The 114,425-nt window shown below is 70.0% G+C and carries 98 protein-coding genes, 1 tRNA gene and 4 pseudogenes (1 of these 103 running past the window's edge); 44 read left to right on the top strand and 59 right to left on the bottom strand.

All coding sequences use genetic code 11. The features are described 5' to 3' along the window. Positions 1–147: 147 nt before the first annotated feature. Positions 148–741, top strand: a complete 594-nt coding sequence (locus ACFW9Z_RS16460) for a hypothetical protein (RefSeq protein ID WP_384640578.1) — start codon at positions 148–150, stop codon at positions 739–741. Between the two features lie 28 nt (positions 742–769). Here ACFW9Z_RS16460 and ACFW9Z_RS16465 read toward each other — a convergent pair whose 3' ends face one another. Continuing rightward, on the bottom strand, positions 770–1,051 hold the full coding sequence (locus tag ACFW9Z_RS16465; RefSeq protein WP_384641133.1) for a hypothetical protein: 282 nt from the start codon (positions 1,049–1,051) through the stop codon (positions 770–772). Here ACFW9Z_RS16465 and ACFW9Z_RS16470 point away from each other — a divergent pair. Further along, positions 1,017–1,181: pseudogene (locus ACFW9Z_RS16470) on the top strand (VapC toxin family PIN domain ribonuclease); the annotation flags it as partial. The gene ACFW9Z_RS16465 and the pseudogene ACFW9Z_RS16470 sit on opposite strands and share 35 nt — an antisense overlap. 161 nt (positions 1,182–1,342) lie before the next feature. Here the strand turns inward: ACFW9Z_RS16470 and ACFW9Z_RS16475 are convergent. The 4 genes from ACFW9Z_RS16475 to ACFW9Z_RS16490 form a co-directional block, all read right to left on the bottom strand. Next, positions 1,343–2,764 (bottom strand): hypothetical protein, encoded by a 1,422-nt coding sequence (locus ACFW9Z_RS16475; RefSeq protein WP_384640581.1) that lies wholly within the window; start codon positions 2,762–2,764, stop codon positions 1,343–1,345. Then, positions 2,754–3,320 carry a DUF6114 domain-containing protein gene (locus ACFW9Z_RS16480; RefSeq protein WP_384640584.1) on the bottom strand — a complete coding sequence of 189 codons (567 nt, stop codon included), beginning with the start codon at positions 3,318–3,320 and terminating at the stop codon, positions 2,754–2,756. Before ACFW9Z_RS16480 ends, ACFW9Z_RS16475 begins: the two co-directional genes overlap by 11 nt. 102 nt (positions 3,321–3,422) lie before the next feature. Continuing rightward, positions 3,423–4,073: a DUF6230 family protein gene (locus tag ACFW9Z_RS16485; protein ID WP_384640587.1), complete on the bottom strand. Its 651-nt coding sequence runs from the start codon at positions 4,071–4,073 to the stop codon at positions 3,423–3,425. Positions 4,074–4,694: 621 nt separating this feature from the next. Continuing rightward, a complete protein-coding gene (locus ACFW9Z_RS16490) occupies positions 4,695–5,663 on the bottom strand; it encodes a tetratricopeptide repeat protein (protein ID WP_384640590.1) in 969 nt (322 codons plus the stop codon). Between the two features lie 476 nt (positions 5,664–6,139). Between ACFW9Z_RS16490 and ACFW9Z_RS16495 the strand changes: the two genes are divergently transcribed. Next, positions 6,140–6,766 (top strand): TetR/AcrR family transcriptional regulator, encoded by a 627-nt coding sequence (locus tag ACFW9Z_RS16495; protein WP_384640593.1) that lies wholly within the window; start codon positions 6,140–6,142, stop codon positions 6,764–6,766. A 6-nt stretch (positions 6,767–6,772) separates the two neighbouring features. On the opposite strand, the gene ACFW9Z_RS16500 is transcribed toward ACFW9Z_RS16495, so the two are convergent. From ACFW9Z_RS16500 to ACFW9Z_RS16525, 6 genes are all read right to left on the bottom strand, one after another. Then, positions 6,773–6,898, bottom strand: a complete 126-nt coding sequence (locus ACFW9Z_RS16500) for a hypothetical protein (protein ID WP_384640596.1) — start codon at positions 6,896–6,898, stop codon at positions 6,773–6,775. 32 nt (positions 6,899–6,930) lie between these two features. After that, the gene (locus ACFW9Z_RS16505) at positions 6,931–8,286 is read right to left on the bottom strand and encodes a D-glucuronyl C5-epimerase family protein (RefSeq protein ID WP_384640599.1); all 1,356 of its coding nucleotides are present in this window, start codon (positions 8,284–8,286) and stop codon (positions 6,931–6,933) included. A 377-nt stretch (positions 8,287–8,663) separates the two neighbouring features. Continuing rightward, complete coding sequence (locus ACFW9Z_RS16510) at positions 8,664–10,364, bottom strand: methylmalonyl-CoA mutase (RefSeq protein WP_384640602.1); 1,701 nt, start codon at positions 10,362–10,364, stop codon at positions 8,664–8,666. 74 nt (positions 10,365–10,438) lie between these two features. Continuing rightward, positions 10,439–10,765: a DUF3817 domain-containing protein gene (locus ACFW9Z_RS16515; RefSeq protein WP_384640605.1), complete on the bottom strand. Its 327-nt coding sequence runs from the start codon at positions 10,763–10,765 to the stop codon at positions 10,439–10,441. A 91-nt stretch (positions 10,766–10,856) separates the two neighbouring features. Next, entirely contained in the window at positions 10,857–11,366 is a 510-nt protein-coding gene (locus ACFW9Z_RS16520) for a MarR family winged helix-turn-helix transcriptional regulator (protein ID WP_384640608.1), read from the bottom strand. 10 nt (positions 11,367–11,376) lie between these two features. Continuing rightward, positions 11,377–12,651: an MFS transporter gene (locus ACFW9Z_RS16525; protein ID WP_384640611.1), complete on the bottom strand. Its 1,275-nt coding sequence runs from the start codon at positions 12,649–12,651 to the stop codon at positions 11,377–11,379. Positions 12,652–12,734: 83 nt separating this feature from the next. Here ACFW9Z_RS16525 and ACFW9Z_RS16530 point away from each other — a divergent pair, with 83 nt between their 5' ends. The 3 genes from ACFW9Z_RS16530 to ACFW9Z_RS16540 all read left to right on the top strand — a co-directional run bounded on the left by ACFW9Z_RS16530 (position 12,735) and on the right by ACFW9Z_RS16540 (position 15,384). Further along, positions 12,735–13,718: a DUF5937 family protein gene (locus ACFW9Z_RS16530; RefSeq protein WP_384640614.1), complete on the top strand. Its 984-nt coding sequence runs from the start codon at positions 12,735–12,737 to the stop codon at positions 13,716–13,718. 224 nt (positions 13,719–13,942) lie between these two features. Next, positions 13,943–14,983, top strand: coding sequence for a glycoside hydrolase family 6 protein (locus ACFW9Z_RS16535; RefSeq protein ID WP_384640617.1), 1,041 nt, complete (start codon positions 13,943–13,945; stop codon positions 14,981–14,983). Positions 14,984–15,114: 131 nt separating this feature from the next. Beyond that, positions 15,115–15,384 (top strand): hypothetical protein, encoded by a 270-nt coding sequence (locus ACFW9Z_RS16540; protein ID WP_384640620.1) that lies wholly within the window; start codon positions 15,115–15,117, stop codon positions 15,382–15,384. Between the two features lie 31 nt (positions 15,385–15,415). Here ACFW9Z_RS16540 and ACFW9Z_RS16545 read toward each other — a convergent pair whose 3' ends face one another. The 4 genes and pseudogenes from ACFW9Z_RS16545 to ACFW9Z_RS16560 all read right to left on the bottom strand — a co-directional run bounded on the left by ACFW9Z_RS16545 (position 15,416) and on the right by ACFW9Z_RS16560 (position 20,026). Beyond that, positions 15,416–17,371, bottom strand: coding sequence for a galactose oxidase-like domain-containing protein (locus tag ACFW9Z_RS16545; protein WP_384640623.1), 1,956 nt, complete (start codon positions 17,369–17,371; stop codon positions 15,416–15,418). 3 nt (positions 17,372–17,374) lie between these two features. Next, positions 17,375–19,216 carry a glycosyltransferase family 2 protein gene (locus tag ACFW9Z_RS16550; protein WP_384640626.1) on the bottom strand — a complete coding sequence of 614 codons (1,842 nt, stop codon included), beginning with the start codon at positions 19,214–19,216 and terminating at the stop codon, positions 17,375–17,377. Between the two features lie 173 nt (positions 19,217–19,389). Next, a pseudogene (locus ACFW9Z_RS16555) lies at positions 19,390–19,679 on the bottom strand (MTH1187 family thiamine-binding protein). Next, positions 19,676–20,026, bottom strand: a complete 351-nt coding sequence (locus ACFW9Z_RS16560; protein ID WP_019762251.1) for a DUF3817 domain-containing protein — start codon at positions 20,024–20,026, stop codon at positions 19,676–19,678. Before ACFW9Z_RS16560 ends, ACFW9Z_RS16555 begins: the two are co-directional and overlap by 4 nt. Before the next feature lie 269 nt (positions 20,027–20,295). On the opposite strand from ACFW9Z_RS16560, the gene ACFW9Z_RS16565 reads away from it, so the two are divergent. The 4 genes from ACFW9Z_RS16565 to ACFW9Z_RS16580 all read left to right on the top strand — a co-directional run bounded on the left by ACFW9Z_RS16565 (position 20,296) and on the right by ACFW9Z_RS16580 (position 22,953). Next, positions 20,296–20,928 (top strand): AIM24 family protein, encoded by a 633-nt coding sequence (locus tag ACFW9Z_RS16565; protein WP_384641116.1) that lies wholly within the window; start codon positions 20,296–20,298, stop codon positions 20,926–20,928. Continuing rightward, complete coding sequence (locus ACFW9Z_RS16570; protein WP_384640630.1) at positions 20,928–21,578, top strand: AIM24 family protein; 651 nt, start codon at positions 20,928–20,930, stop codon at positions 21,576–21,578. Before ACFW9Z_RS16565 ends, ACFW9Z_RS16570 begins: the two co-directional genes overlap by 1 nt. Beyond that, the gene (locus ACFW9Z_RS16575; protein ID WP_384640632.1) at positions 21,575–22,327 is read left to right on the top strand and encodes an AIM24 family protein; all 753 of its coding nucleotides are present in this window, start codon (positions 21,575–21,577) and stop codon (positions 22,325–22,327) included. Before ACFW9Z_RS16570 ends, ACFW9Z_RS16575 begins: the two co-directional genes overlap by 4 nt. A 149-nt stretch (positions 22,328–22,476) precedes the next feature. Further along, entirely contained in the window at positions 22,477–22,953 is a 477-nt protein-coding gene (locus tag ACFW9Z_RS16580) for a MarR family winged helix-turn-helix transcriptional regulator (protein ID WP_384640635.1), read from the top strand. 63 nt (positions 22,954–23,016) lie between these two features. On the opposite strand, the gene ACFW9Z_RS16585 is transcribed toward ACFW9Z_RS16580, so the two are convergent. After that, positions 23,017–24,480, bottom strand: a complete 1,464-nt coding sequence (locus ACFW9Z_RS16585; RefSeq protein ID WP_384640638.1) for a sensor histidine kinase — start codon at positions 24,478–24,480, stop codon at positions 23,017–23,019. After that, the gene (locus tag ACFW9Z_RS16590; RefSeq protein WP_384640640.1) at positions 24,477–25,139 is read right to left on the bottom strand and encodes a response regulator transcription factor; all 663 of its coding nucleotides are present in this window, start codon (positions 25,137–25,139) and stop codon (positions 24,477–24,479) included. The genes ACFW9Z_RS16585 and ACFW9Z_RS16590 overlap by 4 nt, the downstream gene beginning before the upstream one ends. A 118-nt stretch (positions 25,140–25,257) precedes the next feature. On the opposite strand from ACFW9Z_RS16590, the gene ACFW9Z_RS16595 reads away from it, so the two are divergent. Then, a complete protein-coding gene (locus ACFW9Z_RS16595; protein ID WP_384640642.1) occupies positions 25,258–26,010 on the top strand; it encodes a PepSY domain-containing protein in 753 nt (250 codons plus the stop codon). Between the two features lie 145 nt (positions 26,011–26,155). Here ACFW9Z_RS16595 and meaB read toward each other — a convergent pair whose 3' ends face one another. Together meaB and ACFW9Z_RS16605 are read right to left on the bottom strand one after the other, a co-directional pair. After that, the gene (gene meaB / locus ACFW9Z_RS16600; RefSeq protein WP_384640645.1) at positions 26,156–27,124 is read right to left on the bottom strand and encodes a methylmalonyl Co-A mutase-associated GTPase MeaB; all 969 of its coding nucleotides are present in this window, start codon (positions 27,122–27,124) and stop codon (positions 26,156–26,158) included. Positions 27,125–27,160: 36 nt separating this feature from the next. Next, on the bottom strand, positions 27,161–28,366 hold the full coding sequence (locus tag ACFW9Z_RS16605) for an acetyl-CoA C-acetyltransferase (protein ID WP_384640647.1): 1,206 nt from the start codon (positions 28,364–28,366) through the stop codon (positions 27,161–27,163). Positions 28,367–28,510: 144 nt separating this feature from the next. Here ACFW9Z_RS16605 and mce point away from each other — a divergent pair, with 144 nt between their 5' ends. From mce to ACFW9Z_RS16640, 7 genes are all read left to right on the top strand, one after another. Continuing rightward, the gene (mce, locus tag ACFW9Z_RS16610) at positions 28,511–28,939 is read left to right on the top strand and encodes a methylmalonyl-CoA epimerase (protein WP_384640649.1); all 429 of its coding nucleotides are present in this window, start codon (positions 28,511–28,513) and stop codon (positions 28,937–28,939) included. Between the two features lie 203 nt (positions 28,940–29,142). Continuing rightward, on the top strand, positions 29,143–33,036 hold the full coding sequence (gene scy, locus ACFW9Z_RS16615; RefSeq protein WP_384640652.1) for a polarized growth protein Scy: 3,894 nt from the start codon (positions 29,143–29,145) through the stop codon (positions 33,034–33,036). Between the two features lie 325 nt (positions 33,037–33,361). Further along, complete coding sequence (locus tag ACFW9Z_RS16620; protein ID WP_384640655.1) at positions 33,362–34,300, top strand: cellulose-binding protein; 939 nt, start codon at positions 33,362–33,364, stop codon at positions 34,298–34,300. A 79-nt stretch (positions 34,301–34,379) separates the two neighbouring features. Beyond that, the gene (locus ACFW9Z_RS16625; protein WP_384640658.1) at positions 34,380–35,429 is read left to right on the top strand and encodes an ABC transporter ATP-binding protein; all 1,050 of its coding nucleotides are present in this window, start codon (positions 34,380–34,382) and stop codon (positions 35,427–35,429) included. A 5-nt stretch (positions 35,430–35,434) separates the two neighbouring features. Next, a complete protein-coding gene (locus tag ACFW9Z_RS16630; RefSeq protein ID WP_384640660.1) occupies positions 35,435–36,214 on the top strand; it encodes an ABC transporter permease in 780 nt (259 codons plus the stop codon). Positions 36,215–36,353: 139 nt separating this feature from the next. Beyond that, positions 36,354–37,505: an ATP-binding cassette domain-containing protein gene (locus tag ACFW9Z_RS16635; RefSeq protein ID WP_384640663.1), complete on the top strand. Its 1,152-nt coding sequence runs from the start codon at positions 36,354–36,356 to the stop codon at positions 37,503–37,505. Continuing rightward, positions 37,502–38,347 (top strand): ABC transporter permease subunit, encoded by an 846-nt coding sequence (locus ACFW9Z_RS16640; protein ID WP_384640665.1) that lies wholly within the window; start codon positions 37,502–37,504, stop codon positions 38,345–38,347. The genes ACFW9Z_RS16635 and ACFW9Z_RS16640 overlap by 4 nt, the downstream gene beginning before the upstream one ends. A 43-nt stretch (positions 38,348–38,390) precedes the next feature. On the opposite strand, the gene ACFW9Z_RS16645 is transcribed toward ACFW9Z_RS16640, so the two are convergent. Further along, positions 38,391–38,720, bottom strand: coding sequence for an ATP/GTP-binding protein (locus tag ACFW9Z_RS16645; RefSeq protein ID WP_384640668.1), 330 nt, complete (start codon positions 38,718–38,720; stop codon positions 38,391–38,393). Positions 38,721–38,944: 224 nt separating this feature from the next. Here ACFW9Z_RS16645 and ACFW9Z_RS16650 point away from each other — a divergent pair, with 224 nt between their 5' ends. Continuing rightward, entirely contained in the window at positions 38,945–40,000 is a 1,056-nt protein-coding gene (locus ACFW9Z_RS16650; protein WP_384640671.1) for an LLM class flavin-dependent oxidoreductase, read from the top strand. 111 nt (positions 40,001–40,111) lie between these two features. On the opposite strand, the gene ACFW9Z_RS16655 is transcribed toward ACFW9Z_RS16650, so the two are convergent. Next, positions 40,112–40,504, bottom strand: coding sequence for an SCO5389 family protein (locus tag ACFW9Z_RS16655; protein ID WP_018958973.1), 393 nt, complete (start codon positions 40,502–40,504; stop codon positions 40,112–40,114). A 272-nt stretch (positions 40,505–40,776) separates the two neighbouring features. On the opposite strand from ACFW9Z_RS16655, the gene nucS reads away from it, so the two are divergent. After that, entirely contained in the window at positions 40,777–41,448 is a 672-nt protein-coding gene (gene nucS / locus ACFW9Z_RS16660) for an endonuclease NucS (RefSeq protein WP_384640674.1), read from the top strand. Positions 41,449–41,526: 78 nt separating this feature from the next. Here nucS and ACFW9Z_RS16665 read toward each other — a convergent pair whose 3' ends face one another. From ACFW9Z_RS16665 to ACFW9Z_RS16675, 3 genes are all read right to left on the bottom strand, one after another. Continuing rightward, the gene (locus tag ACFW9Z_RS16665) at positions 41,527–44,031 is read right to left on the bottom strand and encodes an ATP-binding protein (protein WP_384640677.1); all 2,505 of its coding nucleotides are present in this window, start codon (positions 44,029–44,031) and stop codon (positions 41,527–41,529) included. Positions 44,032–44,244: 213 nt separating this feature from the next. After that, on the bottom strand, positions 44,245–44,568 hold the full coding sequence (locus ACFW9Z_RS16670) for an STAS domain-containing protein (RefSeq protein WP_084749372.1): 324 nt from the start codon (positions 44,566–44,568) through the stop codon (positions 44,245–44,247). Positions 44,569–44,802: 234 nt separating this feature from the next. Beyond that, entirely contained in the window at positions 44,803–45,651 is an 849-nt protein-coding gene (locus ACFW9Z_RS16675; protein WP_030569100.1) for a 3-hydroxyacyl-CoA dehydrogenase family protein, read from the bottom strand. Positions 45,652–45,858: 207 nt separating this feature from the next. On the opposite strand from ACFW9Z_RS16675, the gene ACFW9Z_RS16680 reads away from it, so the two are divergent. Further along, a complete protein-coding gene (locus tag ACFW9Z_RS16680) occupies positions 45,859–46,431 on the top strand; it encodes a cob(I)yrinic acid a,c-diamide adenosyltransferase (protein ID WP_384640681.1) in 573 nt (190 codons plus the stop codon). A gap of 58 nt (positions 46,432–46,489) precedes the next feature. Here ACFW9Z_RS16680 and ACFW9Z_RS16685 read toward each other — a convergent pair whose 3' ends face one another. Then, on the bottom strand, positions 46,490–47,068 hold the full coding sequence (locus ACFW9Z_RS16685) for a hypothetical protein (RefSeq protein WP_384640684.1): 579 nt from the start codon (positions 47,066–47,068) through the stop codon (positions 46,490–46,492). Positions 47,069–47,219: 151 nt separating this feature from the next. Here ACFW9Z_RS16685 and ACFW9Z_RS16690 point away from each other — a divergent pair, with 151 nt between their 5' ends. The 3 genes from ACFW9Z_RS16690 (at position 47,220) to ACFW9Z_RS16700 (ending at position 51,118) form a co-directional block, all read left to right on the top strand. Beyond that, positions 47,220–48,419 (top strand): sensor histidine kinase, encoded by a 1,200-nt coding sequence (locus ACFW9Z_RS16690; protein ID WP_384640686.1) that lies wholly within the window; start codon positions 47,220–47,222, stop codon positions 48,417–48,419. After that, positions 48,416–49,066 carry a response regulator gene (locus ACFW9Z_RS16695; RefSeq protein WP_384640689.1) on the top strand — a complete coding sequence of 217 codons (651 nt, stop codon included), beginning with the start codon at positions 48,416–48,418 and terminating at the stop codon, positions 49,064–49,066. The genes ACFW9Z_RS16690 and ACFW9Z_RS16695 overlap by 4 nt, the downstream gene beginning before the upstream one ends. Before the next feature lie 177 nt (positions 49,067–49,243). Beyond that, on the top strand, positions 49,244–51,118 hold the full coding sequence (locus ACFW9Z_RS16700) for a glycosyl hydrolase family 18 protein (RefSeq protein ID WP_384640691.1): 1,875 nt from the start codon (positions 49,244–49,246) through the stop codon (positions 51,116–51,118). A gap of 146 nt (positions 51,119–51,264) precedes the next feature. Here ACFW9Z_RS16700 and ACFW9Z_RS16705 read toward each other — a convergent pair whose 3' ends face one another. The 25 genes from ACFW9Z_RS16705 to ACFW9Z_RS16825 all read right to left on the bottom strand — a co-directional run bounded on the left by ACFW9Z_RS16705 (position 51,265) and on the right by ACFW9Z_RS16825 (position 77,745). Beyond that, positions 51,265–51,711 (bottom strand): DUF2550 domain-containing protein, encoded by a 447-nt coding sequence (locus tag ACFW9Z_RS16705; RefSeq protein ID WP_026241075.1) that lies wholly within the window; start codon positions 51,709–51,711, stop codon positions 51,265–51,267. Between the two features lie 141 nt (positions 51,712–51,852). Next, complete coding sequence (locus ACFW9Z_RS16710) at positions 51,853–52,227, bottom strand: F0F1 ATP synthase subunit epsilon (protein WP_384640694.1); 375 nt, start codon at positions 52,225–52,227, stop codon at positions 51,853–51,855. A gap of 109 nt (positions 52,228–52,336) precedes the next feature. Then, entirely contained in the window at positions 52,337–53,779 is a 1,443-nt protein-coding gene (gene atpD, locus ACFW9Z_RS16715) for a F0F1 ATP synthase subunit beta (RefSeq protein ID WP_109979586.1), read from the bottom strand. Beyond that, a complete protein-coding gene (locus ACFW9Z_RS16720; protein ID WP_384640696.1) occupies positions 53,779–54,696 on the bottom strand; it encodes a F0F1 ATP synthase subunit gamma in 918 nt (305 codons plus the stop codon). The genes atpD and ACFW9Z_RS16720 overlap by 1 nt, the downstream gene beginning before the upstream one ends. A 3-nt stretch (positions 54,697–54,699) precedes the next feature. After that, complete coding sequence (gene atpA / locus ACFW9Z_RS16725; protein WP_384640699.1) at positions 54,700–56,271, bottom strand: F0F1 ATP synthase subunit alpha; 1,572 nt, start codon at positions 56,269–56,271, stop codon at positions 54,700–54,702. Between the two features lie 130 nt (positions 56,272–56,401). After that, entirely contained in the window at positions 56,402–57,217 is an 816-nt protein-coding gene (locus tag ACFW9Z_RS16730) for a F0F1 ATP synthase subunit delta (protein ID WP_384640702.1), read from the bottom strand. Continuing rightward, a complete protein-coding gene (locus ACFW9Z_RS16735) occupies positions 57,214–57,750 on the bottom strand; it encodes a F0F1 ATP synthase subunit B (RefSeq protein ID WP_384640705.1) in 537 nt (178 codons plus the stop codon). Before ACFW9Z_RS16735 ends, ACFW9Z_RS16730 begins: the two co-directional genes overlap by 4 nt. A gap of 41 nt (positions 57,751–57,791) precedes the next feature. Beyond that, positions 57,792–58,022: an ATP synthase F0 subunit C gene (gene atpE / locus ACFW9Z_RS16740; protein WP_384640708.1), complete on the bottom strand. Its 231-nt coding sequence runs from the start codon at positions 58,020–58,022 to the stop codon at positions 57,792–57,794. Positions 58,023–58,109: 87 nt separating this feature from the next. Further along, positions 58,110–58,943, bottom strand: coding sequence for a F0F1 ATP synthase subunit A (gene atpB / locus ACFW9Z_RS16745; RefSeq protein WP_384640711.1), 834 nt, complete (start codon positions 58,941–58,943; stop codon positions 58,110–58,112). 201 nt (positions 58,944–59,144) lie between these two features. Further along, positions 59,145–59,585, bottom strand: a complete 441-nt coding sequence (locus ACFW9Z_RS16750) for a hypothetical protein (protein ID WP_384640713.1) — start codon at positions 59,583–59,585, stop codon at positions 59,145–59,147. A gap of 269 nt (positions 59,586–59,854) precedes the next feature. Beyond that, positions 59,855–61,246, bottom strand: coding sequence for an MraY family glycosyltransferase (locus ACFW9Z_RS16755; protein WP_384641119.1), 1,392 nt, complete (start codon positions 61,244–61,246; stop codon positions 59,855–59,857). 85 nt (positions 61,247–61,331) lie between these two features. Further along, positions 61,332–62,624, bottom strand: coding sequence for a serine hydroxymethyltransferase (glyA, locus tag ACFW9Z_RS16760; RefSeq protein WP_384640716.1), 1,293 nt, complete (start codon positions 62,622–62,624; stop codon positions 61,332–61,334). A 239-nt stretch (positions 62,625–62,863) separates the two neighbouring features. Next, positions 62,864–63,505, bottom strand: a complete 642-nt coding sequence (locus ACFW9Z_RS16765) for a protein-tyrosine-phosphatase (protein WP_084749341.1) — start codon at positions 63,503–63,505, stop codon at positions 62,864–62,866. Further along, positions 63,502–64,149, bottom strand: a complete 648-nt coding sequence (locus ACFW9Z_RS16770) for an L-threonylcarbamoyladenylate synthase (RefSeq protein WP_384640719.1) — start codon at positions 64,147–64,149, stop codon at positions 63,502–63,504. Before ACFW9Z_RS16770 ends, ACFW9Z_RS16765 begins: the two co-directional genes overlap by 4 nt. 52 nt (positions 64,150–64,201) lie before the next feature. Beyond that, positions 64,202–65,047 (bottom strand): peptide chain release factor N(5)-glutamine methyltransferase, encoded by an 846-nt coding sequence (prmC, locus tag ACFW9Z_RS16775; protein WP_384640721.1) that lies wholly within the window; start codon positions 65,045–65,047, stop codon positions 64,202–64,204. Between the two features lie 46 nt (positions 65,048–65,093). Further along, complete coding sequence (gene prfA / locus ACFW9Z_RS16780; protein ID WP_384640724.1) at positions 65,094–66,170, bottom strand: peptide chain release factor 1; 1,077 nt, start codon at positions 66,168–66,170, stop codon at positions 65,094–65,096. Between the two features lie 156 nt (positions 66,171–66,326). Beyond that, positions 66,327–66,551, bottom strand: coding sequence for a 50S ribosomal protein L31 (gene rpmE, locus ACFW9Z_RS16785; RefSeq protein WP_003966263.1), 225 nt, complete (start codon positions 66,549–66,551; stop codon positions 66,327–66,329). A gap of 148 nt (positions 66,552–66,699) precedes the next feature. After that, on the bottom strand, positions 66,700–67,803 hold the full coding sequence (locus tag ACFW9Z_RS16790) for an LCP family protein (RefSeq protein ID WP_384640727.1): 1,104 nt from the start codon (positions 67,801–67,803) through the stop codon (positions 66,700–66,702). Between the two features lie 383 nt (positions 67,804–68,186). Beyond that, positions 68,187–70,229, bottom strand: a complete 2,043-nt coding sequence (gene rho / locus ACFW9Z_RS16795; RefSeq protein ID WP_384640729.1) for a transcription termination factor Rho — start codon at positions 70,227–70,229, stop codon at positions 68,187–68,189. A gap of 389 nt (positions 70,230–70,618) precedes the next feature. Beyond that, entirely contained in the window at positions 70,619–71,536 is a 918-nt protein-coding gene (gene thrB / locus ACFW9Z_RS16800) for a homoserine kinase (RefSeq protein WP_384640732.1), read from the bottom strand. A 553-nt stretch (positions 71,537–72,089) separates the two neighbouring features. Next, entirely contained in the window at positions 72,090–73,160 is a 1,071-nt protein-coding gene (gene thrC, locus ACFW9Z_RS16805) for a threonine synthase (RefSeq protein ID WP_384640735.1), read from the bottom strand. 7 nt (positions 73,161–73,167) lie between these two features. After that, on the bottom strand, positions 73,168–74,469 hold the full coding sequence (locus tag ACFW9Z_RS16810) for a homoserine dehydrogenase (protein ID WP_029182243.1): 1,302 nt from the start codon (positions 74,467–74,469) through the stop codon (positions 73,168–73,170). Between the two features lie 96 nt (positions 74,470–74,565). Next, a complete protein-coding gene (gene lysA / locus ACFW9Z_RS16815; RefSeq protein ID WP_384640738.1) occupies positions 74,566–75,957 on the bottom strand; it encodes a diaminopimelate decarboxylase in 1,392 nt (463 codons plus the stop codon). A gap of 32 nt (positions 75,958–75,989) precedes the next feature. Then, complete coding sequence (gene nrtL, locus ACFW9Z_RS16820) at positions 75,990–77,255, bottom strand: ArgS-related anticodon-binding protein NrtL (protein ID WP_384640741.1); 1,266 nt, start codon at positions 77,253–77,255, stop codon at positions 75,990–75,992. Positions 77,256–77,310: 55 nt separating this feature from the next. Next, positions 77,311–77,745: a PleD family two-component system response regulator gene (locus tag ACFW9Z_RS16825; RefSeq protein ID WP_384640744.1), complete on the bottom strand. Its 435-nt coding sequence runs from the start codon at positions 77,743–77,745 to the stop codon at positions 77,311–77,313. A gap of 154 nt (positions 77,746–77,899) precedes the next feature. On the opposite strand from ACFW9Z_RS16825, the gene ACFW9Z_RS16830 reads away from it, so the two are divergent. The 8 genes from ACFW9Z_RS16830 to ACFW9Z_RS16865 all read left to right on the top strand — a co-directional run bounded on the left by ACFW9Z_RS16830 (position 77,900) and on the right by ACFW9Z_RS16865 (position 92,290). Then, positions 77,900–77,971, top strand: a tRNA-Arg gene (locus ACFW9Z_RS16830). A gap of 1,131 nt (positions 77,972–79,102) precedes the next feature. After that, complete coding sequence (locus tag ACFW9Z_RS16835; protein ID WP_384641122.1) at positions 79,103–79,300, top strand: excisionase family DNA-binding protein; 198 nt, start codon at positions 79,103–79,105, stop codon at positions 79,298–79,300. Continuing rightward, positions 79,291–82,566, top strand: a complete 3,276-nt coding sequence (locus ACFW9Z_RS16840) for a helicase-related protein (RefSeq protein WP_384640748.1) — start codon at positions 79,291–79,293, stop codon at positions 82,564–82,566. Before ACFW9Z_RS16835 ends, ACFW9Z_RS16840 begins: the two co-directional genes overlap by 10 nt. Beyond that, positions 82,559–83,230 carry a DUF4391 domain-containing protein gene (locus ACFW9Z_RS16845; protein WP_384640751.1) on the top strand — a complete coding sequence of 224 codons (672 nt, stop codon included), beginning with the start codon at positions 82,559–82,561 and terminating at the stop codon, positions 83,228–83,230. The genes ACFW9Z_RS16840 and ACFW9Z_RS16845 overlap by 8 nt, the downstream gene beginning before the upstream one ends. Before the next feature lie 18 nt (positions 83,231–83,248). Further along, entirely contained in the window at positions 83,249–85,207 is a 1,959-nt protein-coding gene (locus tag ACFW9Z_RS16850; protein ID WP_384640754.1) for a site-specific DNA-methyltransferase, read from the top strand. A gap of 5 nt (positions 85,208–85,212) precedes the next feature. After that, the gene (locus ACFW9Z_RS16855; protein ID WP_384640756.1) at positions 85,213–88,293 is read left to right on the top strand and encodes a type III restriction-modification system endonuclease; all 3,081 of its coding nucleotides are present in this window, start codon (positions 85,213–85,215) and stop codon (positions 88,291–88,293) included. Positions 88,294–89,543: 1,250 nt separating this feature from the next. After that, positions 89,544–90,377 carry an alpha/beta fold hydrolase gene (locus ACFW9Z_RS16860; protein WP_384640759.1) on the top strand — a complete coding sequence of 278 codons (834 nt, stop codon included), beginning with the start codon at positions 89,544–89,546 and terminating at the stop codon, positions 90,375–90,377. Between the two features lie 155 nt (positions 90,378–90,532). Continuing rightward, positions 90,533–92,290 (top strand): hypothetical protein, encoded by a 1,758-nt coding sequence (locus ACFW9Z_RS16865; protein ID WP_384640762.1) that lies wholly within the window; start codon positions 90,533–90,535, stop codon positions 92,288–92,290. Here the strand turns inward: ACFW9Z_RS16865 and ACFW9Z_RS16870 are convergent. Then, positions 92,259–94,151, bottom strand: a complete 1,893-nt coding sequence (locus ACFW9Z_RS16870; RefSeq protein ID WP_384640764.1) for a protein kinase — start codon at positions 94,149–94,151, stop codon at positions 92,259–92,261. The two genes, ACFW9Z_RS16865 and ACFW9Z_RS16870, sit on opposite strands and share 32 nt — an antisense overlap. A gap of 80 nt (positions 94,152–94,231) precedes the next feature. Then, positions 94,232–95,380, bottom strand: coding sequence for a Ku protein (locus ACFW9Z_RS16875; RefSeq protein WP_384640767.1), 1,149 nt, complete (start codon positions 95,378–95,380; stop codon positions 94,232–94,234). Between the two features lie 68 nt (positions 95,381–95,448). Between ACFW9Z_RS16875 and ligD the strand changes: the two genes are divergently transcribed. From ligD to ACFW9Z_RS16920, 9 genes and pseudogenes are all read left to right on the top strand, one after another. Beyond that, a complete protein-coding gene (ligD, locus tag ACFW9Z_RS16880; RefSeq protein WP_384640770.1) occupies positions 95,449–96,348 on the top strand; it encodes a non-homologous end-joining DNA ligase in 900 nt (299 codons plus the stop codon). 373 nt (positions 96,349–96,721) lie between these two features. Then, positions 96,722–99,058: a HEAT repeat domain-containing protein gene (locus ACFW9Z_RS16885; protein WP_384640773.1), complete on the top strand. Its 2,337-nt coding sequence runs from the start codon at positions 96,722–96,724 to the stop codon at positions 99,056–99,058. Continuing rightward, positions 99,055–99,369, top strand: coding sequence for a zinc-ribbon domain-containing protein (locus ACFW9Z_RS16890; protein ID WP_384640776.1), 315 nt, complete (start codon positions 99,055–99,057; stop codon positions 99,367–99,369). Before ACFW9Z_RS16885 ends, ACFW9Z_RS16890 begins: the two co-directional genes overlap by 4 nt. 115 nt (positions 99,370–99,484) lie before the next feature. Beyond that, positions 99,485–100,234: pseudogene (locus tag ACFW9Z_RS16895) on the top strand (hypothetical protein); the annotation flags it as partial. A gap of 143 nt (positions 100,235–100,377) precedes the next feature. Beyond that, positions 100,378–101,736: an ATP-binding protein gene (locus ACFW9Z_RS16900; protein ID WP_384640779.1), complete on the top strand. Its 1,359-nt coding sequence runs from the start codon at positions 100,378–100,380 to the stop codon at positions 101,734–101,736. Positions 101,737–101,912: 176 nt separating this feature from the next. Further along, entirely contained in the window at positions 101,913–102,410 is a 498-nt protein-coding gene (locus ACFW9Z_RS16905; protein ID WP_384640782.1) for an SH3 domain-containing protein, read from the top strand. Positions 102,411–102,566: 156 nt separating this feature from the next. Beyond that, positions 102,567–103,946, top strand: coding sequence for an FtsW/RodA/SpoVE family cell cycle protein (locus ACFW9Z_RS16910; protein WP_384640785.1), 1,380 nt, complete (start codon positions 102,567–102,569; stop codon positions 103,944–103,946). After that, entirely contained in the window at positions 103,943–105,400 is a 1,458-nt protein-coding gene (locus ACFW9Z_RS16915) for a penicillin-binding transpeptidase domain-containing protein (RefSeq protein ID WP_384640788.1), read from the top strand. The genes ACFW9Z_RS16910 and ACFW9Z_RS16915 overlap by 4 nt, the downstream gene beginning before the upstream one ends. A gap of 270 nt (positions 105,401–105,670) precedes the next feature. Continuing rightward, complete coding sequence (locus tag ACFW9Z_RS16920) at positions 105,671–106,759, top strand: amidase family protein (protein ID WP_384640791.1); 1,089 nt, start codon at positions 105,671–105,673, stop codon at positions 106,757–106,759. Between the two features lie 49 nt (positions 106,760–106,808). On the opposite strand, the gene ACFW9Z_RS16925 is transcribed toward ACFW9Z_RS16920, so the two are convergent. The 6 genes from ACFW9Z_RS16925 to ACFW9Z_RS16950 form a co-directional block, all read right to left on the bottom strand. After that, the gene (locus ACFW9Z_RS16925) at positions 106,809–107,663 is read right to left on the bottom strand and encodes a hypothetical protein (RefSeq protein ID WP_384640794.1); all 855 of its coding nucleotides are present in this window, start codon (positions 107,661–107,663) and stop codon (positions 106,809–106,811) included. 62 nt (positions 107,664–107,725) lie between these two features. After that, positions 107,726–108,121 (bottom strand): hypothetical protein, encoded by a 396-nt coding sequence (locus ACFW9Z_RS16930; protein ID WP_384640796.1) that lies wholly within the window; start codon positions 108,119–108,121, stop codon positions 107,726–107,728. Further along, positions 108,118–108,528 carry a hypothetical protein gene (locus tag ACFW9Z_RS16935; RefSeq protein ID WP_384640798.1) on the bottom strand — a complete coding sequence of 137 codons (411 nt, stop codon included), beginning with the start codon at positions 108,526–108,528 and terminating at the stop codon, positions 108,118–108,120. The genes ACFW9Z_RS16930 and ACFW9Z_RS16935 overlap by 4 nt, the downstream gene beginning before the upstream one ends. Positions 108,529–108,675: 147 nt before the next feature. Beyond that, the gene (locus ACFW9Z_RS16940; protein WP_384640801.1) at positions 108,676–108,939 is read right to left on the bottom strand and encodes a hypothetical protein; all 264 of its coding nucleotides are present in this window, start codon (positions 108,937–108,939) and stop codon (positions 108,676–108,678) included. A 29-nt stretch (positions 108,940–108,968) separates the two neighbouring features. Continuing rightward, positions 108,969–109,439, bottom strand: a complete 471-nt coding sequence (locus tag ACFW9Z_RS16945) for a glycine-rich domain-containing protein (protein WP_384640804.1) — start codon at positions 109,437–109,439, stop codon at positions 108,969–108,971. A gap of 472 nt (positions 109,440–109,911) precedes the next feature. Then, entirely contained in the window at positions 109,912–110,355 is a 444-nt protein-coding gene (locus ACFW9Z_RS16950; RefSeq protein WP_384640807.1) for a hypothetical protein, read from the bottom strand. A gap of 524 nt (positions 110,356–110,879) precedes the next feature. Here ACFW9Z_RS16950 and ACFW9Z_RS16955 point away from each other — a divergent pair. Beyond that, entirely contained in the window at positions 110,880–112,163 is a 1,284-nt protein-coding gene (locus tag ACFW9Z_RS16955) for a hypothetical protein (protein ID WP_384640810.1), read from the top strand. Between the two features lie 209 nt (positions 112,164–112,372). Continuing rightward, a complete protein-coding gene (locus ACFW9Z_RS16960) occupies positions 112,373–113,428 on the top strand; it encodes a transcriptional regulator (RefSeq protein ID WP_384640813.1) in 1,056 nt (351 codons plus the stop codon). Positions 113,429–113,643: 215 nt separating this feature from the next. Here the strand turns inward: ACFW9Z_RS16960 and ACFW9Z_RS16965 are convergent. After that, positions 113,644–113,838: pseudogene (locus ACFW9Z_RS16965) on the bottom strand (IS1380 family transposase); the annotation flags it as partial. Between the two features lie 201 nt (positions 113,839–114,039). Here ACFW9Z_RS16965 and ACFW9Z_RS16970 point away from each other — a divergent pair. Further along, positions 114,040–114,425, top strand: the 5' portion of a protein-coding gene (locus ACFW9Z_RS16970) for a GNAT family N-acetyltransferase (RefSeq protein ID WP_384640816.1). The gene runs 82 nt beyond the window's last position; only the first 386 of its 468 coding nucleotides appear in the window; it begins with the start codon at positions 114,040–114,042; its stop codon lies off the right edge, out of view.

Here is a 114,425-nt window from a genome sequence, read left to right on the forward strand (position 1 = left end):
CCCCTCGGGCGGACGGCACCCGGGCCCGGCCCGGTCGCGTCGCGGGGCGACAGCGGTGGGCGCTCACGTTCGAGGCGAATTGGCTTGATTCGCATGGGTACCATCGTCGCTACACCCAAGCCCACCGCGTCGAAGGCCGAGGAACACATGTCCGGAAACCACTCTTCTTCCAGCGTCACAGCGGACTACGCACAGCGGGTCGCGGACGACTTGGCGGCCAACCTGAGCGACCAGGAGCGGGTGCGCGCGGAGTTGGCGCGGCTTCAGGAGGAGCTCGTCCGCCTGGAGGAGAGCCAGCAGGTCCTGACGAAGATGCAGGACGTACTCGGCGCCACCGGCACGTCGACGGCGAAGAACGGCAAGGGCCGCAAGCGGACCGCCGTCCCCGCGGCCCGCCGCTCCGGCGGCAGGGCGGCGTCCCGGAAGGCGGGCACCGCCCCGGCCGGACGCAAGGCCTCCGGCAAGACCGCCGCCAAGAAGGGCACTTCGCCCAGGAAGCCCGGAGAGCCGACCTGGCGCGAGCTGATCACCGCCTACCTCGCGGGTGAGGGCGAGCCCAGGTCCGCCACGGAGGTCGCCGCCGGGCTGACCGAGGCCCACCCGGAGCGGACCGTCCAGGTGACCGTCGTGCGCAACACGCTGGAACAGGGGGTGGCCCAGGGGCTGTTGGAGCGCTCCAAGCAGGGGCGTTCGGTCTTCTACAGCGCGGTGTCGACGGTCCCGGCGCAGCCGGACGCCTAGGCTCCGCCCCCTTTTACAGTTCGCTCTCTCAGGTCGTCCGCGCGAAGTCGCCGCCAACCTCGTACGAGGTGCCGTCGGCGGTCCGCGCCGTGGCCCGGTACATGTCCGGCCCGGCGTCACGGCCGCCCGGGGCGTGGTCGTACTGCCCGGCGAAGACATGGGTCCCGGCCGGTACCGTCCGTCCGGCCCTCAGCGTCCAGCGGTGGACGAGGACGCCGTCCCGTTCGCGTACGGAGAGGTCGAAGTCCCCGTCCGGCCGGGTCTGCCAGGTCCCGGTGGAGCGGACCCGGCCGTTCTGCGCCACGAACATCGTGATCCTGCGGAAGTGGATCGCCCCGGAGGAGCTGCCCGCCGAGGTGGGAATCACCACCATCACGCTCGCCGAGCTCTCGGCCGGTCCGCACGAGGTCCGCAGGAACGACGAGCAGAGCGACTACGACGGCTTCGGAGGACTGGACGAACTGCTCACCGTCGTGCCGGTGAGCCTGCCTGCGGTGCTCCACGGGCAGATGACCGTGGGCCGTACCCCTGGTGAGGGGTACGGCCCACGGCTGCGTGCGGCTCCCGGACGGGATCGGGTGGCGGGCGGGGGCGGCCGGGGCTAGCGGCTGCCGCCCTCCAGGTAGTTCTGGAGGCCCGGGACCTTGAGCGTGCCGCCGAACTGGCCGGCCTGGACCACCTTCACCTTGGTGAAGAAGGCGAAGGGCACGTTCAGCGGGGGCGGGGTCTGCGGGCTGAAGGTGATCGGGATGAGGCCGAAGAGGTTGCCCTTCAGCTCCTCCGTGTACATCGTCACCGTGCCGTTGCGGATCGTCGACGTGGAGCCGGGCCGCGACTTCACATGGCCCGTGGTGCCGGCCGGGCCGACGGTGAGCTGGTGAAGGTCCTTGATGTCGATGGAGCTCGCGGTGAACTTGAGCACCTTCTTGATGCTGCCGTCCGCCTTCTTCACCTCGACGATCCCTTTGTAGTCCAGCCCGTTGAGCGTGAGCAGCGAGGACTCCAGGACCCATGGGTCGGCCGGGAGCAGCGGGATGCCGGGCTCCAGGGCCGCCGCGGCGAGGGCCTGCGGGTCGGCTTCGGGGCAGGGGAAGCGGGGCTTGGCGCCGTCCGGGATGTCCTCGTCCTTCTTGGGGTCGAGTCCCTTGACGTCCTCGTCGAGCTCCTCGACGTCCCGGCCCGCCTTCTCGGCCGCCTCGCGGATGGCGTCGGCCGCTTTGTCGGAGATGCCCTTCGCCTGGTCGGAGGCGTCCTTCGCCTGGCCGTCGGAGGCGCCTTTCGCCGGGTCCTTCGGCGGGGCGTCCTTCTCCGGGGCCTTCTTCTCCGGGGCCTTCGGCCGGCCCGGGGGCTTCGGGGCGTCGGCCGTGGGGGTCGGGGACGGGCTCGCCGTCTCCTCGGGCTTCTCCCCGGCCTTGTCCTTGCCCCTGTTCGGGTCGAAGAGGTCCTTGAGCGCGTCGCCCAGACCGAGCGGGTCGAGCGGGTTCCTGGACTTGGTGGGCGCCGGGGTGGCGCTCGGCTCCTCGGCGGGCTTCTCCGGGGAGGGCTTGTCCGCGGGGGGCTTCCGCGCCCGGTCCGCCGCCGTGTCGGGCTTCTGCCCGGCCACCGGGTCCTCGGTGGCCGGACCGCTCTCCGTGGGGGCCGGGGTAGCGGTGTCGTCCTGGCCCGGCTCCTTCTCCGTACCGCCTTTGTCCGGCGCCTCCGTGGGCGTCGCCGACGGGGTTGGGGAGGCCTTCGGGGTCTCGGACCCGGTCTCGGAGGGGCTCGGCTCGTCGGAGCGGGTGACGCACGGGCCCGGTGCGAAGGGGATGTCGGGGTTGCCGTCGGCCATGGCGAGCTTGGGCGTGAGGCCCATGCCCACGAAGACCGCCGTCGGCATCGCGGCGAGCGCGAACGCCTTCTTGCCGCTCGGCATGTGCAACTTGGTCAGCAGCGACTTCTTGGGGGCCGCGTGGCGGGGGCCCTTGCGCTCGCGGGGGACGTCACCGGCGTACGCGTCCTTCTGGTGCCCGTCGTCACCCCGCACGATGTGTCCCCCCGTCCAGCCCGTCGGCCGTGTCGTGGTCGCCCGGCTGCTGCCGGGGAACGGCCGCGCCGTGCAGGGCGCCCTCGTACCCGCTGCCCTCCGGCTGCCGCTTGTCCAGGGCCGAGGGGACCGCGTGCGGGTCCTCCGCGTCCGGCTTCGGCTCGCCCGGCGCCCAGGAAATGGACAGGGCTCCGCCGACGAGCGCGAAGAGGAATCCGATCAGGAAGCCGCCGATGTTGGCGACGGGAAGGGAGATCAGCGCGAGGAGGATGGCCGCCACACCGGCGAAGACCCGCACGATGCTGTGGAACCACATGGTCAGGCCGAGCGTGATCAGCAGGACCCCGATGATGAGGGACCCGGCACCGGCGGTGGTGGACATCGCCAGCGTCATATTGCCGAGCTTGAGGTCGGCGTACGGGAAGTAGGCGATGGGCGCACCGCCCAGCATGGTGAACAGACCCGCCCAGAACGGCCGGTTACCCCGCCAGGTACGGAATCCCCGCCGGTAGACGGTGAGGTTGTGCTTGTTCTGCCCTGTGGACTCGGGGCTCATGGAAAACAGCTCCCTGGAACCGGTACTGCGGTGAGAAGAGGAGGGGGGTGGCCGGACGGCCGCCCGGCCTGCGGGCGTGGTCCGGCCACCCGGGGCGAGTGCTTAGAAGCACTCCTTGACGCCCGAGTGCAGCCTCAGCTTCAGGTCGCTGAGCTTGAAGGTGCCGGCCGTGGTCGCCCACGCCGTCTGCTGCACCTTGGTCAGGACGGCCCCGTCCGCGCGCTGCGCGAAGCCCTCCTCCTTCGCCTGCGTACCGGGCTGGATGCCTATGCTGCCCGGCTTGTTCGGCTTCTTCAGCGAACCGGCGGCGACACCGATGTCGATGTTCCGGAACTCGGCGTCCGCGTCGAGCTGCGCGATGTCCAGGTAGAGGTTGGTGGCCTCGACCGGCTTCTTGGGGTTCGTGCCGGCCCTCAGCTCAAGGCTGACGTTGCCGAGGAAGGGGACCTTCGGCGTGACCACCGACTGGCACATGTTGGTGATCGTGGCCTTGCTGAAGCCCGAGACCGCGACCGCGTGCGCCGCGTCCTTGCCGTCGAGGTCCTTGCCGACCGCGACACTGCCGTACTGGACGAAGTCCTCGCCCTCCAGCCGGTCGGTGCTGACCTTGAAGCTCTGACCGGACACGCTGAACGACGCGGCCAGCGCACCCTGCGCGAGACCGACACCCACCGCTGCGGTCGCGACGACGCTCGGCACCATGACCAGAGCGAAACGCTTCCATCTCGTCCCACCGCGAACCTGGGAACTCATAACTTGCTCCTTCTTCTCGGACGTACATCTCCGGCCGGGCAGGAAACCCGTCCTGGGATGGGAGAAGCGCTACGTCCTCGGGAAGGAGAGCGCCTGGAAACGGAGGCATGTCCCGCATCCGATCCACCGGCGTTCACCCCCGAGCGACAAACCACTGGCTGCACGGTGTGCACAGCCGGTCGGACAGGCCCCGCCTGTCGGCGGGAACCCCCCTGTCCACGGCCGGCGCCACTGCCGCCGGCCCACTCGGTGGGGACCCAACAGGCCCTCAGGCACCGGCTGGGGACCGGGCTGGAGGTATGGGACCGAGCGTGGCCGATCGTGGTGCATTCGGCGCCGCCGCACAAGGGGGTTCGTTACTTGCCAGTAACGACCTGATATCCAAGCCGCGACCGGGCGACACGATGCGGCCACACAGGGTGGCACGAAAGGGACAGGAAAATACCCGGAAACTCCATGGAAACGGGGCAGACCAACCACCCCGACTTACTGCCAGTAACAGCACGTCGCTTTGTCAAGATTTGGTAAAGGGAGGGCCCCTCTTAGCGCCCGGACGGCAAAACGGCCGCGATACCCGAGGGGTATCGCGGCCGTCTTGTCACATCGGCACAAACAGCTCGATCAGAACAGAACGCGCGCCAGGGCGGTACGGGCGGCGGTGACCCGGGGGTCCTCCGGACCGATCACCTCGAAGAGCTCCAGGAGCCGCAGCCGGGCGGTGTTCCGGTCGTCGCCGGTGTTGCGGCGGACCGCCTCGACGAGCCGGCCGAAGGCGTCCTCGACATGGCCGCCGACCAGATCCAGGTCCGCGGCGGCGATCTGGGCGTCCACATCGCCCGGGTTGTCCGCCGCGTCCTTGCGGACCTGCTGCGGGTCCATCGTCTGGACCCGGCCGAGCAGCTCCGCCTGGGCGAGGCCGAGCTTGGCCTCCGGGTTGCCCGGATCGTCCACGAGCACGTTCTTGTACGCCTGCACGGCGCCGCCGAAGTCATTGGCGTCGAGCGCGGAGGCGGCGGCCTCCAGCAGGGAGTCGTACGGGCCGGCCGGCACCTCGGCCGGGGCGGCGTCCGCCGGGGCGTCCGGGTCGACGGCGATCCCGGTGAGTCCGAACCGCTCCTCGCCGACCTGGATCAGCTGGTCCAGCGTCTCGCGGATCTGGGCCTCGGGGGCCGCGCCCTGGAAGAGCGGGAGGGCCTGCCCGGCGACCACGGCGAAGACCGCCGGGATGCCCTGGATGCCGAACTGCTGCATCAGCATCTGGTTGGCGTCGACATCGACCTTGGCCAGCAGGAAGCGGCCGTTGTACTCGACGGCCAGGCGCTCCAGCAGGGGGCCCAGCTGCTTGCACGGCTCACACCACTCGGCCCAGAAGTCGATGACGACCGGGACCTCGGCGGAACGCTGGAGGACATCGCGCTCGAAGCCTGCTTCATCGACGTCGATCACCAGGGCGGCGGGCGCCACGGCACCGGTGCCCCCCGTACGGGCGGCCGCTGCACGGGCCTGCTCCGCCTTGGCCTTGGCCTCGCCGGCCGCCTTGACAGCGGCGAGGTCGACAACGCCGCTCATGGACATGTTCCTAGGCTGCATACGTACATCCTCCCCCCTGACCACACCGTTCCGGAAAGCGATACGGGAACCGGACCCCGGTCCGCGGCACCGGCCGGAGTGCCGGGCGGGCGGACAGAGACGGCCCCAGGGCCCCTGAAGAACCCCGACGGGGCTTTGAAGAACCCCGGCAGGGACCTTCGAAGAACCCCCGTGGGGCCCCTGAAAGAACCCCGTGGAACGGAAACGGGTCCCTGAAAGACCCTGGTGGACCTTCCGGATCCCCATCCGGCCGGTCCGTGCGGCTCCGGGTCCCCACCCGGCGCCTGAGGTCTCCATGGAGACCCCGGTGGCTGTCGCTCGTTCGTGGCATGCGGGGGCGGGCCAGCCGCCTTCCTTACGCTACGACCCGTAGCGTAACTGCCGATCAGCCCACCGGAACAGGCCATCCCGGTGATCTGTCTCACGGAGTTAGGGGTGGAACGGCCATCCCTACCGGCCGGTATGGTCGCCGCATCATGAGCGACACCGACCCCAAAGCCACCCGAACGGGACGTCCGCGCTCCACCGCGGCCGATGCCGCGATCCTGGAGGCGACGCGCGCCTCCCTGGTCGATCTCGGCTGGTCGAAGCTGACCATGGGCGATGTGGCGACCCGGGCCGGAGTCGCCAAGACGACCCTGTACCGGCGCTGGGCGGGCAAGAACGAGCTGGTCGTGGACGCGGTCGCCGTCCTCTTCGACGAGCTGGAGCTGCCCGACCGGGGCAGCCTGGCCGCCGATGTCCAGGGCGTGGTGCTTCAGTTCGCCGCCCTGCTGGAGCGGCCGGAGACCCGTACGGCGCTGATGGCGGTGGTCGCCGAGTCCACCCGGGACGACTCGCTGCGCCGCCGCATCCGCTCGGCCATCGTGGACCGGCAGAAGCGGCTGGTGCTCCTGGGGCGGGAGCGCGCCCAGGCCCGCGGCGAGCTGCGGTACGAGGACGACGCCTCGACCGCCGCCCGCAACGCGGACCTGATCTTCGACGTGATCGCCGGGGCCGTGGTGCACCGGACGCTGGTGAGCGCGGAGCCGGTGGACGCCGAGTGGGCGAGCGGGTTCACCACGCTGTTGCTGCTGGGGCTGTCCGGCGCCCAGGCGGGGTAGCGCCCTTCACACCTGGTAGCGGCCCGGCGCGAGGAGTCGCGAAGAGTGCAGCTGCTCCGCCACCCGGGCCGAGGTCCGCTCCAGCGCCTCTTCCCTGGAACAGTTCGCCGCCTCACGGGACCGGCTGACCATCAGATCTACAGGACGACACCACGAGTCGAACCTCAGCGGTCGGCGCAGATCTCCTTGACGGAACGGCTTACGCCTTCCATGCCCGGCTCGTGGATCCCCGCCACCGGCCTGGCGTACAGGCCCTCGTACTGGGGCAGGCCGCCCCAGCGGCACATGGCGTCGGCCCAACGGTCGGCCCACTCCTGCAGCTCCTCGATCTTGGTGGCCTCGGCGAGCTCGGCAAGGCGCTTCACGTGGACCGAGTGATACACATTGGTGTTCTTGCCGTCGATCTTCTTGATGAAGTTCGTCGGGTAGACGGTTTTGTTCACCACTTCCCAGGGGACCTTAAGCTCGGGAGAGTCCGGTCCGACCTGTCCGATTTCGATCCACTCGCCCTTCACCGGGGACGACGACAAGGGGTCGTATTCTCCGACGTACGCCTCAACAGCGGTGTTTTTCGAGACGTCGATCGACAGGGTGTTCTTCTTCGGAAAGGATGCTTTTGACAGGACCAGGTTGACTCGCCGGTCATCAACGCGATGGTTCTGCCACCGTGACGGATCCTTCGCAGAGGCGAGACCGAAATCCCCTTCTCCTGGCACGGTGACGGTGGCATCTTCAAGATCGCTGTCCACTGTGCGGACGTAGAGGAACCCGGTCAGACCGTATCGGGAATTCGCCACGTCCGGTGCATCATAGAGCGGCAGAAGTTTCGCCATGGTCCGGGATGACTTCAGGACGAGATCACGTGCGCGTTCGTCCCCGGAAGCGAGCCAGTACTGCCAGGCGGAGGACAGCGCCGACTGCCAGCCGTTAAGGATGTAGCTGTTGGGGTGCTGCGGCACCTCGGCGATGGAGACTCCGTGCGAGTCCCGGTACAGCACGCCGCCTTTCTCGGCCGGTACGGTGAGCGAAAGGAATGCCTTCTCGGCCGCGTCCAGCAGCTCCTGGTCCTTGAGGACCTTACCGGCGTCGTACAGGCGGTTGGCGTAGTAGCCCTGAGTGAGCGCGGAGTAGTGGCGCTCATAGAGTCGACTGCCACCCCCCGCTTCATACCAGAAGACAAGGGAATTCTCGTGCGGCACCATTCTGTCCACGGCAGCGTGGGCGACGGTGCTGAGAGCGTCCTTGAGGGCGGGTGTGGGACTCTTCTCATACTGCTTCAGATAATCCTGGAGCACGTAGGTCGGGTAGATCGGGTGCTCGTAGACAGTTCCGTCACCCGCATCCTTTCCCGGGTATCCGTCCTCTGTCCAGGCGATCTTATAAAAATCCTCAGCCATGAAGGAAAAGCCGTCCGAGAAGGCCGGCATTGCCTTTTCGCGACTCTCTGATATAGGGGCGCCGACTTCCTTCGGCTCCTTGCCCCCCATGGTGCAGCCGGACGTTATCATGAGCGCAGCCACCGCTGTTGCGAGAAATCTCGTGCGTATCATGCGGCTCCGCTTTCTTTGACAATTCATGTACAGCTGCCGGGTTCCTTGAGGGTTCTTCATCCTAACTGCGGGGCCGGTACCGCCTGTCCGCAGCCCCTCAGGTGCCCCCCAGTCCAGGGCTTTCGCGTGCGAAGCCGGTTCCGGTCACCGGCCGCTGCCGGGACTGTACGGCCCCGACTCCCTGCGCGCCCTCAGCGGGGGTGCGGGCGGCGGGGCGCTGTTCACCCTGACGTTCGGCACGGAAGGCCCGCCCGGCTCACGCTGACGCTCGGCACGGAAGGCCCGCCCGGCTCACGCTGACGCTCGGCACGGAAGGCCCGTGGAACGCGGGCCCTCCGCCGTAGGACTCAGAACCCCGGCGGCTCCGTGTACGTCCCCCACTCCTCGCGCAGCGCCTCGCAGATCTCGCCGAGCGTGGCCTCGGCCCGTACCGCGTCCAGCATCGGGGCGATCATGTTCGAGCCGTCCCGGGCGGCGGCCAGCATCGCGTCCAGGGCGGCGCTCACCTTCGCGTCGTCCCGGGCCGCCTTGCGCGCGGTGAGCTGGCTGACCTGGTCGCGCTCCACCTCGTGGCTGACCCGGAGGATCTCCAGGTCGCCGGTGACCGAGCCGTGGTGGACGTTGACGCCGACGACCCGCTTGTCGCCCTTCTCCAGGGACTGCTGGTACTGGAAGGCCGACTCGGCGATCTCGCCCGTGAACCAGCCGTCCTCGATGCCGCGCAGGATGCCGGAGGTCATCGGCCCGATGGGGTGCTGCCCGTCGGGGTGGGCCCGGGTGCCGCGCTCCTTGATCTGGTCGAAGATCTTCTCGGCCTCGGCCTCGATCCGGTCGGTGAGCTGCTCCACGTACCAGGAGCCGCCCAGCGGGTCGGCCACATTGGCGACGCCGGTCTCCTCCATCAGCACCTGCTGGGTGCGCAGGGCGATCTCGGCGGCCTGCTCGGAGGGGAGGGCAAGGGTCTCGTCGAGGGCGTTGGTGTGGAGCGAGTTGGTGCCGCCGAGGACGGCGGAGAGCGCTTCGACGGCCGTCCGTACGACGTTGTTGTACGGCTGCTGCGCGGTGAGGGAGACCCCGGCGGTCTGGGTGTGGAAGCGGAGCCACTGCGCCTTGTCGGTCTTGGCGCCGTACGTCTCCTTCATCCAGCGGGCCCAGATGCGGCGGGCGGCGCGGAACTTGGCGATCTCCTCGAAGAAGTCCAGGTGCGCGTCGAAGAAGAAGGAGAGCCCGGGGGCGAAGGTGTCGACGTCCAGGCCCCGGGAGAGGCCGAGCTCGACGTAGCCGAAGCCGTCCGCGAGGGTGTACGCGAGCTCCTGCGCGGCCGTCGCCCCGGCCTCGCGGATGTGGTAGCCGGAGACGGAGAGCGGCTTGTAGGCGGGGATGTCCCGCGCGCAGTGCTCCATCAGGTCGCCGATGAGGCGCAGATGCGGCTCGGGCTGGAAGAGCCACTCCTTCTGCGCGATGTACTCCTTGAAGATGTCGGTCTGGAGCGTGCCGTTGAGCACCCCCGGGTCGACGCCCTGGCGCTCGGCGGCGACCAGGTACATGCAGAAGACGGGGACGGCCGGGCCGCTGATCGTCATCGAGGTGGTGACGTCGCCGAGGGGGATGTCCTTGAACAGGGTCTCCATGTCGGCGGCGGAGTCGATGGCGACCCCGCAGTGGCCGACCTCGCCGAGCGAGCGCGACTCGTCGGAGTCGCGGCCCATCAGGGTCGGCATGTCGAAGGCGACGCTGAGTCCGCCGCCGCCCGCCGCGAGGATCATCTTGTAGCGCTCGTTGGTCTGCTCGGCGTTGCCGAACCCGGCGAACTGGCGGATGGTCCAGGTGCGGCCCCGGTAGCCGGTGGGGTGCAGGCCCCGGGTGAAGGGGTACTCCCCCGGCCAGCCGATCCGCTCGAACCCCTCGTACGTGTCGCCGGGGCGGGGCCCGTACGCGGGCTCCACCGGGTCCCCGGAGAGCGTGGTGAAGTCCGCGTCGCGCTTGCGGGCCTTGTCGTAACGGGCCTGCCAGCGGAGGCGGCCTTCCTCGATCGCGTCAGCGTCCATGGTTCGAATTTACTAGGACGTCCTAGTAAATGTCGATGGCAAACCGCCCGGCGCTTTCGCGCGGGGCGGTCGGATCAAGCCTTGGCGGGCTCCGGGGCGGGCTTGGTGACCAGCGCCTGGGCCTCGCGGCTGACCTTCGGCTCGACAAAGAAGGAGGCGAAGGGGATGCAGCCGGCCGCCAGCACCCACAGGAGCCTGCCGAACGGCCACTTCGCCTTGGAGCCGAGGTCGAAGGCGAAGATGACGTAGACGATGAACAGCACGCCGTGGATCTGCGAGATCACCATGGTGTCGCCGGTCTGGAACCCGTACTTCGCGATGATCGCCACCGTGAAGACGAGCAGCCAGACGGCGGTGACGTAAGCCATCACCCGGTAGCGGGTGAGCACGTTCTGTTTCATGGACACGAGCGTAACGGGGCCCCCGGGGCGATCTTCGCGCGGGCCCACCGTTAAGGGGACGCCACGCTCACCCCTCAAGGAGACGCCGCGCTCACCCCTCGTCGAAGTCCTGCGCGGCCACCCGCAGCGGCCGGAGCATGGCGAAGATCTCCGCGCACTCCTCCGCGTCGTACACCCCGAGTCCGAAGTCCATCGCCATCAGCTCCCGGGTGGCCGACTCGACGACCTCGCGCCCCTTGTCGGTGATCGAGGCGAGCGTGCCCCGGCCGTCGTTGGGGTTGGGGCGCTTGCTCACCAGGCCGGACTTCACCAGCCGGTCCACGGTGTTGGTGACCGAGGTGGGGTGCACCATCAGCCGCTCCCCGATCTTGGACATCGGCAGCTCACCGGCCTTGGAGAAGGTCAGCAGCACCAGCGCCTCGTACCGGGCGAAGGTCAGCCCGTACGGTTTCACGACGGCGTCGACCTCGGCGAGCAGGATCTGCTGGGCCCGCATGATCGAGGTGATCGCCCCCATGGAGGGCACGGGTCCCCAGCGCTGCTGCCAGAGGTCCTCGGCACGGGAGATGGGATCGAAGGGAAGGCTGAGCGGCTTCGGCACGGCATCGACCTTACCCACTGGTCACATGCCGGTCAGCCCCATCTCGCCCTTCGATATCGGACACTTGTCCGTGGGCCGTCCGGCGGACCTCGGCGACGACGAGGAGCGAGACGGCGGTACCGATGATTCCGGATGCGGCGACCACCTGATGGACGGGGAAGAACTCGGCCGCGAGCCCCGCCAGCGCCATCCCGAGGCCCTGGATCGTCATCAGCCCGGCGGTCAGCAGCGTCATCGCCCGGCCGCGCAGCTCCGGGGGCACGGCGTCCACGAACCACTGGTCGAGCCCGATGACGTACGCCGCACCCATCCCGGCCAGCGCGAGGGCGGCCAGGGCCAGCGGCAGCCCCGGGCGGACCGCGTACACGACCAGCGGGAGCAACCCCACGGCGGCGACCGGCAGCACGATCCGGGAGCGGGTACGGGGCCGGAGCGCGGAGCCCACGAAGAGCTCGGCCCCCACATGCCCCACGGCCATCGCGCCGAGCAGCAGCCCGACGGCGGCCGGACCGGCGTCGATCCGGTCCGCGTACGGGGCGGCCAGCGCCTCCGGGGCGACCACGAACATCGCGGGCAGCCAGGACAGCAGCATCAGCGCCCGGATCCGGCGGTCGCCCAGGACCAGCCGCGCCCCCGCCAGCGACTCCCTCAGCAGGGGGCCGCCGCCCGCCCCGGCCCGGGCGGGACGGTCACGGGTGCCGAAGCGGAGCAGGACGGCCGAGCAGAGGAACGTCACCACGGTGACGGTGATCGCCCCGCGCGGGGAGAGCGCGGCCAGCAGCACCCCGCCGACGCCGAACCCGACGAGCATCGCGCTCTGCGAGACGATCCGCAGGAGGGAACGGCCCAGGACATAGAGGTCGCCCTCGCCCAGGATGTCGGTCAGGGCCGCCATCCTGGTCCCGGTGAAGACCGGCGCGACGGCCGCCACCAGGCAGCGCAGCACGAGGAGTCCGGCGACCGGGGTGGCGGGCACCAGCATCACGGCGACGCAGGCCGCGCAGATCAGGTCGCAGGTGACCAGGACCCGGCGGGCCGGGTAGCGGTCGGCGACCCCGGCGAAGAGCGTCCCGCCGATCACGTACGGGATCAGCCCCAGCGCGAACGTCAGCGCGCTGAGCAGCGGGGAGCCGGTGAGGTCGTAGACGAGCACGGTGAGGGCGAGTTCGCTGACGACGACGCCGAGGAGCGAGAGCAGATGGGCGGCGAAGACGGCGCGGAACTCGGTGACGGCGAAGACGGCGCGGTAACCGGCCGACGGGGCGGAGGAAGATCCCTGGGGCATGGGAAGAGCCTGGGGCGGAACGGCCGCGCGCCCTAGACTTTCGGCTGGGGACGAATGTCCGATGCCCAGGCGGGGAGGCCGGTATGCCGTTCCAGCTGCACTTCGACGAGAGCGACCTGCTGCGCTGCCGGTTCGCGCTCTCGCCGCTGGTCGAGACCCAGGAGGCCGTGCGCACCCTGGCCCGCCCCTACCGCCACGGCTACCACCTGCCCTGGCTCCGGCGGATCCGCGAGGCGGCCGCGGGCCTCGACCTCGAACCGTTGTGGCTGCTGATGCCGGACGGCGGCCACAACCCGGACTTCATCTGCCCGCCGCCGATCGGCCCGCTCGCCACGTTCGAGGAGGAGATCGCGGGCGTCCGGGCGGTCGGTCCGGAGCTGGCCCTGTCCGATATGGAGCTGGCCCTGAAGGAACGGCCCGGGGCACGGGAGTCGGCGGTGGGCCGCCGTCTGCTGGCCGATCCGGCGCGTGCCGTACGCGAGCTGGCCGACCTGCTGGAACAGGCCTGGCAGGCGCTCATCGAGCCGTACTGGCCCCGGCTGCGGGCCCTGCTGGAGGCGGACATCGCCTACCACTCCCGCCGGCTCGCGGACAGCGGGCTCGAACAGTTGCTGGGCGAGGTGAGCACCCAGCTGAGCTGGAACGGATCGACGCTCACCGTGAAGGGGACGCGGGGCGACCACCACCAGGTGCTGGGCGGCCAGGGGCTGGTGCTGATGCCGAGCGTCTTCGTCTGGCCCGAGGTGGTGGGAGGCCACCTGGAGCCGTGGCAGCCGGGACTGATCTACCCGGCGCGCGGGATCGGCGGGCTGTGGACGGAGGCCGGGGAGCGGACGCCGGAGACCCTGGCCCGGCTGCTGGGCCGGGTCCGGTCGGACGTCCTGTGCGCGCTGGACGAACCGGCCGGGACGACCACCCTGGCCCACCGGCTCGGCCTCGCCCCCTCCTCCGTATCGGCGCATCTGTCGGTGCTGCGCGGGGCGGGGCTGCTGACGTCACGGCGGTACGGACACCAGGTGCTGTACGAGCGGACACCGCTGGGGATCGCGCTGGCGGGATCCGTCTGAGGAGGGGGCGGTGATACGGGGCTCTGTTGCAGGGCTCTGTTGCGGGGCTCCGCTAAGGGGCTCTGTTACGGAGCTCGGCAACCGGAGCCCCGTAACGGATGGTGTCGCACCACCACTCTCGGTGACCGTTATGTCACGATTGCTGACGTTTCCCTGCGCGTGCTCCGGCATCCCCGGGCGCCGCCCGTCCCGATCCGTGAGCCACCGTCGTCCGAGGGGGCTGGATGTCCGGCCGCAGCACCATCCGCAGAGTCTTCGGCGTTCTCCCCGCCCTGGCCGCCGTCGCCCTGACGGCCGCCCTCACGGCGGGCTGTTCCTCGCCGGGCGGCGCGAGCCCCGCGGCCGCCGAGGCCGGGTCCGTACGCGGCGAACCCGCGCCGAGCGCGGCGTCCCCGTACTGGGTCGACCCCGACAGCGCCGCCGCCCGCCAGGTGCGCACCTGGGACCGGCAGGGGCGGGAGGCGGACGCGAAGGCGCTGCGGCGGATCGCGGACCGCCCGGTGGCGCTCTGGCCCGCCTGGGACGATCCGGCCCCGGAGATCAGGGACGCCGCGCAGGCCGCCGCCCGTACGGAGAAGAGCATCCTGCTCGTCGCGTACAACATCCCCCACCGGGACTGCGGGCTCTACTCTGCAGGCGGCGCGAAGGACGCGGACACCTACCGGTCCTGGATCGACGAGTTCGCCGACGCCATCGGGGACGCCCCGGCGACCGTGATCCTGGAGCCCGACGCCCTCCCGCACATCGCGGACGGCTGCACCCCGCCCGAGCACCATGCCGAGCGCTACGAACTGCTCTCCGAGGCCGTGGACGCCCTCAAGGCCAACTCGCGGACCAAGGTCTACCTGGACGCGGGCAACCCGGACTGGATCACGGAACCGTACAAGATCGCGGAGCCACTGCGGCAGGCCGGGATCGACCGGGCCGACGGCTTCTCGCTGAACGTCTCCAACTTCCAGTCGAACGCGAGCGTGAAGGAGTACGGCGCCCTCCTCTCCGACTCCGTCGGCGGCGCGCACTACGTGATCGACACCAGCCGCAACGGCGGCGGCCCCCTGACCGGGGACCGCGCCGAGGCCTGGTGCAACCCGCCGGGCCGGGCGCTCGGCACCCCGCCGACCACCGACACCCGCGACGACCGGCTCGACGCCTACCTGTGGATCAAGCGGCCCGGCGAGTCGGACGGCACCTGCCGGGGCGGGCCCGAGGCGGGCACCTGGTGGCCGGAGTACGCACTGGGGCTGGCCCGCCGCGCGAAATCCTGAAGTCCGTCGGGTGAAGCCCCGAGTGCGCCGCGCGAAATCCTGAAGTCCGTCGGGCAAAGCTCTGAGTCCGCCGCGCGAAGTCCTGAGGACCGGCCATAGTTCAAAGATTGCGCAACCTCTAAAGTGTTGCCATGGGATACGAAGCCAGGGCACACACGACAGCCCAAGGACAGCAGCGGGCACAAGAACCCTCGTGGGAGACCGCCGTACTCGTCGGCGGCCCCGCGGACGGGGCACGCATGCGGGTCGCCGACCGGCCTTCCGTAGTGCAGGTTACGTACCCCTGCGAGCTGGACGGACCGGCGGGCGGCGCACGGGCGGACGCGCTCTTCGTCTACCGGCGCGACCCTCGCGTGGAAGGCGAGCCCCTGCGGTACCGGGTCGATCCGGCCAGCCCCTGACACCCGTACCCGGCCGTGGCGGCCCCCGGGATCAGGACACCTTGACCCACTTCGCCTCCGACGGGATGCCGTCGGTGTCCGTCACGAAGAGCATGTACCAGCCGGGCGGCACCAGCGTCGCGTCGTCCGGCACGCTCAGGCTCACCTCGCCCTTCCCCTTCTTCAGGCCCAGCTCGACGGAGCGCTGCTCCACGTCCGTGGTGTGGGTGACCGCGCTCGGCCGCATCAGCCGGGCCGTGGCGATCCGGTCCGCGTCGGCGCTCTTGAAGGTGACGGTCTTCCCGCGCACGACCGCCTCCGGGCCGGCCCCGATCACCGGGCGCTTGTCCTTGCCCCGGTGCAGGGCGGGCGGGGTGTAGACCTCCATGCGCTGCTCGAACTTGCCGAGCTTGGTGTTGTCCTTGTCCCCGTAGAGCGAGTCCGAACCGAAGGTCGCCACCCGGCCGTCGGGCAGCAGCAGCGCCTCGGAGTGGTAGTTGCGGCCCACCGTCGGTTCGGCCGCCTCCTTGAAGGTGTTGGTCTTCGGGTCGTAGGACTGCGCCTTGAGGATGTTGCTGTTGCCGCGGCCCCGGTAGTCCACGGAACCGCCGCTGGTGAAGACGGTGTCGTCCGGCATGATCACGCTGTTGAGGTAGCGCGTGCCCTGCGGCAGATCGGGGCCCGGCTTGAAGGCCGGGCTGGCCTCCTTGAGGTCGATGACCGCCGTGCGGGCCGTGGACTTCTTCGACTCGCCGACCCCGCCGCCGCCGAGGACCATCACCTTCTGGTCCTGGACGGGCGGCAGCATCAGCGAGGCCGCCGTCTCCAGCTGGTCGGTGTCGGTCAGGCCGGGCACCTTGGTGAAGGTGTTCTTCTTCAGGTCCCAGATCCCGGGCTCGCGGCCCTTGTCGGCCGGGCCGTAACCGGCGTTGGCGCCCGGGTAGAAGAGCTTGCCGCCCTTGGTGAGGAAGAGCGCCGGGTAGGTCGGGAAGTAGTGGAAGGGGCCCTTGGCCCACTTCTTGGTCTTCGGGTCGTAGATCTCGTTGTCGCCCGGCAGGATCGCGCCCACGTCGTCCAGGCCGGAGACCGAGAGCACCCGGCCGTCCTCCAGGCCGACGAGCGTCGGGTACCAGCGGGCCTCCTTCATCGGGTCGACCGGGATGTACTTCTCCGCCGTCGGGTCGAACTCGTAGGCGGCCCTGATCCCCTGGAAGTCCTGCTTGTCCATGGTGATCTTCTCGGCGAGCCCGTAGGAGTTGTCGGCCTCCTTGCCCTTCAGCCCGACGATCTCGTACTGGGCGGCTTCCGGTGCCACCGCCTCCACACCGTCCTTCACCGCCTCCACGAAGACCCGCTGCTCCGCCGCCGTCACCTTCGTCTTCCACGGCTTCATCTGGCCGCTCTTGAAGTACGTGACCTCGAACTCGCGCTTGGCCTTGGGCACGGTGACGTCGAACTTGGCCACGTACTCGACACCGGAGGGCGAACGGAAGACCGTGCCCTTCTTCAGCTTCAGCGGCTTGTCCGGGTTCTCGTTCTTGACCCGCATCCCGCCGCCCGCCCGCTCCACCTTGTCGTCCAGCACCTCGTAGCGGGCGGTGCCCCCGGCGATCAGCAGCCGCCCGTCCGGGAGCTGGGCGTGACCGGCGCAGAAGAAGTCCTCGGGGGTGGGGATCTTCTGGAAGGTGTTCTCCGCCGGGTCCCACAGCACGGTGTCGAAAGTGCCCGCGTCGAAGTTCTTCTGGTCGTTGCCGGAGCCCGCGACGATCAGCACCTTGCCGGTGTGCAGCAGCGCCGCGTGGATGGCGTTGGTCCGGTAGTCCTTCGGGATGTCGACGCGCTCCCAGGAGCCGTACTGCGCCTTGTACTTCGGCTGGGCGATCTTGTACGCGTGGTACTGGTCCTCCGCGAAGGAGAGTGCCGCCGGGGCGTTGAGCCCCGCGAGCACGACCACGGCGCCGGTGCCCAGGAGCGTCTTCCTCATCTTCTTCGAAGGCCGGTAGGCCATGGCTCAGTTCCCTCCTGCGGTGGTGGTGGCGGTGGTACCGGCCGTCGCGGTGCCGGCCGCCGGAGCGCTGGTCGTGGTGGTCGTGGTGGTGGTCGTCGTGGTGGTGACGAACGCCGTCTCGGGCAGCGGCTGTACGGGGGTGGGGGCGGGTACGGCGCTGCGCGCCCGTTCACGCCGGTCCCGCCACTGGGTCCAGGCCCACACCGCGACCGGGGAGAGGGCTATCGCGAGCCCCAGCGTCGCCCATGTGCGCATCGCGACATGGGTGTGGTCCAGGTAGACGGAGGCCGCGAGCGAGGAGAACAGGACCGCCGCCCAGAAGAGGTGGATACGGAAGGTGAGCAGCCGGTCCGGGGAGGTCTGGCCGCCCTTGGGCGTGACGACGAACCGGCCGTCGGTGCGCAGCACCGCCGAGCCGAGCGACTTGAGGTAGATCGGCGCGGAGAGCGCGGACATGGCCATCCCGGCGAGGCCGCCGGAGCCCTCGGGTTCGTGCGGGGAGACGTTGTGCCGCCGGTTCCAGAGGTACAGCCCGATCTGGAGGGCCGCCGCGTCGCTGTAGAGCATCAGCCAGATGGAGGCGGCGACCTGGGTGCCGGACGCCCCGAACCAGAGGAAGAGCACACAGCTCCCCACGCCCAGCAGCCAGTTGACGGCCGTCATCGGGTAGTAGACGAGCATCAGGGTGTAGCTGAGGAGCCGGCCGGGCGGCACCCGGAACAGCATCCGGGCGTACTGCTTGAACAGCGTCTCGTACGTCCCCCGGGACCAGCGGAGCTGCTGGGTGAAGAAGTCCGTCCAGGAGGAGGGCCCCTCCCCGACGGCCAGCACGTCGGGGGTGTAGACGGAACGCCAGAAGCGCCCGGTGACGGGGTTGCGGCGGCGGTGGATCTCGAAGCCGGTCGCCATGTCCTCGGTGATCGAGTCGTAGAGCCCGCCGACCTGCCGCAGCGCGGCGATGCGGACGACGTTGTTGGTGCCGACGAACATCGGGGCGCCGTAGCGGTTGCCCGCGCGCTGGATCAGCGCGTGGAAGAGGAACTGCTGCGACTCGGCGGCCTTGGTGACGGCCGAGTCGTAGTTCCCGTAGACCTGCGGCCCGACGACGAAGGCGATGTCGGGGTCGCGGAAGTAGCCCAGCATCCGTTCCAGGAAGTTGGGCATCGGCACGTGGTCGGTGTCGACGGAGGCGAAGAAGTCGTAGTCGTCGCCGTGCAGGGCGATCCAGGCGTTGTAGTTGCCGTGTTTCGTCTTCGCCTTGTGGACGCCCTTCTTACGGTTCCACTCGGGCACCCCGTGCCGGGTGAAGTGGTGCACGCCCAGCTCCGCGCAGAGCATCCGGGCGGCCGGGTCGTCGCCCTCGTCGAGGAGCCAGATGTCCAGCGGACCGGGGTGCGTCATGCGGACGGCGCCCTTGAGGGTGGCGCGCACCATCGAGAGCGGTTCCTTGCCGGGGACGTACGTGGTGAGGAAGGCGACCCGGGTGCCCGGCTCGGGCGTCACGGGTACGGGGTCCCGGGCGACCATCGTCGCGTGCGCGATGGAGACGACGTTGACCAGCATGAAGAACCCGATCAGGCCGATCGAGACCAGCATCACGGTGTCGGCGACGACGAGCCAGCGCTCCCCGTTCTCCCGGTCGGTCCAGTGCGTGGGCCAGATCAGGTAGAGCATCAGGGTGGCGGTCAGCACCGGGGCCAGCGTCATCAGGAGGACGGCCCTTATTCGGTGCTTCTCCGTCGAGAGCAGGGATCGGTACCGGACTCGGTATCCCTCGGGGTCCGGCTCGGTGAGCGGACCCGCGAGCCGGCTGTAGGTGTCGTAGTCGTAGCCCTCCGACCGCACCGTGCCTCCCACTGTCGAACGGGTTGATATCCCCACAGAAGGGGACAGGTCACGGTATGTCGACCTGGCAGGTCCGAGTGAGCGGTTCTTGGTCCGGAGCCGGAAAAGCCCCCGGCCGTGTGGCGGCAGGGGGCTTATCGGGTGAACGCGGGGCGCGGAGGCCGGACGGGGTATCAGGGGGCGAGATGGCGCTCCACGGTCTCGACCTTCGAGGTCAGGCCGTCGGTGACGCCGGGCCGGATGTCGGCCTTCAGTACCAGGGAGACGCGTCCCGCGCGGGCTTCGACGGCGGCCACGGCGCGCTTGACGACGTCCATGACCTCGTCCCACTCCCCCTCGAGGTGAACATGGCGTCGGTCCGGTTGGGCAGCCCCGACTCCCGTACGACCCGCACGGCGTCGGCCACGTACTCGCCGACGTCCTCACCGACACCGAGCGGGGAGACCGAGAACGCGACGATCATGCGCTGACCGTGCCCTCGCGGCGGGCGCGGGCGGCGATGACGCCGTCGGCCTCGTACTGCTTGAGCAGCTTGTCGCCGTAGAGGCCGCCGAAGGGGATCAGCGACAGGACGAAGAAGAGGGCGACGCGCTTGAGCGGCCACTTCGCCTTCATCCAGACGTCGAGCAGGAACACGGCGTAGATCACGAAGAGGATGCCGTGGATCATGCCGAGCGGCATCATCAGGAAGTCGATGTCCGAGACCCGGCTCAGGACCGAGCCGAAGAGGATCAGGGCCGGGAAGGACAGCGCCTCGGGAATCGAGATGAGGCGCAGCCGGTGCAGGGCGGAAGCGGTCTTGATGTCCACAGGGGCACCTTCGGTGGGAGGGGTCGTGTGGGCGGGAGGGGGGGTCCTACCGGCTTGTGAACGCGGGCACAAGCCGCTCCCATTGTGGCATCGCGCCGGTACGCCCCCGGAGCCGGGGGCCACCCTCCCCGCGGCCGCGCGTATCACCGCATATCAGGGCCGGTCCGGGTGCGCGTCGGGGATGTGTCCTGGGTGCGCATCAGGGGCGTAACGGGTTCACCGGAGCCTGGCCGGGGCGGGGCGCGGGCGGCTACCTTCGTCGCGTGGCGATGTTCCGACTCCAAGGCAGCAAGACGCTCGCCGTCGATCTGACGGGCGATGCCGTCAAGGCGAAGAACGGCTCGATGGTCGCGTACGACGGCCGGATGACCTTCAAGAAGATGACCGGCGGCGGTGAGGGCATCCGCGGGATGGTGACCCGCCGGCTGACCGGCGAGCAGATGGCCGTGATGGAGGTGTCCGGGCAGGGCACCTGCTACTTCGCCGACCGGGCGAGCGACATCAACCTGGTCACGCTGCACGGCGACAAGCTGTACGTGGAGGCGAGCAATCTGCTGGCCACCGACACCGGGCTGCGCACGGGCACGACCTTCACCGGCCTGCGCGGCGGGGCGAGCGGCAACGGGCTGTTCACCACCACGGTGGAGGGCACCGGGCAGGCGGCGATCATGTCGGACGGGGAGGCGGTGCTGCTGCGGGTGACGCCGCAGTATCCGCTCACGGTCGACCCCGGCGCGTACATCGCCCACCAGGGCAGTCTGCAACAGCACTTCCAGGCCGGGGTGAACTTCCGGACGCTGATCGGCGAGGGCTCGGGCGAGGCGTTCCAGATCCGCTTCGAGGGCGACGGGCTGGTCTACGTACAGCCGAGCGAGCGCAACACCGTCGGGGGCGATGTCTGATGCCGTTCCGGGAGATCAACTCCAAGATGATCGAGGCCACGGTGGTGCCGGGCCAGAAGCTGTTCAGCCAGCGCGGCGCGATGCTGGCCTACCGGGGCGAGGTCTCCTTCACCCCGAACATCCAGGGCGGTCAGGGCGGTTTCGCCTCGATGATCGGCCGCCGGGTGGCGGGCGAGGCGACCCCGCTGATGACGGTCGAGGGCTCGGGCACGGTGATGTTCGGCCACGGCGGCCACCACATCCAGGTGATCAACCTGGCCGGCGACACCCTGTACGTGGAGGCCGACCGCCTCCTCGCCTTCGACGGCTCCCTCCAGCAGGGCACGATGTTCATGGGCTCGCAGGGCGGGGTGATGGGCATGGTGCGCGGCCAGGTGACCGGCCAGGGCCTGTTCACCACCACGCTCCAGGGGCACGGCGCGGTCGCGGTGATGGCGCACGGCGGGGTGATCGAGCTGCCGATCGCCCCGGGCCGGGACATCCGGGTCGATCCGCAGGCGTACGTGGCCCACCACGGGGAGGTCCGCAACAAGCTGTCCACCGCGCTCGGCTGGCGGGACATGGTGGGGCGCGGCTCCGGCGAGGCGTTCCAGCTGGAGCTGAGCGGGAGCGGCGCGGTGTACGTCCAGGCCTCGGAGGAGAAGCTGTGAGCACGCCCGTGATCTTCGACCCGATGACGCTGCCGTCGGACGACAACGTCAACTCCTACACCTTCTGCGTGGAGCTCAAGGGGAGCCGGTGGTTCCTCCAGAAGGGCAAGATGATCGCCTACTACGGGCAGATCAACTTCGACGGGATCGGCCACGGCCGGTTCGAGCGGCTGGTGCGCTCCAGCTTCCATTCGCCGCTGCACGCGAGCGACTGGGTGGTGGCCGAGGGCAGCGGGAAGATGCTGCTGGCGGACCGGGCCTTCGATGTGAACTCCTTCGACCTGGAGGACGGGAATCTCACGATCCGCTCGGGGAACCTGCTGGCGTACGAGCCCTCGCTCGCGCTGAAGCAGTCGATCGTCCCCGGGTTCGTGACGCTGATCGGTACGGGGAAGTTCGTGGCCGCCTCGAACGGTCCCGTGGTCTTCATGGAGCCGCCGCTGCGGGTCGATCCGCAGGCGCTGGTGGGGTGGGCCGACTGCCCCTCGCCGTGCCACCACTACGACCACGGGTACATGACGGGCGTGATGGGCGGAATCCGGTCACTGACGGGCATCGGCGGCACCTCGGGCGAGGAGCACCAGTTCGAGTTCGTGGGGGCGGGTACGGTGCTGATGCAGTCCAGCGAGGCCCTGATGGCGGAGCGCTCCACGGGCGCGGTGCCGGGTGAACCGGGTGTCCCGGGCGGCGGTTCCGGACCGCGTGCGCCCGGCCAGCTGGGGGACCTCCAGCGTCGCTTCGGCTTGTGAGCGGTAGGCTGCGGAGTGTGACGTCGAACGTCTGCGCCCAGCCGTCGGCCCTTGCCAACGAGCCTGTCGGTACTCCGGCAGCCCTGAGGTGCCCGCCGTCACGCCCGTTACTTTCGTCCGGCTTTCAACTTCTTAGGTAGAATCCATATATGGAGACCGAGACGGCCACCCGCTGGCTGAGCGATACGGAGCAGTGCGCCTGGCGCACCCACCTGGACGTCAGCAGGCTGCTGATGCACCAGCTGGAGAAGGACCTCCAGCCGTTCGGCCTGACCATGAACGACTACGAGATCCTGGTCAACCTCTCCGAGTCCGAGGAACAGCGGATGCGGATGAGCGACCTCGCCGCCGCCACGCTCCAGTCCAAGAGCCGGCTCTCGCACCAGATCACCCGGATGGAGACCGCGGGTCTCGTCCGCCGCACCCACTGCGAGTCGGACCGGCGGGGGCTGTACGCGGTCCTCACCGAGCTGGGCGCGGAGACCATGAAGAAGGTCGCCCCGCACCATGTGGAATCGGTGCGCAAGCACTTCATGGACCTGCTCTCCCCCGAGGCGCTCGCGGAGCTGCACGCGGCGCTGACGCCGATCGCGGAGCATCTGCGGGGGCGGCGCGGGAAGCCGTAAGGGCCCCGTGTCACGCCCCTGGGGGCGCCGGGCTCCCCGGCCCCCTCAGGCCGCTCAGGCCCCTCAGGCCGCTCGGGGCAGCCACAGCCGGAACGCCGCGCCGCCCTCGGGCGCCCGGTGGACCGTGAGCGTCCCGCCGTGGCGCGTGGCCACGTCCCGGGCGATGGCGAGGCCGAGACCCGCGCCGCCGTCGTCGCGGCTTCGGGCGTCGTCGAGCCGGACGAACCGTTCGAAGATCCGCTCCCGCTCGTCCTCGGGAACGCCCGCCCCGTCGTCGCGGACCTCCACCCGCACTCCGCCCTCGTCGGCCGCCACCTGGACGGTGATCCGGTTCTCGGTGTGCCGCTGGGCGTTGTCCAGCAGGTTGCCGACCACCCGGGCCAGCTGCCCGCGCGAGCCGTTCACCTCGAACGCCCCGCCCTCCTCCACCTCCACCGTCACCGGAACCCGGTCCGCGGTCCGCTGGGACACCTCCTCGCGGACGAGCGCCCCCACCTCAAGACGCGCGCTCCCCGGCTTCTCCCCCGCGTCCAGCCGGGCCAACAACAGCAGGTCCGCCGCCAGCGCCTGGAGGCGTACGGTGTCGGCGACCGCGCCCGGGAGGTCCAGCAGCTCCGGGTGGGCCTCGGCCACCTCCAGCTGGGTGCGGAGCGAGGCGATCGGGGAGCGCAGCTCGTGGGAGGCGTCCGCCACGAACCGCCGCTGCCGCTCCACGGACGCCTCCAGGACGGTGAGCGTCTCGTTGGTGGTCCGGGCCAGGCGCGCGATCTCGTCGCGCGAGTCGGGCTCCGGGACGCGGCGGGCCAGGTCCTCGGAGGCGGTGATCGCGGCCATCTCGCGGCGGATGCCCTCCACGGGCCGCAGCGCGCGCCGGGTCACCAGCCAGGTCACGGCGGCGACGACGGCCAGCAGGAGCGGAAGGCCCGTCAGCATGGCCCCGCGTACGGTGTTCACCGCCTCCTGCTCGGCGGCGAGCGGGGCACCCGCGTGGACGGTCAGGGTGAGTCCGGCGGGGGTGGTCGCCTCGACGGCGGCGAACCGGTAGTCGGCGCTCTTCCCGCCCACGGTGGCGGTGCCGTCGGAGAAGTCCGGGTCGTCGGAGGAGACCTCGCCCCGGCCGGGCCGCCCGCTGTCGTCGTCCCCGTCGTCATCGTCGTCGTCATCATCGTCGTCGCCGTCGTCCCCGGGTGAGGGGGTGGCGCCGGCCGAGGCGGAGGGTACGGGGCTGACGCCCGGCGAACGGGTCCCGGAGACGGCCTGGAGCCCCTTCGACACGAACACCACCCGCCCCTCCTCGTCGGTCACCTGGACCGGGTGGTCCTCCTCGTCGTCCAGGTCCAGATCCTCGTACGCCGTGTCCAGGGCGAGCTGCCCGGCCACCTCGCGGGCGGCCACCTCCGCCTGGAGGTCCGCCTGGTCGATCAGGTTGGCCCGCAGGACGAGGAGCACGGCGAGCCCGGCGGCGACCAGGGCGACGGCGACGACGAGGGTGGCGCCGATGGCGGCCCGGGCCCGTACGGACCTCACAGCGCCTCCAGCCGGTACCCGGCGCCACGCACCGTACGGATGGACGCGGCGCCCAACTTGCGGCGCAGGGTGGAGATGTAGACCTCGACGATGTTCGGGTCGCCGTCGTAGGCGAAGTCCCAGACGTGCTCCAGGATCTCCGCCTTGCTGACCACCTGCCCGGCGCGCAGGGCGAGTTGTTCCAGCACCGCGAACTCCTTGGCGGTGAGGGCGTATTCGTCCTCGCCGCGGTGGACCCGGCGGGCGGCGGTGTCGATCCGGAGGGTGCCGACGGTCAGCACGGGCGCGGCGGTCCCGGCCCCGCGCCGACGCAGCAGGGCCCGCACCCGGGCGACGAGGACGACGTAGCTGAAGGGCTTGGTCAGGTAGTCGTCCGCGCCCGTGTCCAGCCCCTCGGCCTCGTCGTACTCGCCGTCCTTGGCGGTCAGCATGAGGATCGGCACCTCGTGCCCGGCGGCGCGGAGGGCCGCGCAGACGCGGTAGCCGTTCATGCCGGGCAGCATGATGTCGAGGATCACCAGGTCGTAGCCGCCCTCGCCCGCCCGGTGCAGCCCTTCCAGCCCGTCGTGCACGACATCCACGGCGAAGCCCTCGGCGGTGAGTCCCCGGGCGAGGGACACCGCGAGACGCTTCTCGTCCTCCACGATCAACAGGCGCATGCGCACAGCCTCGCAAACTCCACCTGAAGACGGCTTCAGGTGGCTTCAGGCTGCGTTCAGCAACGGGTCGGCAGTGTGGATCCCGTCGAACAGCAAGCACCTCTCGGGGAGGAACCTCATGAAGCGCAACGCCACCATCGCGGCGATCACCGCGGCCGTCCTGATCGGCGGCACGGCCGCCGCCACCGTCGCCTTCGCGGACGACGACGACCGCCGCCCGGCCACGACGACCCAGCAGCCGACGACGGGCGGCGAGCGCTCGGACGACCGCGACGACAACCGCTCGGACGACCGCTCCCCCGCCACCGGGACCACCACCATCACGCTGGACCGGGCGGTGGCGGCGGCCCTGAAGAGCGTTCCCGGCACGGTCACCGAAGCCGAGCTGGACGACGACGATGACGACGACCACAACGGCCGTACGGTCTGGGAGCTGGACGTCTACGGCTCCGACAGGAACTGGTACGACGTGACGGTGGACGCCACCACCGGCAAGGTCCTGAAGACCCGCGAGGACGACGACAACGACGACCGCGACCGCCACGCGCCCCGCACCTCCCCCGTCACCCTGAACGCGGCGGCGGACGCGGCGCTGAAGACCGCACCGGGCCGCGTCACGTCGATCGACCTGGACGACGATGACGATGACGACGACAACGGCCGCCGGGGCAACGTCCTGCGCTGGGACGTCGACATCACCGGCAAGGACGGCAAGCAGCACGAACTGAAGGTCGACGCGAAGACCGGCAAGGTCACGGTGGACCTCGACGACGACGGTGACGGTGCCGGTGCCGGTGCCGGTGACGACGACCGGGACGACCAGAACGACGACCGCGATGACCGGGACGACCGCGACGGTGACGACGACTGACCCGCCGCCCGGCGCGTCCGAGCAGCACGGCCCCGTACCGCAGCAGCGGTGCGGGGCCGTTCGGCGCTCGGCACCGACGGCTGAGGAAGCAACCCTCGGAGGAAGAGCAAAAGTTAAAAGCGTTAAGCGGGCGTGAGGGAGCTTCTCACCCCTCCCCCGTCAGCCCCGCCACCAGCTCGTCCGCCGCCGCGTACGGGTCCAGGTCGCCCGCCACGATGCGTTCGGCCAGGGCCTGGAGGCGGCGGTCGCCGCGCAGGTCGGCGATCTTCTCCCGCAGCGCCGTGACCGCGATCGTTTCGACCTCGTGGGACGCGCGGGCCGCTCGGCGTTCGGCCAGGACGCCGTGCTCCTCCATCCAGGCGCGGTGCTTCTCCAGGGCCTCGACCACCTCGTCGATGCCCTCGCCCCGGGCGGCGACCGTCTTCACGATCGGGGGGCGCCAGTCGCCGGGGGCGCGGGACTGGCCCAGGCCCAGCATGTGGTTCAGCTCGCGGGCGGTGGCGTCGGCGCCGTCGCGGTCGGCCTTGTTGACCACGTAGACGTCACCGATCTCCAGGATCCCGGCCTTGGCCGCCTGGATGCCGTCGCCCATGCCCGGGGCGAGCAGGACGACCGAGGTGTCGGCCTGGGAGGCGATCTCCACCTCGGACTGGCCGACGCCGACCGTCTCGACCAGGACCACGTCGCAGCCCGCCGCGTCCAGCACCCGGATCGCCTGCGGGGCGGACCAGGCGAGGCCGCCCAGGTGGCCCCGGGTGGCCATGGAGCGGATGTAGACGCCGGGGTCGGAGGCGTGGTCCGACATCCGGACCCGGTCGCCCAGCAGGGCGCCGCCGGAGAAGGGGGACGACGGGTCGACGGCCAGGACGCCGACCCGCTTGCCCGCCCGGCGGTAGGCGGAGACCAGGGCGGAGGTGGACGTGGACTTGCCGACGCCCGGCGAGCCCGTCAGCCCGACGACGTACGCATGGCCCGCCAGCGGGGCCAGTGCCGCCATCACCTCGCGCAGCTGCGGGGACGCCCCCTCCACCAGCGAGATCAGCCGGGCCACCGCACGCGGCCTGCCTGCTCGCGCCTGCTCGACCAGCGTGGGGACGTCCACGTCCACGTTCACCGCTCCGTTCTCGCCTTGCCTCGTGTCGTTACGGTGTTACTTGCCCGGGACGCGGATGATCAACGCGTCACCCTGGCCGCCGCCCCCGCACAGCGCCGCGGCGCCCGTGCCGCCGCCGCGCCGCTTCAGCTCCAGGGCCAGGTGCAGGACGACCCGGGCGCCGGACATGCCGATCGGGTGGCCGAGCGCGATGGCGCCGCCGTTGACGTTGACCTTGTCCGGGGTGACGCCGAGGTCCTTCATGGACTGTACGGCGACGGCGGCGAAGGCCTCGTTGATCTCGATCAGGTCGAGGTCGTCGACCGTCAGACCGTCCTTCTTGAGAGCGTGCTTGATCGCGTTGGAGGGCTGCGACTGGAGGGAGTTGTCGGGGCCCGCGACGTTTCCGTGGGCGCCGATCTCGGCGATCCAGTCGAGCCCCAGCTCCTGCGCCCTGGCCTTGCTCATGACGACGACGGCGGCGGCCCCGTCGGAGATCTGCGAGGAGGTGCCCGCGGTGATCGTGCCGTCCTTGGCGAAGGCGGGGCGGAGCTTGCCGAGCGACTCGACCGTGGTCTCGGGGCGGATGCCCTCGTCGTTCGAGAAGAGGACCGGGTCGCCCTTGCGCTGCGGAATCTCGACCGGGGTGATCTCGGCCTCGAAGATGCCGTTCTTCTGGGCGGCGGCGGCCCGCTGGTGGGAGAGGGCGCCGATCTCGTCCTGGGCGGCGCGGTCCAGGCCCAGGCGGCTGTTGTGCTTCTCGGTGGACTCGCCCATGGGGATGTTCTCGTAGGCGTCGGTGAGACCGTCGTACGCCATCGAGTCCAGCATCTCGATCGCGCCGTACTTGTAGCCCTCGCGGGACTTGGGGAGCAGGTGCGGGGCGTTGGTCATGGATTCCTGGCCGCCCGCGACCACGACGTCGAACTCCCCGGCGCGGATGAGCTGGTCGGCCAGCGCGATGGCGTCGAGCCCGGAGAGACACACCTTGTTGATGGTGAGCGCGGGCACGTTCATCGGAATGCCTGCCTTGACGGCGGCCTGGCGGGCGGGGATCTGGCCCGCGCCGGCCTGGAGCACCTGGCCCATGATCACGTACTGGACCTGGTCGCCGCCGATGCCGGCCCGGTCCAGGGCCGCCTTGATCGCCGCACCGCCGAGGTCGGCCGCGGAGAAGCTCTTGAGGGAGCCGAGGAGGCGGCCCATGGGCGTCCGGGCGCCCGCGACGATCACTGAGGTGGTGGTACCGGTCGTTGCTGGCATGGGCACGGCCCCTTGGGTCGGATGTGAACGAGGGTTTACTTGAATGTACTGAGCGGTACCGCGCCCGTCATCCGGCTGCCGGTGTGACGGCGCGCACGTTGTGTAACCGTGGCGAGCGGGGTGGCGCGGAGCCATGCTGAGTCCATGCTGACGCGAATCGACCACATCGGGATCGCCTGTTTCGACCTGGACAAGACGGTGGAGTTCTACCGTGCCACGTACGGGTTCGAGGTGTTCCACAGCGAGATCAACGAGGAGCAGGGCGTCCGGGAGGCCATGCTCAAGATCAACGGAACCTCGGACGGCGGGGCTTCGTACCTCCAGCTGCTGGAGCCCACCCGCGAGGACTCCGCCGTGGGCAAGTGGCTGGCAAAGAACGGGGAGGGCGTCCACCACATCGCCTTCGGTACCGAAGACGTCGACGGGGACGCCGCGGACATCCGCGAGAAGGGCGTCCGGGTGCTGTACGACGAGCCCAGGACGGGGTCGATGGGGTCCCGGATCACGTTCCTGCACCCCAAGGACTGCCACGGCGTCCTCACCGAACTGGTCACGAGCAACCCGGAGCACTGACCCGGCGCAGACCCGGCCCGGTAGAGTGGGCAATTCCGGGCCGGGGCCGGGTCGGGGCCGTACCGCGTCCTCGTCGTTTGTCTGTCACCATTCCCCGAGGGCAACTCGTCGGCGAGCTGTCCTCGTGTGCAGAGTTGCGACCAGGGTTGGGGTCTCCCCTGCTCGACCAGAGTTGAGAGCTCGGGGAAGGATGGGACCGCGCAGTGCGGGGCTACGAAAGCCAGGAGAGCCACCGAGCTGAAGACGACCATCTCTCGCGGTTCGAAGCCGAGATGGCCCGGCTGAAGACCGACCGGGAGAAGGCCGTCCAGCACGCCGAGGACCTCGGTTACCAGGTCGAGGTCTTGCGCGCCAAGCTGCACGAGGCCCGGCGCAATCTGGCCACCCGCCCCGCGTACGACAGCGCGGACATGGGCTACCAGGCCGAGCAGATGCTGCGGAACGCGCAGGTGCAGGCCGAGCAGCTGCGCAGCGACGCCGAGCGCGAGCTGCGCGAGGCGCGCGCCCAGACACAGCGCATCCTCCAGGAGCACGCCGAGCATCAGGCGCGCCTCCAGGCGGAGTTGCACAACGAGGCCGTCCAGCGCAGGCAGCAGCTCGACCAGGAGCTGGCCGAGCGCCGGCAGACCGTCGAGTCGCACGTCAACGAGAACGTCGCCTGGGCCGAACAGCTGCGGGCCCGCACCGAGTCGCAGGCCCGCCGCCTGCTGGACGAGTCCCGGGCCGAGGCCGAACAGGCGCTGGCCGCCGCCCGGGCCGAGGCCGCCCGGCTGGCCGAGGAGACCCGGCAGCGCGTCGGCTCCGAGGCGGAGGCCGCCCGGTCCGAAGCCGAAGCGATCCTGCTGCGCGCCCGCAAGGACGCCGAACGCATGCTGGGCGCCGCCTCCGCGCAGGCCCAGGAGGCCACCAGCCACGCGGAGCAGCTGCGCTCCAGCACCACGGCGGAGACCTCGCAGGCCCGCCAGCAGACGGCCGAGCTGAACCGGGCCGCCGAGCAGCGGCTCCAGGAGGCCGAGACCCGGCTGCGCGAATCCCGGCTGGAGGCCGAGAAGACCCTCGCCGAGGCGAAGGAGGCCGCGGCCAAGAAGCTGGCCGCCTCCGAGTCGCAGAACGAGCAGCGCACCCGTACGGCCAAGTCGGAGATCGCCCGGCTGGTCGGCGAGGCCACCAAGAGCGCGGAGACGCTCAAGGAGGAGGCCGAGCAGGCCCTCGCCGACGCCCGTGCCGAGGCCGACCGCGTGGTCGCCGAGGCGGCCGAGAAGGCCCGTACGGCAGCCGCCGAGGACGCCGCGGCCCAGCTCGCCAAGGCGGCCCGCAGCGCCGAGGAAGTCCTCACCAAGGCCTCCGAGGACGCCCGGTCGACCACGAAGGCCGCGAGCGAGGAGGCCGAGCGCATCCGCCGCGAGGCCGAGGCCGAGGCGGACCGGCTGCGCGGCGAGGCCGCCGAGCAGGCGGACGAGCTCAAGGGTGCGGCGAAGGACGACACCAAGGAGTACCGGGCCAAGACGGTCGAGCTCCAGGAGGAGGCCCGCCGGCTGCGCGGCGAGGCCGAGCAGCTGCGCTCCGAGGCGGTCGCCGAGGGCGAGCGCATCCGGGGCGAGGCCCGCCGCGAGGCGGTCCAGCAGCTGGAGGAGGGCGCCCGCAAGGCGGAGGAGCTGCTGACCGAGGCACGCTCCGACGCGGACGAGCTGCGCACCAAGGCGAACGGCGAGAGCGAGCGCATCCGCGCCGAGGCCGCCGAGCGCGCGGCCACCCTGCGCAAGCAAGCAGAAGAGACGCTGGAGCGCACCCGCGCCGAGGCCGAGAAGCTGCGGGCCGAGGCCGAGGAGCAGGCGGAGGCCACCACGGCCGGGGCCGAGCGGGCCGCCGCCGAGCTGCGCGAGGAGACCGAGCGCGCGGTCGCCGCCCGGCAGGCCGAGGCCGCCGACGAGCTGGAGCGGCTGCACACCGAGGCCGAGACCCGGCTCGCCGCCGCCGAGGAGGCGCTCGGCGAAGCCCGTACGGAAGCGGAGCGGATCCGCCGCGAGACGACCGAGGAGGCGGAGCGGCAGCGCGCCGAGGCCGCCGAGCGGGCCCGTGCGCTGACCGAGCAGGCCGGGGCGGAGGCCGAGCGGCTGCGTGACGAGGCCGCGGCGGACGCCTCGCAGTCCCGTGCCGAGGGCGAGAGCATCGCCGTACGGCTGCGGAGCGAGGCCGCCGCCGAGGCCGAGCGGCTGAAGACCGAGGCGCAGGAGAGTGCCGACCGGGTGCGCGCGGAGGCCGCTGCCGCCGCCGAGCGGGTCGGGGCCGAGGCCGCCGAGGCGCTGGAGGCCGCCCAGGAGGAGGCCACGCGCCGCCGCCGGGAGGCCGAGGAGATCCTCGGCGCCGCCCGTACGGAAGCGGGGCAGGAGCGCGAGCGGGCCCGCGAGCAGAGCGAGGAGCTGCTCGCCTCCGCCCGCAAGCGGGTGGAGGAGGCGCAGGCCGAGGCGCAGCGGCTGGTCGAGGAGGCGGACGCCCGGGCGACCGAGCTGGTCTCGGCGGCCGAGCAGACCGCCCAGCAGGTGCGGGACTCCGTCTCCGGGCTCCAGGAGCAGGCCGAGGAGGAGATCGCCGGGCTGCGCTCGACGGCCGAGCATGTCGCGGAGCGCACCCGTACCGAGGCGCAGGAGGAGGCGGACCGGGTCCGCGCCGACGCGCACGCCGAGCGGGACCGCGCCTCCGAGGACGCGGGCAGGCTGCGCCGGGAGGCGGGCGAGGAGGCCGACCGGCTCCGGCGGGAGGCCCACGAGGAGACGGAGGCCGCCAAGGCGCTGGCCGAGCGTACGGTCTCCGAGGCGATCGCCGAGTCGGAGCGGCTGCGCGCGGACACCTCGGAGTACAGCCAGCGGGTGCGTACGGAGGCGTCCGACGCCCTCGCCTCGGCGGAGCAGGACGCGTCGAAGGCCCGGGCCGAGGCCCGGCAGGACGCCAACCGCATCCGTTCGGAGGCGGCGGCCCAGTCGGACCGGCTCATGGCCGAGTCGACGACCGAGAGCGAGCGCATCCGCAACGAGGCGGCCCAGTCCTCCGAGCAGCTCGTGGTGGAGGCCACCACGGAGGCCAACCGGCGCCGCAAGGACGCGAACGAGCAGGCCGACCGGCTGCTGGCCGAGGCGGGCGAGGAGGCCGAGCGGCTGCGTACGGAGGCGGCCGAGCACCTCGGCTCCGCGCAGGAGCACGCCGCCCGCACCCGCGAGGAGGCCGAACGGCTGCGCGCCGAGGCGGAGTCGGTGGCCGAGGAGCTGCGCTCCCAGGCCCGCCAGGAGGCGGACCGGGTGGTGGACGAGGCGCGCGAGGCGGCGGCCAAGCGCCGGGCGGACGCGGCGGAGCAGGCGGACCAGCTCATCAACAAGGCGCGGGAAGAGGCGCTGCGTACGGCCACCGAGGCGGAGACACAGGCCGACACCATGGTCGGCGCGGCCCGCAAGGAGGCCGAGCGGATCACCTCGGAGGCGACCGTCGAGGGCAACACCCTGGTGGAGCGCGCCCGCACCGACGCCGACGAGCTGCTGGTCGGCGCGCGGCGCGACGCGACCCAGATCCGGGAGCGGGCCGAGGAGCTGCGGGCCCGGCTGGAGAGCGAGATCGAGGAGCTCCACGAGCGGGCCCGGCGCGAGACGTCCGAGCAGATGAAGACCGCGGGCGAGCGCGTCGACAACCTGATGAAGGCGGCGACCGAGCAGCGCGACGAGGCCGAGGCGAAGGCCAAGGAGCTGCTGGCCGAGGCCAATTCGGAGGCGAGCAAGGTCCGGATCGCCGCGGTGAAACGGGCCGAGTCGCTACTGAAGGAGGCCGAGGCCAAGAAGGCCGGGCTGATCCGCGAGGCGGAGAAGCTGCGGGCCGACGCGCAGGCCGAGGCGGAGAAGACGGTCGCCGACGGGAAACACGAGCTGGACGTCCTGGTGCGCAGGCGCGAGGACATCAATACGGAGATCTCCCGTGTCCAGGACGTGCTGGAGGCGTTGGAGTCTTTCGAGGCTCCCGGCGGGGGCGGCAAACCGGCGGACGGACCGGCCGGGGGCGCCAAGGCACCCGCGACGGCGGGCACGCGGTCGGGGGGCAAGTCGTCGGGGAGGTAGCGGTCGCGGGGCTCCGGTCCTACGGGGGACGCCGAACGGCAGACGTACGGGTGACACCGAACGGCAGACTTACGGGGGAGAACGCAGCAGACGTACGGGGGAGAAGACGTACGGGGGAGAAACAGAGGACGTCCGGAGGAAGCAGGCGTACGGGGGCGCGTGCTTCGTCATGGACATTCAACCCTTCGAGTGGCAAGCACTCCGGGGGTCAGCCACTCAAAAGGGGTGTCATTCTCCAGATCAAACCGACATCTGCACGCTGACACGCCGCTATGGCCCCTAGGATTCCCCTATCACCTCACCGGTCTCATTCGACAGGAACCCCATGAGTGACCCTTCCTCCCCCTTCGGCTTCGAGCTCGTGCGACGTGGTTACGACCGCGGTCAGGTGGACGACCGCATTACCAAGCTCGTCGCCGACCGTGATAGCGCCCTGGCCCGCATCACGTCCCTGGAAAAGCGGATCGAGGAGCTGCACCTCGAAACGCAGAACGCCCAGGCCCAGGTGAACGACGCCGAGCCGTCGTACGCCGGGCTCGGTGCCCGTGTCGAGAAGATCCTCCGCCTCGCCGAGGAGGAGGCCAAGGACCTGCGCGAGGAGGCCCGTCGCGCCGCCGAGCAGCACCGCGAGCTGGCCGAGTCGGCCGCCCAGCAGGTGCGCAACGACGCGGAGTCCTTCGCGGCCGAGCGCAAGTCGAAGGCCGAGGACGAGGGCGTCCGCATCGTCGAGAAGGCCAAGGGCGAGGCGACCACGCTGCGCAGCGAGGCCCAGAAGGACGCGCAGCAGAAGCGCGAGGAGGCGGACGCCCTCTTCGAGGAGACCCGTGCCAAGGCCGCCCAGGCCGCCGCCGACTTCGAGACGAACCTCGCCAAGCGCCGTGAGCAGTCGGAGCGCGACCTCGCGTCCCGTCAGGCCAAGGCCGAGAAGCGCCTCGCCGAGATCGAGCACCGCGCCGAGCAGCTCCGCCTGGAGGCCGAGAAGCTCCGCACGGACGCCGAGCGCCGGGCCCGCCAGACGGTGGAGACCGCGCAGCGCCAGGCCGAGGACATCGTGGCCGACGCCAACGCCAAGGCCGACCGGATCCGCAGCGAGTCCGAGCGCGAGCTCGCGGCGCTCACCAACCGCCGCGACTCCATCAACGCGCAGCTGACCAACGTCCGCGAGATGCTGGCCACGCTGACCGGTGCCGCGGTGGCCGCCGCCGGCTCCCCGGTGGACGACGAGCCCGCCCAGCGCGGTGTTCCGGCCCAGCAGACCCGCTGATTCACGGAACGCCTCGTTCCGCGCGCCCGGTTCCGCCTTTGTGGTGGCGCCGGGCGCGCGGCCGTTCTAGCGTGTGTCCATGATCGAGCTCGAAGGACTGACCAAGCGATTCGGCACCAAGGTCGCCGTGGACCATCTGACATGCCAGGTGAGACCGGGCATGGTGACCGGTTTCCTGGGCCCCAACGGGGCGGGGAAATCCACCACCATGCGGATGATGCTCGATCTGGACAGGCCCACCAGCGGTACGGTGCGCATCGACGGCAAGCCCTACCACGAACTCCAGGAACCGCTGAAGTACATCGGGGCGCTGCTCGACGCCAAGTCGATGAACGGCGGCCGCAGCGCGTACAACAACCTGCTCTGTCTCGCGCAGAGCAACCGCATCCCGAGCAAGCGGGTCGACGAGGTCCTGGACACCGTCGGTCTGGGCGCGGTCGCGAAGAAGAAGTCCAAGGGCTTCTCCCTCGGCATGGGCCAGCGCCTCGGCATCGCCTCCGCCCTGCTGGGCGACCCCGAGATCCTGATGTTCGACGAACCCGTCAACGGTCTGGACCCCGAGGGCATCCACTGGATCCGCAACCTGATGAAGGCGCTCGCCGCCGAAGGCCGGACGATCTTCGTCTCCTCCCATCTGATGAGCGAAATGGCGCTCACGGCGGACCATTTGATCGTGATCGGCCAGGGCAGGCTGCTCGCCGACACCTCCATGGCGGACTTCATCCATGAGAACTCCCGCAGTTATGTACGGCTGCGCTCACCGCAGCCGGAGCAGCTGCGTGACGCCCTGAGCCAGGGGGGCTTCACCGCCGTCGAGGCGGACGGCGGCGTCCTGGAGGTCGACGGCGCCACCACCGAGGAGCTCGGCGAACTGGCGGCCCGTCACCAGGTCGTACTGCACGAGCTGAGCGCACAGCGGGCCTCCCTGGAGGAGGCGTTCATGCAGATGACCGCCTCGTCCGTGGAGTATCACGCCCACTCCGGACCGAGCGGGGCGCAACCGCCTCCGGTGGCCGGGCAGGGCTGGGGCGAGGGCTGGGACCAGCCCGGAGGCACCGCCTCCCCCACCGCCACCGACAGCACCGCCGAGACCTCCGGCACCTCCGGCACCGACAACCAGGGGGCGTGACGACGATGGCTTCGGTACCCGCAGTCCTCAACTCCGAGTGGACCAAGATCCGCACGGTCTCCTCCACCACCTGGACGCTCATCTGCGCGTTCGCCGTCACGGTCGCCATGAGCGCGGGCATCAGCGCCCTGCTGAACGTCACGTACGACGACCTCTCCGAGGCCGAGCGGCTCACCTTCGACCCGACGCTCGTCAGCTTCTCCGGGACGGCCCTGGGCCAGCTCGCCATGATCGTGTTCGGGGTGCTCGTGATCGGTACGGAGTACAGCTCCGGCATGATCCGCACCTCACTGGCGGCCGTGCCGCAGCGCGGGACGCTCCTCTTCAGCAAGATCGCCGTGGCCGGGGTGCTGGCCCTCCTGGTCGGCCTGCTCACCAGCTTCGTCTCGTTCTTCCTCAGCCAGGCCCTGCTGGGCGACCGGGGAACCACCCTCGGCGAGGAGAACGTCCTGCGCGCGGTGGTCGGCGCCGGTCTCTACATGGGGCTGATCGCGATCTTCTCCATGGGCGTCACGGCGATGCTGCGCAGCTCCATGCTGTCGATGGGCATCCTGATCCCGTTCTTCCTGCTGATCTCCACCATCCTGGCCGCGGTGCCGTACGCCAAGGACGTCATCCAGTACTTCCCCGACCGGGCCGGGTCGAAGATCATGCAGGTCGTCCCGGACGCGCTGGGCAGCGATCCCGCGCCCTACGGCCCCTGGGGCGGGCTCGGGATCATGGTCGCCTGGGTGGTGGCGGCGGTGATCGGCGGCTACCTGGTGCTGAGGAACCGGGACGCGTAGAGCCCGTAACGGTCCGCTCGCAGCCGGTACGGAACTTGGCCGGAACCGTCAAGGCCTGGTTATCCTCCTAACTCTTACGGGGGGTGTGTGGCCAGGCGGCCCCAGCCCCGACCACAGAGTGAGTCGATGGGGCTGGAGAATGATCGAGGCAGTCGGCCTGACCAAGCGCTACGGCGCGAAGACGGCCGTGGACGACCTTTCCTTCACGGTGCGGCCGGGGGCCGTCACCGGCTTCCTCGGACCCAACGGGTCGGGTAAATCCACGACCATGCGGATGATTCTCGGCCTGGACCGGCCGACGGCGGGCCATGTGACGGTCTGCGGGCACCCCTACCGGAGCCTGCCGAACGCGCCGCGACAGGTGGGTGCGCTGCTGGACGCCAAGGCCGTGCACGGCGGGCGGACCGCCCGCACCCACCTGCTGTCGCTGGCCCAGCTGGCCGGGATCCCGGCCCGGCGAGTGGACGAGGTGCTGGGGGTCGTCGGCCTCCAGGACGTCGCCAAGCGGCGCTCCAGCGGCTTCTCACTGGGCATGGGGCAGCGGCTGGGGATCGCGGCGGCGCTGCTCGGGGACCCGCAGGTGCTGCTCTTCGACGAGCCGGTCAACGGTCTCGACCCCGAGGGCATCCACTGGGTCCGCAACCTGATGAAGACGCTGGCGGCCGAGGGGCGCACGGTCTTCGTCTCCAGCCATCTGATGAGCGAGATGGCCCTCACCGCCGACCATCTGATCGTGATCGGGCGCGGCCGGCTGCTCTCCGACATGAGCGTCACCGACTTCATCTCGGCGAACTCCGCCGACTTCGCCCGGGTCCGGGTGCCCACCGGCGCCCCCGAGGAGCGGGAGAAGCTGACGAGCTCGCTCATCGAGGCGGGCGGCAGCGTGATGTCCGAGCCGGACGGCGCCCTGCGCGTCACCGGTCTGCCGCTGCCGAGGATCAGCGACCTGGCCCACGGGGCCGACGTACGGCTCTGGGAGCTGTCGCCGCACCGGGCCTCGCTGGAGGAGGCGTACATGCGGATGACGCAGGGCGTCGTGGACTACCGCTCGACGGACGACGCCAAGGCGGGGCTCCTGGAGCCTGTGGAGGGGCCCTACGGGGCCGTTCAGGACGGTTACGGGGCCGAGCCCGGCCCCGGGCCGCTCCGGCCGGAGGCGGTCCAGCAGAGCTGGTACGCCCCGCCGCCGCCCGGAGCGGGCCGGGCCGCGCCCGCCCCCTCCCTCACGTCCACCCCCGAGCCCTCCTCCGCCGCCCCGGCCGGGGAGCAGACCAGCGAGGACCCCCGATGACGACGCCGGCCGCCGAGCAGGCCCACGAGCACCCGCAGCCGGAGCTTCCGGTGTCCTACGAGTCGCCCATCCCGATCCGCCACGCCACGCTCGGCGACGCGGTCGCCTCGGAGTGGACGAAGATCCGCTCCGTCCGCTCCACGATGTGGACGCTGGGCGTGATGATCGTGCTGATGGTGGCGATCGGCCTGATGGCCGCGCTGCTGGTCGCCGCGGCCGACACCGATCTGGGCGGCGAGCCGGTCGTGGGCCTCGGCTTCTTCGGGGTGCTGCTGGGCTCGATCTGCGTGATCACCCTCGGTGTGCTGACCATCGGTTCCGAGTACAGCACCGGCATGATCCGTACGACGCTGACGGCGTGCCCGAGCCGGGCCCGGGTGCTGACGGCGAAGGCGATCGTCTTCTTCCTGCTCACCTTCACCATCACCACGGTCACCGCCACGGTCGTCGCGGCGTTCCAGACGGTGATCCTGGGCGGCGGCGTCGAATCCGGTTCCGTATGGCTGCGCGCCACCGTGGGCGTCGGGCTCTACATCGCGGCCCTGGGCCTCATGTCGCTGGCCGTCGGCGCGATCATCCGGCACTCGGCGGGCGCCATCACGGTCATGATCGCGGTGGTGCTGCTGCCGCTGGTCCTCGCGCTGTTCATGCTCTCCGAGAGCCTGCGCGGGCTTCAGCTCTTCCTCCTGGAGTACTCGATCCCCACCCAGCTCGCCGCGCTGTACGGCTCGGGGATCACCGACTCCAGCCCCTCCGGCTGGACGCCGGTGCTGCTGATGCTGGTCCTCGCGGCCGTGGCCATGGGCGGCGCCTACCTGGTGCTGGACCGGCGCGACGTCTGAGGCGCGACGGCTGAGGCACGGCGTCCGGCCGGGCGTCAGGCGCTCAGTAGCGCGGTGCGTTCCTGGACCGCTGCACCCGGGTGGTGCGGCGGTCCTTCGCGTTCCAGCAGGCCTTGTGCCAGTGCCTGCGGTCGTCGATGCCGCCGAACTCGGGCCAGGCGACGAGGTGCGGGACGCCGGAGGGGATCTCCTGGTCGCAGCCGGGGCAGCGGTACCGCTTGCCCTGGGCGCTCGCCCCGCTCACCGGGCGCACCGACCACTCCTCGCCCTGCCAGCTCTCGGTCGCCCCTCCCCCGCCGTACCGCCCCGGCGCCGTACCGGGGTGTTCGTCGGGACTGTCGCCGCCACGGGGGCGGTTGCGGCGCGGGGACACGGGACACCTCACGGGAGCGGTTCGGGCACGGTGGCAACAAGCCTAGAGGCTGCCGCCGGGGGCAGGTGCCGGGTGGGGCGGGGCCGTGCGGTCCGGCACGTTCGGGCACGGGAGTGAGTTAGCGGAAAATCGCAACAACTTCGCGCCGGACCGTGCCTTTGGCACGTGTCAGACGTTGTTGCCAGTGGGGGAGACACGCGTCGGCCGCAAGGAGGCAACACGCGATGCGCATCGGAACGTTCGTTCTGGCAGCCCAGTTCCCGGGACAGGGACCCGGCGAGGCCCTGCACCGGGCCGTCCGCTCCGCCGAGGCGGCGGAGGAGTCCGGGCTCGACTCGGTCTGGCTGGCCGAGCACCACTTCGTGCCGTACGGGGTCTGCCCGTCCGCCACCACGCTGGCCGCGCTGCTGCTGGGCCGGACGCGCAGGATCCGGGTCGGCACGGCCGTCAGCGTGCTGCCCAACCACCACCCCGTCGCCCTCGGCGAACAGGCCGCGCTGCTCCATCTGACCAGCGGCGGACGGTTCTCGCTCGGGGTGGGCCGGGGCGGGCCCTGGGTGGATCTGGAGGTCTTCGGGGGCGGTCTCGACGCGTACGAGAACGGCTTCCCCGAGGCGCTGGAGCTGCTGCTCGACTGGCTGCGGGAGCCGCGGGTCGCCGGGCGCGGGGAGCGGTTCGGCTTCCGTGAGGTGGCGGTGGTGCCGCGCGCGGACGAGCTGCTGGCCGGGCCGTCGGAGGGTCCGGCGGAGGCGCCGTCGGAGGGTCCCGAGGTGATCGTGGCGTGCACCTCGCCCAAGACCGTGCGGCTGGCGGCGGGCCGGGCGCTGCCGATGCTGCTGGGCATGCACTGCGGGGACGAGGAGAAGGCGGAGATGGTCGCCCTGTGGCGTACGGCGGCCCGGGAGGCCGGTCATCCGCCGGACGTGGTCGAGGGGGCCGCACATGTGTCCGCGGGGGTGGCCCAGATCGCGGACGGCCCCGGGGACGCCACGGAGACGCTGGTGAAGACGATGCCCGGCTGGCTGCGTCAGGGGCTGGACGCCCATGTCACGGTCGACGACCGGCACCGCGTGATGCGGGACCCGGTCGCGTACACGGAACTGCTGTGCGGGCTGCATCCGGTGGGCCCGCCGAAGCTGGCCGCCGACCGGCTCGCGGCCACGGCCGAGCGGACCGGCATCACCCGCTTCGCCCTCCTGGTGGAGGGGTCGGGCGACCTCGCGGCGACCGAGGAGAACGTGCGGCGCCTGGGCGCGGACGTGCTGCCGCTGCTCACCTGACCTGCGCCTGTGCATGGGGACGACCTCGCGTGGAACGTGGTGCGGTGGTACGGGAGCTGCCGCCCCGGAGCCAGTTGCACCTCCCGCGGCCCGAAGCGGCAGCAGAAGCGCTCAGCAGTCCCGTAGTCCGGGCGACTGGTTGAGCAACTGGCCCCTCACCGAAGTGAACTTGGCCAGCCGGTCGTCAACCGAGGCGTCCAGGGGGAACACCGCGACGCGGTGGCAGTTCTGGAAGGCGATACGTACTCCGAAGTGCCGCTGGAGCGCGCCGCGTATCGCATCACTCGCGAGCGCGCGCAGCAGCTGACCACGTGCCTGCTCGTCCGGCGGCGGCGTCTGGTTGTCGGCGAACTGGCCGCCGTCGACCTTCAGCTGAGCCACCAGAGAGCTGATCATCTCCCACGCGAAAGGCAGGGAGGTCCGGACGCAGTCGACGAAGTCGGCTTCGTCGACCTCGCCTCGCTCGGCCTGTTCCAACAGCGCCGGTGAGACGTCGAGCGACATGGGTTCTCCTCTCGCGACCCCGGACGGTGACCGGGGCCTTACGGGCAGGGAAGAAGGGCGACGACGCAGCGTGCACGGGCGGCGACCTCCTGCATCCACGTTAAGCGCGCGGTGGGGGCCGCACCAGGAGATTGGGAACACAACCGGCCACCAACGAAGGGGCGCAAAGAGGGGCAAGCCCACTGCGCCCCTCTTCGGTGAGGAGCGAGTGACAGGGGTCGACAGGTGGGGAAATCGCGTCGGGGCCCCGTCGTCGAGTAGCGTTGCCGACCATGCGTCTCGTCATCGCCCGTTGCTCCGTGGACTACGCGGGCCGGCTCACAGCCCACCTGCCCTCCGCCCCCCGTCTGATCCTGGTGAAGGCGGACGGCAGCGTCTCGATCCACGCCGACGACCGGGCGTACAAACCGCTCAACTGGATGTCACCGCCGTGTGCCCTGAAGGTCGGCACCGGCGACGACGAAGGCATCTGGACGGTGGTGAACAAGGCGGGCGAAAAACTGATCATCACGATGGAGGAAATCCTCCACGACTCCTCGTACGAGCTGGGCGTGGACCCGGGGCTCATCAAGGACGGCGTGGAAGCACACCTCCAGGAGCTGCTCGCCGACCGGATCGAGATCCTGGGCGAGGGCCACACCCTGATCCGCCGTGAGTACCCCACCGCCATCGGCCCGGTGGACATCCTCTGCCGGGACGCGGAGGGGCGGACGGTGGCCGTGGAGCTGAAGCGGCGCGGTGACATCGACGGGGTGGAGCAGCTGACCCGCTATCTGGAGCTGCTCAACCGCGACCCGCACCTCGCGCCGGTCAGGGGCGTCTTCGCGGCCCAGGAGATCAAGCCGCAGGCCCGGGTCCTCGCGACGGACCGGGGCATCGGCTGCGTGGTGCTCGACTACGACGCGATGCGCGGCATCGAGGACGACAAGCTGCGCCTGTTCTGACCGCCCGCCCCCGAACGACCGGAGCCGGGCACCCCTTTGACGGGGTGCCCGGCTTCCGTGTGTCGGGGCTTCGGTGTGTCAGGCGTCCGTCTCCGTGGGGTCGTCGCCCGCCGTCGGGGCACTGGCACTGGCGCTGACCGACTCGGCGGGGCCGCTGGCGGAGGTGGAGGTGTCCGGCTCGCCCGGGGGCTCCTCGGTCGGCGTCTCGGTCGGCGGGGTCGTCGGTGTCTCGGTGGGCGGCGTGGTCGGGGGCGTGGTGGGCGGGGTCGTCGGCGGCTTGGTCGGCGTGGTCGGCCCGCCGCTCGGGGACGGCCCGTCGGAGGTCGGGTCGGTGGGCGGCGGGCTGGACGGCTCGTCCGTGCCCGGCGGGCTCCCGTCCGGCGACGAGGGGCCCGGGGAGGGCGAGCCGGAGGTGGTGGGCGCCACCGGCACCGAGGGAACGGGTTCGACGGGCGCCTCGTCGCCGGGGGTGCGGTCGTCCGGTGCGGGGCCCTGGTCCGGCTCGTCGGCGGGGAGCCCGTCGTCGGTCGCGCCCTCGGTGGCCGACTGCTCGGTGGTGACGTTGCGGCTGCCCGGCGCCTCGGGGCCGTTCGCGGCGAGGCCGAGGGCGACCACCGTGCCGAGCACCCCGACCAGCAGCGCGCCCGCCCCGGCGGCGGCCAGGTTGCGCCGCGCACCGCCCAGGATCGCGCGCCCGCCGCCCCGCTTCGGCGCGGGGACGTTCAGGGGGGCGGCCACCGTGGTGGGCTCCTCCTCCTGCCGGACGAACGGCGGCAGGCCCGGGAACCCGCCCGGCGGCGTACCGGGGAAGTCCTGGTGTACGGCGGGGATGTCGTCGCCCGCCTGGACCAGCCCCGGGGAGACCAGGCCGCCGGAGCGGTCCGTGACCAGGGCGAGGGCCCGGCGTCCGGCCACCGCCCCGGACTTGTCGGCGAGCGCGCCGCGCATGGAGATCGAGGTCTCCAGCTCCGTACGGGCCCGGTCGAGGTTGCCGGTGCAGAGCGCGAGAACGCCCAACTCATGGTGGAAGTACGCCTCTTCGGCGACCTCACCGGCGATCCGGGCGGCCTCCTGGCCCGCCCTGAGCGCCTTCTCCCAGGCGCCCCAGCTCAACCCCGCGGCGAGGGCGGGAGCGGCGCTGCGGGCCAGCAGGACGGCCGCGCTGGCCTGGCCCGCCTCGCCGTCGGGGACCAGGCGGCCCATCGCGGCGACGACGGCGTCGGCCTCGGCGGCGGCCCGCTGCGGGGTGACCGAGGGGTGCGAGATCCACCAGGCGTAGTGCTGGGCGGCCGTACGAGCATGGGCGGCGGCGCCCTCCGCGTAGCCGCCGGCCTCCAGCTGGGCCAGGACTCCGGCGGCGAGCCGGTAGCGGGGGCCCGCCGGGGAGAGCAGTCCGCAGCTCGCCAGTTCGCCGAGGGCCGCGTCCGCGTGGGTGTCGCCCACGAGGGCCGGCAGATGGGCCTGGTGCGGCACCTCGCCGCCGAGCGCGACGGTGAAGCGCAGGGTCTCGCGGGCCGCCTCGCTGAGCCGGGAGGCGAGCAGCACGGCGGGCGCGGCCCCTTCGCCGAGGCTCGGCAGCGGCACGTCCAGGGTCTCGGGCGTGGGGGCTTCGGGGACCGGGGGCGCGTCGTCCGGGCGTGGCTCGAAGTAGTCGTACTCGTCGAAGGCCGTGGGGTCGGTGTTGAGCAGGTCGCGCTGACGCAGCAGCGATCCGGCCTGGACGAAGCGCAGCGGCAGCCCCTCGGACTCGAACCAGAGGTCGCCCGCCCAGTTCCGCTCCTCCTCGGTGAGGGGGCGCTCGACGACCTTCTCCAGCAGCTCCAGTGAGGCGGAACGGCCGAGCCCGGCGAGGAGGACCTCCTCCAGGCGGGCGTCGGCGCCGGGGGCGGTGAGGTCGGGGGTGGTGCCGAGAAGGAAGGCGCACTCGGGGGTGGCTTCCAGGAGCCCGTCGAGGGCCGCTCCGCCAATCTCCAGGTCGTCGATGACCACGACGGCGCCGATGGAGCGGACGAGGGCGAGCAGTTCCTCGGGGCCGGGGCGGTGCAGCGGGGCGTGGTGGATCGCGTCGAAGAGGCCGTACAGCAGGTCGGCGGCGGTGCGCCGGTGGCCGTTGAGCCGTACGACACCGTCGGGGGCCAGGTCCGCGCAGTCGGCGGCGACGGCGGCCAGCAGCGCGGTGCGGCCGGAGCCTGCCTGGCCGGTGAGGCGGACGCTGCGGCCCCGGGCCAGCAGGCCCACCAGCCGCTCGCGCTCCTCCTGCCGCTCCAGCAGGGGCAGCTGAAGGGCGGGCGGGCCCGCCGGGACGGGTGGTGCGCCGGCGCGCTCGTGGTCGGCGCGGTCGGCGGGGGTGCGGCGGACGGGTGCGGCGGGCTCCGCGCCGGGCGGGCAGGCCTCGACCTCGCTGCCGTCGACGGGGTTGACCGTGAGCAGGAGGTCGCCCGCCGTGAGCTGGACGACGCGGACCTGCTGCGGTGCCGGCTGCCCGAAGTCGGCGGCGTTGGACTCACGGGACGGCCTCCGCCGCCCGTCGGAACGGTCGTGTTCCGGCCCGTACTCCTCCGGCCCCTGGTGTGTCGGGTCCATCAACAAGTCCCCCAGACGCGTCGCGCTCGGTTGCCCCTCCGGCCTCGCACGCCTCGCTGTCGCTTCCGGTCCGGTGTCTGCCACGGGTGGGTGTCATGGGGCAGACGGCCCGAACCCTAGACCTTCGCACAGTATCCACGCGCGGGCGGGGTGCCATGCCGTCCGGGACGTCACATTCCGGTGAGGATTGCGCGTCTTCTGCCCCCGTCCGGCTCAGACGCGCGGCAGTGAATCGGCGGCGATCCCGCCCTCGATCGCCAGGATGCGGTGCAGCCGGGTGGCCACCAGGAGCCGCTGCATCTGCGGCGGAACGCCGCGCAGCACGAGCCGGCGTCCGGCCCGCCCGGCCCGGCGGTGGGCCCCCATGATGACGCCGAGCCCGGTGGCGTCCCAGGAATTCAGCTCGGTCAGGTCCAGCACGAGATCGCCGACTCCGTCGTCGACGGCCGAGTGGAGGACCGTACGGGCGTCCGCCGCGCTTCGGACGTCGAGGCGGCCCCCGACGACCAGCTCGGCGTGGTCGCCCCTGATATGCATATGCGCTCCCCTGCTGTTGTCCGTAGCGAGGTCCGTCTGTCTCTTCTGTCTCTCCCACAACTGACTGCCGCGACGACAGGGAAGTTGCCGTCTGTAAGCGAACCGATACCGAATTCACTCGGTGGAGTGACGTCGGTTCGTCGGAGACGGGACACTGCCGGGTACACTTCCCGGCCCTCCGGGCTCCCCCGGCCCTGACGGCGGCGGGCCGACGGGCCGGGGGTGCGGCTGCGGTCAGTACGTGTAGAAGCCCTGCCCGCTCTTGCGCCCGATGTCACCTGCGTCGACCATCCGGCGCATCAGCTCGGGGGCGGCGAACTTCTCGTCCTGGGACTCGGTGTAGATGTTGCCGGTGGCGTGGAGCAGGATGTCGACGCCGGTCAGGTCGGCCGTGGCGAGCGGGCCCATGGCGTGGCCGAACCCGAGCTTGCAGGCGGTGTCGATGTCCTCGGCCGTGGCCACGCCCGACTCGTACAGCTTGGCGGCCTCGACAACGAGGGCCGAGATGAGCCGGGTGGTGACGAAGCCCGCCACATCGCGGTTGACGACGATGCAGGTCTTGCCGACCGACTCGGCGAACTCCCGCGCGGTGGCGAGCGTTTCGTCACTGGTCTTGTAGCCGCGTACGAGCTCGCAGAGCTGCATCATCGGGACCGGCGAGAAGAAGTGCACGCCGACCACGCGCTCCGGACGCTCCGTCACGGCCGCGATCTTGGTGATCGGGATGGCGGAGGTGTTCGAGGCGAGCACGGTGTTCTCGCCGACGACCTTGTCCAGGGCGCGGAAGATCTCGTGCTTGACCTCCAGCTTCTCGAAGACCGCCTCCACCACGACATCCACGTCCGCGACGGCGTCGAGATCGGTGGTCGTGGTGATGCGGGCGAGCGCGGCCTCGGCGTCGGACGCCTCCAGCTTGCCCTTGGAGACGAACTTGTCGTACGAGGCCTTGATGCCGTCCAGACCGCGGGTCAGCGCCGCGTCGGTGACATCCCGCAGCACGACGTCCCAGCCCGCCTGGGCGGAGACCTGCGCGATCCCGGATCCCATGAGTCCGGCCCCGATGACGGCGAGCTTCCTGGCCACGTTCGCACCCCTTGTTCTCTGTCCGCCTCTGCGGCATCTGTTCACGGCGGTTCACATTGCTCTCCGGCGGAGATTAGTACCCGTCGGGGGCGCTGTGGCCGTGAAGAGATGCGCGTCACGTCTCGAATGACGGACATCACACCGAGACGCGTCATTCGGCTCCGTGCCACGCGTAGTTGAGGGTGCGGGCCTCACTACGCTGGACCCATGGTCAATCTGACGCGCATCTACACCCGGACCGGCGACCAGGGCACCACGGCCCTCGGCGACATGAGCCGTACCGCCAAGACCGATCTGCGGATCGCGGCGTACGCGGACGCCAACGAGGCCAACGCGGCGATCGGGGCCGCCGTCGCGCTGGGGCAGCTCTCCGAGGACGTGGTGAAGGTCCTCGTACGGGTCCAGAACGACCTCTTCGACGTGGGCGCCGACCTGTCCACCCCGGTGGTGGCGGAGCCCGAGTACCCGCCGCTGCGGGTCGAGCAGAGTTACGTGGACAAGCTGGAGGCGGACTGCGACCGCTTCCTGGAGGAGTTGGAGAAGCTCCGCAGCTTCATCCTTCCCGGGGGTACGCCGGGGGCCGCCCTGCTCCACCAGGCGTGCACCGTGGTCCGGCGCGCGGAGCGGTCCACCTGGGCGGCGCTGGAGGTGCACGGGGAGTCGATGAACACCCTGACCGCCACCTACCTCAACCGCCTCTCCGACCTCCTGTTCATCCTGGCGCGGAGCGCGAACAAGGAGGTCGGGGACGTGCTGTGGGTGCCGGGCGGCGAGCGCTGACGCCACCGGACGGAGGCGTACCGCTTCCCGGCCGGATGCCACCGGGCGGGGGGCCGTCCTACTTCTCGGCCGGCTCCCGCTCGGCGGCGGTCTCCTCGTGGCCCTCCGGGGCCCGCTTCGGGAAGAGCGTGTAGTACGCGGCGACGGCCGTGCTGATGCCGATCACCCAGCCCATCTTCTGCTGCCACATCCGCAGCGTGCTGATGTCCCCGCCGGGGCCGACGTACCAGACCGCCGCCTGGAGCAGCGCCACCGCGGTCACTCCGGCGAGCACCCAGCGGGCGGCCGAGCGCCACTCGTGGACGGCGCGGGCCCGGCCGTACTCCGGCGCCTTCACCGGGGGCGGGCCGCCGAACCAGCGGTGGGCGACCCAGGCGTCCACCTTCTTGATGGTGTGGTGGCCGAGGCCCACCGTGAAGCCGATGTAGACGGCGGCCAGACCGTGCTTCCAGTCGGGCTCGGCCCCGCTCTTCAGGTCGACCGCCGTCACCACCAGCAGTACGACCTCCAGCAGCGGCTCGCAGAGCAGCACGGCCGCGCCGAGCTTCGGCTTCTTCGCGACGTACCGCAGCGCGAGCCCGGCGGCCAGCAGCACCCAGAAGGCGACCTCGCAGAGCACGATCAGTAGGGCGATCACCGTTTCTCTCCTCCCGTTCCCCTTCAGCCTCCCGTCCCCGGGGCGGGAAGGCGTCGTCGGCAGTGACGAAACGGGGCTGCATCCTTCGATGTAGTCGCGCATCGGCCTGCGAAGGGAGGCCCGGCGGCGGTGGTGCGTGTTGGATGGAGGGGTGCCCTCCTCGCTCCGCCCCCGCCGCGACGATGTGCTCCTCGCCGTCTCCGGGCTGGCCGGGGGCCTGATCCTGTGGCTGCTCGGCCTCCACACCCAGGGCGGCCGCCCCTTCTACGCACCCTGGATCACCCTCGTACCGCTGACCGTGATGGCCTCGATGGAGCTGCTGCGGCGCAGCGCCCCGCGGACGGCGCTGACCGTCGCCGCGCTCGCGCTGATCACGGACCAGTTCACCCGGGGGAATCTGGCGACCGTCCTGATGTTCACGGACGTCATGTACGCGGCCGTGCTGTACGGGACCCCCGCCGCCGCCCGCCGTCTCCCGGTGGCCACCCTCCTGATCGCCATCGCGTCCACGATCGGCTTCCTGGCCTGGTTCCGCACCCCGGAGGCGCTGCTGATCGGCGTCGTCATCGGGCTGGTCTGCTTCATTCCCGCCCTGACCGGGGTCAGTGTCCGCAGCCACCGCGCCGCCGCCGAGGCCGCCCGGCTGGCCGCCGAACAGACCGCGCGGCTGGCCGAGATGGACCGGATCCAGGCGGTGGTCGCCGAGCGGGCCCGGATGGCGCGGGAGCTGCACGACATGGTGGCCAACCACCTCTCCGCCGTCGCGATCCACTCCACGGCGGCCCTGTCCATCGACGATCCGGAGACCTCGCGGAGCGCGCTGAAGGTGATCCGGGAGAACAGCGTCGAGGGACTCGCGGAGATGCGGCGGCTGATCGGGCTGCTGCGCGAGGGCGGGGAGGACGGTGCCCCGGCCGCCGCGCCGACGCTCGTCTCCCTGGACGCCCTGATCGAGCAGACGAACACCAACGGCGCGCCGGGCGGGCTGGTCTGCACGCTCCGGGACTCCCGCGCGGGGAGCGCCGGTCCGCTGCCGACACCGGTCGAGTTCGCCGCGTACCGCATCGTGCAGGAGTCCCTGACCAACGCCCTCAAACACGCCGCTCCGGGGCCGGTGACCGTGCGGCTCGACCTTGCCGACGAGGTGCTGACGGTCGAGGTGACCAGCGTGTTCGGCAGCCGCCCCGGGCCCACGGCGCCGGGTTCGGGCGCCGGTCTGGTGGGGATGCGGGAGCGGGTGGCGCTGCTCGGCGGAACGTTCCGGGCGCGGGCCGAGCCGGACGGCGACGACACCAAGATCTGGTGGGTACGGGCCGAACTGCCCGTACGGGAAAGGGAGATGCGGGAATGACGATCCGGGTACTGGTGGCCGAGGACCAGGCGGCCGTGCGCGCGGGGCTGGTGCTGATCCTCTCCAGCGCGCCGGACATCGAGGTCGTCGGGGAGGCGGAGGACGGTGAGGCGGCGGTGCGGCTGGCGCGTGAGATCCGGCCGGATCTGGTCCTGATGGACGTACAGATGCCCCGGCTGGACGGGGTGTCGGCGACGCGGCAGGTGGTGGCGGAGGAGCTGGCCGACGTCCTGGTCCTGACCACGTTCGACCTGGACGCGTACGTGTTCGGGGCGCTGCGGGCGGGGGCCTCGGGCTTCCTGCTGAAGAACACCGACGCCCACGACCTGCTGGAGGCGGTACGGACGGTGGCGCGCGGCGAGGGGCTGATCGCCCCGGCCGTGACGCGCCGGCTGATCGCGGAGTTCGCGGGGGCGCGAAGCGTACGTCACGCGGGTGCGGCCGATCCGGCGGTGCTGGACGCCCTGACCCGGCGCGAGCGGGAGGTGCTGGGGTGTCTGGGCGAGGGGCTGTCGAACGCGGAGATCGCGCTGCGGCTCTCGATGGCCGAGGCGACGGTGAAGACGCACGTCAGCCGGTTGCTGGCCAAGCTGGGGCTGCGGAGCCGGGTCCAGGCGGCCGTACTGGCACAGGAGTTGGGGGTCTGATCCGGGCCGCTCCCGGACCTCTGATCTTTGGTCCAGACCTCTTGACGATTGGTCCAGACCTTCCTAGTGTCACCCATCACACACTGCGGTGAGTACGAGAGCACCCGTACTCAGGGCGGCGCAGGGTTTGCAGTCCACGAATTACCCCCGTTGCTGGACCTCACCCCAGGAGCACCGTTGAGTACTGAAACCCCCCAGCGCCGTTCACGATTCAGATGGATACCCCTGAGAAACGGCAGATCCAAGGTCATCGCCGGCCTCACCGCCCTGGCCGTCCCGTTCGCCGCGATGGTGGGGCTCGCCACTCCGGCCGCGGCCGCCACCTCGGCCACCGCCACGTTCACCAAGAAGTCGGACTGGGGCAGCGGCTTCGAGGGCCAGTGGACGGTGAAGAACACCGGCACCACGGCCCTCTCCTCCTGGACCATCGAGTGGGACTACCCCACCGGGACCCGCGTCAACTCCGCCTGGGACGCCACCGTCACCAGCTCCGGGAACCGCTGGACCGCCAAGAACCTCGGCTGGAACGGGAACATCGCCCCCGGTGCCAGCGTCAGCTTCGGCTTCAACGGCTCCGGCCCCGGCGCCCCCAGCGGCTGTAAGCTGAACGGCGGTTCCTGTGACGGCTCCGTCATCCCCGGCGACAACCCGCCCTCGGCCCCCGGCACCCCCACCACCAGCAACGTCACCGACACCTCGGTGAGGCTCAGCTGGAGCGCCGCCACCGACGACAAGGGCGTCAAGAACTACGACGTCCTGCGCAACGGCACCAAGGTCGCCACGGTCACCGGCACCACCCACACCGACACCGGTCTGACCGCCGGCACGGACTACACCTACGCCGTCCAGGCCCGGGACACGATCGACCAGGTCGGCCCGGTCTCCGCCTCCGTCTCGGTCCGCACCACCGGCGGCGACGACCCGCCCCCGCCCGGCGACAAGATCAACCTGGGCTACTTCACCAACTGGGGCACCTACGGGCGCAACTACCACGTCAAGAACCTGGTGACGTCCGGCTCCGCGGCGAAGATCACGCACATCAACTACGCCTTCGGCAACGTGCAGAACGGCAAGTGCACCATCGGTGACGCCTACGCCGACTACGAGAAGGCCTACACCGCGGCCCAGTCCGTCGACGGCGTCGCCGACACCTGGGACCAGCCGCTGCGCGGCAACTTCAACCAGCTCCGCAAGCTGAAGGCCGCCTACCCGCACATCAAGATCCTCTGGTCCTTCGGCGGCTGGACCTGGTCCGGTGGCTTCGGCCAGGCCGTCCAGAACCCCGCCGCCTTCGCCCAGTCCTGCTACGACCTGGTCGAGGACCCCCGCTGGGCCGATGTCTTCGACGGCATCGACCTGGACTGGGAGTACCCCAACGCCTGCGGTCTGACCTGTGACAACAGCGGCCCGGCCGCGATCAAGGTGATGGCCGACGCCATGCGGGCCAAGTTCGGTCCCAACAACCTGGTCACCGCCGCCATCACCGCCGACGGCTCGGACGGCGGCAAGATCGACGCCGCCGACTACGCGGGCGCTGCCAAGTCCATGGACTGGTACAACGTGATGACGTACGACTTCTTCGGCTCGTGGGCGACCAAGGGACCGACGGCCCCGCACTCCCCGCTGACCTCGTACCCCGGCCTCCCGACGCAGGGCTTCACCTCCGCCGACGCCATCGCCAAGCTCAGGGGCAAGGGCATCCCGGCCGAGAAGCTGCTCCTCGGCATCGGCTTCTACGGCCGCGGCTGGACCGGCGTCACCCAGTCCGCCCCCGGCGGCACGGCGACCGGCGCGGCCCCGGGCACGTACGAGGCGGGCAACGAGGACTACAAGGTCCTCAAGAACACCTGCCCCGCCACCGGCACCATCGCCGGTACGGCCTACGCCCACTGCGGCAACAACTGGTGGAGCTACGACACCCCGGCCACCATCGGCACCAAGATGACCTGGGCCAAGAACCAGGGCCTGGGTGGCGCGTTCTTCTGGGAGTTCTCCGGTGACACCAGCAACGGTGAACTGGTGAGCGCGATCCACGGCGGCCTCCAGCCGTAGCGGCGGTCATCCCCACGCCGTAACTCCAGCACCACCCCGGAAAAGCACCGGGGAGACGGGTCCGCCCCCCGTCTCCCCGGTATTTCGCTGTGTACGGGGGGAGTCCCCGCTGTGTACGTACGTGCCGCCCTGATGTGTACGGGGGCCTACGCCACGTTGACCCGCTGGCCGGGCGGTGCCGCCTCCAGCCAGGCGAGGAAGCCGGTCAGGGCGTCCTCGCTCATCGCCAGCTCCAGGCGGGTCCCCCGGTGGAGACAGCCGAGCACGACGGAGTCGGACAGCAGCGCGAGCTCCTCCTCGCCCTCCGGCAGCCGGCGGGCGATCACCTCGATCGCAGAACGCTCCAGGCCCCGGCGGGGGCGAGGAGCGTAGGAGAAGACACGGAACCAGTCGACGCGGTCACCGCTGTAGCGGGCGACCCCGTAGACCCAGCCTTTGCCGGAGGGGTCCGGCTCCTCGGAGACGTCCCAGCGGAGGGAACAGTCGAACGTGCCCCCGGACCGCTGGATCAGCCTCCGGCGCAGACCGAAGACGAACAGCCCCACCAGCACCAGCACGACGACGGACACGCCCACCCACAACGCGAGGACCATCTCCACCGACCTCCTCGCATCGTCGAGTAACGGAAAACGAACCGATTCGAACTGAATTGCACCTGCATCGCCTCAGCCGCGACACGGCTGGAAATTCCAGCTCGGGCCGCGGCTGAGTAAAAACATCTGTTCGTGGGGGTGCTAGAGCACCGCCACCGCACGCAGACGGATCTCGGCGCGCCGCTCGGCGGCGGCGTCCGCGTCCGACTTCGCGCGCTCCAGCGCACGCTCGGCGCGCTGGACATCGATCTCGTCCGCCAGCTCGACGATCTCGGCCAGCAGCGACAGCTTGTTGTCGGCGAACGAGATGAAACCACCGTGCACAGCGGCGATGACGGTGGCGCCGTCGCTCGTGCGGATCGTCACCGGGCCCGATTCCAGCACACCGAGAAGCGGCTGGTGACCGGGCATGATGCCGATGTCGCCGGACGTGGTGCGCGCCACGACCAGCGTGGCCTCGCCGGACCAGACGCTGCGGTCCGCGGCGACCAGCTCGACATGCAGCTCAGCAGCCAAGGAGACTCCTCGGGTCACCACCCGGCCGCCCGGCCGGGTGTCGGTTCAATTCTACGGGGCGTGGTGAGGGGGGTGGGACCACACCCACCCCCCTCGGTGAGCCGGAGGCTCAGGAGACGCCGAGCTCCTTGGCCTTCGCCTTGAGGTCGTCCAGGCCACCGCACATGAAGAACGCCTGCTCGGGGAAGTGGTCGTAGTCCCCGTCGCAGATCGCGTTGAACGCGGCGATCGACTCGTCGAGCGGAACGTCCGAACCGTCCAGGCCGGTGAACTGCTTGGCGGCGTGGGTGTTCTGCGACAGGAAGCGCTCGACGCGACGGGCACGGTGGACAACGAGCTTGTCCTCCTCGCCCAGCTCGTCGATACCGAGGATCGCGATGATGTCCTGGAGGTCCTTGTACTTCTGCAGGATCCCCTTGACGCGGCTGGCCGCGGCGTAGTGGTCCTGGGAGATGTAGCGCGGGTCCAGGATGCGGGACGTCGAGTCCAGCGGGTCCACGGCCGGGTAGATGCCCTTCTCCGAGATCGGACGGGAGAGCACCGTCGTCGCGTCGAGGTGGGCGAACGTGGTGGCCGGGGCCGGGTCGGTCAGGTCGTCCGCGGGGACGTAGATCGCCTGCATCGAGGTGATCGAGTGACCACGCGTCGAGGTGATGCGCTCCTGGAGCACACCCATCTCGTCGGCCAGGGTCGGCTGGTAACCCACCGCGGACGGCATGCGGCCGAGCAGCGTGGAGACCTCGGAACCGGCCTGCGTGAAGCGGAAGATGTTGTCGATGAAGAGCAGCACGTCCTGCTTCTGCACATCGCGGAAGTACTCCGCCATGGTCAGGGCGGACAGGGCCACGCGCAGACGCGTCCCCGGCGGCTCGTCCATCTGGCCGAAGACGAGCGCGGTCTTGTCCAGAACGCCCGACTCGGTCATCTCGTCGATGAGGTCGTTGCCCTCACGGGTGCGCTCGCCGACACCGGCGAACACCGACACACCGTCGTGCAGCTTCGCCACACGCATGATCATTTCCTGGATGAGGACCGTCTTGCCGACGCCCGCACCACCGAACAGACCGATCTTGCCGCCCTTGACGTACGGGGTCAGCAGGTCGACGACCTTCAGGCCGGTCTCGAACATCTCGGTCTTGGACTCGAGCTGGTCGAAGGCCGGGGCCTTGCGGTGGATCGGCCAGCGCTCGGTGATCTGCGCCTCGGCCTCCGGCTCGTTCAGGATCTGACCGAGGGTGTTGAAGACCTTGCCCTTGGTCACGTCACCGACGGGGACGGTGATGCCCGTGCCCGTGTCGGTCACCGGGGCCTGGCGGACCAGGCCGTCGGTGGGCTGCATGGAGATCGCCCGGACCACGCCGTCACCCAGGTGCTGGGCGACTTCGAGGGTCAGCGTCTTGCGGGCGCCGGCCTCGGCCGGGTCGTCCACGTCGACGTGAAGGGCGTTGTAGATGTCCGGCATCGCGTCGACGGGGAACTCCACGTCGACGACCGGGCCGATGACCCGGGCGACGCGGCCCGTGGCAGCGGCCGTCTCAACAGTGGTCGTCATTACTTGTCACTCCCCGCGGTCGCGTCGGCCAGAGCACTGGCACCGCCGACGATCTCGCTGATTTCCTGGGTGATTTCGGCCTGGCGGGCCGCGTTGGCAAGCCGGGACAGGCTCTTGATGAGGTCCCCGGCGTTGTCGGTGGCCGACTTCATCGCGCGGCGGCGGGCGGCGTGCTCGGAAGCGGCAGCCTGCAGCAGTGCGTTGTAGATACGGCTCTCGACGTACCGCGGCAGAAGGGCGTCGAGGACGTCCTCGGCCGACGGCTCGAACTCGAACAGCGGAAGGATCTCGCCCTTGCGGGTGCTCTCCTCCGCGACCTCGTCGAGCGAAAGCGGCAGCATCCGGTCGTCCGTCGCGTTCTGCGTCATCATCGACACGAATTCCGTGAAGACGATGTGCAGCTCGTCGACGCCGCCCTCGGCCGTCTCCTTCTGGATGGCCGCGATCAACGGGGCGGCGATGCTCTTGGCATCGGAGTACGCCGGGTTGTCGGTGAAGCCGGTCCAGGATTCCTCGACCTTGCGCTCGCGGAAGCCGTAGTACGCGACACCCTTGCGGCCGACGATGTACGTGTCGACCTCCTTGCCCTCGTCGGCAAGGCGCTCCCGCAGCCGCTCCGCCGCCTTGATGGCGTTGGAGGAGTAGCCGCCGGCCAGACCGCGGTCGCTCGTGACGAGCAGGACCGCGGCGCGGGTCGGCGCTTCGGCTTCGGTGGTGAGCGGGTGCTTGGCGTTGGAGCCGGTCGCCACCGCGGTCACCGCACGGGTGAGCTCGGTCGCGTACGGCATCGACGCCGCCACCTTGCGCTGCGCCTTGACGATGCGCGAGGCGGCGATCATCTCCATCGCCTTGGTGATCTTCTTGGTCGCGGTGACGGCTTGGATGCGGCGCTTGTAAACGCGAAGCTGAGCGCCCATCGATCAGCCCTCGCCCAGGAGCTTGCCGTCCGAGGTCTCGAACTGCTGCTTGAAGGCGGCGATCGCGTCGGCGATCGACTGCAGCGTGTCGTCGGACATCTTGCCGCCCTCGGCGATGCTGGTCAGGAGGTCCTTGCGCTCGCGGCGCAGGTACTCCAGCAGCTCGGCCTCGAAGCGACGGATGTCCTCGACCGGGACGTCGTCCATCTTGCCCGTGGTGCCGGCCCAGACGGAGACGACCTGCTCCTCCATCGGGAACGGGGCGTACTGCGGCTGCTTCAGCAGCTCGACCATGCGCTTACCGCGCTCCAGCGAGGCCTTCGAGGCCGCGTCCAGGTCGGAACCGAAGGCGGCGAACGCCTCCAGCTCGCGGTACTGGGCGAGGTCCACGCGGAGCCGGCCGGAGACCTGCTTCATGGCCTTGTGCTGGGCGGAGCCACCGACTCGGGAGACCGAGATACCGACGTTGAGCGCCGGACGCTGACCCGCGTTGAACAGGTCGGACTCCAGGAAGCACTGGCCGTCGGTGATGGAGATGACGTTGGTCGGGATGAACGCCGACACGTCGTTCGCCTTGGTCTCGACGATCGGGAGGCCCGTCATCGAACCGGCACCCATCTCGTCGGAGAGCTTGGCGCAGCGCTCCAGCAGACGCGAGTGCAGGTAGAAGACGTCACCCGGGTAGGCCTCACGGCCCGGCGGGCGGCGCAGCAGCAGGGACACGGCGCGGTAGGCGTCGGCCTGCTTCGAGAGGTCGTCGAAGATGATCAGGACGTGCTTGCCCTGGTACATCCAGTGCTGGCCGATGGCCGAACCGGTGTACGGCGCCAGGTACTTGAAGCCGGCCGGGTCGGACGCCGGGGCGGCGACGATGGTCGTGTACTCCAGCGCGCCGGCCTCTTCGAGCGCACCACGCACGGAGGCGATGGTGGAGCCCTTCTGACCGATGGCGACGTAGATGCAGCGCACCTGCTTGTTCACGTCGCCCGAGCGCCAGTTGTCGCGCTGGTTGATGATCGTGTCGACGGCCAGAGCGGTCTTACCCGTCTGACGGTCGCCGATGATCAGCTGACGCTGGCCGCGGCCGATCGGCACCATGGCGTCGACGGCCTTGTAGCCGGTCTGCATCGGCTCGTGCACCGACTTGCGGACCATGACGCCAGGGGCCTGCAGCTCGAGGGCGCGGCGGCTGTCGGTCTCGATCTCGCCGAGGCCGTCGATCGGGTTGCCGAGCGGGTCGACGACGCGGCCGAGGTAGCCCTCGCCGACGCCTACGGAGAGCACCTCACCGGTGCGCTGCACCGGCTGGCCCTCCTCGATTCCGCTGAACTCGCCGAGGACGATCGCACCGATCTCGCGCTCCTCAAGGTTGAGGGCGAGACCGAGGGTTCCGTCCTCGAACTTCAGCAGCTCGTTCGCCATGGCGGAGGGCAGGCCCTCCACCTTCGCGATGCCGTCGCCGGCAACGCTGACCGTTCCGACCTCCTCGCGCGAGGCCGCGTCCGGCTGGTACGACTGGACAAAGTTCTCCAGTGCGTCCCGGATCTCCTCCGGCCGGATCGTGAGCTCCGCCATCTGGGTTCCCTGCTCTCCTTGTTGGGCCCGAAGTTTCTTAAGGGGGTCTGGGGGCCGACCCCCAGGAATCTTCTGCAATTTCTGCACGGCCCAACCGGGCCGCTGGTCTTGCTTGTTCTCTTGCGCTGTGTCAGCCGGCCATGCGACGGGTCGCCTCTTCGAGGCGTTCCGCGACGGTGCCGTTGATGATCTCGTCACCGACACGCACCGAGATCCCGCCGAGGACCGCGGGGTCCACGTCCAGGTTCAGGTGCATCTCGCGGCCGTACAGCTTCGCCAGGGCGGCGCCGAGGCGCTGCTTCTGCCGGTCGCTGAGCGGCACCGCCGAGGTGACGACGGCGACCGCGCGGTCGCGGCGCTCCGCGGCGAGCTTGGACAGGGACTCGATCCCTGCTTCCAGGCTACGTCCCCGCGGCTGGGTCACCAGGCGGACGATGATCCGCTCGGTGACCGGCTGCGCCTTGCCGCCGAGCAGGCTGCGGAGCAGCTCGCCCTTGGCGGAGGCCGTGGCCGTACGGCTGGTGAGCGCGGCACGCAGCTCCTGGTCGGAGCCGACGATCCGGCCGAACCGGAACAGCTCGTCCTCGACGTCGTCGAGGGCGCCGCCGCGCTGGGCGGCGGTGAGGTCCGCGGTGTTGGCCAGCTCCTCGACCGAGTCCACCAGGTCACGCGACTGCGACCAGCGGGAGCGGACCAGCCCGGAGACCAGGTCGACGGCTTCGCCGCTGACCTGACCGCTGAGCAGGCGCGCGGCCAGCTCGGCCTTGCTCTCGCCGCTCTGGGCCGGGTCCGTGAGGACCCGGCGCAGGGATACTTCGCGGTCGAGCAGCGCGGTGACCGATGCCAGGTCGCCGGCGAGCTCCGCCGCGTCGACCGACGTGTTGTCGGTCAGCGCGTCGAGCCGCTCGCGTGCGGCGGCCAGTGCCTCACGGCTCGCACCGTTCATCGGGCAGCCTCGGCCTTCGCCTCGAGCTCGTCGAGGAAACGGTCGACGGTGCCGCTCTGCCGGGCGTGGTCCTGGAGGGACTCACCGACGAGCTTGCCGGCCAGGTCGGTGGCGAGCTTGCCCACGTCCTGGCGCAGCGCGGAGGAGGCTGCCTTGCGGTCCGCCTCGATCTGGGCGTGGCCGGCGGCGATGATCTCCTCGCGCTGCCGCTGACCTTCCGCCTTCATCTCCTGGATGATGACGGCACCCTGCTCCTGCGCCTCCTGGCGCAGTCGAGCGGCCTCGTGACGGGCCTCGGCGAGCTGAGCCTTGTACTGCTCAAGAACGCTCTGCGCCTCGGTCTGAGCCGCTTCGGCCTTCTCGATGCCACCTTCGATCGCCTCACGACGCTCGTCCAGGGCCTTGTTGATGGCCGGAAGGAGCTTCTTGTAGAAGGCGAAGAAGACGATGCTGAAGCAGATCAGGCCGATGACGATCTCGGGCCAGACCGGAAACAGCGGTGACTGCGGCTCCTCAGCTGCCAGATGCAACATGGTGGACCTTTCGTCGAAAACGTATCGTCAGGTCGCCTGGACTACTTCGGGAAGATGAAGGGCGCGACGAAGCCGATGAGGGCCAGGGCCTCGATGACGGCGAAGCCGAGCAGCATGTTCTGGCGGATGATGCCGGCGGCCTCGGGCTGACGGGCGATGGCCTGCACGCCGTTACCGAAGATGATGCCGATGCCGACGCCGGGGCCGATCGCCGCGAGACCGTAGCCGATGGTGCTGACGTTGCCTGCGACGGCTGCGAGAGTCTGAGACATGAACCTGTGTTCCTTCTCTTGGTTGGCCGGTGGGGGTTGCGTCCACCGGACGTCTGGAGGGTGTCCCGGGTGGTGGCCCGGGTGTCCTCAGTGCGCTTCTTCGAGCGCCTGGGACAAGTACGTGGCGGTCAGCACGGTGAACACGTAGGCCTGGAGCGCCTGGATGAACATCTCGAAGACGGTCAGGGCCAGCGTCACGGCGAACGACGCGGTGGCGTACACGGTGCCGAGCACGGTGCCGAGCATGTACCAGGTCGCGATCGTGAAGACCAGGATGAGGATGTGACCCGCGAACATGTTCGCGAAGAGCCGGACCGCCAGCGTGAAGGGACGCACGAAGATGTTCGAGACGAACTCGATCGGCGTCAGGATCACGTAGATCGGCTTGGGCAGGCCGCTCGGCACGCACAGGTTGCGGATACCGCCGACGAAGCCGTTGTTCCGGAAGGTCACCGTCATGTAGGTGGCCCAGACGAGCAGGGCCAGCCCGATCGGGTAGGCGATGATCGAGGTCACCGGGAACTGCGCGATCGGGATGATCGCCCAGAGGTTCATCACCCAGATGAAGAAGAACAGCGACACCAGCAGCGGGACGAAGGGCTCACCCTTCTTGCCGATGATCTCCTTGGAGATGCCTCGGTGCACGAAGTCGTAAAGGGCTTCGGCGACCATCTGCAGCTTGCCCGGAACGACCTTGGGCTTGGAGAAGCCGGCCCAGAACAGGCTCACGATGGCGATGGTTCCGATGATCGCCAGCAGCATCGGCTTGTTGAACTCGACCGGACCGATGGTGAAGATCGGGTCGAAGATGAACGACCACGCGCTCGGGGCTTGGAAACCGCACGAGCCCTGGAACAGGTGGCAGTCAACCTCGAAAGCGAGCGTCTGGGCGTCAGCAGTCACCAGGAGCTCCTTCTGCATGGCGCATGGATACGGCTACCTCGTTGTATCGGAGCGGCTGGCAGCCGCAGGTCGGCACCGGACGGGGTTCTTACGGTGAGGAGGCGGCGGCCGGGCCCGAAGCCTCGCGATGAATCAGGCGACAGCTCCGTTGTCCGCGCCCGCAGTACCGCAACCGAGACCGGACGATAGCAGCACGTCGAACACGGCTTTATCCCGGCCCTACTCGTCACGCTCTCCCCCAGCTCCGCCCCGGCGGTCCCGGTCGTCCGCCTCGGGGTCGACGTACAGGATCTTGCTCCGGGAGTGGAGCACCGACTGCGTGACGATCCACGTGATCACGGCTGCGACCAGCGAGAACGCGAAGGCCTGAAGGTTGAAGAGGGAGGTGTTCCTGATGCCCATGATGAAGATGAGCAGGAACAGAAGCTGAGCCGAGTAAACCATCAGCCCCATGCCCTGGAACAGCTGAGGCATGGCCCGGGCGGCCCACTGGAGCGCAAGCTGTCCGAGCGCCATGAAAAGGATGACGACCACGCAGCCCACCGCGGCACCGATCGCCCCCTTGCCACCGGCGACCAGGCCGCCGACGAGCGTAGCGATGGCGCCCACTGCGGCGGTGGGGGCGGCGATGCGCAGTACTTCGCGCATGTCGGACTGCATGGCGGCAGCTCCACTGGTCTTGAGCGGGAGGAATGGGGCGTCGTCATGGACGAGCGTAGGCCCGGTCCGCGAGGCGGATTTCCGGGTCGATGGACCGTCTCACTAGGGTCCTTCGGCTCCGTCGCCGGGTCTCGTGAACGGTATCACAAACTATTTGATGAGGTCTTTACCTGGAAAGTGTGCCAACTGTCACACATGAGAGCTAGTCCGCGCGTGTGTGCACGACAAGACGGCGCAATGTCTGGTAATGCACCGCCGCATCCGAATCGTCAGCGCGGGGAGTCGATGGATCGGCGTTCGGGGAGATGCGAACGGGGGCCGATCGCGGTCGCCCCGTTGACGCCGGAGACCCCGACCGCCACAGGAGCCCGTTCCGGCCCCTCCTCGCCCATCTGGGCGCCCTCCAGGCCCTGTTGGGCCCCGGAGGTCACGGGAGCCTGCTTCTCCTCGTACGAGGGGGCCGAAGCCCGCTCCGCCGCACGGTGGCGGTAGCGCGGCGGCACGAAGCGGTTGGCCCAGTGCGGGGTGCGCGGGGTGAAGCGCGGGAGGAGCAGCAGCACCAGGCCCACCGCGCTCGCCGCGAGGATGACGAAGACGATCCACATCGAGGCCGAGTGCACCGAGTAGGCGACGGCGCCGAAAGCGATGAGGGCCGACCAGAAGTACATGATCAGCACGGCCCGGCTGTGCGAGTGGCCGATCTCCAGCAGCCGGTGGTGCAGGTGGCCCCGGTCGGCGGCGAACGGCGACTGGCCGTTCCAGGTGCGCCGGACGATGGCGAGGACCAGGTCGGCGGCCGGGATCGCGATGATCGTCAGCGGCAGCACCAGCGGGATGAAGACCGGGAGCATCGCGTGGGTGGCGCCGCGCTCGCTGCCCTCGAAGAAGATCCGCATGCTGTCCGGGTCGACCTGGCCGGTGACCGAGATCGCGCCCGCGGCCAGCACCAGGCCGATCAGCATCGAGCCCGAGTCGCCCATGAAGATCCGCGCCGGATGCATGTTGTGCGGCAGGAAGCCGAGGCACATGCCCATCAGGATCGCCGCGAACAGCGTCGCGGGGGCCGCCGCCTCGATCCCGTACCCGATCCAGAGGCGGTAGGCGTACAGGAAGAACGCCGCCGAGGCGATGCACACCATGCCCGCCGCGAGCCCGTCCAGGCCGTCGACGAAGTTGACCGCGTTGATCGTGACGACGACCAGCGCCACCGTGAGGAGCGTGCCCTGCCACTGGGTGAGGGCGACCGTGCCGACGCCGGGGATCGGCAGCCACAGGATCGTGAGCCCCTGGATGACCATGACGGCGGCGGCGATCATCTGGGCGCCCAGCTTGATCAGGGCGTCCAGCTCGAACTTGTCGTCCAGGACGCCGATCAGCCAGATCAGGGCGGCGCCGGAGAGCAACGCCCTTGGCTCGTTGGAGAGTTCGAACACGCTCCGGAGGTTGTGGAGATGGTCGGCGACGATCAGTCCCGCACACAGTCCGCCGAACATGGCGATCCCACCGAGCCGGGGGGTCGGCTCCCGGTGGACATCGCGCGCGCGGATCGCGGGCATCGCCCCGACCGCGATGGCGAACTTACGCACCGGTCCGGTCAGCAGATAGGTCACCGCAGCCGTGACACAGAGCGTCAGCAGGTAATCACGCACGGGCTGCCCCAGAGATTTCGCCGGCCATCCAACCCCCACACCCTAGTCTCTGGAAACAGAGACACCACGGTACGGGTGATGGTTGCACCACCCTCGTCTACCCCGGGTACGGCGGATTCCGCATCGCCAGTTCATGGACCTCCGCCGCGATCGGGCTCACATCGCCCGGCTCCCGTACGGCCGCCCCGAACAGGGCGGCGATCCGGGCCATGTCCCCCTCGTCCATCCCCTGGGTGGTGACGGCGGCGGTCCCCAGCCGGATGCCGCGGGCCTCCCCGTACGGCAGCGCGCAGGTGTCCAGGACCATCCCGGCGGCGGCCAGCCGTTCGCGGGCGGTACGGCCGTCGACGCCGAGCGGGGCCGGGTCGGCGACGACGATGTGGGTGTCCGTGCCGCCGGTCGTCACCTCGAACCCCTCGGCCTCCAGACCCGCGGCCAGCACCCGGGCGTGGGCGACGACCTGGTGCGCGTACAGCGTGTACGCCGGTGTCTCCGCCTCCCCGAACGCGACCGCCTTCGCCGCCACCGTGTGCATCTGCGCCCCGCCCTGGGTGAACGGGAACACCGCGCGGTCGATCCGCTCGGCCAGACCCGCGCCGCACAGGATCATGCCGCCGCGCGGTCCGCGCAGCACCTTGTGGGTGGTGGCGCAGACGACATCGGCGTACGGGACCGGGCTCGGCGCCGCTCCCCCGGCGATCAGCCCCATCGGGTGGGCGGCATCCACGATCAGATACGCGCCCACCTCGTCGGCGATCTCCCGGAACAGCTCGTAGTCGGGGTGGCGGGGGTAGGAGATCGAACCGCAGACGATCGCCTTGGGGCGGCGGGCGCGGGCCAGGGCGCGGAGCCGGGTGTGGTCGATGAGCCCGCTCGTGGGGTCCACCCCGTACCCGACGAAGTCGAACCAGCGGCCGGAGAAGTTGCCGGGCGCCCCGTGGGTGAGGTGTCCCCCGTACGGGAGTCCCATCGCGAGCACCGTGTCGCCCGGGCGCAGCAGCGCGGCGTAGGCGGCGAGGACGGCGGAGGAGCCGGAGTGCGGCTGGACGTTGGCGTGTTCGGCGCCGAAGAGGGCGGTGGCCCGGCGGACCGCGATGCGCTCGGCGGCGTCCGCGTGTTCGCAGCCGCCGTGGTGGCGGGCGCCCGGGTACCCCTCGGCGTACTTGTTGGCGAGCGGGGAACCGAGCGCGGCGAGCACGGCGGGCGAGGTGAAGTTCTCGGCGGCGATCAGCTGGAGGGTGGCGGCCTGCCGGTCCCGCTCCCCGGTCAGGACCCCGGCGACCTCCGGGTCCTGCCGGAGCAGCGCCCCGAAGTCCTGGGGCAGGCCATCGGGCACGGGCGGCGCGGCCGCGGGTACGGGCGAGGGTGCGGCGGGAGAGGTGACCGGCATGGGACGGCTCCGGGCCTGGAGGAGGGTGCGCCGGCGAGGGGCCGGTGTCAGCTCCAATGTAGGACGGGGCGGGGCGGTGTGCCCGCTGTCGGAGCATCCCGTACGCCGGTCGGCGCACCGGGCGTACCGGTGCTCGGTGGGGGGCGCGTACGGCGGTCGGGCGCGGGGCGGGGCGGGTACGACGGTGGGCGCCGGGCGCGGAGCGCGTACGTTTCCTCGGCGCCGGGCGCGTACGCCGGTCAGTGCGGGGCGCGTACGCCGGTGAGCGCCGTGACCACCGGGTCCAGTGCCTGGTTGATCTCGTCGCCGATGGAGCGGAAGAAGGTGATGGGTGCGCCGTAGGGGTCGTAGACCTCGTCCGCCTCGGCGGTCGGGGCCAGCAGCCAGCCGCGCAGGGCGGCGGCGGCGCGGACCAGGGCGCGGGCGCGTTCGACCACGCCCTCGTCGAGCGGGTCGGGCAGGGTGGCGGGGTCTATCGCCCGTACCAGCCGGGTGAACTCCTTGAGCGTGAAGGTGCGCAGGCCCGCCGAGTGGCCCATGGAGATGACCTGGGCGCGGTGGTCGCGGGTGGCGGTGAGGACCAGGTCGGCGCGGATCACGTGCTCGTCGAGCAGCTCGCGGCCGACGAAGCCGCTGGCATCCGCGCCGAAGTCGGCGAGGACGACCTCGGCGTTGGCCTCCATGGGGGCACCCTCATGGCCCCAGGTGCCCGCGCTCTCCACGATCAGGCCGCCGCTGAGCGGGTCGCCGAGGCGGTCCACCAGGGCATGGCGGGTCAGCCGCTCGGTGATCGGCGAGCGGCAGACGTTGCCGGTGCTGACGTGGAGGATGCGGAAGGTGTCCGTCCGCCCCGCTATGCCACGCCCCTCGGGGGCGGTCAATTGGCCACCTCAAGGTCGGGGACCACCTTGCGCAGCTCCTCGACGGAGAGCGCGCCGGCCCGCAGCAGGACCGGGACGGCACCGGTGACGTCGACGATCGAGGACGGCACGATGCCGGGCGTCGGCCCGCCGTCGAGGTAGACGGAGACGGAGTCGCCGAGCATGCCCTGGGCGGCGTCGCAGTCCTCCGGCGCCGGGTGCCCGGTGAGGTTGGCGCTGGAGACGGCCATCGGGCCGACCTCGGTCAGCAGCTCGATGGCGACCGGGTGCAGCGGCATCCGGATGGCGACCGTGCCCCGGGTGTCCCCCAGATCCCACTGGAGGGAGGGCTGGTGCTTGGCGACCAGGGTCAGGGCGCCGGGCCAGAAGGCGTCGACCAGCTCCCAGGCCTGCTCGGAAAAGTCGGTGACCAGGCCGTGCAGGGTGTTCGGGGAGCCGATGAGGACAGGGGTGGGCATGTTGCGGCCCCGGCCCTTGGCGTCCAGCAGGTCGGCGACGCCCTCGGAGCTGAAGGCGTCCGCACCGATCCCGTACACGGTGTCGGTGGGCAGCACGACCAGTTCGCCGCGGCGGATCGCGGAGGCGGCCTCGCGCAGCCCGCTGATCCGGTCGGTGGCGTCGTTGCAGTCGTATCGCCGTGCCATCAGCCGGCCTCCTCAAGCGGGTACGGGTAGCGGTGGTGGTGCCGGGGGCCGGTCACGGCATGGCCTTGCGGGCGGTGGCGAAGCGGGGCCGCTTGTTCAGGTCGGGGTGGTCGGCGGCGTCCGCCCAGCCCCGCTCCTCGGTGAAGATCCACGGCACCTGGCCGCCCTGGGTGTCGGCGTGCTCGATGACGACGAGCCCGCCGGGGCGGAGCAGCCGGTGGGCGGTGCGCTCGATGCCGCGGATGGTGTCGAGGCCGTCCTCGCCGGAGAAGAGGGCCATCTCCGGGTCGTGGTCGCGGGCCTCGGGGGCGACGTACTCCCATTCGGTGAGCGGGATGTACGGCGGGTTGGAGATGACCAGGTCGACCTGGCCGTCGAGCTCGGGAAGGGCGCTCAGGGCGTCCCCCTTGTGGACGGTGACCCTGGACCCCTCGGCGTTCTTCCGGGTCCACTTCAGGGCGTCCTCGGAGAGCTCCACGGCGTGTACGCGCGAGCGCGGGACCTCCTGCGCCATGGCGAGCGCGATGGCGCCCGATCCGGTGCACAGGTCGACGACGACGGGCTCGACGACATCCATCGCGCGGACGGCGTCTATGGCCCAGCCGACGACGGACTCCGTCTCCGGCCGGGGCACGAAGACCCCGGGTCCGACCTGGAGCTCCAGGTAGCGGAAGAAGGCGCGGCCGGTGATGTGCTGGAGCGGTTCGCGGGCCTCGCGGCGGGCGATCGTCTCCCAGTACCGGGCGTCGAAGTCACCGTCGGGGACGGCGTGCAGCTCGCCGCGCTTCACGCCGTGGACGAAGGCCGCGAGTTCCTCGGCGTCGAATCGCGGTGAGGGGACACCGGCGTCGGCCAGCCGCTGGGTGGCCTGGGCCACCTCGGCGAGCAGCAGGTTCATCGCGGTTCTCCGTACGGTTTACGGGTGTGCGGGGCGGGCGGTGCGCTTACGCGTTGGCGAGCTTGGCGGCGGAGTCGGCGTCGACGCACGCCTGGATGACGGCGTCGAGCTCTCCGTCGAGCACCTGGTCCAAGTTGTACGCCTTGAAGCCGACGCGGTGGTCCGAGATCCGGTTTTCCGGGAAGTTGTACGTACGGATCTTCTCGGAGCGGTCGACCGTACGGACCTGGCTGCGGCGCACGTCGGAGGCCTCCTGCTCGGCGGCCTCCTGGGCGGCGGCCAGCAGCCGGGAGCGCAGGATGCGCATGGCCTGCTCCTTGTTCTGGAGCTGGCTCTTCTCGTTCTGGCAGGAGGCGACGACACCGGTCGGCAGGTGCGTGATGCGGACGGCGGAGTCGGTCGTGTTGACGGACTGGCCGCCGGGGCCGGAGGAGCGGTAGACGTCGATACGGAGATCGTTGGCGTGGATCTCGACGTCGACCTCCTCGGCCTCGGGGGTGACGAGCACGCCCGCGGCGGAGGTGTGGATGCGGCCCTGGGACTCGGTGGAGGGCACGCGCTGCACGCGGTGCACGCCGCCCTCGTACTTCATCCGGGCCCAGACGCCCTGGCCGGGCTCGGTCGCGCCGTTGCCGCCCTTGGTCTTGACGGCGACCTGGACGTCCTTGTAGCCGCCGAGCTCGGACTCGGTGGAGTCGATGATCTCGGTCTTCCAGCCGACCCGCTCGGCGTACCGCAGGTACATGCGCAGCAGGTCACCGGCGAACAGGGCGGACTCGTCGCCGCCCGCGCCCGCCTTGATCTCCAGGAGCACGTCCTTGTCGTCGCTGGGGTCGCGCGGGACGAGGAGGAGGCGGAGCTTCTCGGTGAGCTCTTCGCGCTGCTTCTCCAGGTCCTTGACCTCGGCGGCGAAGTCGGGGTCGTCCGCGATGAACTCGCGGGCGGTCTCGATGTCCTCGCCGGTCTGCTTCCAGGCCCGGTACGTGGAGACGATCGGGGTCAGCTCCGCGTAGCGCTTGTTCAGCTTGCGCGCGTTGGCCTGGTCGGCGTGGACCGACGGGTCGGCGAGCTTCTTCTCAAGACCGGTGTGTTCACCGATCAGTTCCTCGACCGCCTCGAACATTCGGGGGCTCCTGGTTGGTCTGAAATCTGCGGGCCTGCTGGAGGGCGTACTGCCGGGTGGGGTCCGGGCCGGGGGCTCCCCCGGAGACCCGACCGGAAAAAACGCCGGTTCCGACGCCCCCGGGAAGAGGGCGCCAGGAACCGGCGCAGTGGCTCGCTACTTGCTGGCGGAGCCGGCAGCCTTGCCGAAGCGGGCCTCGAAGCGGGCCACGCGGCCGCCGGTGTCGAGGATCTTCTGCTTGCCCGTGTAGAACGGGTGGCACTCGGAGCAGACGTCGGCACGGATGGTGCCGTTGTCGATGGTGCTCCGGGTGGTGAACGACGCACCGCAGGTGCAGCTGACCTGCGTCTCGACGTACTCGGGGTGGATGTCGCGCTTCAAGGTGTCTCCTAGTTTCGGGAGGGCGCCGGGTCGTCCGCGCGGATTTGCGCGGCCGTGAACCGGGGCCGACGTACCAGTCTGCCAGGACGGGCCGTATCTCCCAAAACCGGGGGCGGGCCGCAGGTATTCCCCGTACCCCCGCGAGCGGCTACTCGACAAGCTTTCCGGCCTCGCCCTTGTCCCCCGCCGACTTCTCGGTCGCGGAGGCGGGGATCGGCCGGTCCTGCCGGAGCGCCTCCCAGACCTGCCGGCCGGCCTCCTCCTGCGGGAGGACCCGGTTCGGGTCGGCCGGGTCGTACTCCACCGGCAGGGTCACCATGTGCACGTTCTTCGCGCCCAGCCCCTTGAGGCTGTTCGCGAAGCCGGTGAGCTTCTGGACCGAGCCGAGGCCGGAGTCGGTGGTGACGGCCTTGGTGGCGGCGTCCGCGAGGCCGAACAGCTTCGTCGGGCTGGAGAACAGCCCGACGCTCTTCGCCTGCTCCATCAGCGCCTTGATGAACGCCTGCTGGAGCTGGATACGGCCCAGGTCGCTGCCGTCCCCGACGCTCTTGCGGGTCCGGACGAGGCCGAGGGACTCCTCGCCGTCCAGGGTGTGGGTGCCCGGCTCCAGGTCCAGATGGCTCTTGGAGTCGTTGATGGCGGTCTTCGTGGTGATCTCGACGCCGCCGAGCTCGTCGATGAGCTTCTTGAAGCCGGTGAAGTCGACCTCGATGTAGTGGTCCATGCGGATACCGGACATCGATTCGACGGTCTTCACCGCGCACGCCGGTCCGCCGACCTCGTAGGCGGTGTTGAACATCGCCCGGTGGGCGGCGCCGACCGGGGCGCCCGTCGTGTCACTCGTACAGGCGGGGCGTTCGACCAGGGTGTCGCGCGGTATCGAGACGACGCTCGCCGACTTGTGGCCCTTGTCGACGTGCACGACCATCGCGGTGTCCGAGCGGGCGCCGCCCTCGTCGACGCCGTACTCCCCGTTGTCCCCGGAGCGCGAGTCGGAGCCCAGCACCAGGATGTCCTGCGAGCCGTCGTCCACGTCGTCGGGGCGGTCGGTGCCCAGCTTGGCGTCGATGTCGATGCTGGAGAGATTCCCGTCGAGCGTGACGTACGCGTATCCGAGCCCGGCCCCGCCGACGGCCAGCGCACCCGCCACCGACCAGGCCGTGATGACCTTCGCGCGGTGACGGCGGGAGGGTTTCTTCCGGCGGGTGCCGGTGCCGCGTATCCGCCCCGGGGTTCTCTTCTGCTCGCTCACACGTCTCCCTCGTACGGCGCTCCACTGCTCCTCGCCGCCGGCCGTGACGGTTCCGGGACGGTTTGTCATCTCTTGATCAGACGTCGAAGCAGCAAGAAGGGTTGCACAGGGCCCTGTGGGGCCCCGGTGGGCGGCAGGGCGCGCGGGCGGGGCGGCGGGCGGCCCGCGATCCTGCGTTCACCTGCGGTTTCCCGCCCCGGAGCCGTACAGGCGGGGGCTCCGCGCGACGGACCGGTATGTGGCAAAGGTCTCGGGCGGCGTACGGGGGTGGGGCGACGGCCCCGTACGCGTACGGGGGGCCCGGCGGTCCTGTCGTCCCCGGAACGGGTGAGGGCCCCGTCACCGGAGTGACGGGGCCCTCACGCTCAACTGCCGTGCCGGAGTCAGTCGTTGCCGTTTCCGGCGCCCGGCGTGGTCTTCTGGATCTGGAGCAGGAACTCCGCGTTGGACTGGGTCTTCTTCATCCGGTCCAGGAGGAGCTCGATCGCCTGCTGCTGGTCGAGCGCGTGCAGCACCCGGCGCAGCTTCCAGACGACGGCCAGCTCGTCGGTGCCGAGCAGGATCTCTTCCTTACGGGTGGAGGACGCGTCGACGTCCACCGCCGGGAAGATGCGCTTGTCCGAGAGCTTCCGGTCGAGCTTGAGCTCCATGTTGCCGGTGCCCTTGAACTCCTCGAAGATCACCTCGTCCATGCGCGAGCCGGTCTCGACGAGCGCGGTGGCCAGGATGGTCAGCGAGCCGCCGTCCTCGATGTTGCGCGCCGCACCGAAGAAGCGCTTCGGCGGGTACAGCGCGGTCGAGTCGACACCACCGGAGAGGATGCGGCCGGAGGCGGGCGCCGCGAGGTTGTACGCGCGGCCCAGACGGGTGATCGAGTCGAGCAGGACGACCACGTCGTGACCCAGCTCCACGAGGCGCTTGGCGCGCTCGATGGCCAGCTCGGCGACGGTGGTGTGGTCCTCGGCGGGACGGTCGAAGGTCGAGGAGATGACCTCGCCCTTCACCGACCGCTGCATGTCGGTGACCTCTTCCGGACGCTCGTCGACCAGGACGACCATCAGGTGGCACTCGGGGCTGTTGACCGTGATGGCGTTGGCGATGGCCTGGAGGATCATCGTCTTGCCGGTCTTCGGCGGGGCCACGATGAGCCCGCGCTGGCCCTTGCCGATCGGGGCCACCAGGTCGATGATCCGCGTCGTCAGGATGTTGGAGTCGGTCTCCAGACGGAGCCGGTCCTGCGGGTAGAGCGGGGTCAGCTTCTGGAACTCGGGGCGGCCCCGGCCGGACTCGGGCGCCATGCCGTTGACCGAGTCGAGGCGGACCAGCGCGTTGAACTTCTCGCGCCGCTCGCCGTCCTTGGGCTGGCGCACCGCACCGGTGACGTGGTCACCCTTGCGCAGGCCGTTCTTGCGGACCTGGGCGAGCGAGACGTACACGTCGTTCGGGCCGGGCAGGTAGCCGGAGGTCCGGATGAACGCGTAGTTGTCGAGGATGTCCAGGATGCCCGCGACGGGGATCAGGACGTCGTCGTCGGCCACCTGCACATCGCTGGCGAAGTCGTCGCGGCCACGGCGGCCACGGCGGTCGCGGTAGCGGCCGCGGCGGCCGCGGCGGCCGCCCGCCTCGTCGTCGAAGTCGTCCTGCGGACCGTTGTCACGGTTCTGCTGGCCCTGGCTCTGCCCCTGGCCCTGGCGCTGCGGGCGCTGCTGCTGCCCGCCGCCGCCCTGCTGGCCCTGGTCGTCGCCCTTGCCCCGGCGGTCGCGCTGGCGCTCGCGGCGCTCGCCCCGGTCACCGCGCTCGCGGTCACCACGGCCCTGGCGGTCGCCACGGCGGCCCTCGGCGGTGTCGACGGCGGCCTCGGCCTTGGCGTCGCCCTTGGGCTCGCCGCGGTCCTCGGTCTTCTGCTCGGCCTGCGGCTCCGCCTTGACCTCGGTCTTCGCCTCGGTCTTGGTGTCGGGGCTGCCCGCCTGCGCGGTGGCGCGGCGGCGACGGCGCTCGCCCGTGGGCTGGTCGTCGCTGGCCGGCTGGCCGGGGATGTCGATCTGCTGCTGGGCCGCGGCCTTGTCGGCAGCGGCGGCGTCGTCCCCGGTGCGCGCCTTGGAGGTGGCTCGCCGCTTGGGCTTGCTCTCCGCCTCGGCGGGGGCATCGTCCGTGGCAGCCTTGGAGGAGGCCTTGGGGGCGGCGGATCCGCCGCCCGCCTGCGCCTCCTTGATGACCTCGATCAGCTGGCTCTTGCGCATCCGCGCAGTACCCCTGATGCCGAGGCCGGACGCGACCTGCTGCAGCTCGGCCAGGACCATGCCCTCAAGGCCGGTGCCGGAGCGGCGGCGCCGTGCGGTGGTGCCAGTGGCAGCACCTTCGGCGGGCGCGGCGCTGTCGACGTTCTTGTCGGCAGTCACGCCCATCAGATCGGTGGTGTCGCTCACGAAGGGTCCTTCCCTGGAGCGGACGTCGGCCTTCTGGCTCGGCGACCGGTTGTGCTGTCCGACTGCGGTCTGTTGATCTTGCTGGATCGCGGACCTTGCCGGGGCGGTGGTCCGCCGGGTACGGCGGAGAGATGAACGTGCGGGGTCCGGCGCGAGATCCCCCTGCTCGGCCCACTCCTGGACGAGCGAGGGGTGTCGTGCCGGTTCCGGAGCGTGCTCGAAACTGCTCAGGCAGGCTGCTCAGGCAGTTGGGGAGGCTCCCGGAAGAATGGCGGTCCCGGAGGGGGACACGAAGCAACGCGCCTCAACGACGTCGGTTGCAGACTTGAGGTTAACACTACCGGCTCCAACAAACACTCCCCCTCTCGGCCACCGGTAATCACATGCGGTTACGCGGCCAGTGGCAGCACTGTGGTGCCCGTGGCGTCGAGCGCGAGCCGGTTGGCGGCCCAGCCCTCGCCCGCCAGCCGGGCGACCTTGTCGGCGGAGCCCTCCTCCGCCAGGGCGAGCACCGTGGGGCCCGCGCCGGAGATGACGGCGGGCACGCCGTCGGCGCGCAGCCGGTGCACCAGCTCGACGCTCTCGGGCATCGCGGGGCCCCGGTACTCCTGGTGGAGGCGGTCCTCGGTGGCGGCGAGCAGCAGCTCGGGGCGCCTGGTCAGCGCCTCGACGAGCAGGGCCGCCCGGCCCGCGTTGAGGGCCGCGTCGACGTGCGGGACGGTGCGCGGGAGCAGTCCGCGCGCCGTCTCGGTGAGCACGGGCCGACCGGGCACGAAGACCACCGGAACGACGGACTGTGCGGGGTCCATGCGGATCGCGCGGGCCGCTCCGCCGTCCATCCACGCGAGGGTGAACCCGCCGAGCAGACAGGCCGCCACGTTGTCGGGGTGCCCCTCGATCTCGGTGGCCAGCTCCAGCAGGGCCTCGTCGTCGAGCCGGGCGTCGCCGCCTATCGTCACGGCGCGGGCGGCGACGATTCCGGCGCAGATGGCGGCGGAGGAGGAGCCGAGGCCGCGGCCGTGCGGGATGCGGTTGGCGCAGACGATCTCCAGGCCGCGGGGCTGGCCGCCGAGCAGGTCGAAGGCAGTGCGCAGGGAGCGCACGAGCAGGTGGCTCTCGTCGCGGGGCAGCGTCTCGCTGCTCTCACCGGCGATGTCGATGTGGAGCCCGGAGTCGGCGACGCGGACGACGACGTCGTCGTACAGCCCCAGCGAGAGGCCGAGGGCGTCGAACCCCGGGCCCAGGTTGGCGCTGGTGGCGGGGGTGCGCACCCTGACGGCGGCGGCTCGGAACGCGGGACCGGCCATCGGTTGGACGACTCCTTGTAAGGCGGCGGGGGTTGGTGAGGCGGCGGGGATTGCGGTGCGGTGGCTCTGCGGCGGCGGGTGCGGTGAGGTCTGCGGGGGTGGGGCCGGTGCCCCGGCCCGTACTCGCCGTCACGACGACGCTTCCGCCGCGGCGGACCCGTCGGGCGGATGTCGGGCGGATGGAGTACAGCTTATCGAAGGAAGGTTCTGTCGCGACATAGGGCGCACAGGAGGCGCACGATGCGTGTCGCCCGCCTCCTATGCGCTCTCCGCCCCGAAAAGAGGGCGGTTGAGCTGGGTTGTCACGGTTGACCGGGCCTGCCGGACCGGGCTGCCGCGACTGAGCTGAACCGAGCCGCCACGGCCGTCCGGACCGGGCCGTCGTGACTGACCGAGCCGGGCTACCCCGACCGTCCGGGCCGGGCCGGACCGGGCCGCCGTGACCGGCCAGGGTCAGGCGGCTGTGACCGGACAGGGCCAGGTCGTCATGACCGGCCCGGCCGAGGGCGACGACCCGGCCCGGCCGAGCTCGACGACCCGGCCCGGACAGGGCTCAGACGAGCCCGAGCTTCTGTGCCGCCGTGGCCGCGTCGACCGGGACGGTGACCGGCTGCGGGGCGCCCGCGACGGCCCAGTCGGGGTCCTTGAGGCCGTTGCCGGTGACCGTGCAGACGATGCGCTGGCCGGGGTCGACCTTGCCCTCCTCGGCGGCCTTCAGCAGACCGGCGACCGAGGCGGCCGACGCGGGCTCCACGAAGACGCCCTCCTGGGAGGCCAACAGCCGGTAGGCGGACAGGATCTGTCGGTCCGTCACCTCGTCGATGAATCCGCCCGATTCGTCCCGGGCGGCCAGGGCGTAGTCCCAGGAGGCCGGGTTGCCGATGCGGATCGCGGTGGCGATGGTGGACGGGTCCTTGACGACCTCGCCGCGCACGATGGGCGCGGAGCCGGAGGCCTGGAAGCCCCACATGCGCGGGGTGTGCGTGGAGACGCCGTCACCGGCGTACTCGCGGTACCCCTTCCAGTACGCGGTGATGTTGCCCGCGTTGCCGACCGGCAGGACGTGGATGTCGGGGGCGTCGCCGAGCGCGTCCACGATCTCGAACGCGGCGGTCTTCTGGCCCTCGATACGGACCGGGTTGACCGAATTGACCAGCGCCACCGGGTAGTTGTCCGAGAGCGAGCGGGCCAGGGTGAGGCAGTCGTCGAAGTTGCCGTCGACCTGGAGGATCTTGGCGCCGTGCACGAGCGCCTGGCCCATCTTGCCGAGGGCGATCTTGCCCTGCGGTACGAGGACGGCGCAGACCATTCCGGCCCGTACCGCGTACGCGGCGGCGGAGGCCGAGGTGTTGCCGGTGGAGGCACAGATGACGGCCTTCGCGCCCTCCTCCTTGGCCCGGGTGATGGCCATGGTCATGCCGCGGTCCTTGAACGAACCGGTGGGGTTGGCGCCCTCGACCTTGAGGTGCACCTCGCAGCCCGTGCGCTCGGAGAGGACCTGCGCCGGAACGAGCGGCGTACCGCCCTCACGAAGCGTGACGACCGGCGTCGTCGCCGTGACCGGAAGCCGGTCCCGGTACTCCTCGATGATGCCGCGCCACTGGTGGGTGCCCTTGCTGGTCATGGGTCCTTTACTCCCCTTCAACACGCATGATGCTGGCGACACCGCGCACGGTGTCGAGCTTGCGCAGCGCTTCGACGGTCCCGGAGAGGGCGGCGTCGGGCGCGCGGTGGGTGACGACGACGAGCGATGCCTCGCCGCCTCCATCTGGACGTCCTTGCTGGCGCACCGTATCGATGGATACGCCCTGCTCGGCGAAGACCGTCGCGACCTGGGCGAGTACACCCGGCTTGTCGGCCACGTCGAGGCTGATGTGGTAGCGCGTGACGACCTCGCCCATGGGGCTGACCGGCAGGCGCGTGTAGGCGGACTCACCGGGTCCGGTGGCCTCGCCCAGTTTGTTGCGGCAGACCGCGACCAGGTCCCCGAGGACCGCCGAGGCGGTCGGGGAGCCGCCGGCGCCGGGCCCGTAGAACATCAGCTGCCCGGCGGCCTCGGCCTCGACGAACACCGCGTTGTACGCCTCGCGGACGGAGGCCAGCGGGTGGCTGAGCGGGATCATCGCGGGGTGCACGCGGGCGGTGACGGAGGCCCCGTCGGCGGCCCGCTCGCAGATGGCCAGCAGCTTGACGGTGCAGCCCATCCGGCGGGCGGAGGCGATGTCGGCGGCGGTGACCTCGGTGATGCCCTCGCGGTGCACATCGCCGATCTTCACCCGGGTGTGGAAGGCGATCCCGGCGAGGATGGCGGCCTTCGCGGCGGCGTCGAAGCCCTCGACGTCGGCGGTCGGGTCGGCCTCGGCGTACCCGAGGGCGGTGGCCTCGTCGAGCGCCTCCGAGTACCCGGCGCCGCTGGTGTCCATCTTGTCGAGGATGAAGTTGGTCGTGCCGTTGACGATGCCGAGCACCCGGTTGACCTTGTCGCCCGCGAGCGACTCGCGCAGCGGCCGCACCAGCGGGATGGCCCCCGCGACGGCGGCCTCGTAGTACAGATCGCGGCCGTACTTCTCGGCGGCGGCGTGCAGGGCCGCGCCGTCCTCGGCGAGCAGCGCCTTGTTGGCGGAGACGACGCTCGCGCCGTTCTCGAAGGCGGTGGTGATGAGGGTGCGGGCCGGCTCGATGCCCCCGATGACCTCGACGACGACGTCGATGTCGCCGCGCTGCACGAGCGCGGTCGCGTCGGTGGTGATCAGTGCGGGGTCGATGCCCTCACGCACCTTCGAGGGGCGGCGGACGGCGACGCCGGCGAGCTCGACGGGCGCACCGATGCGCGCCGCGAGGTCGTCGGCGTGCGTCGTCATGATGCGCGCCACCTCTGAGCCGACCACTCCACAGCCCAGCAGCGCCACCTTCAGCGGACGCGTACGCATCATCCGACCTCGTTTCCTATACATGCTCATGTGTGGACCAGTCTCACTCACCGGACGGGCGTTTCTGACCCCCGTCCGGATCCTGAGATGACTATTTCATCAGCCGACATCGAGACGCAGGAGATCTTCCTCCGTCTCGCGCCGGACGATGACGCGTGCCTCTCCGTCCCGGACGGCGACGACCGGGGGGCGCAGGGCGTGGTTGTAGTTGCTCGCCATCGAGCGGCAGTACGCGCCGGTGGCGGGGACCGCGATCAGGTCCCCGGGTGCCAGGTCGGCGGGGAGGAACGCGTCCTTGACCACGATGTCCCCGCTCTCGCAGTGCTTGCCGACGACCCGGACGAGCATCGGCTCGGCATCCGAGGTGCGCGAGACGAGCGCCACGCTGTACTCGGCGTCGTACAGCGCGGTACGGATATTGTCCGACATTCCGCCGTCGACGCTGACATACGTGCGCAGCCCTTCGAGGGGCTTGATCGTGCCGACCTCGTACAGGGTGAACGCGGTGGGTCCGACGATGGCGCGCCCGGGCTCGACGGAGATCCGGGGCGTACGGAGCTTCGCGGCCTCGCACTCACGGGTGACGATGTCGCTGAGCGCCTTGGCGATGTCGTGCGGCTCGCGGGGGTCGTCCTCGGAGGTGTACGCGATGCCGAGGCCGCCGCCGAGGTCGATCTCGGGCAGCTCGATGCCGTGCTCGTCACGCACCTCGGCGAGCAGCTGCACCACACGCCGGGCGGAGACCTCGAACCCGGCCATGTCGAAGATCTGCGAGCCGATGTGCGAGTGGATGCCGATGAGTTCGAGCCCGTCGAGCGAGAGCGCGCGGCGCACGGCTTCGGCGGCCTGCCCGTCGGCGAGCGCGATGCCGAACTTCTGGTCCTCGTGGGCGGTGGCGATGAACTCGTGGGTGTGCGCCTCGACGCCGACGGTGACCCGGATCTGGACGCGCTGGCGGATGCCGTGGCGCTGGGCGATGTGGGCGACGCGGACGATCTCCTGGAAGGAGTCGAGCACGATCCGCCCGACCCCGGCCTGGATGGCCCGCTCGATCTCGGCGACGGTCTTGTTGTTGCCGTGGAAGGCGATGCGCTCGGCGGGCATACCGGCGTCGAGGGCGGTGGTCAGCTCGCCCCCGGAGCAGACATCGAGATTGAGCCCCTCCTCGTGGAGCCAGCGCACGACGGCGCGGGAGAGGAAGGCCTTCCCGGCGTAGAAGACATCGGCGTCCGGCCCGAAGGCGTCGGCCCAGGCCCGGCAGCGGGCGCGGAAGTCGCTCTCGTCGAGGAAGTAGGCGGGGGTGCCGAACTCCTCGGCGAGCCGGGCGACGGCGATCCCGCCGACGGTGAGGGCCCCGTCCGCGTCACGGGTGACGGTACGGGCCCAGACCTTCTCGTCCAGGACGTTGAGGTCGGCGGCGGGGGCGGAGTAGTGCCCCTCGGTCAGGACGTCGGCGTGACGGGGACCGGCGGGGTGTGCGGAGCGGCTCATGGTGAGGTCTCTCGGATTCTTCTTCGGATGCGTCAGAGATGCGCGGGCGCGCTGATACCGAGCAGGGACAGGCCGCCTGCCAGCACCGTCCCGGCGGCCTCGGCGAGGGCCAGCCGGGAGCGGTGGGCGGCCGAGGGTTTCTCGTCGCCGGAGGGCAGCGGCGGGCAGTGGTCGTGGAAGTCGAAGAAGGCGTGCGCGACGGCTTCCAGCTGCCGGGCGACCCGGTCGGGCGCGCGGTGACGGGCTGCGGCGAGGAGGACGCCGGGGTGGTCGGCGAGAAGATCGAGAAGGGGACGGGCGGCGGTTTCGGCGTACGGGGAGGGGGTGGGGCCCGTCTGCGCGTACGGGGACGGGGTGGGGCCCGTCTGCCCGTACGGGGCGGAGCCGGGCCCGGCGGTGCTTTCGTACGGAGCCGCGTCACCTTCGTACGGAGCCGTGTCAGGGCTTTCGTGCGGAGCTGCGTCAGGAGCGGACGTGAACCCGAGGGCGGCGGCGCCCCGGGTGAGCGCGCGGGCCCTGGCGTGGGCGTACCGGACGCGGAAGAGCGGGTTGGCCTCACCCTGGACGAGCAGCTCCCCCCCGAGCGGGGCCCGGTCATGCCCGGCGGGCCGCAGCAGCCCCCAGCGAGCGGCATCCGCACCGAGCCGCTCCACCAGCTCGGCGGCGGTGGCACCAGCGGGTACGGGGCGGATGAGGGCGGGCGGGGTGGGGGCGTCGTACGGGGCCGGGTCGAGCGGGGCCAAGGTGAGCGCGGCCGGAGGCGTTCCGTGCGCGTCGACGGTCGTGACGCCGAGGCGGGCCCACTCCGGGTCCGGGCCGCCCTCCCCCTCGCAGCCGACCCGGACCCGGGCGCCCTGGGCGGTCAGGAGCCGACGCACGGCATCGGCGGTGACGGCTGCGCGCACCTCCCGCGCATGGTGCAACCGGAAGGTCTCGCCCCGGAGCGCGTCCCCGTGTCCGTACGCGACCCCCCGTTCCCGTACGGCGTCGAGAACAGCCCGATCACGGTCGGCGGGTGCGTCCAGCGTGAAGCTCAGGAACCCGGGCCCGGTGATCTCGACCGGCCCGATCCCGGGCTCGGCGGCGACCCGTTCGCGCAGGATCCGGGCGACCTCCAGGGCGGGCAGCCCGGCGGGGCCGGCGAGCTGGAGCGCGACCGCGCAGGCGTAGTCGCCGCTGCCTCCGGGCCGGGTCCTCTCCACCCGCACGCGCGCGGGCACAGGCGCGCGCAGGGCGTTCTCGTCGACCGCGCGGCGCACGGCATGCAGCACGGTCCGGGAGAGATCGGCGGGGGTCACGGGACAAGCGTAGGGGAGGAAGAGGGGCACTCCGCGACCCGGTTTCGCCATCCGGTCAGCCGGTGGCGGTCCCCGCCCGCCCCACGCCGCTCCATCCGTCGGCCGTGGGCCGCTCCCCGCCGCCGGCCAGCCGACGCACCATCCGCACCAGCTCGCTCGGCTCGAACGGCTTCGCGAGGAACGCGTCGACCCCGGCCGCCACCCCCGCGTCCACCTCGTAGGGCGTACAGGCACTGATCACGGCGATGGGCACATGACGGGTGCGGGGGTCCGAGCGCAGTCCGGACGCGGTCTCCAGGCCGTCGAGGCGGGGCATCATCACGTCGAGGGTGATCACATCGGGGCGGACCCGGTGGACCAGGTCCAGGCACTCGACACCGTCGGCCGCGGTCACGACCTCGAAGCCCTCCAGCTCAAGGTTGACCCTGATCAACTGCCGGATGACCTTGTTGTCGTCGACAACAAGCACGCGGCCGTACACCCCTGACACCCTTCGAGAGTAGGTCGGCCCCGGCGACCGCGTCCGGCGTTTCCCCACTTCCGCCCCGGACGGGGGACGGGGCTGACGCGACGGAAATACCCGTTCACGGACACCCCGTCGGAGCTGGTAGTGTTTCACCCGTCGCAGAGCAACACCGCGATACGCCCCCGTAGCTCAGGGGATAGAGCATCGGCCTCCGGAGCCGGGTGCGCAGGTTCGAATCCTGCCGGGGGCACTTAGAGGATGGAACGGGGCTGGATTTTCTCCCGTTCGCTCCTTACAAGTGTCAAGATCGGGTGTCCGTACTTCGGTACGGACACCCGATTTTTTTGTGCCATGAGCGCCGGGATCATCACCCGTAGCACGAGCTCTTCGCGGGGACGGCTGTAGCGGGCTCCGAGGCTGAATGCGGTGCAGAGGCGTCGCTGCACCTCTTCCGGCACCAGCGCGAGATCCACGTCGAGACAGGGCAGCGTCGCTGGTCGGGTCGGCGGCGGGCTTCATCAGCTCGCAGGACGGCTTCGAGGGCCCTACGGAGAAAGGCTCCCCGGTCAGGGCCGAGCTTGTCGAGGCCTCGGAGCTGGAAGATGTGGGGGACTGCCGGGGCCTGGGAGGGGTCGGGGTAAGCCGGTGTTTCATACGGTCTTCAGCTCGGCGGGCTGGAACCGGGTGCGGGACTCTTTCGGTGAGGTAGCCGCACGGCGGTTTCCCTACGTTCCAGCCGCAGGGGTGGTGTGCTCGATGGAGCCGTCCCACGAGAGCTCCAGCAGGTGTTCGCCGAGGTGCTGCCATGGCGTGCAGCCATTCCAACATCTCGCGGATCAAGGCCCCTTGGCGTTGAGCCAAGGCGTGAGCATCATCGCCGCCGATGATGACGTACTCCACGACAACCATGGACGCTCGATCTCGAACGTGTCGTCAAGCCCACGGTATTGGTCGGCGGGCGGTCGCCGGGAACTCACAGCTCCAGTGACGCACGAGCCAGTAGCGAGCCACACCGCCGACCTCGTTCACGACGGCGCCGACCACGACAGCGGCCCCCGCGGACACCTCCTCCACGGCACCGCCCCCTATCCCCCCGCCAAGGGCGAAGCCGTCCTCGACAGTTTCACGGCACACCTCGAAGCCCTCGTGGCCCGAACGGAGATCTGCGAGACCTCACATGCCCCCGACCTGCCGGAAATCCCTCCTTGTCAGAGCCATCCCGTACGGTCGCCGGATAGCCGTTCAGCATGATCTACAAGTCAACCCACCCCCTACCATCCAACCCCGCCCAGAGAAACAGAACCCAGCCCCTTACCATAAATAACTTGACCCCACAAGAGGCACGCACAATGGAGGGAAGACCGGCGTACCCGAGGAATGGCTGTCCGCTGACGACAGCGCGGCGTACCTCAGCATCACCAAGGACACCATCTATGCCTGGATCGCGGCGAAGAGCATGCCTGCCCACAAGGTCGGCCGCCTATTGAAGTTCCAGGCCAGCAAGGTCAACGTGTGGGTGGGCAGCGTCGGTGCCGCCCACCCTGGCCAAGGGACGGCGGAGGGCCAACCATGGAAATGATCAATAACGTTACTTCCCTGCTCGGAGACGACCTCAGATCCGAGATCAGACGCGGCTCCAAGGTGCGCATTGCCGCGTCGACTTTCTCGATCTTCGCGTTCGAGGCCCTGCGTAAAGAGCTGGAGCACGTCAGTGAGCTTGAGTTCATCTTCACCTCACCCTCGTTCGTGACGGAGCAGGTTACGGACAAGCTCCGCAAGGAGCGCCGGGAGTTCTTCATCCCCGCCGGGCAGGCGGAGTCGAGCCTGTACGGTTCGGAGTTCGAGATCCGGCTACGCAACAAGCTCACCCAGCGGGCAATCGCGAAGGAGTGCGCCGACTGGGTCCGCCGCAAGGTCACGTTCCGGTCGAATGCCACCGGCAACCCGATGCAGCCCCTCGCCGCGGTCGACGACAGCGCGGCCTACTTCCCGATCCAGGGGTTCACGACCGCCGACCTCGGCTACGAGCGGGGACCCGCCGTGTCGAACATGGTGACGAAGTTCGAGGGTGCTCAGGAGGCCCGCAACTTCCTCGACCTGTTCGACCAGATCTGGCACAACCCCGAGCAGCTTGACGACGTCACCGACACGGTCCACGACCACATCGCCAGCGTGTACGCGGAGAACTCGCCGGCACGCATCTACTTCCTGATCCTCTACAACCTGTTCGCCGAGTTCCTCGAAGAGATCAACGAGGACGTCCTCCCGAACGACCGCACGGGCTACCAGGACACGAAAATCTGGAACAGCCTCTACAACTTCCAGCACGACGCGGCGACGGGAATCATCAACAAGCTGGAAACCTACAACGGCTGCATCCTCGCCGACAGTGTGGGCCTCGGGAAGACCTTCACCGCGCTCGCCGTGATCAAGTACTACGAGCTGCGCAACAAGTCGGTACTGGTGCTGTGCCCGAAGAAGCTCGCGGAAAACTGGACCAACTACAACGCGAACCTCACGACAAACATCTTCGCGTTCGACCGGTTCAACTACGACGTCCTCGCCCACACCGACCTGTCCCGCACCCGCGGCGAGTCCCTCGGCCTCAGGCTGGACCGGATCAACTGGGGCAACTACGACCTGGTCGTCATCGACGAGTCGCACAACTTCCGAAACGCCGACTATGCCGAGGAAAGGGAGTCGCGCTACCAGCGACTCATGCGGCGGGTCCTTCGCGAGGGAGTGAAGACGAAGGTTCTGATGCTGTCGGCAACCCCGGTGAACAACCGATTCAACGACCTCAAAAATCAGCTCCAGCTCGCCTACGAGGGGGAATCGGAGAACCTCGCTCAGCACCTGAACCTCTCCACCACGGTCGAGAAGGTCTTCAGCGATGCCCAGCGCGTGTTCAACGAGTGGTCGAAGCTGACTCCAGAGGAGCGCACTGCAGACCGCATCCTCCATATGCTTGACTTCGACTTCTTCGAACTCCTCGACTCCGTGACGATCGCCCGCTCCCGGAAGCACATCCAAGCGTTTTACGACACCACCGAGATAGGTGTGTTCCCCAAGCGGATGACACCGAAGTCCATCCAGGAGCCGCTGACCGACCTTCCCGACGTGACGGGCTTCAACGACATCTTCGAGCAGCTCCAGGCGCTCACCCTCGCCGTCTACACACCGCTGGCGTACGTGTTCCCCAGCCGGCTCGCCAAGTACGAAGATCTCTACAACGTCACGACCGGCAACGCCCGGTCCAACCTCGGCCAACGCGGCCGGGAGCAGGGCCTCAAGAAGCTCATGACGGTGAACCTCCTAAAGCGCCTGGAGAGTTCAGTCGACGCGTTCCGGCTGACCGTCGAGAAGATGGAGGTCGGTGTCGGACGGACGCTGGGCACCATTGACTCCCACAACGGCTCCCTCACAGAATGGGTTGCCGACCTGACAGGCCTCGCCCAGGACATGGACTCTGAGGAGGAGGCGAATATCGAGGCTCTCTCCTTCGGAGAGAAGATCAAAATCGACCTCGCCGACATCGACACCGAGTCATGGCAGAGGGACTTGCACATCGACCGCGACATCCTAAGCGGATTGCTCCACGAGATGCGCAAGGTCACCCCCGAGCACGACCTCAAGCTCCAGGCCCTCAAGCGCCTCATCGCGGAGAAGGCCACCTACCCCATCAATCCGGGTAATCGCAAAGTACTGGTTTTCTCCGCGTTCGCCGACACTGCCAGCTATCTCTACCGCGAACTCGCCCCCGCTCTCGCCAAGGCCGGCCTGGATACCGCACTCATCACGGGCGGAGGGACCGCCTCGAAGACGACGCTCGGCACGGGACTCGACTTCCAGCAGGTGATGTCGCTGTTCTCGCCGCACTCGAAGCAGCGTGACCTCACCATGCCAGGCGAGACTCGCGAGCTGGACGTCCTCATCGGCACCGACGTCATCAGCGAGGGCCAGAACCTCCAGGACTGCGACTACCTGGTCAACTACGACATCCACTGGAACCCGGTCCGGATCATCCAGCGCTTCGGCCGCATCGACCGTATCGGCTCCACCAACACACAGATCCAGTTGGTAAATTTCTGGCCCGACATCTCCCTCGACGAGTACATCAACCTCAAGGAGCGCGTCGAGAACCGCATGGTCATCGCCGACCTGTCGAGCACTGCCGACGACAATGTCCTCACCCTGGAGAGCAACGATGCCGCGTTCCGCAAGGAACAACTCCGCAAGCTCCAGGACGAGGTCATCGAGCTCGAAGACGTCCGGACCGGGATCTCCATCACCGACCTCGGCCTGAACGACTTCCGAATGGACCTACTCGGCTACATCAAGGAGCACGGCGACCTCGCCACCACGCCCAAGGGCCTCCACGCCGTCGTCCCCGCGGACCCGTCCAAGGGCCTGAAGCCCGGCGCGATCTTCGCTCTGCGCAACGTGAACACCAACAACGACATCAACCGCGGCAACCGGCTCCACCCCCACTACCTCGTCTACCTGGACAACGACGGCAACGTCATCGCCGACCACACCGAGGCCAAGCACCTCCTCGATCTCCTCCGCGCAGGCTGCCGCCCCCACGACGAACCCATCACCGACGTCGTCCATTCCTTCAACTCCGCCACCCGCGAGGGCGCGGACATGGGAAAGTACTCCGAACTGCTCACCGACGCGATCCATTCAATGATCGACATCACCGAGGAGCGGGACATCGACAGCCTGTTCACGGCTGGACACACCACCGCCCTCACACAAGCCATCGCCGGCCTCGACGACTTCGAGCTCATCGCCTTCATCGCCGTCGTTGACCCCGCCGAGACGGTGGTGGCCGATGCCTGATCCCACCGTGGACGTGCTCTACCAGTGGCCGTCGGCCGCCAGGTTCGACAGGCGGGTACCCAAAGAGAAGTTCTACGAGCACGGCACCGTCCCCCCTCCCGTGCGGGAGAAGTTCGTAGCCGAGGTCCAGCGCATCACCTGGGCCTACAAGCTCGCCGAGGCAACGATCAACCTCACCGGCGACGCCGCCATCCCCGAAGTGCAGATCTTCCAGATCGAGGCCAAGAACGATGACGTCTCCGAGCCGGTGCTGACCGCGATCGACAAGGCCGTTCGGACACCCGTCATCTTCGAGATCACCTGCGGCGGCGACCGAAGCGTACGAATGGCAGCCGCGCACAAGCGGGCTTCCACCGGCGCCCAGAAAGTGAGTACCTACTACTCGACCAGCTGGCAGCCTGCCGGAACGAAACGGCACCCCCTCCCCACCGCAATCACCCTCCCCGCTCTGTACACGGCGCTCCTGGAGCCGCTGGCACCCGTGACGGTGCGGCCGGGCGAGGACGTGTCGGTGGTGGCGGCCAGAATGGAAGCCATGCAGAGGCTGGAACGTGAGATAGCCACGCTGGAGCGCAAGCTCCGCACGGAACAACAGTTCAACCGCAAGGTAGAGCTGCACCGAGCATTGAAGACCAAGCAAGCCGAACTGGAACAGCAGAGGTAACCCATGGAGAAACTGCGTATGACGTCGTCCGATCTCACCGACTCCAACATCGACAAGCTCGCCGAGCTGTTCCCGACCGTCGTCACCGAGACTCTCGACGCTGACGGCAACCCCAAGCGGGCCATCGACTTCGACCTCCTGCGCCAGGAGCTCTCGGACCATGTAGTCGAGGGCCCGAAGGAGCGCTATCAGCTCAACTGGCCAGGCAAGCGGGCAGCGGCGTTCGCCGCCAACAAACCGATCGCGAAGACGCTGCGTCCCCTTCGCGAGGAGTCGGTGGACTTCGACAGCACGAAAAATCTCTTCATCGAGGGTGACAACCTCGATGCGCTGAAGCTACTCCAAGAGTCTTACCTCGGCAAAGTCAAGGTCATCTACATCGACCCTCCTTACAACACCGGAAACGACTTCGTGTACCGCGACGAGTTCGCGGAGTCGACGAGCACGTATTTGCGGCGGTCCGGTCAGACCGACGACGCGGGCGCTCGTCTCCACGTGAACCCGGAGTCCAATGGAAGATTTCACTCTGACTGGCTCAGCATGATCTATCCGCGGCTGGTACTCGCACGAAACCTGCTGGCCGACGACGGGGTCCTGATCATGTCGATCGACGACACCGAAATGGCGAATTTGCGCGAGGTCGCCAATCTGGCGTTCGGTGAACGGAATTACATTGCGACCGTCGTTTGGCAGGGGGGTCGCAAAAACGACTCTCGCTACGTCTCGGTCGGACATGACTACTTGCTGATCTACGCGCGAAACGAGGCACGCCTTCAGGAGCTCGGGGTTCGATGGCGAGAGCGAAAGACCGGTGTCGACGAGGCATTGGCCGCAGGGCGCGAGGCATGGACCGAGAGCGGTCACGATGCCGTGGCAGCAACGTCCATCTACCGTGCATGGCTCTCAAAGCAGTCGGACATTACTGCCTCCGTAACACGTTTCAAGAACATCGACGACACCGGCCGCATCTACAACGCGGACAAGGACCTCGGTTGGCCGGGAGGGGGCGGACCGCGTTTCGAGGTGCTCCACCCGGTCACGGGCAAGCCGGTCTCGATCCCTAGCACTGGGTGGAGGTTCACCGAAGCCAGGCTCAAGGAGGAGATCGAAGCCGGCCTAGTCGAGTTCGGGCAGGACGAGAAGAAGATTCCGCGGGGGAAGACCTTTCTCCAAGAGCTGGATGTTCAAGTCGCCGAGTCGGTCTTCACTCAGATCCGAACGACTGCTTCGCAACGTCTGGCGCGCCTGATCGGACCTGGCGTCTTCGAGTACCCCAAGGATGAGTACGTCCTGGCGAGGTGGTTCGACGTCGTGACGGGATCGGACCGGGATGCCCTGGTCATGGACTTCTTCGCGGGGTCCGGCTCCGCCGCGCATGCAGTGATGCACCTGAACTCGATCGACGGCGGGTCTCGGCGTTTCATCGTGGTTCAACTCGACGAGGAGACGCCGGAGAAGTCCGGTGCCCGTGAGGCCGGCTTCACTCAGATCGGGCAGATTGCTCGCGAACGGATTCGGCAGGCAGGCCTGAAGCTCCGCGAGGAGACGGACACGGCTGGAGACCGTCTCGATATCGGTTTCAGGACGCTCCGCATCGACTCTTCCAACATGGCAGACGTTCTGCGCTCACCTGACGACACCGACCAACTCCAGCTGGACGAGCTGGAGCACAGCATCAAGCCTGGGCGGTCCGGCGAGGACCTACTTTTCCAAGTCCTGCTGAACTGGGGTCTGGAGATCTCCACACCGATCGCTGTCGAGAGGGTCGAAGGCTACGAGGTCTTTGTGGTGGAGGACGATGTCCTGATTGCCTGCTTCGATGACAACGTGAGCCCCGATCTCGTACGGTTGCTTGCCAAGCGAGAGCCGCTACGCGCGGTCTTCCGCGACTCCGGCTTTGACTCGGATGCTGCCCGTATTAACGCTGAGCAAATCTTCCGTGAGCTCTCGCCGACTACAGACGTGAAGGCGATTTGATCCGGATGAAACTTCAGTTCAAGACCCAGCAGTACCAGACCGACGCCGTCGAATCCGTGGTCAAGGTATTCACTGGGCAGCCCAAGCACGACGGCATCCCCTACCGAATCGACCCCGGAAAGTCGGGTTTTCGCTCGCACCCCACGCTGAACGAGGCAGACCAGACACCGGATTCGGGTCTGCGGAACGCCGACATCATGCTCACCGGTGCTCAGTTGCTGAACAACGTGCACGGGGTGCAGCGTTCCCGGAATCTGCCGCTGTCCGCCAAGTTGGTGGACAGCAAAGCGGCACCCGGCGCTCCGAATATTGACGTCGAGATGGAGACAGGCACAGGAAAGACCTATGTCTACATCAAGACCATCATGGAGATGCACAAGCGCTACGGATGGTCGAAGTACATCATCGTTGTTCCCTCGGTAGCGATCCGCGAGGGCGTGAAGAAGACGTTCGACGTGACGGCGGAGCACTTCCAGCAGCATTTCGGGACCAAGCCGCGTTCGTTCATCTACAACTCGTCGAAGCTGCACGAGCTGGAGAGGTTCAGCTCTGATGCCGGCGTGCAGGTGATGATCATCAATATCCAGGCGTTCAACGCCACGGGAAGAGACAACCGTCGCATCTACGACGAGTTGGATGACTTCCAGTCGCGCCGCCCGATCGATGTGATCAGCGCGAACCGGCCTGTCGTGATCATCGACGAACCACAGAAGATCGGTGCTGCGAAGTCCCTCGAAGCTCTGTCGAGATTCAAAGGCTTGATGGTGCTGCGGTACTCGGCGACCCACAAGGTCGAGCACACCAAGGTGCACCGTCTCGACGCGGTGGACGCGTACAACCAGAAGCTGGTCAAGAAGATCGCCGTCCGCGGCATTACGGTCAAGGGACTCGCCGGATCCAGCGCGTACCTGTATCTCGAAGCGATCGAGATCGCCAAGGGTGCGAAGCCCCGTGCTCGGGTCGAGATCGAGGTGCAAACGAAGAGCGGGGCAATCAAGCGCCAGGTAAAGCGGCTTGACCTGGGTGCCAACCTGCACGACATCTCCAGCGGGCTCGAGGCGTACAAGGGCCTCTTCATCACGGAGATCGACGCCACCCGCGACGTCATCGAGCTGAGCAACGGCGACGTCGTCTCTGCCGGCCAGCTGGCCGACCTCGATGTGACCGAGGAGACGAAGCGGCGCATCCAGATCCGTGAGGTCGTCCGTGCCCACATCGACAAGGAGCGCGAACTGTTCAGCCAGGGCATCAAGGTGCTCTCGCTGTTCTTCATCGACGAGGTCGCGAAGTACCGCGACTACGACCGTGAGGACACCCTCGGCGACTACGCCCGGATGTTCGAGGAGGAGTACGCGGCGATCCGCGACGAGGTGCTCGGTGAATTGGAGCTCGACGAGGCCGACGCCACGTACCGGCATTACCTGCGCCGCGACAAGGTCCGGGCCGTGCACGAGGGCTACTTCTCCATCGACAAGAAGTCCAAGCGGCAGGTCGACGGCAAGATCAGTGCCCGCGGCGAGGAGAAGGGGCAGTCCACCGACTCCGACGCATACGATCTGATCCTCAAGGACAAAGAACGCCTGCTGTCCTTCGACGAACCCGTGCGGTTCCTCTTCTCCCACTCGGCGCTGCGGGAGGGCTGGGACAACCCCAATGTGTTCGTGATGGGGATGCTCAAGAAGAGCGACAACACCGTCTCGCGCCGCCAGGAGATCGGTCGCGGTCTGCGGCTGTCGGTCGACCAGTACGGCGAGCGGATGGACAACCCGGTCACCGTGCACGACATCAACGAGCTGACCGTCGTAACCGACGAGTCCTACTCGAACTTCGTCGCCGGGCTCCAGAAGGAGATCTCTGAGTCCTTGACTGCACGTCCGCGCAAGGCGAGCGTGAAGTTCTTCACGGGCAAGACCATCCAGACCTCAGATGGCGAGCGAGTGGTCGATGAGGCGCTCGCGCAGGCGACGTACAAGTACCTCGTAAGGAATGACTACCTCAACGAGGACGACACTCTCTCCGCTGCCTACAAGGAGTCGAGGGACGCCGGCACCCTCGCCGAGCCAACCTCCGAGCTGCTCAAACCGCTCATCAAGTCCATTGTGCCGCTCGTCGACACGCTGGACCTCGCCCTGCCGGAGCCGCAGGACGACCGCAAGCCGAAGAAGATCCCTCTCAACAAAGCAAACTTCGAGAAGCGGGAGTTCCAGGAACTCTGGAGCCGGATCAACCACAAGGCCGTCTACCAGGTCGAGTTCGACTCCCAGGAGCTGATCCGTAAGTGCGTCGCCGCGCTCGACCAGCATCTCCACGTCGCTCCGACGCAGTACGTCGTACAGGCTGGCCGACAGAGCGAACGGCTCGAAGCCGACCAGCTGGCCAGCGGCACGGGGTTCGCCGTCACCAGCACAGAGACTCACAACGAGACAGCGACTGCAGGCTCACAGGTGAAATACGACCTGCTGGGTGACATCACCGCCCGTACACAGCTCACCCGGCGCGCGGCTGCGGCGATCCTGCGTGCGGTCGCGCCAGGTACGTTCGCGAAGTTCCGGCTCAATCCTGAGCAGTTCCTCGCCGAAGCTGCCCGGCTCATCAACGAGCAGAAGGCGACCGTCATCGTCGAACACCTCACGTACGACATTCTGGAAGACCGCTTCGACTCGGCGATCTTCACGGCGAACCAGACGAAGCAGGTCTTGAAGAGCAGCGACGCAAAGCTCTCCAAGCACATCTACGACTACATCGTCACCGACTCAAATATCGAACGTGAGTTTGTTTCCGAGCTGGAGGCCAGCACCGAGGTCGTGGTGTACGCGAAGCTCCCCCGGGGCTTCTCCATCCCGACCCCGGTCGGGAGCTACAACCCCGACTGGGCGATCGCATTTGCCGATGGCAGCGCCAAGCGCATGTACTTCGTCGCGGAGACCAAGGGTTCTCTCGAGTCCATGCAGTTGAAGGGAATCGAGGATGCCAAGATCCAGTGCGCCCGCAAGTTCTTCGCCTCGTTGAACGAGAAGAACGGCAAGGACGTGACCTACGGCGTCGTCACCAGCTACGGCGACCTGATGCAGATCGTCAAGGTGTAGGAATGTGGGGCGCCGCAGGCCACCCAGCAGGCGGCGCCCACACCCGGGTAGGTCACGCATTTACTCATCGCGGCCCCGCCCACCATCCACCTCGTCGCCCCACAAATCTCAGTACGCTTCGCTCCGCGAGTTTTGGCCGCCGCCACCCATGATGGCGACGGTGGCACCGGAGGACACCCCAGCAACCGCCACCGTCCAGGCGGCCGCCAGTGCAGCGACGCGACGAGACACCCTGGTTCCGGCGGATACGACGGCAGGAGCGGCAGGAGCGGCAGGAAGCGTGGGCTTGTCGGCGGGCTTGGGAGGGATCATGACAGCAGACTCCTGAGGTATGGGACCGCCCGGGGCGAGTGAAGCTGTTTCGGAGCTCGTCGCAACCGAGCGCGGGTGGGACCTGAACCCGTCAGCCCCCAGCCGCAGCCGACCGTCAGCGCATGGAGCTCAGCCACTACGCCGCACCAGCCGCCTCGGCACGACGCAGTATCTGAAGCTCAGAAGTGGTGACACGTAGGGTATTTCCGCTCCACCGGGCACGCGCGGGACAGCACCACTGACACAGCCCCAGACAAGCTGCCTACCTGGGGCAGAGACGCTGCCCCCGAGAAGCGGAGCAAGAAACCGGCTTGGTTCACCGTGCCAGGTGACGACGAGCACGTCCCGGGTACGGGAGGCCGGGACGAAGAACAGAGACCGTGCCCAGCGGTCGTTCCGGTCCTGGTAGCCGTTGCCCAGAATCAGGTCGTGGCGCGGGCCGCCCTCTCCTCCCGCCCGTTCGTCCTCGACGAGTTCGAGCAGGTCATCCCACAACTGACTTAGCTCGTCACGCTGTCAGGTACGGGAAGTTGATACAGTGGGGATTGGAACTGTGCCTCGCCGTAGGCCAGTTTGCTGAACGTCATCTCCTGCACATGCACGCGCGTTCCTTTCCCGTGTCTCACCTCGCCGACCGGCATTCTGCCGCATTCGGGCCCGGCAGCGGCCGGAATCTGCTGTGGTTGGGTCGACGGCCGCTCCACCGCAGCGCCAGGAATCCGCACACCAGGGCTGGACCGCTCTGCCGGTCCTGCGGTCACAGGCCTTCTCACCCATCAGTCGCGTCAGACATCGCCGACGCTTTCGGCTCACATCCCAACCCGCACCGAATGAGAAACCCGCCTTCTGGGCGGTCACATTGAAACCGACATGAAAACAGGCAAAGGCGGCCTCCGCAGCCGGGTGCACAGGTTCGAATCCGGAAAGGAAGCAGGGACATGACCGACTGGCAGTTGCGCGAGAGCTTTTCCAGTACCTCCGGCACGGTCCGCTGGGACCGGCTGGGGCCCGGGGGCGGGGAGCCCGTCGTGCTGCTGCACGGGACGCCGTTCTCCTCCTTCGTCTGGCGGGAGGTGGCCCAGGCCCTGGCGCAGCAGTACCGGGTGTTCGTCTGGGACATGCCGGGGTACGGCGCCTCGGCGAAGACCCAGGGGCAGGACGTCTCCCTGGACGCGCAGGGCCGGGTCTTCACGCAGTTGCTGGGCCACTGGGGGCTGGCGGACCCGGCCGTGATCGCCCATGACTTCGGCGGCGCCGTCGCTCTGCGGGCCCATCTGCTGCACGGGGCCGCCTACCGCGGGCTGGCCCTGGTCGATCCCGTCGCCCTGGCTCCCTGGGGTTCGCCGTTCTTCCGGCTGGTGGGGCGCAACAGCGAGGTCTTCGAACAGTTGCCGCCCGCCCTGCACCGCGCGCTGGTCCGGGAGTACGTGGGCTCGGCGAGCTTTCCCGGGCTGCGGTCCGATGTGGCCGACCGGCTGGTCGTCCCCTGGTCGGACGAGGCGGGCCAGGCCGCCTTCTACCGGCAGATCGCCCAGGCCGATCAGCGGTACACCGACGAGGTACAGGGTCTGTACCCGGAGCTCGAACTCCCGGTCGCCGTCTGCTGGGGCGCGGAGGACACCTGGATCCCGGTGGCCAAGGCCCATGAGCTGGCCTCCCTCGTTCCGGGTGCCTCCCTCACCGTGATCCCGGACGCCGGGCACCTCGTGCCGCTGGACGCCCCGGCCACTCTGACCGCCTCGCTCCTGGCCTTCCTCCGCGAACTGCCCTGACGCGCCACGGGACTCGGGGCTTTCACCTGGGCCGGTGTCGGCCGGTGCCGTCGGGGCTCCTCGGATGTGAAGGCCGTGGCCCCGGCCGTGCGTGAAACGTGACGGAACCGGGCAGAGTGACGGGGACTTGTGAGGGGCGACGGCGGGGGGCCGTTATGGAGTCCAGTGACCGGTACGGGTTCGGTGCGGCTGTTCCGCCTCCGCCCTCGGAGCCGCCCTCCTTCGGGCCTCCCCCGCCGCCGCCCTCAGGGCCATCAGGGCCGCCGGATGCCGGACCGCCGCCCTCCGGCCCGCCCTCGTTCGGGCCTCCCCCGCCTCCCTCCGGTGCGCCGGACGTCGGGCCGCCGCCTCCCGGGGCCGGGTTGCGGGCCGTTGCGGCCGGGGTGCTCAATCTGAGTGGGCTGGGGATCGGTTACGCCCTGTTGGGGCGCTGGGGGCGGGCCATTGCGTGTTGGGTCGCTACGGGGGTGCTGCTGTTCGTGGCGTTGCCCGCCGATCCGGACGGGGTGCCCGCGCGCGTGGTCGCCGTATATCTCTTCCTGCTCGTGCTCGCCGCCGCCGACGGGGCCCGGATCGCTCTGCGGTCGGCCGTCGGCGGGTCGTGGCGGCCGGTGGTGGCGGCCGGGCTGGGGGTCGTGCTGCTGGCCGCGCCGGCCGGTGGGGTGGTGGCGTACGGGGCCGCGCGGGACGAGGCCCGGGAGCAGATGCTGCTGGATCGGCTGGAGGACGGGGACCGGAGGGTGGCCGCCGCGTCGCCGCAGCCGTTCGGGACGGCGAAGGCCCAGTACGAGAGGGCGCTCGGCATCTACGGCACGCTCGGCAAGGACCACCCGGACTCCCGGGCGGCCAAGCTCCTCCCGGACCGGCTGAAGGCGTACTACGACGCGGTCTCGGCTCCGTACACCGAGAAGCAGCACTGCAAGGCCGTCGAGCCGCTGACGTATCTGCGGGGTCTGCCGGGCTCGGTGGACAGGGAGTTGCTGGGCGAGCTCGCCGCCTGGCCCGACGAACCGCTCGCCGAATCGCTCTACGGGTGCGGGGTCTCGCGCCTGGGCAGGACCGGCGGGGGCTCCTCGGAGTTCGGTGAGCTGTTGCGTACGTTCCCCGAGTCCGCGCCCGCTCGGCAGGTGGCCCCGGCGATCGGCGGCCGGATCGACGGTCAGGTGGCGGAGGTGAAGGGCGGCGAGCCCTGTGCGGCCACCGAGGCCCTGCGCGACCTCCGTACGACGGTCACCGCCCTCCCCGCCGAGCACGTGCCGGGGCTGAGCACCAGGGCGGGCAAGGGGATCCAGGACGGGGAGTACGCCTGCGGGGTCGCCCAGTTCAAGGAGGAGAAGTTCCACCAGGCCCGGCTGACGCTGGACAGTTTCGCCCGGTCCTACAAGAGCGACGGGCGGGCCGCGCAGGCCCGGAAGATCGCCACCGCCGCCGAGATAGCCGGCCACCGGCCTGCGGCGGGCAAGCGGCTGCCGCCCTCGGGCAACCCCGGTGGGCCCCGGATGGAGCTCGTCATCAGCAACGACGCGCCCAACGCGGTCGAGGTGCTCTACACCGGCCCGGTCACCGGCACCGTCACGCTGAAGCCCTGCGGCGACTGCAAGCGCTACAGCGCGTCGGCCGGTCCCCGGCTCGCCTGCAAGGCCAGCGGCCGGAACTACCCGAAGGCGCGCCTCCAACTGCCCGCGGGCGACTACCACTTCCTCTACAAGCACGGTACGGGCGCGTCGTCCCGGGTGGACAGTTACGCGGCGGGGTCGAAGGTCCAGCCCGGGTACACGTACACGAGCTGCACCTATGTCGTCGAGCGCAGCCTGCTGGAGCCCGGCCTGCCGGGTATACCCCGTCTGCCCGACCTGTCCGACCTCGTCAAGCCCGCCTCGCTCAGCCCTTCTCGCGCGGGCTCTTCTCGATGACCCGTCCGTCCAGGTCCGCGGTGAGGAAGGCGCCGCCGTACTTGTCGGAGACGTAGACGCGCAGCACCGGGCGGTCGCCGTGGAAGGGTGACGACGGGTCCACGATCACGTAACTGCTCTCCGGCTGCGTGACGTTGAGGGTCGTCCTGGCCGCCTTGAGCAGGGCGGGCAGGGCATCCCAGTCGACGGAGTCCAGGTCGACCGGCTGGTCGCCGGACATGAGCGTGCCGCCCATGTCGTCGTTCTTGGCCTGCCCGTCCCGGTAGCTGAACCGGTCGTAGAGGCGGGAGTTGGACTTCAGCGGTGCCTGGGCGGAGGCGTGCTTGTCGTAGAGGGTGAAGTCGGTGACCTTCGTCCCGCCCATCAGGGGCTTCAGCGCGGCGATGGCCTGCCGTGCCCCGTCCGGGGTGAGGAGGTCGGTGGCGGCCTCCGCCCCGTCGTCGCCGTCGCTGTCGCCGTCGTCGTCGCCGTCCGTCCCGGGCTTCTCGTCGTCCACGACCGGTCGGCCCCCGGCGGTGGGCGGTGAGGCGCTGCGGTCGTTCGCGGGGGCGCTGGCCGTGGTGTCGGGGCGGTCGCTCCCCTTCGCGCTGTCGTCGCTGCCGCCTCTGAAGTACGACGGGTCGATCATCCAGAAGACGCCCACCAGCACCGCCGCCGAGACGATGGTCCCCAGCGTGCTGATCACCCGGGTCCGGCGCAGGAGGCGGTGTCTGCGCTCCTCGTCGTCGGTGACCGTCGGGGAGGTGGTCGGGACCGTGGCCGGGGATGCCGTCGGGGGCGTGGCGGGGGATGCGTACGGGTTGTTCGCGTATGGGTTGCGTGATGCGTCGACCGGGGTCGGGAAGGCCGACGGGTGGCCGAAACTGGTCGGTGGGTGGGCCGGCTGCGCGGGGGACGGCGAGGGAGGCGTGTCGGTGGGCGGGGGCGAGCCGTACGCGCTCCTGGGGTCGGGGGTGGGCTGTACGGGAGTGGGCTGTACGGGGGTGGGCTGTGCCGGAGTGGGCTGTGCGGGAGTGGCCGCCGGCCTCGCCGCCTCCGCCAGCATCCGGTCCAGGGTCGCGGCGTCCGGGCGGGCCGGGATGTCCCGGGTCAGGAGTGCGGTCAGGACGGGCGTCAGCGCTCCGGCCCGTACCGGCGGGGGGACCTCCTCGTCGAGCACCGCCGCCAGGGTGGCCAGCGTGGTGGCCTTGCGCAGCGGGTGGTGGCCCTCGACGGCGACGTACAGCATCATGCCGAGCGACCAGAGGTCCGAGGACGGATCGCCCTCGGTGCCCCGGATGCGCTCGGGGGCTATGTAGTCGGGCGAGCCGATGAGGGCGCCCGTCATCGTGAGGCTCGTCGACTCGCGGATCGCGGCGATGCCGAAGTCCGTGAGGACCGGGCGGCCGTCGGTGCGCAGCAGGACGTTGGCGGGCTTGACGTCACGGTGCTGGATACCGGAGGCGTGGGCGGCGTTCAGGGCGGAGAGGATGCCGCGCCCCAGTTCGGCGGCGTCGGCCGGGTCCATGGGCCCTTCGGCCAGCCGGTCCTGGAGGGAGGAGCCGGCCACCAGCTCCATCACGATCCAGGGGTAGCCATCCTCGCCGGGGTCGACGATGTGGTGGACGGTGACCACGTTCGGGTGGTCGAGGCGGGCCAGCGCGCGGGCCTCGCGCAGGACCCGGGCGCGCAGGGTGCGGGCACCCTCGGGGTCGTACTCCGCGAGCGCCGGGTCCGGGGGCCGTACCTCCTTGAGGGCGACATCGCGATGGAGGGCCTCGTCGTGGGCCCGCCAGACCATGCCCATGCCGCCGCTGCCGAGCCGCTCCACCAGGGTGAAGCGGCCGTCGATCACCCGTCCCGAGGGGGCCTCTGCGCTCATGCGCCGTAGCGTACGGGGGACGTACGACAGAGGGCAGCCGGGGCCGGGGATCGGTACGCGGCAGCCCCCTGCGGAGCGGGTCAGGCCGAGGCGCGTTTGCGGGAGGAGGCCGCCGTCTTCTTCGTGGTGCTCCGGCCGCCGGACGACGACGTCCGCTTCTTCGCCGAGGATGCCGAGGACGCCGAGGATGCCGAGGTCGCCGAGGACGTTCCGGAGGAGCCTTTGGAAGCGTCAGAAGAAGACGTCGACTTGGACGCGGTCTTCTTCTGGGTCCTCTTCTTGGCGGTGCCGGACGAGGAGGCGGCGGAAGACGTGGAGGACGTCGAGGCCGTGGACTTCTTCGTGCCGGTCGATTTGGGCGTGGACGCGGACTTCCGCTGTGCCGTCTTCGTCTTCTTCTTTATGGGGTGGACGTCCGCCATGTCTCCTTCCTCGTCGCCCTCCCCCTCGCCCCGGGACTTCTTCGCGGCGCGGACGCTGTTCTCCAGGGCCGCGATCAGGTCGATGACCTTGCCGCCACCGGAGTCCTCGGATGTCGCCGTGGGCACCGCCTCGCCGGAGGCCTTCGCGGCGATGAGCGCCTCGACCGCCTCCCGGTAGTCGTCGTGGAGGCCGGCCATGTCGACTTCGCCGAGGGTGTCCATCAGGGCGTCCGCCAGATCGAGTTCGGCGTCGCGGACGGTGACGTCGGTCTCCGGAGCGACGCCCTCGGGGGCGCGGATCTCGTCGGGCCAGAGCAGGCCGTGCATCGCGATCACGTCGTCCACGACCCGGAGCATGCCGAGCCGTTCGCGGCCGCGCAGGGCGTACTTGGCGACGGCCACCTTGTTGCTGCGCTTGAGGGCCTCGCGCAGCAGGGTGTACGGCTTGGCCGCCGGGACCCCGTTGGCGGAGAGGTAGTACGCCGCGTCCATCTGGAGCGGGTCGATCTCGTCGGCGGGCACGAAGGCGACGATCTCGATGGTCTTGGCGGTGGGCAGCGGGAGCTGGGCGAGATCCTCGTCGGTGATCGGGATCATCGTGCCGTCGGCGTCCTCGTAGGCCTTGCCGATCTCGCCGCCGGACACCTCCTCCTCGTCCAGCTCACAGACCTTGCGGTACCGGATCCGGCCACCGTCGGCGAGGTGGATCTGCCGGAAGTGGATCGCGTGGTTCTCGGTGGCGTTGACCAGCTTGATCGGGATGCTGACCAGCCCGAAGGAGATCGCGCCGTTCCATATGGACCTCACCGTTCACCCCTTTTGGCCGTTACAGATGTTCTGGGCGGCTTTCATGCGATTCGTGTGACTCTTATCGTATGACGCCGATCACGGAGGTGGAGGGGCGGCGCCTCTCGCTCAGCAACCTCGACAAGGTGCTGTATCCGGCCACCGGGACCACCAAGGGCGAGGTGCTGCACTACTACGCGGCCACGGCGGCGGGCGCGATCCTGCCCCATCTGCGCGACCGCCCGCTCTCCTTCCTGCGCTATCCGGACGGGCCGGAGGGGCAGGTCTTCTTCACCAAGAACCCGCCGCCCGGTACACCCGACTGGGTGCGCACCGCCCCCGTGCCGCACAGCGAGGACCCGGCCGCCCGCCAGGTGGTGGTCCAGGAGCTGCCCGCGCTGATGTGGGCGGCCAACCTGGTGGTGGAGTTCCACACCCCGCAGTGGCGCGCCCAGGCCCCGGGGACCGCCGACCGGATGGTCTTCGACCTGGATCCCGGCGCCCCCGCCACCGTCGTGGAGTGCTGTGCGGTGGCGCTGTGGCTGCGGGAGCGGCTCGCCTCCGACGGCCTGTCGGCGTACGGGAAGACGTCCGGCTCCAAGGGGCTGCATCTGCTCGTCCCGCTGGAGCCGACGCCGTCGGCCGAGGTGTCGGCGTACGCGAAAGGGCTCGCGGTGGAGGCGGAGAGCGCCCTGCCGGAACTGGCCCTGCACCGGATGAAGCGCGCCCTGCGGCCGGGGAAGGTCTTCGTGGACTTCAGCCAGAACTCCGCGTCGAAGACCACCGCCATCCCCTACACCCTGCGGGCCCGGGCCGAGCCCACCGTCTCCGCCCCGCTCACCTGGGACGAGATCGCGGACTGCCGGACACCGGAGGCGCTGGTCTTCCGCGCGGACGACATGGCCGTACGGCTGGAGCGGTACGGGGATCTGCTCGGGCCCCTGCTCGACCCGGACCGGGCCCGGCCGCTGCCCGTCGGTTCACGCTGATTCGCTCTGATCCACGGTGCTGCCCAGCCGATTCCTCCGCCGGTCCACGCCGGTCCACGCCGATCGACACCGCTTCCCCGCCGCTTCCACGCCGATTCCCTGCCGCTTCCACGCCGATTCCCTGCCGAATCCGGCCGATTCCCCGCCGATTCACAGAGGGCTCACAGCTTCTCCTGCCGCCATCCAGTCATGACAGGGTCATGACCTGGTCACGGCATGAGGAAAGGCCACAAGTGGCGGGTGGATTGTCGGACCTGTGGTGCACACTCTGCGCAGGCGCTTTCTTCGGAACGTGCCGCCAGGGGTGTGGGAACAGGTGTGCCGGTGGCGGGTGCCGCTCCGGGACGCTGCCGTGACGTGGGGAGGGGATGGCGTGTTCTCGGGGATCGATGAGGTCGACTGGGCTTCGATGGAGCATGCCTACGGGCCCGCCGACGACGTGCCGGAGCTCCTCCGGGGGCTCGCCTCCGCCGATCCGGCGGAACGGGAGAGCGCGCTCGACGGGATGTACGGAGCCGTGCACCACCAGGGAGATGTCTACGCCTGCACCCTCGCGTGCATCCCCTTCCTCTTCGAGCTCGCCGTGGACCCGGCCGTGCAGGACCGGGGCAGCGTCGTCGAGCTGCTCACCAGCATCGGCGGCTTCGACCTGGACGAGGACGACGAGGCGGAGATCGACGAGGACGAGATCGAGGGCGCCGCGAACTACGCGATGGCGGCGGCCGCGGTCACCGCGGGCGCGGGGGTCTTCTTCGAGCTGATCGCCGACGAGGACCCCGGGGTGCGGCTGGCCGCCCCGCTGGCCCTCGCCACGCTGCACCGGCACCCCGTGCGGGTCCTCGCGCTGCTGCGGGAGCGGCTGCCCGTGGAGCCCGACGAGGAGGTGCGGCTCGCCCTCGTGGAGGCCGCCGGGCGCATCGCCCTGCGCCACCGCCCGCTGGCCGGGCGGGTGGCCGAGTGGCTGACCCGGCTGGTGGACCGGGTGCACGCGCCGGGGCTGCGGCTGGCCGCCCTGGCCCAGTTGGCGCGCTGTGCGCCCGACGAGCTGCCCCGTGATGTGGTGCCGGTCGTGTCGGCGCTGCTGCGCGAGCTGCGTGAGGCCTCGGGCGGCACACCGGAGCACGAGCGCGGCCGGTACGAGCGGCACGACCTGCACGGCCTGCACGACCTGCACGGCCTGGAAAGGGGGCCGGGGCAGGGGCCGGACACCGGGGCGGAGCCGACCGCAGCCCAGGCCGCAGACCCGGCGGCCGACCGCTCCGACGCCGACCCCGTGAGCTGTCCGGACGCCGACCCCCCGGTCGGTTGCGCGGACGCCGACCGGGTCGGTTGCCCGGACTCCGACCCCGGCGGCTGTACGGACCTCCCCCGCACCGACCAGGTCGCGGCGCCGACCCTGGTGGGCCAGTTGCGCGCCCTCTCCGCCCAGGAGAGCGCCGGGCGCGGTGCCCCCTGGGCCGCCGATCTGCTGCGCACCCTGCACGTCGGCCTCGACGACCGGGTCGGCGACCGTACGGCTCTCCTCGTCGACCAGCTCCGCAGCCCCGACCGCTGGCAGCGCATCGACGCCGTACGGATGAGCGGCGGGCTGATGCGGGCCTGGCGCGGTTCGTACGAGGAGCTGGTGACGCTCGTCGGTGCCCAGCTCGCCGACCCCGATCCCCGGCTGGCCGATGCCGCCTCCCACGTACTGGAGGAGCTGTTCTCGCTGGCCGCCCCGGCCGCCGACGCGCTGGCGGCCCGGCTGGCCGCCGATCCCGGGGGCTGGGTGAAGGAGTGGGCCAGCGGTCCGCCGGGGCTCGGCTCCACGGTGAAGGCCCTGGCCCGGCTCGGCGACGTCCGGGCGGTGCCCGCCCTGGCGGCGGCCCTGGAGCTGCCGGAGGTGCCGCACGACGTGGGGTTCGCGGTCGCCCGGCTGGGACCGGCCGCCCAGCCCCTCGCCGGGGCGCTGCGGCGCAGGCTCGCCGGGGTGGAGCTGGACGAGGGGGCCTACGACCGGGCGAGCCCGCTGCTGGCCGGGCTGACCGGGCTGCGGGCGGGCGAGGCGACGCCGGAGGTGCTGCGGGTGCTGCGCGGGGCGCCGGAGTACCGGGGCGAGTGGCTGCGTACGGCGGCGCTGCGGGCGCTCGGCTCGTTCGGGCCCGCCGCGCGGGAGGCCGTGCCGGAGCTGCGGGCGCTGCTCCGGCGGCCGGGCACGGCCACGGAGGCGGCCGAGGCGCTGTGGGCGGTCGCCGGGGACCGGGAGGCGGTGCTGCCGGTGCTGATCGAGGGGCTCCAGTCGGACCAGGTGCACGACCGGAGGGCCGCCGCGGCGGCGCTGGGGGCGCTCGGGCCGCACGCGGCGGTGGCGGCGCCCCGGCTGCGCGGGCTGCTGGCCCACGACGAGCTGTGGCTGCGGGTGGACGCGGCGATCGCGCTCCGGGAGGTCTGCGGCCGGCCGGAGGAGAGCGCCGAAGTCCTGCTCGCGGCCTGGGAGAAGAACCGCCACGTCCGGGTCCGGGTGGCAGAATGCCTGGCGCGGACGGGACCGGTCGATCCGGCGTCGGCGACGGCACAGATGCTGCGCGCCGAGCTCTCCTCCGTACGCCGTCACAACGCGCTGGACGGTGGGTACGGCAGCCATGACACCTACGAGGACGAGAAGCTCCTGGCGCTGTGCCGGCAGGCACTCCGGGGGACGGGGAAGACGGGGAGAGGGAGCACGGCATGATCATTTTCGGTACCAAGGGGTATCTGTACCAGTTGGCCATCCTGACGATGGTGTGCGGCTGGTGCGGCAATCCGGCGGCGCACACCCTGCGCAAGCGGGTCTCGAAGTTCACGCTGTTCTTCGTGCCGCTCTTCCCGTTCTCGACGAAGTTCGCGACGCAGTGCACGTTCTGCGGCGGGGAGCAGCAGATACCCAAGGAGCAGGCCGACCAGCTGCTCGCCCAGCACGCGGCGGGACCTGACGGCGGGCCCGGGCAGCCCCCGCAGCAGCCCGGCTTCACGCAGCCGGGGCAGAACCCCTACCAGCGCTGACCCGCCTGGGCGTACGGTCGCGTAAGGGACGAAGTGGGCATTGCGCCCGGCCTTCCGCTTAGGGTGTCCCTCTGTCGTCGAAGAGGTCGAAGAGGGTCGAGGAGGAGGGTGAGCCGTGCGCCCGGACCGCGTCCGTACCGTCGCGTCCACCCTGGCCGCCGTGGCCGCGCTCGCCCTGCTCTCCGGCTGCGGCGCGGCCGGAGGCCTGGAGAGCGAGGGCGAGGCCCCCTCGGCGGTCGGACCCGCCCGCCTCTGGCCCGACCTGCCGCCCGCCTCGGCCGCCCCGTACGACTACGGGGAGGGCGAGACGGCCCGTATCCCCGGGATCACCGTGCCCGGCGACGATGTGCACCGGCTGGACCCGGTCGCGGTGGCGCAGGCCGGACTGAAGGCCAGGACCGACCGGGACAGCGGGCTGGACGAGCTGCCCGACGGGACCGTGCGGCAGATCCGCGCCTGCCGCACGGCACCGGACGACTGCCCGGTCCTGGCCCCGTACTACTTCGACCTGACCGGTGACGGCAGGGACGAACTGGTGCTCGGCATCCGGATGCCCGAACGACAGCTCACCGTGCGCGCGTACCGGGCCGACCGGGGTGCGCTGACCCGGATCATGTCCACGACGGACGCCGTGATCAGCGTGGAGCGGGCGGGCCGGGACCTGGTGCTGCGGGCGCCTTCGGTGATCTCCGGGTACGAGTACCGCACCGCCTGGTCCTGGGACGACCGGCAGCAGGCGATGCTGGCCACCCGGGACGAGATCCTGCGGGCGCCGGAGCGGCGGGGGGAGAGCACGGCCCCAGCACCGGGGGGCTCCCGGACCGCTCCGGCCCCGACCTCGTCCTCGGCCTCCGCAGACGGCTCACCCTCGACCTCCGCAGGCGGCTTCCCCTCGGCCTCCGCAGACAGCCTCCCCTCGCCCTCCGCAGGCGGCTCACCCTCCGCAGACAGCTTCCCCTCCTCGGACGCCTCCCCCTCCGCAGACGCCTCCCCCACGGCGGACGGCCGATGAAGCGGCGCCGATTCCGCTCCCCCGCCTGGACCTCGACCCTCACCTGGAAGTCGGCAGTCTTCCTGACCGCCATGTGCTGCACGCTCGCCGCCCTGCTCGGCGTCCTCGTGCACACCGCCGTCACCCGGCAGACGGTCTCCCACGCCCGTGAGAAGGCGCTGGCCCGGCTGGAGGTGGTCACCGACGCGTACGAGGCCGGGGAACCGCTGCCGAGGGGTTCCGGTATCGACCCGGCGGGCCTGCCCGCCTCCCTGCGCGCCCTGGCGGCGGGCGGCGAGCGCGGCACCATGGTCGCGGACGGCCCGCACCGGCCGGGCGACCCGGACGGGCGGGGCGGCCCCGCGATGTGGGCGGCGGGCCCGGCGGACGGGCGGGCGCTGGCCACCTGGACGGACTACAGCCACAGCGCCAACACCATCGCGGGCCTGGACCGGGCGATCATCGGCTCCTCGCTGCTGGCCATCGCCGCCACCCTGGCCGTCGGCCTCTTCGCCGTCGGCCGGGTGACCCGCAGGCTGCACCAGACGGCCCGGGTGGCCCGCCGGATCAGCGCGGGCGACCTCGACGCCCGGGTCGGCGACCCCCGTACGGCCCGCCCCGTGCGCGGCCAGGACGAGGTGGCGATCGTCTCGGGCGCCCTGGACACGATGGCCTCCAGCCTGCAGCGCAAGCTCCAGACGGAGCAGCGGTTCACCGCCGATGTGGCGCACGAGCTGCGCACCCCGCTCACCGGTCTCTCGGCCGCCGCCGAGCTGCTGCCGCCGGGGCGCCCCGCGGAGCTGGTACGGGACCGGGTGCGGGCGATGCGCTCGCTGACCGAGGACCTGCTGGAGATCTCGCGGTTGGACGCCCGTACCGAGCAGGTCGACCTCGCCGTGCACGATCTGGCCCCGCTGGTGGAGCGGGTGGTGCGGGGATCCGGTACGGAGACCGAGGTGCGGGTCGCGCGTCCGGCGCGGGTGGAGACCGACCGGCGGCGGCTGGAGCGGGTGATCGGCAACCTGGTGGCCAACGCCCACCACCACGGCGCCCCGCCCGTGGTGGTGGGCGTGGACGGCGCGGTGGTCTCCGTACGGGATCACGGGCCGGGCTTTCCGGCGTACCTCCTGGAGGGCGGTCCGCAGCGGTTCCGCACGGACGGCGCGGGCAAGGGCCACGGGCTCGGGCTGACCATCGCCGTGGGCCAGGCGACGGCGATCGGGGCCCGGCTGGAGTTCACCGGTCCCCCGGACGGCGGCGCGCTGGCCCGGCTGACGCTGCCGGAATACGTACGCCTCGACGACGGCGACGAGGCCGGAAGCACGGGCGACGAGGGCCCGGGGACCATCGATCCGGATGTGCGTCACTCTACGTAACGCGTTGCGGACTCTGCGTGGCGAACCTAGCGTGACCAGTGCGAGCCCGATTCGCCCGTGACCAGGGCAAGCCGATTCGCCCATGACCAGGGCGACCCGATTCGCCCGCGACCAGGGCGAGCCCGGCTCGCGTCCCCCACGGTCCTCTTTCCTTTCCCATGCCCCATGGAGGCAGCATGTCCCCCCTCTCCCGCCCCTCGCGATTCCGCCGGATCGGTCTCTGCGTCGCCACCGGCGCCCTCGCGGCGGTCACGGCCGCCGCTCCCGCTCTGGCGGCGGACCCCAGCCCCGCCGGCCAGCGCGGCGAGGCCGCCGCATCGGCCCCGGCGTCCGAGGAGCTCTCCGCCTCGGCCCTCCAGCGCGAGCACGAGGCGCAGCAGAAGGAGGCCCGGCAGGACGCCCAGGCCCAGGGACAGGCCAAGCCCCAGGCGCCCAAGCGGACCTACAAGGGACGGGTCATCGCCAAGCCGAACCTGCTGCTCCGCGACCGCCCGACCCGCAGCAGCCGGGTCGTGGGCTCGGTCAAGTACGGCACGGTGGTGAACATCTTCTGCAAGACCACGGGCGACAACGTCGACGGCAACAACCGCTGGTACCTGCTGACCGACGGCACCTGGGCCTGGGGCTCGGCCCGCTACATCGAGAACATCGGTGCGGCGCCGCGCTGGTGCTGACCGCACCGCCCGGCACGCCTGTCCGCCCGGGGAGCCACGAGCCCCCCGGGCGGACGCGCCATGACAGCAGACGCGCCATGACGGCGGACGCGCTATGGCAGCGGACGCGCTATGGCATAAGGGAAATAAGGCCCACCTCTTGCTACGTTGCGGTCCATGACCGCAACGTCGGCGGACGCTCCCCCGCCCGAGCTCCGGCTGCCCAGACGGCGTGGGGTCGAGCTCTCGCTCCTCATCGGGGCCGTCCTCATCTCCGTCTACGGTTACGCGGCCGTCGGCCTCGCCCATGACGGGGCCGTACCGCCCGATGTCGCCGGTTACGGTGCCGGGCTCGGCATGCTCGCCCTGCTGGCCCATGTCGCCGTCCGCTTCCGGGCCCCGTACGCCGATCCGCTGCTGCTGCCGATCGCCGTCCTGCTCAACGGGCTGGGCCTGGTGCTGATCTACCGGCTCGACCTGGAGACCCCGCGCGACCAGGCCGCCCCCACCCAGCTGATCTGGTCCACGCTCGGGGTCGCGCTCTTCACCGTGGTCGTGATCCTGCTCCGCGACCACCGGGTGCTCCAGCGCTACGCGTACCTCTCGGTCGCCACCGCGCTCGTCCTGATGATCGTGCCGATCTTCTTCCCGGCGGTGAACGGGGCGAAGATCTGGATCAGGGTCGGCGGACTCTCCTTCCAGCCGGGCGAGTTCGCCAAGATCCTGCTCGCGGTGTTCTTCGCCGCCTACCTCGCCGCCAACCGCAACGCGCTCGCGTACACCGGCCGCACGTTCTGGAAGCTGCAACTGCCCACCGGCCGGGTGCTCGGCCCGATCGTGGCGATCTGGCTGCTCAGCGTGGGCGTGCTGGTGCTGGAGCGGGACCTCGGCACCTCGCTGCTCTTCTTCGGCCTCTTCGTGATCATGCTGTACGTGGCCACCGGCCGGACCGGGTGGATCGCGGTCGGGCTGCTGCTCGCCGCCGTCGGGGCGTTTGTCGTCGGCTCCTTCGAGCCGCATGTGCACAGCCGGGTGCAGGACTGGCTGGACCCGTTCGCCTCGATCGACGCCGGGCGGGGGCCCGGCCAGCTCGCCCAGTCGCTGTTCGCGTTCGCGGCGGGCGGCATGCTCGGGACGGGGCTCGGGGCGGGCCACTCCATCCTCATCGGCTTCGCCGCCAAGTCCGACTTCATCCTGGCGACGGCGGGCGAGGAGCTGGGGCTGAGCGGCCTGACCGCCGTCTTCCTCCTCTACGCGCTCCTCGTGGCGCGCGGCTACCGGACCGGGCTCGCCCTGCGCGACCCGTTCGGGCGGCTGCTGGCCATCGGGCTCTCCTCGATCCTGGCGCTCCAGGTGTTCGTGATCGCGGGCGGGGTGATGGGGCTGATCCCGCTGACCGGAATGGCGATGCCGTTCCTCGCCCAGGGCGGCTCGTCCGTCGTCACCAACTGGATCATCGTGGCGCTGCTGATCCTGCTCAGCGATGTCGCGCGCAGACCGCACCCGGAGCAGGTGGAGACCGGGGTCATCGCCCCGTCCGCCGAGGAGGACCGGTGATCCGCTACATCCGGCGGGCCGCCGCCCTCTGTCTGCTGCTGCTCGTGGCGCTGCTCGCCAACGCGGCCCGCATCCAGCTCTTCGAGGCCGAGGAGCTGAACGACAACCCGGCCAACCGCCGTAACACCATTGCCCGTTACGACCAGCCGCGCGGCAACATCCTGGTCGGCGACCGGCCCGTGACGGGCAACAAGGAGACCGGCGAGCAGCTCAGCTTCGAGCGCACCTATCTGCACGGACCGCTGTACGCGCCGGTGACCGGGTACGCCTCGCAGACGTACGGCACCACGCTCCTGGAGCACGCCGAGGACGACGTCCTGTCCGGTACGGACTCGCTGCTGGCGCCGCTCCCCTTCTGGAACGAGTTCACCCGGGGCCGGCAGCCGGGCGGCAACGTCGTCACGACCGTCAAGGAGTCGATGCAGCGCGCCGCGTACGCCGGGCTGAGCGGGCGGCGGGGCGCGGTCGCCGCCCTGGAGCCCTCCACGGGCAAGATCCTGGCGCTGGTCTCGACCCCCTCGTACGACCCCGAACGGCTCTCCGGCACCGGCTCGGCGGTCACCGAGGCGTGGACCCGGCTGAACGCGGCCAAGAGCCTGCCGATGCTCAACCGGGCGATCCGGCAGACCTATCCGCCGGGCTCCACCTTCAAGATCGTGACGGCGGCGGCGGCCCTGGACGCCCGGGTGGTGACCGACGCGGACGCGCCGACGGACACCCCGTCGCCGTACGTCCTGCCGAACACGCGAACGGTCCTCCCCAACGAGGCGCGCGGCTGCGAGAAGGCCTCGCTGGCGGACGCGATCCGGGTCTCCTGCAACACCGTGATGGCGCATCTGGGCGTGGAGGTCGGGCTGTCGGGGATGGCGGAGGCGGCGGGGAGGTTCGGCTTCAACGACACCGGGCTGCGCATCCCGTCAGGAGTGGCGCGGAGCAACTTCGACACCGACATGAGCGACGACCAGCTCGCGCTCTCCTCCATCGGCCAGTTCAACACGACCGCGACCCCGCTCCAGATGGCGATGGTCGCGGCGGCGGTGGCGAACGGCGGCGATCTGCGTCGGCCGTACCTGGTCGACCGGGTGACCGCCGCCGACGGGGACACGGTCCGGCAGCAGGGACCGCGTCCCTACGAGCGGTCGATGAGCCCCTCCACGGCGGTGCAGCTCCAGCGGATGATGGTCGACGTGGTGGAGAACGGCACCGGGTCGAACGCGGCGATCGCCGGGGTGAAGGTCGGCGGCAAGACCGGCACGGCCCAGCACGGCATCGACAACTCCGGCCTCCCGTACGCCTGGTTCATCTCCTGGGCCCAGGCCCCCGACTCCGGCCGCCCGGCCGTCGCGGTCGCGGTGGTGGTGGAGGACGCCTCCGCGAACCGGGCCGACATCAGCGGCGGCGGCAGCGCGGCCCCGATCGCCCGGGCGGTGATGGAGGCGGCGCTGGAGGGGTGACCTGTGCGGGGCGGCGGGACTGGGGCCTTTGCCTTCCGGCGAGACCGGGCTTCGGCCTTACGGCGTGACCGAGGCCTTTGCCTTGCGGCGGGACCTGGGCCTTGCCTTGCGGCGGGACTGGACCTTGCCTTGCGGCGGGACTGGGCCTTTCGTCTTCCGGCGAGACCTGGGCTTCGTTTTCCGGCGTCACCGAGGCCCCTGCCTTCCCGTGACACGGGCGCCGTACCCTCCGGCGAGCCGGGCACCTTGCCTTCCGGCGAGACTGGGTCCATGACAAGGGCGACGAGGACACCGTCCGCCGTGGCGCGGGCCCTGGAGCGGATCGACCGGCTCGACCCCGGCCTGGGGGCGTTCATCGAGGTCTGGCCCGCCGAGGCCCTCGCCCGCGAACCGGCGGCACGTCATCTCCCCCTGCGCGGACTGCCCTTCGCCGTGAAGGGCCTCACCGGAATCCGCTCGTACGCGGCCCGTCGACTGATCGCGGCGGGCGGTGTCCCGGTCGGGGCGACCTCGGTCCCCGGCCCCGGGACGGTCTGGCAGACCTGGGGGCAGGGGGCGCACGGCCGTACGGTCAACCCGTGGCGGGCGGACCGGACGCCGGGCGGTTCGTCGGCGGGTTCGGCGGTCGCGGTGGCGGCGGGGATGGTGGCGCTGGCGACGGGGAGCGACGGGGCCGGTTCGGTGCGCATCCCGGCCGCCTGGTGCGGGGTGTTCGGGCTGAAGACGACGAACGGGCTGCTCCCCTCGCCCGACCGGTCCGGCCTCGCGTCGGCGGGGGTGCTGGCCCGTTCGGCGGCGGATGCGGAGCCGTACGTACGCCATGTGCTGGACGGGTACGAGGAGCCCGCCGCCCCTCCCCCGCTGCCCCTGCCCGCCGTGTACAGCGAGGACCTCGGCTTCGCGGACGTGGACGTGGAGGTGGCGGCGGTCGTCCGGGCGGCGGTGGACCGGCTCGTCGCCTCGGGGACCGTACGCCTGGTGGAGCACGGCTGCGGTCTGCTCGACCCGGCACGGGCCTGGCAGGCGGTACGGGGCGGGGCGCCCGGGGACCCGGAGGCGGTGGCGGTCCGGCGGGCGAACGACGACCGCCTGGACGCCCTCTTCACCGCCGTACCCCTCCTGCTGACCCCGACCACCCCGAACCGCCCGCACGGCCACGAGGGCCCGGGTGAGCTCTACTCCACCGCCCTGACCTGGGCGTTCAACCTGAGCGGCCATCCGGCGGCGAGCCTGCCCGCCGGTTTCACCCGGGACGGCTGCCCGGTCGGCCTCCAACTGGTGGCGGCACACGGGACGGACGCCCGGCTGCTCGCGATGGCCCGCGCGGTGGAGGGCGCCCTGCCTGCTGTACGGCGCTGACCCGGCACCCACCGGGTCGGCTGGTCGGCTGGTCGGCCACCGTGCCGGGTCAGCCGATCGGGACGCGGATCTCCTCACGGACCTTGGCGGTCTCGGTCGCGGCCTTTTCCAGGTCGACCGTGTTCGGGTCCATCCTGGCGGTCTCGGGGCGGATGATGCCCACCGACACCCCCGTGTTGTCGTCGCCCCAGGCGCACATGGGAAGGGTGACCGTGGCGCCGTTCTTCTTCGACTGGAGCACCTGGCACTCGATCGTGATGTCGTAGCCGACGGGAGTGAACTTCCTCGGACTGACGACGACGGTCGCGCCGTCCCCCTCGGAGGCGCCCTTCATCATCTTGCCCGCTATGACGTCGGAGTCCGCGAACCGCCCGTACATCCCGGAGAGGACCGCGACGCCGCCCTTGACCGAGCCGTACTGCCCGACGACGGCCTTCGCGTCCCGGATGCTGGGGTCGTACGCGTCCTCCATCTTCTTGCCCTCGGTCTCCGACAGGTCCTGGGCCAGGGTGAACTCGTCGTCCAGCAGCTTCTGCGGCAGGACGAGCCGGTACTCGGCCGCCGGGAAGCTCCGGCCGGCGGCCCCGTCGATCAACCGGGCGACCCCGAAGGTGATTCCGCCCGCCGCCAGGACGGCACCGGCCACGATCCCGACGATGAGCACGGTCCGCTTCTTGCGCGGCGGCTGCGGCCCGTACGGCGGCCAGCCGCCCGGCCCGGGCATGCCGGGCGGCTGCTGCCCCCACCCCGGTTGCTGCCCCCAACCACCCTGCTGGGGCGGGGCGGGAGGCTGCTGCGGATAGCCGTAGGGCGGCTGTTGCGGCCCGAAGCCCGGGGCGGCGGGGTACTGCGGGGAGGTGGGCGGCCCGTACGGACCCTGCGGCGGGAGAGGCGGGGTGGTCATGCGCTCACGGTACGACACGTTTGCGAACGGAATTTCGATGCGGGGGCATCGCTGGGCAGAACCTAGTTCTCGCGGCCTTCGCCGTACCCCGGGAAGAGGCCCGGGATGTCCTTCGCCAGCGCTCGTCTCCATGCCTCAAGGCTGGGGTCGGTCACGTCCCATGTGTGCGCGGACGGATGGCCGCCGAAGAGCCCGCACGCCTCCTCGTTCGACGTGAGGGCGGTGCACCAGTCCAGCGACGCGAGCCGCATGTTCTTTCCCGCCCAACGGGCCCATACGGCGCTGCCCGGCCTTCCTCCCTCGTCCCACAGCATCGCGGCATGATCGTCGCTGTGGTCTTCACCCAGCTCACAGAGCAGATGCCGCGATTCCAGGCGGTGTACGGAGGCGAAGAAGGCCACCACCCGGTCGGGCGGGTCGAACCGGGCGACGGCGGTGCACTTGTTCATGGTGTTCATGGCTGGTTCGGCCTCTCTCCTGCTTGCCTCTCCCCTGCTTGCCTCTCTCCTGCTTGCCCCTCTTCCGTGATCGCTTCGCGGAGAGGGTCGGTCACGGAGAACGAGTGATCGCGGGGCCGGTGGTCGCGGAACAGCACGCACTGCCGGCTCAGGCCCGTATGCAGTTCGTGGAGTTGGGCGAGGCAGAGCGGCAGAACGTCGAACCGGTGGACCCGGTGCGCGCCGGTACCGGTCCAGAGGAACCACAGGTCGCGGTCGTCCCGCGTGTCAGCGGTGTACAGGTGCGAGGCGTGTTCTGCGGTCTCGTCGTGTCCGGCGAGCTCGCACAGGACGAAGGCGTCGAGGAGAGCGTCCGGAGGGTGGCCGGGCCCGCCCTCCATGGCGGTGAGGGCAACAAGCGCGTCCATGATCGGTAAGCGGGTGACGGCGGTGCATTGCAGCACGGATCGAGGGCCTTCCTGAGGCGTCGGGGCGCTGGAAGGCCCCGCCCATGTGCCACGGGGGCAGCACACGGACGGGGCCGGTCCGGGGCGGCGAGGTGCGCTGCTGGTCGTCTATTCGTCGTTCTTCGGAGGCAGGACGAATCCCCGTGTCGGCCCGCTCGGCCCCTTCGGGCCAGGGCCGAGGGCGGCCGCCGGAAGCGCCGCGGCGAGGGCTGCCAGCGCGTCCGCCGAAATGTCCTTGCGGGTCTGCGGGTCGGCCTTGTCGAACACCCGCCACGGTCCCGTCAGTTGCTCCGGGTCTGCAGGGGCGACGACGCCCGGAATGCCGAACCGCCGCAACACGCTGTCAACCTGGCGGGCCTGTTCCGCGTCCATCTGGTCACCTTCCGTAGGGTGCGGGGAGCCTAGCCCTCGCCCCCGCCATGGGTGGCGCAGTTGCCAGGGCGGATGGGCCCGCACGGGGTGTGGTTGCACTGAGCCGCCACCCCGACCATGGGCTTGCCGGGGTTCATCCAGAGTTCCGTGTCGGTCGCATACCCGGCCTGCTCGATGGTCGCCATGGTGCGCGTGAGGACGTGCTCGTCGTAGCGCCCGGAGTCGGGGCGCTCGGGGTAGTGGTGGACGAAGGTGCCGAACCCTTCGCACAGCGTGGAATACAGCTCGGTGTGCAGGATCAGGGCGTGCCATCCCTCGTCGACCACTCGGGAGGGCGCGATGCGGGCCGTGGGGAACTGCGCTGCGGCATGGACGAACTTCAGCGCCTCCGCGACGATCCGTTCCGCCGTACTCTGATCCATGCCGGGGTTGTTGTCGCCGACTGTTGCGACAACACCCTCCAGCCCTTCGGGGGTGAGCAACGCGAGTGCGTCTCGCATGTTCTTGCCTTCCTATTGTGGTTGACCCGCTGCGTCCGTCGTCCTGTCCAGGGGTGTGAGCGGACGGAGCGGGGGCTCTTGGGTGGGCTCGGGCCACCCGGGTATGGCCTCGTGCCGACCGTGCCTGTCGGGGGGTGTTCCGGCTACGCCGACAGCGGCCGGAACACCCCCTGCTTCCGTTGCGGAGCGTGCTTGGCGGCACCGCAGCGGGTCCTACAACCTGCAAATGCGGTGCTTTCCGGTTACCGGCGCTTGCAGGGGCTCAGGGCTGCGCGGCTTTTCTGGGTGGCCGCGCGTCGGGGTACGCCCCACGCGTCAGCCATCCGCGCGAGGGTGCGCCTGTCGATGCCGTATTCCTCGGCGATCTTCCGGACACTCTCGTTCTTCTTGAGTCGGGCGGTGATCTGGGCGCGGTCGGTCAGTACGGCACTCTCCACCGCCGCGTAGTCGGCTCGCCTCGTCCCCTTGCGCATCACGGGAGGCCGATCGCCGACGAGGGGAAGGGTGCCCCGGGGTAGCTGTACGGGTAGTCGTATCCGCTCGCGGCGAAGCTGAGGGCGCGTCGGCGCTCCTGGTGCAGATCAACCTCATCCGGGTACGCGGCGGCCTGGTCGAAGGAGCGGCGGTGTTCGAACCGGGATCGACGCGCTCCCTCGGCATCGTGCGCCCGCCGAAGGTCCCCCGTAACGCCCCTGAGCGGGATGGTCATGTCCCGTTCGTCGTCCGCCCAGTGCTGCCGGACGGTCGCGCTGTCCGGACCGGGCCACGGCTCCAGCCACGGGCTGCGAAGAGCCTGGTGCAGGTCGCGCGCCCGGCTCGGGCTCACGGTATGGCGGTAGACGGCACGGCGGCCGTTCCTCAGAGGCAGGACGAGCGACAGTAATGCGCTCATCACCCTGCCGATACGATCTTTCATAGGTCGGTCAGCTCCTTCTAGCTGGTCGGCTCAGCCCTGGCTCGGCCGGTGAAGCGGCTGGGTCAGGGCGCCTGTTGCTCTGTCAGGTCACGCGGTACTGCCGGCGGCACGCGTCCTCTCGGCGGACGCAGCCGTCTCGTGGGACTGCCGCTCGACAGCTCCCTGCCCGGAGTCCGGGCAGATGAGTGAGCGGCAGGTGCACGGCGGGTATTTCATGGGTGACTGAAACGCCGTGGTGTCTGCGGTCTTCGCAAAGAGCACCGAGACGACTCGGTGCTCCAGGACACTTGACCGGGTTGCGGCTCGCTCGAACGTGCCCATGCCCTGGCCCCTCCTTCCTGTGCGCTCGCCCTTCACTGGCCTGTACTCGCACTAGGCAACCGTCCGACCACGCAGAGCGGTACTGTTGAGAAGAGAGCAAGAGTCAAGAGCGTCAAGCCGTCACAGCACGGGAGTTGAGGCCAGTGACGACACGGCAGCCGAATGCAGGACTCGGGCATCTGTACCGCGAGAGCAGATGGACCATGCGCCAGTTCGCCCAGGCCGTGAACCGTGTCGGCACCGAGCACGGCACCCCACTCAAGTACCAACGGGCATCGGTTCATCAGTGGCTGAGTGGTCACCTGCCACGGGAGTCCACGCGGCCACTGATTCTTGAAGCACTGGCACGCAGGCTGAACCGCCCTGTCACATACGAAGAGGCCGGGTTTCCTCAAGCTCCGGGATCGCATGACCAGCCGAACACGGTGGATGACCTGATCGACCTCGGGAGGCAAGACATGGACCCATCCCGCCGCAAGCTCTTGACTGCGGGTCTCTACTCGGCAGCGCTGACCGTTCCGGCGTTCGCCGCTCTCACATCAAAGGCAAGCGCTGAAGATCAGGACCGTCTCACCCGGCCGACGGGACGTATCGGCATGGGCGAAGTAGAGACCGTCCGGCGGATGACGGGAAAGATCGCAGACATCCTTGATGAACTGGGCGGTGGACACGCCCGGCCAATGGCCGCAGCTTTCCTGGTCAATACGGTCGCAGGCTACTTACGTGCCGATGCCTCCGAGAAGGTTCACCGGGACATGCTCTCCGCCGCATCCGACCTGACTTACCTCACAGGGTGGATGGCCATGTACGAGCGATCGCATGGGCTGGGGCAAACCTACTTCCTGCACGCCCTGGACTTGGCCCGGGAATCGAGTGACCTGCTCACCTACTCTCGTACTCTTCGCGGAATGAGCCTCCAGGCGTCACACCTACGCCACGGCCGGAAAGCATTGGAGTATGCCAACTCCGCGGCCGAGGCTGCACCTCAAGCGGGCCCACGCCTCGTAGCCTTTCTCCGTGGCCAACAGGCTCATGCGTCCGCCATGGTGGGCGACCGATCAGGCGCAATCACCAGGCTCAAAGAGGCGGAAACCGCCCTCGACCGGGCGGACTCTCGGCGTGATGCAGTTGGCGGTTACGATCAGGCAGCATTCCTGTTTCATGTGTCTCACGTGAACTACGAGACACGCTCCCTCTCGGCATCAATCAGAAGTCTCCAGGATTCCATTCGAGTCATGTCTCCACTGGAACGCCAGGGAAGACTGCACGCTCATGCGGTACTCGCCCAGAGGCAGTATGAGTTCGGGCACGTAGAGGAATCGTGTGCTTCGTGGGGTCATTTCCTCGACGACTACGAAGTCTTGTCGACCGCAAGGGGGGATGAGCATTTCGACAAGTTGCGGTCCCTCAACTTCCCACGGGTTTCCCCTGTGGTCCGTAACCTGAACGAACGAATCGTTGACGTGGCGAACCTGAAGGCAGCCTGACCTCCGCCAGGCACTGCGGTCCTGCACCGCGCGGCCGAGTCCCACTACCTGAAGGGCGGTGGGGCTTCCCGCCACTCCGGTGCGATTGAGCCTCGGAGCTTTGAGCCGGCCTCTTGACATCAGGTCTCTTTCTCAATAGCTGCTGCACCCCGTAACGCATGAGGCCGAATTCCCAGAACCCGCAAGAGAGCCGAACAACTCCGATTACCGTGGAGGGCCTGATCGACCCCGAGAGACAAAACATGGACCCCTCGCGCCGCAGCGTCCTGGGGGCTGGGCTTTTCTCCGTCGCGCTCACTGTCCCCGACTGGCCGGACGTAGTAGGCCGTATGGAAGCGGTCCAGTCCGGAAGAGTGCAGCGGATAGGGATTCCCGAAGTGAACATGGTCGTTGCTATGACGGAACGCGTATCCGAGCTCGATGACCAATTCGGAGGTCGGCACGCCCGCCCGATGGCAGCGGCTTTCCTTGTAAATACGGTCGCACCTTACCTTCGAGCCGATTCCACAGCGGAAGCCCGCAAGGCAATGATGTCGGCAGCCTCTGATCTCTGCTATCTCACTGGGTACATGGCTGTTGACGAGGGCATGCATGGTCTGGCGCAACAGTATTACCTGAAGGCGCTAGAACTAGCAGGGGCTTCGGAGGACCACCTCACCTACTGCACCACACTGCGGGGAATGAGTGTCCAGGCTGTTGACTTGCGACACGGAAAAACGGCAATGCGCCTCGCTGATGCCGCCGCTTCCGCGTCGCCGCAGGCCGGCCCTCGAATGCGCGCCTTTTTGGCAGGGCAGCAAGCACACGCATCCGCGCAGCTTGGCGAGCGGACGAAGGCCCTGATGTACCTACGAGAAGCCGAAGTGGCGATGGAGAAAGCCGAGTCTCAAGCGAAGACCTTCGGCTCTCACAACCCGTCCTCGCTCGCTTATCACGCAGGGCAGGTTCGCTACGAGCTAGGCGATATCACCGGCTCGGTGAAGGAGCTGGAGGAGTCCGATAAGTTGCGCCACAGCTCTTTCAAGAGGAATCGCATTCGCTATTTGTCAATGCTGGCTGAAAGACAACTGGAGATCGGCCACCTTGAAATCGCGTGTGCCACGTGGGGAAAGGTAGTGGAAATTTACCCCGACGTCCAATCGGGGCAGTGCGACAAGGCCATGTCCGTCATGCAGGCGAGAATTCGACCCTACCTCAAGAATCAAACTGCCAAAAATCTCCATGAACGTGCGCAACTGGTGTCCCCTGCGGCAGTAGCAGTGTGACCCAAAAGCAATAAATCCCCTGCGGCCATCATCCAATACAGGGTGGCGAGCACAGGCGCTACGGTTAATATTGAATCAGCCAGGAAGAATCCCCAACAAAATTTCTAATGAGCCATGCGAGTTTTCCCCTCACTGCCGTGCAACTGCGGGAGGAGAGGGGAGTACCCCCTAGCCTCGATCGTTCATGAGTCCTCGTCGGTTCGCTGACGGGGGCTCTGCTTTTCGGAGTGCGCGAGCACAAGCACTCCATCGATGTCCACGGTCACCTTCCCCTCGGCGGCGGGACCGCTCGTGCCAGCCAACTCCCAAACTCACTGGTGTACTTCGGCCCGCGCTTCCCGGATCGCGGTCAGGGCCTTCGGTCCGGACGCGGCGAGCACGCCGATGAGACGGGAGATGGTCGGGTCGGACCGTTGCCCTCGACACGGACAGACGGATAGCACCCGCACCCCTTCTTCACCCGGAGCACGCCTACTTCCTGCTGCGGACAGGACCTTCGACACGTTCCATCCTCCCAGGCCAGGCGTACACTCCATGAATTTGATCAGCTAACGGACGCCGTACTCGACGAAGTACCACGTCCTTGACCAACCGCAGGAGCCACCACCGAAATGATCTCCCTCCGCGAAGTACTCGACAGTGATCTGCCTACTTTTTGGGAGCATCTCTCTGACCCCGAGGCTCAGTACGTGGCTGCGGTCACCAGGAAGTACCACTACGAAAGGGCGCACTTCGACACCTACTGGGCCAGCATCCGTTCCAACCCCGAGGTCCTGATGCGCGCTGTGCTCGCCGACGATGAGGTAGTCGGCCATGCTGCGGTCTACGGGCCGCCGAACGAGCGCGAGGTCACCTACTGGATCGGCCGAAAGCACTGGGGCCGCGGCATCGCCACAGCAGCGCTCACGCTGCTGATCGATGGCGTCGGCACCAGGCCGTTGCACGCCCACGCAGCAGCCGACAACGCAGGTTCGATCCGCGTACTGGAAAAGTGTGG

It is taken from the genome of Streptomyces sp. NPDC059452 (assembly GCF_042750035.1).
Lineage (GTDB): Bacteria > Actinomycetota > Actinomycetes > Streptomycetales > Streptomycetaceae > Streptomyces.

Bases quoted from the DNA above. Each gene is read 5' to 3' on its own strand.
- ACFW9Z_RS16460 (WP_384640578.1), top strand. From the start codon at position 148: ATGTCCGGAAACCACTCTTCTTCCAGCGTCACAGCGGACTACGCACAG.
- ACFW9Z_RS16465 (WP_384641133.1), bottom strand. From the start codon at position 1,051: ATGTTCGTGGCGCAGAACGGCCGGGTCCGCTCCACCGGGACCTGGCAG.
- ACFW9Z_RS16480 (WP_384640584.1), bottom strand. From the start codon at position 3,320: ATGAGCCCCGAGTCCACAGGGCAGAACAAGCACAACCTCACCGTCTAC.
- ACFW9Z_RS16485 (WP_384640587.1), bottom strand. From the start codon at position 4,073: ATGAGTTCCCAGGTTCGCGGTGGGACGAGATGGAAGCGTTTCGCTCTG.
- ACFW9Z_RS16490 (WP_384640590.1), bottom strand. From the start codon at position 5,663: ATGCAGCCTAGGAACATGTCCATGAGCGGCGTTGTCGACCTCGCCGCT.
- ACFW9Z_RS16495 (WP_384640593.1), top strand. From the start codon at position 6,140: ATGAGCGACACCGACCCCAAAGCCACCCGAACGGGACGTCCGCGCTCC.
- ACFW9Z_RS16500 (WP_384640596.1), bottom strand. From the start codon at position 6,898: ATGGTCAGCCGGTCCCGTGAGGCGGCGAACTGTTCCAGGGAAGAGGCG.
- ACFW9Z_RS16510 (WP_384640602.1), bottom strand. From the start codon at position 10,364: ATGGACGCTGACGCGATCGAGGAAGGCCGCCTCCGCTGGCAGGCCCGT.
- ACFW9Z_RS16515 (WP_384640605.1), bottom strand. From the start codon at position 10,765: ATGAAACAGAACGTGCTCACCCGCTACCGGGTGATGGCTTACGTCACC.
- ACFW9Z_RS16525 (WP_384640611.1), bottom strand. From the start codon at position 12,651: ATGCCCCAGGGATCTTCCTCCGCCCCGTCGGCCGGTTACCGCGCCGTC.
- ACFW9Z_RS16530 (WP_384640614.1), top strand. From the start codon at position 12,735: ATGCCGTTCCAGCTGCACTTCGACGAGAGCGACCTGCTGCGCTGCCGG.
- ACFW9Z_RS16535 (WP_384640617.1), top strand. From the start codon at position 13,943: ATGTCCGGCCGCAGCACCATCCGCAGAGTCTTCGGCGTTCTCCCCGCC.
- ACFW9Z_RS16540 (WP_384640620.1), top strand. From the start codon at position 15,115: ATGGGATACGAAGCCAGGGCACACACGACAGCCCAAGGACAGCAGCGG.
- ACFW9Z_RS16545 (WP_384640623.1), bottom strand. From the start codon at position 17,371: ATGGCCTACCGGCCTTCGAAGAAGATGAGGAAGACGCTCCTGGGCACC.
- ACFW9Z_RS16565 (WP_384641116.1), top strand. From the start codon at position 20,296: ATGTTCCGACTCCAAGGCAGCAAGACGCTCGCCGTCGATCTGACGGGC.
- ACFW9Z_RS16570 (WP_384640630.1), top strand. From the start codon at position 20,928: ATGCCGTTCCGGGAGATCAACTCCAAGATGATCGAGGCCACGGTGGTG.
- ACFW9Z_RS16580 (WP_384640635.1), top strand. From the start codon at position 22,477: ATGGAGACCGAGACGGCCACCCGCTGGCTGAGCGATACGGAGCAGTGC.
- ACFW9Z_RS16590 (WP_384640640.1), bottom strand. From the start codon at position 25,139: ATGCGCCTGTTGATCGTGGAGGACGAGAAGCGTCTCGCGGTGTCCCTC.
- ACFW9Z_RS16595 (WP_384640642.1), top strand. From the start codon at position 25,258: ATGAAGCGCAACGCCACCATCGCGGCGATCACCGCGGCCGTCCTGATC.
- ACFW9Z_RS16605 (WP_384640647.1), bottom strand. From the start codon at position 28,366: ATGCCAGCAACGACCGGTACCACCACCTCAGTGATCGTCGCGGGCGCC.
- mce (WP_384640649.1), top strand. From the start codon at position 28,511: ATGCTGACGCGAATCGACCACATCGGGATCGCCTGTTTCGACCTGGAC.
- ACFW9Z_RS16620 (WP_384640655.1), top strand. From the start codon at position 33,362: ATGAGTGACCCTTCCTCCCCCTTCGGCTTCGAGCTCGTGCGACGTGGT.
- ACFW9Z_RS16625 (WP_384640658.1), top strand. From the start codon at position 34,380: ATGATCGAGCTCGAAGGACTGACCAAGCGATTCGGCACCAAGGTCGCC.
- ACFW9Z_RS16630 (WP_384640660.1), top strand. From the start codon at position 35,435: ATGGCTTCGGTACCCGCAGTCCTCAACTCCGAGTGGACCAAGATCCGC.
- ACFW9Z_RS16635 (WP_384640663.1), top strand. From the start codon at position 36,354: ATGATCGAGGCAGTCGGCCTGACCAAGCGCTACGGCGCGAAGACGGCC.
- ACFW9Z_RS16640 (WP_384640665.1), top strand. From the start codon at position 37,502: ATGACGACGCCGGCCGCCGAGCAGGCCCACGAGCACCCGCAGCCGGAG.
- ACFW9Z_RS16650 (WP_384640671.1), top strand. From the start codon at position 38,945: ATGCGCATCGGAACGTTCGTTCTGGCAGCCCAGTTCCCGGGACAGGGA.
- ACFW9Z_RS16655 (WP_018958973.1), bottom strand. From the start codon at position 40,504: ATGTCGCTCGACGTCTCACCGGCGCTGTTGGAACAGGCCGAGCGAGGC.
- nucS (WP_384640674.1), top strand. From the start codon at position 40,777: ATGCGTCTCGTCATCGCCCGTTGCTCCGTGGACTACGCGGGCCGGCTC.
- ACFW9Z_RS16665 (WP_384640677.1), bottom strand. From the start codon at position 44,031: ATGGACCCGACACACCAGGGGCCGGAGGAGTACGGGCCGGAACACGAC.
- ACFW9Z_RS16670 (WP_084749372.1), bottom strand. From the start codon at position 44,568: ATGCATATCAGGGGCGACCACGCCGAGCTGGTCGTCGGGGGCCGCCTC.
- ACFW9Z_RS16680 (WP_384640681.1), top strand. From the start codon at position 45,859: ATGGTCAATCTGACGCGCATCTACACCCGGACCGGCGACCAGGGCACC.
- ACFW9Z_RS16695 (WP_384640689.1), top strand. From the start codon at position 48,416: ATGACGATCCGGGTACTGGTGGCCGAGGACCAGGCGGCCGTGCGCGCG.
- ACFW9Z_RS16705 (WP_026241075.1), bottom strand. From the start codon at position 51,711: ATGGTCCTCGCGTTGTGGGTGGGCGTGTCCGTCGTCGTGCTGGTGCTG.
- atpD (WP_109979586.1), bottom strand. From the start codon at position 53,779: ATGACGACCACTGTTGAGACGGCCGCTGCCACGGGCCGCGTCGCCCGG.
- ACFW9Z_RS16720 (WP_384640696.1), bottom strand. From the start codon at position 54,696: ATGGGCGCTCAGCTTCGCGTTTACAAGCGCCGCATCCAAGCCGTCACC.
- atpA (WP_384640699.1), bottom strand. From the start codon at position 56,271: ATGGCGGAGCTCACGATCCGGCCGGAGGAGATCCGGGACGCACTGGAG.
- ACFW9Z_RS16730 (WP_384640702.1), bottom strand. From the start codon at position 57,217: ATGAACGGTGCGAGCCGTGAGGCACTGGCCGCCGCACGCGAGCGGCTC.
- ACFW9Z_RS16735 (WP_384640705.1), bottom strand. From the start codon at position 57,750: ATGTTGCATCTGGCAGCTGAGGAGCCGCAGTCACCGCTGTTTCCGGTC.
- atpE (WP_384640708.1), bottom strand. From the start codon at position 58,022: ATGTCTCAGACTCTCGCAGCCGTCGCAGGCAACGTCAGCACCATCGGC.
- atpB (WP_384640711.1), bottom strand. From the start codon at position 58,943: ATGCAGAAGGAGCTCCTGGTGACTGCTGACGCCCAGACGCTCGCTTTC.
- ACFW9Z_RS16750 (WP_384640713.1), bottom strand. From the start codon at position 59,585: ATGCAGTCCGACATGCGCGAAGTACTGCGCATCGCCGCCCCCACCGCC.
- glyA (WP_384640716.1), bottom strand. From the start codon at position 62,624: ATGCCGGTCACCTCTCCCGCCGCACCCTCGCCCGTACCCGCGGCCGCG.
- ACFW9Z_RS16770 (WP_384640719.1), bottom strand. From the start codon at position 64,149: ATGGCACGGCGATACGACTGCAACGACGCCACCGACCGGATCAGCGGG.
- prmC (WP_384640721.1), bottom strand. From the start codon at position 65,047: ATGAACCTGCTGCTCGCCGAGGTGGCCCAGGCCACCCAGCGGCTGGCC.
- prfA (WP_384640724.1), bottom strand. From the start codon at position 66,170: ATGTTCGAGGCGGTCGAGGAACTGATCGGTGAACACACCGGTCTTGAG.
- thrB (WP_384640732.1), bottom strand. From the start codon at position 71,536: ATGGCCGGTCCCGCGTTCCGAGCCGCCGCCGTCAGGGTGCGCACCCCC.
- thrC (WP_384640735.1), bottom strand. From the start codon at position 73,160: ATGACCAGCAAGGGCACCCACCAGTGGCGCGGCATCATCGAGGAGTAC.
- ACFW9Z_RS16810 (WP_029182243.1), bottom strand. From the start codon at position 74,469: ATGATGCGTACGCGTCCGCTGAAGGTGGCGCTGCTGGGCTGTGGAGTG.
- lysA (WP_384640738.1), bottom strand. From the start codon at position 75,957: ATGAGCCGCTCCGCACACCCCGCCGGTCCCCGTCACGCCGACGTCCTG.
- ACFW9Z_RS16840 (WP_384640748.1), top strand. From the start codon at position 79,291: ATGGAAATGATCAATAACGTTACTTCCCTGCTCGGAGACGACCTCAGA.
- ACFW9Z_RS16845 (WP_384640751.1), top strand. From the start codon at position 82,559: ATGCCTGATCCCACCGTGGACGTGCTCTACCAGTGGCCGTCGGCCGCC.
- ACFW9Z_RS16850 (WP_384640754.1), top strand. From the start codon at position 83,249: ATGACGTCGTCCGATCTCACCGACTCCAACATCGACAAGCTCGCCGAG.
- ACFW9Z_RS16855 (WP_384640756.1), top strand. From the start codon at position 85,213: ATGAAACTTCAGTTCAAGACCCAGCAGTACCAGACCGACGCCGTCGAA.
- ACFW9Z_RS16860 (WP_384640759.1), top strand. From the start codon at position 89,544: ATGACCGACTGGCAGTTGCGCGAGAGCTTTTCCAGTACCTCCGGCACG.
- ACFW9Z_RS16865 (WP_384640762.1), top strand. From the start codon at position 90,533: ATGGAGTCCAGTGACCGGTACGGGTTCGGTGCGGCTGTTCCGCCTCCG.
- ACFW9Z_RS16870 (WP_384640764.1), bottom strand. From the start codon at position 94,151: ATGAGCGCAGAGGCCCCCTCGGGACGGGTGATCGACGGCCGCTTCACC.
- ligD (WP_384640770.1), top strand. From the start codon at position 95,449: ATGACGCCGATCACGGAGGTGGAGGGGCGGCGCCTCTCGCTCAGCAAC.
- ACFW9Z_RS16890 (WP_384640776.1), top strand. From the start codon at position 99,055: ATGATCATTTTCGGTACCAAGGGGTATCTGTACCAGTTGGCCATCCTG.
- ACFW9Z_RS16900 (WP_384640779.1), top strand. From the start codon at position 100,378: ATGAAGCGGCGCCGATTCCGCTCCCCCGCCTGGACCTCGACCCTCACC.
- ACFW9Z_RS16905 (WP_384640782.1), top strand. From the start codon at position 101,913: ATGTCCCCCCTCTCCCGCCCCTCGCGATTCCGCCGGATCGGTCTCTGC.
- ACFW9Z_RS16910 (WP_384640785.1), top strand. From the start codon at position 102,567: ATGACCGCAACGTCGGCGGACGCTCCCCCGCCCGAGCTCCGGCTGCCC.
- ACFW9Z_RS16920 (WP_384640791.1), top strand. From the start codon at position 105,671: ATGACAAGGGCGACGAGGACACCGTCCGCCGTGGCGCGGGCCCTGGAG.
- ACFW9Z_RS16925 (WP_384640794.1), bottom strand. From the start codon at position 107,663: ATGACCACCCCGCCTCTCCCGCCGCAGGGTCCGTACGGGCCGCCCACC.
- ACFW9Z_RS16930 (WP_384640796.1), bottom strand. From the start codon at position 108,121: ATGAACACCATGAACAAGTGCACCGCCGTCGCCCGGTTCGACCCGCCC.
- ACFW9Z_RS16935 (WP_384640798.1), bottom strand. From the start codon at position 108,528: ATGGACGCGCTTGTTGCCCTCACCGCCATGGAGGGCGGGCCCGGCCAC.
- ACFW9Z_RS16940 (WP_384640801.1), bottom strand. From the start codon at position 108,939: ATGGACGCGGAACAGGCCCGCCAGGTTGACAGCGTGTTGCGGCGGTTC.
- ACFW9Z_RS16945 (WP_384640804.1), bottom strand. From the start codon at position 109,439: ATGCGAGACGCACTCGCGTTGCTCACCCCCGAAGGGCTGGAGGGTGTT.
- ACFW9Z_RS16950 (WP_384640807.1), bottom strand. From the start codon at position 110,355: ATGAAAGATCGTATCGGCAGGGTGATGAGCGCATTACTGTCGCTCGTC.
- ACFW9Z_RS16955 (WP_384640810.1), top strand. From the start codon at position 110,880: ATGCGCCAGTTCGCCCAGGCCGTGAACCGTGTCGGCACCGAGCACGGC.